The organism is Vibrio syngnathi, from assembly GCF_002119525.1.
Taxonomy (GTDB): domain Bacteria; phylum Pseudomonadota; class Gammaproteobacteria; order Enterobacterales; family Vibrionaceae; genus Vibrio; species Vibrio syngnathi.
Window position 1 is genome coordinate 2,595,220 of sequence record NZ_CP017916.1, and the last position, 115,343, is coordinate 2,710,562.

The window sequence follows — 115,343 nt, forward strand, 5'->3', positions numbered from 1 at the left end:
TATTTGCTCAGTCCAGTAAACAAATACTTCCAGAACATCCTAAGTGCGTTGGCGTTATCACCTCTAAAACAGGCGCAGCCCTCTTCGATATTCTCGATGTACTGAAAAGACGCGATCCTTCATTGCCAGTTGTGGTTTACCCAACCATGGTTCAGGGCGAAGACGCGGCGATTCAGATTGCTCAAGCAATTGGGCGTGCCAATGAACGCAATGAGTGTGATGTATTGATCGTTGGCCGTGGTGGCGGTTCGTTGGAAGATCTATGGTGCTTCAATAACGAGATTGTAGCTCGCACCATTGCAGCAAGCCAGATCCCGATTATCAGTGCCGTTGGGCATGAAATCGATGTCACTATCGCGGATTTCGTCGCAGATATGCGTGCTCCAACGCCATCAGCAGCCGCTGAATTAGTTAGCCGTGACAACAGTCATAAAGAGCAAGCTTATGCGTCTAAACGTGCTCGTTTAGTGAGTGCGATTCGTCATGTGTTAATCAAACAAGCGCAATCAACTCAAACGTTGAAATACCGCTTAGAGAAACAACACCCGAGCTACCAACTGCAAAAGCAGAGTCAGCAGCTTGATGACTTAGACATGCGTTTGCGTCGTGGTATGACTCAATACCTAAAGCAGCATGCGCAGCGTGTTGAACGTAAGCAGCACCAACTTCAGCTGAACTCGCCAGTGAAACGCCTTGGTGAACAGAAACTGCATCTACAACGTTCAGAGCAAAAGCTATTGGATGCAATGGATAAAACACTACTAACTACTCGCCACCAACTAGCCATGGCTGCCGAGAAGTTAGAAACAGTAAGTCCATTAGCAACCCTAAAACGTGGCTACAGTATTACCCATTCAGCATCGAGCAAGACCGTGTCATCGATTAACGACGTCGAAGTAGGCGAAGTGATCACCACTCAAGTTGAAGACGGTGTGATTGAGTCGCAAGTGACAACAAGAGTCGCCAAGAGCGAGCTCTAGGTTCATTAGATACAAAAAAGACCCAACACTTTGGTATTGAGTCTCTGGTATAACATCACCGATTGTCGTTCAAACCAAATAATTTAAGGCTATTCCGCTGGTTGGAATTCGAACTTTACTCTCGATTTAGATTTAAGCTCATTACACTCACCATTACAAAAATAGCTCGCTGCACCACAGGCTTGAAGCTTCTCAAGTTGGCTGCTGCACTCAGGACAAAACCCAACCTTAGTAAAGTGTGCCTGACAACTTTCACAGTGATACTTTCCATCCCAACCTAGCTCTGATTGGCACTTAGGGCAGATATTTTCACTCATTAGCATTTCCTAAATCACTACTTTTTTTACAATCTACTACTGCTAAGACTTAGCTTGCTTGATTTGGTACATGTTCTTATCAGCTTGTGCGATCAAGCCTTCCAATGACTCAGGATCTTTATCATAAGAAAGTCCAACGCTGACAGAAAACTGAGTGCCATCGATATAGAGCGCTTGTTCCAAGGTTCTTTCTAAGCTTCGATAAAAGTTCAGCACACTTTCTTGATCATCAAAGCAAGAGAACACGACAAACTCATCGCCCCCATAGCGCCCTATCTTGGCACAGGCAGTCGTTGCCTCATCAAGCACTTTTGCAACGGCTAACAACACATCATCACCAAAGCTGTGGCCAAACGTATCGTTTATTGACTTAAATTTATCGACATCAACAAACAGGCATGCCATCACTTTTTCAGTAAAACAGCGGTTAGTTAACACCTGCTCGGCTTCTCTCAGCAATGCTCGGCGATTCAAACTGTGTGTTAGGGAATCCCGATTGGCAAAAAAGTTGAGTTGATTCTCTAACTCATACTTCTCAAGCGCGACTGAATACAGAGAAGCCAATAACTCTAAGAGCTCAAGTTCAAACTCATGAGGTTCAGAGATGTACTGACTGTAAATTGCGAAGGTACCTAATACGTGACCATGTGAAGAGATGATTGGCACTGACCAACATGCATGAAGATTGGCCTGATTGGTTAAGGCTAAGAAAGGAGTCCAATTCGGGTGTGCATTAATATTGGAGACCATGACAGCTTTCTTAAGTGCCGCCGCTTCGCCACAAGAACCAATTCCGGCACCAACTCCCACCCCTTCTATCTGCTGGTTATAAAAATCAGGCAAGTTTGGAGCATATTCTAAATGTAATGTATTCGATTCGGGGTTTAGCAATAAGATAGAGGCCATCCTTTGACCAAAAATCTGCTCGGTGAGTTGAATGATCTTGCGATTTAATTCTTTGCGATCCAACCCAAGGGCAAGCTTTCGAAGCAAACTGTTTACTGCTCGGTGACCTTCTAATAAAAATTGTTGTTTCATTCACTAAAGCTTTCAATTATATGGTGGGAACAGCTTGTTCTTATGCAAGCCTCTATACTGGTCAATATTAACACACTAAATTGTCACAACACACCACCGAAGATCATAGGTTGATCTTTTGCTTTATCTACTTTGATCAGCGATCTACCCCAAAAAGAATATTTATATCACCACACACCGAAAGCATAAGTTACATATGCTGCATTTCAATTTTTAGTAATATATAAAACTAAATATAAAATAAAAATACAGATAAGCTAGAACAATCTATTTCTGATCTTTAATTGAGATCATCGAGATACACACGTCTGCATTTCGATATGTTGATCATCTAATTGGGTTAACTTAACCGATAATGCCTTAAGTTCTGACGTATTATTGATGTGAGTACCACCACACGGAATAGAAACTAAAGTCTCGTCATCTAGCTGCCATTCCCAGTAGCGAGACTCTGTTAACGCCTCACCTTCCAGTCTCATCGCGACTGACGTCGACTCTGCAAGCCAGGCCGCAATCATCTGGTTGATGTCGGCTTCAATACCTTCAAGGTTTGCTAGCATGTCTGCAACGTTCAAGCCGCGTTTCTTCAAGGTTTTACCCAAGCGGTACTTGTCTGTACATAGATCAGGAGTAACGAAGCTAGTGACTTGAGCGTAGCTATTGAAGTCATAGCTGCCAAGTGGATCTTTTCTGTCTGCATCTTTACGCCAGTAACTCTCAGCCAATACTTTATTCAAGGCTAAGAAAGCAATATGTCCGGCACTATGACCGCGGCTCAAACTGGCTTGGTGCTCTTTATCAACCGACAACTCGACTTCATCGCCAATGTTAATCATAGAAGCTGATGCAGGTAGTTGGTGAACAACCACAAACGCCCACCCTTCCGTATCACGCTTAACAGGAATATCTGCTGCGATATAAAGTTTACCAGTGGATTGTTCTATTGCACCAACAAGGCAATCTTCAACAATATACTGTTCACCATTTACGCTGACAAAACCTCGGTCTGCAGGGTGATCGGGCCAAATATGGCTCACTGGGTGGAAAGGTGTCACGTCGGTGATCAGGTAAGTTTTGCTGTCGTCACTTTCAACGTACACCGCTTTTGCATTGAGCAGCCAAGTTTGATGACAAAATTGAGTGATGGTTGGTGTGATGACTATTGTTGGTTTCATGGATGTCGCAGGTGTATTCAAATCGCTAATGGCCATATCATTCTTCTTTTGGAATCTAGTCTGATTCGTTAAGCCATAGCGATACGAAAAGGTGCAGTTATGGCTTAACGTGAATTTTGCTTAAAAAAATACCCGAGACAGGCTCGGGTATCAAATCTATTGGAAAGGTTTACTTACGACCTTTAACCATGCTCATCATACGCTTACGTTTACGTTCTTGAGAAATTGTCAGCTTGGTTGTCTTAGCTTCAAATGGGTTCTCGCTGTTCTGGAATTGAATGCGAATAGGTGTACCCATAATTTCTAGTGAACGACGGTAGTAGTTCATCAAGAATCGTTTGTATGAATCTGGCAAGTTACGTACTTGGTTACCGTGGATAACGATAATCGGTGGGTTGTAGCCACCAGCGTGCGCGTATTTCAATTTAACACGACGGCCACGAACCATAGGTGGTTGGTGATCATCAGTCGCCATTTTCATGATACGAGTAAGTACAGAAGTACCAACACGAGTCGTTGCTGACTTATAAGCTTCTTGAACAGACTCAAACAAGTGACCAACACCTGTACCGTGAAGTGCAGAGATAAAGTGAATACGTGCGAAATCAACAAAACCTAAACGACGGTCTAGTTCTTTCTTAACACGATCTTTAACGTCGTTATCTAGGCCATCCCACTTGTTTACTGCAATAACAATTGAACGACCAGCATTCAACGCAAAGCCTAACAAGCTTAGATCTTGATCTGAGATGTTCTCGCGAGCATCGATAAGCAGTAATACAACGTTAGCATCTTCAATCGCTTTCAGTGTTTTAACCACTGAGAACTTCTCAACTGTTTCGTTGATATTTTTACGACGACGAACACCAGCAGTATCAATCAGAACATACTCACGCTCATCACGCTGCATCGGAATGTAGATAGAGTCACGAGTGGTACCTGGCATATCGTAAACAACAACACGCTCTTCACCAAGAATACGGTTAGTTAGTGTTGATTTACCTACGTTAGGACGACCAATGATCGCTAGCTTAATTGGTTGATCTTGAAGGCGCTTGAATTCTTCTTCCGCTTCTTCTTCAGTGAAATCAACTTGCTCTTCTTCTTCGTCTTCAAATTCAGTTAAATCGCTTACTTCGCCACTCTCAGCTTTTAACGCTTCTGCGAATGGGTTAAGTGCAAGGTCAATCAGTGCAGTTACACCACGACCGTGCGCTGCAGCGATTTGGTACATGTCTTCTACGCCTAGTTGCCAGAAATCAGCACTTGCAGCATCAGGGTCGATACCATCAACCTTGTTTACGACTAGCATTGAAGGTTTTTCTAGTTGACGAAGGTGCTTAGCAATCGCCACGTCTGAAGGTGTTAGACCCGCACGGCCATCTACCATAAATAGAACGACATCAGCTTCATCAATCGCCGCTAGCGACTGTTCAGCCATTTTTGTTTCAACACCTTCTTCGGTACCGTCGATACCACCAGTGTCGATAACAATAAAGTCATGCTCGCTAAAATGAGCATGACCGTATTTACGGTCACGCGTTAAGCCAGGGAAATCCGCAACCAATGCATCACGAGTTCGAGTCAATCGGTTAAATAACGTAGATTTACCTACGTTCGGACGCCCTACTAGAGCAACAACAGGTACCATAACAACCTCTACAATTTCTTCTCTAAATGTAGTTATAGGTAAGCACTTGATCGCAAGTTTAAACTCTTACCTATAACCACACGGTTTATTAATTTATAACAACAAAACGGCTCCTAGCTGTTACCAACCAGGAGCCGACTGTGAATTATATCACGCTTTTATTGGCTAATCGTTAGTTTCTTTACATCGCCATTGCGAGTCGTCACTAAGTAGCCTTCAGGCATTTCAATTGGCGCAACCGCAAAGCCGCTATCATCGACCAACTGTTGAGCTACAAACTCACCTGATGAACGATCTAACCAATGCAGGTAACCTTCCGTATCACCAACAACTACATAACCATTAATAATAGCAGGTGCCGTCAGTAAGCGGTTTTCTAACAATGGAGTGCTCCAAAGTTCAGTACCACTACGCGCATCAACCGCAACCACATGGTCTTTGTCAGTCACAGCGAATAAACGGCTGCCATCACTTGCTAAATCAATCGCTGACGAGTAATTACGTTTCCAAACTGGCTTACCAGAACGAAGATCGATAGCGATTAGCTGACCATTGATACCGACGGTATACAGGGTTCCGCCAAGAACAACCGGTGATGCATCAACATCAACCAAACGATCAATTTCCGTTGCGCCTTTTGGTGTACCTACTGGTTGTTGCCAAATAAGCTGACCACGATCAACGATAGCTGCAGCTAAACGACCATTCGCCGTACCCCAGAATACTCCACCAGAAACAGCTACAGGTGAGCTATCGCCACGAAGTGTTAGGCTTGGTACTTCAGTACTGATGGTCCATTTTTGCTCACCACTTTCTTGATCTAACGCGGTCAGCATGCCGCGACTGGTATGAACAATAACCATGTTGCTTTCAGTTGCTGGGGATGCAAGCACCTCACCATTCACTGAGACACGCCACAGCTCTTCACCAGTTGATTCGTCCATCGCGATCACTTCGCCATTTTCAGAACCAACAAATACCTTACCGTAAGCTGCCGTTAAGCCACCCGATAAACGAGCCAGTACTTCTTTCTCAAGATCGACTTTCCAAAGCTCTTTACCTGTTTCAGGATCAAGCGCCTTAACCATACCTTCACGACTCGCAACAAATACTTTGTCGTAAGCCAATTCTGGCGTTAGTTTTGAAAAGTAGTGACCAACACCATCACCAACCGACGTAGACCATTCCTGACTAGGAGTGAATTCGCTGTTTACTGTTGGTACTGGCGCCATGATGACGGTGTCTTCTTCACTTGCACAGCCCGCTAGCAGGCCAAGAGCAATCGCACACAACGCCGCTTTTGGAAACATCTTCTTCATTCAAAGCGCCTTATTTAGCTAGGTCGTCAAGTTTGATTTGAAGCGTTTGGCTCGCATCAGCTGCTTGTTGTGCTTCAGAGTAAGCACTGTAAGCCGCATCTGTGTCGCCTTTACGAAGTGAGATATCACCTCGCAGTTCAGCAACACGACCTTTCCAAGATTCGTCAGTCATCGCTTCAAGATCAATCAATGCAGCGTCAAATTCACCCTGCTCTGCTTTGATACGTGCTGCACGGTAAGTAAGTAGTGGCGTAAGTGCCGCATCCTTAGTTGCCGATTGTGCCCACTCAAGCTGTTCAAGTGCTGCTGCAAGCTCACCCGCTTGAACTTGCACTTTTGCTAATTGCATAGCAGCAAGTACTGAGTATTCAGCGTCTTTGTTAGCGTCGATAAAAGCTTGAATATCAGATTGAGCATCAACGCCTTTATCATCTAGCGCTGAAATTGCAGAGGTGTAGCTTTCTGAAGCGGCTTCACGCGCTTCAACGACTGAATCTTGGTAATAGCGCCAACCAAATAGACCACCTAAACCAATAACCGCACCGAAGATTACGGCTTTACCGTTCTCTTTCCACCAATCTTTAATGGCTTCAACTTGTTGCTCTTCGCTATCGTAAAGTTCCACTTCCTGTCCTCTTTAATTCTTTAAACGCCAGCATAGTGCTGACGTTGATATTCATGATGAGCGTTTGCTCAATGGCTTAGATTAACGCCGCAACTTTTTCTGCAACTTCCGTTTGAGACACGGTTTGTTGCTCGCCGCCAACCAAATCTTTTAGCACAACTGTATTGTCAGCAACTTCGTTCTCACCAAGTACTAACGCCACAACAGCACCTACTTTGTCAGCACGTTTGAATTGCTTCTTAAAGTTACCACCACCGAAGTGGTTCATAACACGTACGCCTTCAACGTTATCGCGTAATTGATTCGCTAACTGCATGCCCGCGATCATAGTACCTTCGCCAGCAGCAACCATGTATACGTCAACACTACGGCGAACTTCTGTAAGCTCTAGCGTTTCCATCATAAGGACTAGACGTTCTAGACCCATAGCGAAGCCAACAGCATTCGTTGCTTTGCCGCCTAGTTGTTCAACAAGACCATCGTAACGGCCACCGCCACATACTGTACCTTGAGCACCAAGGCTGTCAGTGATCCACTCAAATACGGTGCGGTTGTAATAATCTAGACCGCGCACTAGACGCTCGTTAACTTGGTATTCGATACCAACAGCGTCAAGAAGTTCACACAAACCAGCAAAATGTTGCTTCGATTCTTCACCCAAATATTCAGATAGTCGAGGTGCGTCACCTAAGATAGCTTGAACATCCGGGTTCTTAGTATCCAGAACACGTAGAGGGTTAGTGTGCATGCGACGTTTGCAGTCTTCATCTAGCACATCAATGTGTTGCTCAAGGAAAGCCACTAACGCAGTACGGTAGCTTACGCGATCTTCTTGAGAACCGATTGAGTTCAATTCAAGACGAACGTGTTTATCGATACCTAGCTCACGCCATAGACGTGCTGTCATCATAATAAGTTCTGCGTCAACGTCTGGACCGTCTAGGCCAAATACTTCCACACCACATTGGTGGAATTGACGGTAACGACCTTTTTGAGGACGCTCGTGACGGAACATTGGGCCCATGTACCATAGACGCTGTTCATCACGGTTAATAAGGCTGTTTTGAATACATGAACGTACACAACCTGCAGTGCCTTCTGGACGCAGCGTTAGGCTGTCACCATTACGGTCATCAAAGGTGTACATCTCTTTAGAAACAACGTCTGTCTCTTCACCAACCGCACGGCTAAATAGGTTCGTCTCTTCAACGATAGGCATACGTACTTCGTTGTAACCGTATGCGCTCACCACACTTTTAACTGCGCTTTCTACTTTCTGCCACAGTGGTGATTGAGTTGGAAGGCAGTCGTTCATGCCTCGAATTGCTTGGATATTTTTAGCCACAGTATTTATTCCGTAATTTCTCACGACCAGGTATCAGTGCGAATAGACAATCACACCCCATCGCGTTGTATTAATCTTCTAAGTTTTCTACATCAATGCGATTTGCTTTATCAAGCACTGACGCTTTTGCGCGAATCTTAGCTTCAAGTTTGTCGACAAGGTCATCGTTGTCAAAACGCTCTTTCTGACGCTTACCGTCTTCATAGAAGGCACTCTTACGTGCACTACCCGCAAGGCCTAAGTGAGACACTTCAGCTTCACCTGGGCCGTTAACGACACAACCGATGATAGAGACATCCATTGGAGTCACTATGTCTTCTAAGCGTTCTTCAAGGGCGTTAACGGTGTTGATAACATCGAATTCTTGGCGAGAACAGCTCGGACACGCAATGAAGTTAATGCCACGCGAGCGAATGCGCAAAGATTTAAGAATATCAAAGCCAACTTTGATCTCTTCAACAGGATCCGCCGCTAGCGAGATACGCAGCGTATCGCCGATACCTTCAGAAAGCAGCATGCCCAAACCTACCGCTGATTTCACAGAGCCAGCACGTGCACCACCCGCTTCGGTAATGCCAAGGTGAAGAGGTTGATCAATCTGCTTAGCAAGCAAACGGTAAGAACCGACAGCTAGGAATACATCAGAAGCCTTAACGCTGACTTTGAATTGATCAAAGTTCAGACGATCTAAGATATCTACGTGGCGCATTGCAGATTCAACAAGCGCTTCTGCTGTAGGTTCTGTGTATTTCTCTTGGATCTCTTTCTCAAGAGAGCCGCCGTTAACACCAATACGAATCGGAATATTCATATCACGTGCACAATCAACAACTGAGCGGATACGGCTTTCGTTACCGATGTTTCCTGGGTTGATACGCAGACAGTCAACGCCGTACTCTGCCACTTTAAGGGCAATACGGTAGTCGAAGTGAATATCAGCAACCAAAGGAACAGAGACCTGCTGCTTAATTAGCTTAAAGGCTTCAGCGGCCTCCATAGTCGGTACAGATACGCGAACGATATCTGCCCCCACTTTTTCCAAAGCTCGAATTTGAGCGACGGTCGCGGCGACATCTGTTGTTCTTGTGTTGGTCATGGATTGCACAGCAATTGGTGCACCATCACCGATCGGCACATCACCCACATAAATACGGGTTGATTTGCGACGAATAATAGGAGATTCGTGTTGCATATTAACTCTAAGGTAAGGTTATTCTAGCTACTTTGCCTGAAGTATACCCAGAAAGGTCGACAGGTTCACTTGCAAATGTCATCGATACGCCTTCAGGCGCACCCAGAATCACTTTATATGGTGCAGTTCCAGAAAGATTTAATGTCTGGCCTGCTTTTTTAATGCCAGTAGATAACGTTTTGCCCGAAGCATCTTTCACTTGGATCCAGCAATCAGCAGAGAACTGCATCACTAGCTCGTTAACCACAGCTTCAGGCGCTACAGTCTCTGATTCCGCAGTAACCGAAGCAACGTCTGCTGCTTCTGGTGTTTCTTCAAGGACTTCAACAGGGTCAAGAGTTACTGAATCTTCAGCTGAACTCACTTCAGTAAGCTCATCAGAATTTTCAGTAACAGGAGATGTTTCTGTGTTTTGTTCTGCTTCAATCACTTCGAGTGAAGTCAGATCAGGATCAAGTGATTCTTCTACAGCGAGCTCTTCTGAGCTTTCAGTATTCGCTAAAGATTGAGATAGGGTGTCTTGTTGTTGGTTCTGCCACCACCACAGTGATGAGATACCCGCAATTACCGCAAAAATGCTCCAAGTAAGGATCATAATACGGCTATTGTGCTTCTCTGTTTTTGTCTTACGAGAAAAGCTCAGCATTTCTTGCTCTTGGTGTTGAGCATCACCGGCATGATGCAGCGCACTCAATACGACCTTTTCGTCAAGATTGACGTATTTCGCGTATGAGCGAATGTAACCGCGCATAAACGTAGCCACTTGATCTGATTCGAATTGGTTTTCTTCAATTTGTTGGATCAGCGTAACGCGCAGCTTCAAACGATCAGAAATCTGCTTTTGTGTTAAACCAAGAGATTCTCGTTTGTTTTTAAGGAGCGTTCCCGCTTCAATTACCGGAGCGACAGTTTCATTCGTTTGTGTTTCGTGTTCTGTGTTCATAGAGAGTGAACTTCTAAAGTATTATCGCAGGTTGATGAGAGCATTTTTATTGTCGTTTAAGCTCAATCTAACAACCCACTTTATGTGGAATTTTTCCTGTTATCTAAATCATCAACCCTTAAAGACGAACATCACCCATTGATTATGGATGACCTTCTCAGGAAGCTAGTTTATCAAGTAGCCAACCTAAATAGACACATTGACGATTATCGGGTAACAAGCGAGCACTTAAATTAATTTAAGATGAGTTAATCATAAGCTAATGCCATTGCAAGGCAAAAACACTTTAAACAAAATTTACCGTCAGCTCATGGTTTTGTCCAAAATTTAACGAAAAATGTAAGAAAGCGTGGGAAAAAATCCAATTCTTTGGAAATTCACCTTCCAGAAAAGCAACAAGCCAGAAGGAATCCTTCTGGCTTGTTTAGTTCTAAATGGTATTTAAACCGCTTTTACTTGAATCACATCACCTGCGATCAAGTTAGCTTCAGAGGCGGCTTTCAGCATTTTAGTACGCTTGGTTCTATCAATAACATCACCAACCAGCTGACCACATGCGGCATCAATATCATCACCACGAGTTTTACGAACCGTTACTGTGTAGTTGTATTCCATCAGCGTTTTTTGGAAGCGATCAATACGAGAGTTACTTGGCTTCTTGTAAGGCGAACCCGGATAAGGGTTAAATGGAATCAAGTTGATCTTACAAGGCGTATCTTTCATTAGCTCAGCAAGTTCACGAGCGTGGTCCATATCATCATTCACATGATCCAACAGAACGTACTCAACCGTTACTTTACCGCGGTTAGCATTTGAAGAAGCAATGTAGCGACGAACCGACGCTAGGAAATCTTGAATATCCCAACGGTCGTTGATCGGCATGATTTGGCTACGTAGTGCATCGTTTGGTGCATGTAGAGAAATAGCTAGAGCGACATCGATGTTATCTGTCATCTGATCAAGACCAGAAACAACACCAGATGTTGATACCGTTACACGACGCTTAGACAGTGAGAAACCCAGATCATCAAGCATCAGCTCTAATGATGGAATTAGGTTCTTCATGTTTAGCAGAGGCTCACCCATACCCATCATTACGACATTAGTAATTGGACGACGACCCGTTTCTTTCTCTAAACCGATTTCACGTGCAGCACGCCAGATTTGGCCAACGATCTCTGAAACCTTCAAATTACGGTTGAAGCCTTGTTGAGCCGTAGAGCAAAATTTACATTCAAGCGCACAGCCTACTTGCGAAGATACACATAGCGTCGCACGGTCACCATCTGGGATGTATACCGTTTCAACGTCTTGGTCACCAACGCTCATCGCCCACTTAATTGTGCCATCTGCTGAGTGCTGAGCTTCAGAAACGATAGGGGCAACAATCTCACAGCGATGCAGCAGTTTCTCGCGTAATTTTTTGTTGATGTTGTTCATTTGTTCGAAGTCATCGACACCGAAGTGATAAATCCACTTCATCACTTGCTCTGCTCGAAACGCTTTCTCATTCAGTTCTTCTGTGAAAAATTTACGAAGACCTTTACGATCAAAATCGAGTAGATTGACTTTAGCTGTGGTCATGATGCCTCTCAATGACGGAACAATAATTAAGGGCGCGAATTGTACAGGCTTTACGCAACTTCAACAAGCACTGTAAAACCCTGTGTTTATTAAGACATTCAAAGTTAAGCGATTAAAATTTACACAATGAAATTGACCGGCTTAAGTTTGGCCAATGCAAAGCGAGATTCCCGATTACGCTCCTCCGTCGCTTTCGGGAATGACGTAAATAATCTCCAACAGTTCAACAATACTTAGCACGAGGTTGTGGCTCTCGCTATTCATCGCCATCAGGTTATGAATTCCTCAAAGCCCGTCATTCCAGAACTGAGGAACGAAGTATCTGGAATCTCCAACAACTCAACAGAGATTCCCGATTACGCTCCTCCGTCGCTTTCGGGAATGACGTAAATAATAATCAACAGCTCGCCAATACTGACCACGAGGGTGTGACACAAAAACTCTCCGTCATTCATCGCTATTAGGTCATGAACCCCTCAAAGCCCGTCATTCCAGAACTGAGGAACGAAGTATCTGGAATCTCCAACAACTAACAGAGATTCCCGATTACACTCCTACGTCGCTCTCGGGAATGAAGTAAATAATCACTAAAAGATCGCCAATACTGACCACGAGGGTGTGACACAAAAACTCTCCGTCATTCATCGCTATTTGGTTATGAACTCCTCAAAGCCCGTCATTCCAGAACTGAGGAACGAAGTATCTGGAATCTCCAACAACTCAACAGAGACTCCCGATGACGCTCCTTCGTACTATCGGGAATGACGTCGGTATTCATCAGCGACTTGCCATTTATCACCGTAAGGTCACGAATAACGTAAAATCCACTGACAAAAAAGGCCTCACCGAAGTGAAGCCTTTATTGAGACTTGCTGTGGTCTGCTTATTCAGCTGGACGCGGGCAAATTTCAGATTCTGGGAAGAAGAATTCGATTTCGCGAGCCGCCGATTCAGGGCTGTCGCTGCCGTGTACTGAGTTGTAACGCATGCTGATTGCGTAGTCAGCACGGATAGTGCCGCATGCCGCTTCTTCTGGATTTGTTTTGCCCATAAGTTCACGGTAACGAGCAATCGCGTTTTCGCCTTCAAGCACTTGAACCATGATAGGACCAGAAGTCATAAACTCTTTAAGAGCTGGGAAGAACTCTTTGCCTTCGTGTTCTGCGTAGAAGCCACTCGCTTGCTCTTCAGTAAGACGAACCATCTTAGCGGCAATAATCTGTAGGCCTGCTTTTTCAATGCGGTGGTAGATTTCACCAACAAGGTTACGCTTAACTGCATCCGGCTTAACAATTGAGAACGTTCTTTCTAGAGCCATAGGGGTTCCTTCACTTCATTTTTTTGTTATTAAATACTGAAATTACTGAGATCATTCGATCTGAGTTTATGAATAAGCGGTATCGAAATACCGCTCACTCTTATTATTATTTTGCTTGGTCGATAAGAAGACGAGCCAGTGTACGAACACCCATACCAGTCGCGCCTGCAGCCCATTTATCACTTGATGACTTACGGTAAGTACCCGCGCAGTCCATGTGAATCCAACCTTTTTTGTAGTCATCTACAAAGTAAGACAGGAACGCAGCAGCGGTACTTGCACCCGGAGTGTAATCACCAGAGCTGATGTTTGATAGATCAGCAAAATTTGAAGGCAACATGCCACGGTGGAAATCAGCAAGAGGCAATGGCCATAGGCCTTCTTTCTCTTGGTTTGCCGCCGTTAGTGCTTGGTGAGATAACTCATCATCGAAGCTCAATAGCGCGTGGTAGTCGTTACCTAATGCATTTTTAGCCGCGCCGGTTAGCGTTGCACAGTCGATGATCAGCTCAGGGTTTTGTGCACTTGCGTACATCAAACCATCAGCAAGAACCAAGCGACCTTCCGCATCGGTATTCATGATCTCAACCGTCTTACCATTTTTGTAAGTAATGATGTCGCCAAGCTTCAATGCACGACCCGAGATCATGTTCTCTGCACAACATAGAATAAGCTTAATACGCTTGTTCAGGCCGCGTTCAATCGCTAGACCTAAACCACCAGTAATAGTCGCCGCGCCACCCATGTCAGCCTTCATTGCTGTCATGAATTGACCTGGCTTGATGCTGTAACCGCCTGAGTCGAAAGTGATACCTTTACCAACCAAACAAGCAAATACAGGTGCGTCTTCGTCGCCGGTAGGGTTGAAGTCCAGTTGAAGCATTGCAGAAGTACGCTCAGAGCCGCGGCCTACCGCGTAGATGCCTTCCCAACCTTCGGTTAGTAGGTCTTTGTCTTTAACGATTTTCGCTTTAACTGTGCCCGCAGGAGCCACTGACTTGATGTATTCCGCAGCCATTGTCGCGAGTTGACGAGGTGCCACTTCTTCAGCGGTTTTATTGATAATGTCACGCGTCCAGTCAGTCGCGCGAATTCGAGCTTCAAGCTCGGTTTGATCGGCTTCTGAAAGCGCATCCCATTCCAATGCATTCTTTTTCTTTGGTCCACGATAGCCTTGGTAGAAAGCCCAAACGCTTTCTAAATCCCAGCCTTCACCGCTAAGTGCAACCAATGCGATACCTTGTCCGTCAAGCGTACGACCCGCACGTTGAACCGCACCTAGATCGTGGCCTTCACCAATGTGAATTGTCGCTCCCGCTTCTGAGAACGACAAAATAGCTCTTGCTCCCCACTGAGGCTGGGCAGCTTCTTGACTTAAAAATACTGACATCTGTATAGACATGATTTCTCCTTGTCATGAACCACTTTGAGTATGTGATTCTGATTGTTTTTTATTAGCGTACTGATGTTAGCATTATGTAGGAGGAAAATGTCATTTTGATAAAAAAACGAACCATAAGGTCCGCTTTTTTTAGTAAGAATTGTTAACTTGGCTGCGTTTTACATTGGACTGATACCAACCCGCGACCAAGTGATTAGACAAGAGGATTAATCCATCTCATCCATCCAGCACAATATAATGGCCTCTAGAATTTTCTCATTCGAATGATTCGGCTCATCATCAAAATCTTCAAGATCTAGCACCCATTGATGCAAGTCCGTGAAGCGTACTGTTTTAGGATCGGTATCTGGGTATAAATCACATAGTTCAATCGCAATATCTCGCGAATCAATCCATTTCAAACTCATAACATTTCCTTATCTTTATCAGCGACGATTTGTCATCTTAGTGACTTATATTCTATGCCAGCTTTACTAACACGTTTAGTCGAGCTGAATTCTTAATGCTCTTCAGAAGCTAGGTTCAATGTGTACTTTGGAATCTCAACAACAAGGTCAGTATCCGCCACTTTAGCTTGGCAACCAAGGCGAGATTCCATCTCTAAGCCCCATGCTTTATCTAGCATGTCGTCTTCTAGATCATCACTCTCTTCTAATGAGTCGAAACCTTCACGAATCACAACGTGACATGTAGTACATGCACACGACTTTTCACATGCGTGTTCAATACCAATACCGGCCTTCAGTGCAACATCAAGAACCGTCTCACCAGTTTTTGCTTCTAAAACAGCGCCTTCTGGACATAGATCTTCGTGAGGTAAAACAATAATCTTTGGCATGTTTATCTATTCTCTAACTATTAAATATTATCGACTGACTGACCTGACAGTGCAGCTCGAATTGATTTATCCATACGACGAGAAGCAAAGTCTTGGCTCGCTTTGTCGGTATTCTTAATTTCTAGTTCAATGGCATCAGCATTGTCACCATTGCGCACTTCAATCAGTGCTTCAATCGCTTGAACAAGTTGTTGTTTGCCTTGCTCATCAAGCAGCTCGTCACCATCGGCTTGCATTGCAGCAATTAGCCCTTCAATAACGCGATCCGCTTCTACACGTTGCTCAGCAAGAGCACGCGCTTGCATGTCTTCTTTTGCAAACGTCATCGAATCTTTCAGCATGCTAGCCACTTCGTTATCGCTTAGGCCGTAAGAAGGCTTAACTTGGATTTCAGCTTGAACGCCAGTGCTCTTCTCCATTGCGGTAACCGATAGCAGGCCATCCGCATCCACTTGGTAAGTCACACGAATATGCGCAGCACCTGCTGTCATTGGCGGAATGCCTTTCAGAGCAAATCGAGCCAATGAACGACAGTCATCAACCATCTCACGTTCGCCTTGCACGGTGTGAACCGTCATTGCAGTTTGACCGTCTTTGAACGTGGTAAATTCTTGTGCGCGAGCAACTGGGATCGTGGTGTTACGAGGGATGATCTTTTCGACCAAACCACCCATGGTTTCGATGCCAAGAGACAGAGGGATAACGTCCAGTAGCAGCATTTCAGAGTCAGGCTTGTTGCCGACTAAGATATCCGCTTGAATCGACGCACCAATCGCAACCACTTCATCAGGGTTAATGCTGGTTAGTGGTGTACGACCAAAGAAGTCACCGACCATTTCACGTACAAGTAAGGTACGAGTTGAACCACCGACCATCACGACTTCTAGAACTTCATCCGCGTCAACTTCCGCATCTTTCAGTGCACGGCGGCACGAAAGCAAGGTTTTCTTAACCAGAGGCTTGATGATCTCTTCGAACTCTTCACGAGTTAAAGCACCAGACCAACCCAGCGCTTCAACATCAACGCTTTCAGCTTCAGATAAGCTAATCTTCGCTTCCGTCGCGGTATCTAGAAGAATACGGTTCTGTTCGGCCGTTAGCTCTGATAAGCCCATTTGCGCTTGGAAATGTTCTGCAATCAAATGGTCAAAATCATCACCACCTAATGCAGAGTCACCACCCGTTGCTAGAACTTCAAAGACACCTTTAGATAGGCGTAGGATAGAGATATCAAACGTGCCACCGCCAAGGTCATAAACCGCAATCACACCTTCTTTACCTGAATCCAAACCGTAAGCAATCGCTGCCGCTGTAGGTTCATTAAGAAGACGTAACACGTGAAGACCAGCAAGTTGAGCCGCGTCTTTCGTACCAGCACGTTGTGCATCATCAAAATACGCAGGAACCGTAATCACGGCGCCAGATAATTCACCGCCTAGCGTAGACTCGGCACGTTGGCCAAGCGCTCGTAGAATATCAGCAGAAACCTGGATTGGGTTCTTGTTGCCTTGTTCTGTACGGATCACAGGTAGACCATTATCACTTTCTTCAAACTGATATGGCAGAGACGGGTAGCGCTGTTGAATATCCGACAGTGAGCGACCAATTAATCGCTTTACTGAGATAATGGTATTTTTAGGGTCAGTCTGCGCGTTAGCACGAGCTTCATCGCCAGTCGTATAAGATTCCGACTGGTAGTGAACAACTGAAGGTAAAATGCTTCGACCTTGTTGATCAACAAGTGTGCTCGCCTCGCCACTGCGTACTGCAGCAACCAACGAGTTTGTTGTACCTAAATCAATACCCACTGCAAGCTTGTGCTGGTGAGGAGCGGCGCTTTGCCCTGGTTCTGCAATCTGAAGTAGTGCCATGGATGTGTCCTTGTTATACAAACTAGCCGATCAAACGATCTTCAACTAATTCGATTTCATTCTTTAATTTTGCAATAAACTTAAGCTTTCTTACTCGGTCTGCTGCTTCTAGCCAAGCTTCGCTTTCGAGTTCTTGTTGGATAGCGCTTAATTGTTGTTTATACATTTTGCTAACCTTGCCTTCAAATGCAAATAGCGCATCTTCAGGATCAGAACTGTCTGCGATGTCTTCCAGCTCTTCACGCAGTTCCATTTGCTCCATCAGGAACATAGGATCTTGCATGGTTTGTTGTTCACCACGAATGTCTTCTCCGTGTTGAACCAACAGGTATTCTGCTCGGCTGATTGGATTCTTCAATACCTGGTACGCATCATTGATTTGTGCCGCTTTTTGCACGGCCAATAAGCGGTCACGCTCAGAAGCTATCGCAAATTTATCAGGATGGAATTGGCGTTGCAGATCTCTAAACTGAGAAGAAAGAAGGCTACCATCCAGTTGAAACTGAAGTGGTAGCCCAAATAATTCGAAATGATTCATGTAAAGGTGGTCCTAAGTTTAGGCTCTTTGTTCAGAGCCTAATTTTATTCTTCGCTTACAACGCTTAACGATAAAAGCGTTTAAACATTGAAGCTCTCACCACAACCACATTCGCCTTTCGCGTTAGGGTTGTTGAATTCAAAACCTTCGTTTAGGCCTTCTTTTACATAATCAAGCTCAGTACCGTCTAGGTATACTAGGCTCTTTGGATCAATGATGACCTTAACACCTGAATGCTCAAACACTTCGTCTTCTTCGTTAAGCTCGTCAACGAATTCCAGTACATACGCCATACCCGAACAGCCAGTAGTTTTTACTGCTAAGCGTAACCCGAGACCTTTACCACGGTTATCTAGGAAAGCTTGAACTCGGCTTGCTGCCGTATCTGTCATGGTGATGGCCATACTACAACCTTGTGTTTTATATAAATTGAGAACTCAGGGGGAGCACAAAGGATGCTCCCAAATATTACTTATTTTTTCGACGTGATTACGTTATTGAAGCGATTAGTGCTTCTTTTTGTAATCCGCAACCGCTGCTTTGATTGCATCTTCAGCAAGAATTGAACAGTGAACTTTCACTGGTGGCAATTCAAGCTCTTCTGCGATTTCAGAGTTTTTGATTGCAGCTGCTTCATCAATACTTTTACCTTTAACCCACTCGGTTACTAGTGAGCTAGAAGCGATTGCGCTACCGCAACCGTAAGTCTTGAATTTTGCGTCTTCAATAATGCCTTCTGCAGATACTTTGATTTGCAGTTTCATTACGTCACCACAAGCTGGAGCGCCAACCATGCCGCTACCTACACTTGGGTCTTCTTTATCAAACGAACCTACGTTACGTGGGTTTTCGTAGTGATCAATTACTTTTTCGCTATATGCCATGATAGTTACCTCGAATCCTCTATTTCCGTGAGATTAGTGATGAGCCCACTCAACAGTGTTCAAATCAATCCCTTCTTTATACATATCCCATAGAGGAGACATGTCGCGTAATTTATTTACCGCTACACGAATTTGTGCAATCGCGTAGTCGATTTCTTCTTCCGTTGTAAAACGGCCGAATGAGAAACGTACAGAGCTGTGTGCCAGTTCATCGTTTAGACCAAGAGCACGCAGAACGTATGAAGGCTCTAGGCTTGCTGATGTACATGCTGAACCTGATGATACTGCTAGGTCTTTTAGAGACATAAGCAGAGACTCACCTTCAACGAAAGCGAAGCTCACGTTTAGGTTGTGTGGTACACGTTGGTCTAAGTCGCCGTTTACGGTTACTGCTTCTAGATCTTGAACACCTTTAAGTAGGCGCTCACGAAGTGCTAGTGCGTGATCGTAATCTTTCTGCATGTCTTGCTTAGCGATAGCAAACGCTTCGCCCATACCCACGATTTGGTGAGTAGCAAGCGTACCAGAACGGAAACCACGTTCATGACCGCCACCGTGCATTTGCGCTTCAAGGCGAATACGTGGCTTACGACGAACGTACAAAGCGCCGATGCCTTTAGGGCCGTATGCTTTGTGCGCAGAAAGAGAGATAAGGTCAACTTTCATCTCTTTAACGTCTAGTGGGATTTTACCCGCAGACTGCGCCGCATCAACGTGAAAGATAATCTTGCGTGAGCGACATAACTCGCCGATTGCACCGATATCTTGGATTACACCAATCTCGTTGTTAACGTGCATGATAGAAACTAAAACAGTATCTTCACGCATTGCAGCTTGTAGCTTGTCTAGATCAATGATGCCGTTTGCTTCTGGCTCAAGGTAAGTTACCTCAAAACCTTCACGCTCTAGTTGGCGACATGGATCAAGAACCGCTTTGTGTTCTGTTTTACACGTGATTACGTGCTTACCTTTCTTCTCGTAAAAGTGCGCTGCACCTTTGATAGCAAGGTTGTCTGACTCTGTAGCACCTGACGTGAAAACAATTTCACGTGGGTCTGCATTTAGTAGATCGGCAATTTGCTCACGAGCATTATCTACTGATTCTTCTGCCTGCCAGCCGTAACGGTGTGAACGAGATGCAGGGTTACCGAAGTTACCGTCCATCGTCATACACTGAACCATTTTTTCAGCAACACGTGGATCGACTGGGCATGTAGCTGAATAGTCAAAGTAAATAGGCAGTTTCATTTTCTACTCCAATGTAAAAACTGACCGCTAAGAGCGGGCATTAACACCGTGAGGTGCTGCACTAATCGTTGTAGTGCTCGTATTTTTATGTGCAAAACCATTATTAACCGCAAGATCGATATCTTGACGATCAGAAATCTGTAAAACTTCGTTATCTTTCATCAGCTCACCGAGCGTAATGTCGTTTAAGAAGCTGCTGATTCGGGAGCTTAAGTCACGCCATAAAGTGTGAGTTAAACAACGACTACCACCTTGGCAATCTGCTCGACCGTGACACTTAGTTGCATCCACTGATTCGTCTACTGCTGCAATAACAGTTCCGACAGCGATGTCGCCCGCTTCTGCACCTAGGCGGTAACCACCACCAGGACCGCGAACACTAGCAACCAAGCCAGCTTTACGTAACTTAGAAAATAGCTGCTCTAAGTAAGATAACGAGATGCCTTGTCGCTCTGAAATATCAGCCAGAGGAACTGGGCTCTTTTGCGAATGCAGTGCTACATCTAGCATAGCTGTTACCGCATATCTTCCTTTAGATGTAAGTTTCATATCACACCGTATCCACATTGTTTATGTGGTTGGAATCTTCCCATACCCGACTAAATTGGTCAAGTATTTAGTTGACTATTTTAGTCAGGTATTCACCCTTAGGGTTTGTATGGGTTTTATTTGTCGTTTTTGCTCTTCTCAATTGAAGTCAAAATGCCGCGTAGAGTGTTGATCTCTTGCAGCTCTGGACGAGCTCGGCTGAACAGACGACGTAGCTTATTCATCACCTGACCCGGCTTATCCTTAGAGATAAATTGGGTATCAATGATCACTTTTTCAAGGTGCTCATAGAACATTTCTAGTTCTTCGTGACGAGGGTACTCATCTTGTTGCTGCGGCTGGTATTGGCTCGCTACCATATCAAGGTGTGCCACACGTACTTCATAGCTAAGAGTCTGTACCGCCATTGCTAGGTTTAGCGAGCTGTATTCAGGGTTCGCAGGAATACATACATGGAAATGACACTTCTGAAGCTCATCATTGGTTAAGCCTGTACGCTCACGGCCGAACACTAATGCTACAGGGTGCTTTTGACCTTCAACAGCAAATTTTTGTCCACATTCACGCGGCTCAAGCATTGGCCACTCAAGCGTTCGAGAGCGAGCACTCGAACCAACCACCAAACCACAGTCTTTTACTGCTTCATCCAGTGTAGAAACGATGGTCGCGTTTTCTGCGATGTCACCTGCACCCGCAGCCAGTGCTAAGGTCTGCTCGTCAACTTCACATTGAGGGTCTACAAGAACTAACTGACTCAAACCCATCACTTTCATTGCGCGAGCTGCTGATCCGATATTTCCCGAATGAGACGTACCAACCAGAACGACTTTTACATTGTCTAACATGCTATATGACACCACTTTAAAAATAATCGCGAGATATTAACACATAGCTAAGTAAAATGGTCAGACCCTTCTCGGAATGTGAAATCAAGAGTTCAAAAAATAACCACTTCCATTTTGGGGAAACTTTGGTATACTCGCCGCCGCTTTAAACTGTTCTTTAACATCTTGTGGGAAAAACCATATGCATCCAATGCTAAACATTGCGATACGCGCTGCGCGTAAAGCTGGCAACCATATTGCTAAATCTCTAGAAACAACTGATAAGATCGAATCGTCTCTAAAAGGTAACAACGATTACGTTACTAACATTGCTCAAGAAGCTGAGTACATGATTATTGAGACAATCAAATCATCTTACCCAGAGCACAGCATTATTTCTGAAGAGTCAGGCCTAACTGAAGGTAAAGATTCTGACGTACAATGGATCGTTGACCCACTAGATGGCACCAACAACTTTGTAAAAGGTTTCCCTCACTTCTCTGTATCTATCGCTGTTCGCATGAACGGTCGTACAGAAGTTGCTTGTGTTTATGACCCAATGCTAAACGAGCTATTCACAGCTCAACGTGGCGCTGGCGCTCAACTTAACAACGCTCGTATGCGTGTTACTCAACTTAAAGACCTTCAAGGTACTGTTCTAGCGACTGGTTTCCCATTCAAGCAAAAACAACACTCTGAATCTTTCATGAAGATCATCTCTGGTCTATTCGTTGATTGTGCTGATTTCCGTCGTACTGGTTCTCCAGCTCTTGACCTATGTTACCTAGCGGCTGGCCGTGTTGACGGTTACCTAGAACTAGGCCTTAAGCCATGGGATCTAGCTGCTGGCGATCTAATCGCTCGTGAAGCTGGTGCTATCATGACTGACTTTGCTGGCGGTACTGATTACATGACGTCTGGTAATGTTGTTGCTTCAAGCGCACGTGGTGTTAAGTCTATTCTTAAGCACGTTCGTGAGAACTCTAACGAAGGTATGCTGAAGTAATTCAGACCTCACGTTAATGCTCTTTAGTTAAGAGCTGAAGATTTTCAAAGCCTCGCTATTGCGGGGCTTTTTTGTATCTGCGATACGAGATACGAGCAAGATGGCGGTTAGTTAAAGTGAACACTTATCCCGTAAGTTGCATTTGAGTCACCACTCAAGCGGCATTTACGGAATGATACATACTGCAAAGCCCCTTCGAGAATAGAAGCTTATCGATGAAGTACAGACATAAAAAAACCGCTAGTTGCCCAGCGGTTTTTTTGGTTCAGCGAAACAGGTTAAGCCAAGGCTTAAGGCATTTCGTCAAACTCTTCACCTTCTTTATCCACTTGTGGTGGCATTAGATGCTCACGCGTGATACCCAACTTCATAGCTAGTGCTGATGCAACGTAGATAGAAGAGTAAGTACCAACCGTAATACCCAATAGAAGTGCAGTCGCGAAGCCGTGAATCATAGCACCGCCCTGAGCGAACAGCGCGATAACTACGAACAACGTTGTACCAGAAGTAATCAATGTACGGCTCAATGTTTGTGTAATTGAGCTGTTCAGCACTTCAGGCGCTTCACCCTTACGCATCTTACGGAAGTTCTCACGAATACGGTCAAATACGACTATGGTATCGTTGAGGGAGTAACCGACTACCGTTAGCAAAGCTGCTACGATGGTAAGATCCACCTCAATTTGCATTAGAGAGAACACACCCAGTGTGATGATAACGTCGTGCGCCAGTGCTAATACCGCACCCGCAGCCAAGCGCCATTCGAATCGCACTGACACATAGATCAAGATACAAATCAGAGAAACAAGGATAGCCAGGCCACCCGCTTCTGTTAGCTCGTCACCCACATTAGGACCAACGAACTCGATACGACGCATCTCAACTTGCTCACCAGTACCATCTTTAATTGCAGACAGGATCTGGTTACCAAGCGTTTCGCCAGCAACACCGTCACGTGGACGTAAACGAACCATTACCTCACGTGCAGAACCAAAGTTCTGTACCGTTGCATCACCGAAGCCTTCCGCTTCTAGTGCACTACGAATATCAGGTAAGTTTGCTGGTTGCTCAAAACCCACTTCAATCAGAGTACCACCGGTAAAATCTAGACCCCAGTTCAACGATTTCGTTGTTAAGGTAAAGATGGCAGTACCAATCATCAAGATTGAGAATACAAAGGCAACCTTTGACCAACGCATAAAGTCGATCATTTTTTCTGCTTTTAGAATCTGAAACATATTAATTCCTAGCCTTAGATCGACAGTTTCTTAACGCGTTTGCCGCCATACATCAGATTCACGATACAACGTGTTCCGACAATAGCTGTAAACATTGAAGTTAAGATACCGATAGACAGCGTTACCGCGAAGCCTTTAATTGCACCTGTACCTACAGCAAATAGAATGATTGCTGTCAGTAGTGTGGTGATATTGGCATCGGCGATAGTGCTAAATGCGTTTGCATAACCTTGGTGAATTGCTTGTTGTGGACTACGTCCATCTCGAAGTTCTTCACGTATACGTTCAAAGATAAGTACGTTGGCATCGACCGCCATACCGACCGTCAATACGATACCGGCAATACCTGGCAGAGTCATAGTAGCCCCCGGAATCATCGACATCACACCGATAATCAACACCAAGTTAGCCATCAGAGCAACGTTCGCAATCAAACCGAAAGTACGGTAGTAAAGCAGAGTAAATAACATTACTGCAGCCATACCCCAAACCATCGCCATGATACCCATATCGATGTTTTGTTGACCCATAGATGGACCAATCGTACGTTCTTCTACAATCGAGATAGGCGCAATCAATGCACCTGCACGTAGTAGAAGTGCCAAGTTATGAGCTTCAGACGTTGAGTCGATACCTGTAATACGGAAGTTACGGCCAAGCGCAGATTGAATCGTCGCTTGGTTGATCACTTCTTCGTGCTTACTTAGGATCACTCTGCCTTCAGGTGTTTTACGACCGCTGTCTTTATACTCTGCAAATACGGTTGCCATTAGCTTACCGATATTTTGACGAGAGAATGTAGACATCTTGCTACCACCTTCGCTGTCTAGCGAGATGTTAACTTGTGGGCGACCATATTCATCAACACTTGAGCTTGCATCTGTAATGCTAGAACCGCCTAAGATAACGCGCTTCTTAAGTACCACAGGGCGACCATCACGGTCTTGCTTAATTTCACTACCAGCAGGAGCACGGCCAGAAGCTGCAGCGGCCAAATCGGCACTGCTGTCCACTTCACGGAATTCAAGAGTCGCGGTTGCGCCTAAAATTTCTTTAGCACGAGCCGTGTCTTGAACACCTGGCAATTCCACTACGATACGGCTAGCACCTTGACGTTGAACCAAAGGCTCAGCAACACCAAGTTCGTTAACACGGTTACGTAGAATGGTAATATTTTGCTCTACTGCGTAGTTGCGAATCTCTTGAAGACGAGCATCTGTAAAGCTTGCAACCAAAGAGAAACGGCCGTTAGATTCTGAATCTACAAACGTCATATCTTGGTGCTTAGATTGCAGTAGCGATTTAGCTTCAGCAAGCTGCTCTTCATTACGTAGAATCACTTCAACCGCATCTTTACCCGATGGGCGAATAGCACGGTAGCGGATTTTCTCTTCACGAAGTTCGCTGCGGAACGCTTCTTCTTGTTGGCCAACCAGTTTTTGCATCGCAGCGTCCATATCCACTTCCATTAAGAAGTGCACACCACCACGTAAATCAAGACCCAGTTTCATTGGTGCAGCACCAATAGATTCAAGCCAATCAGGAGTTGAAGCCGCTAAGTTTAAAGCAACGATAACGTCATCACCTAGTGCTTCTGTGATGATATCACGGGCACTAATTTGCGTATCTGTATCGTTAAAGCGAACAAGAATAGAACCGTTTTCAAGAGCAACGGATTTAGTAGAAAGGTTTTCTGCTTCAAGAGCATTGGTGACAGCATCCAGCGTAGACAGATCTACAGAGGCGCCACGCGCCCCTGTAACTTGAACTGCCGGATCTTCACCGTATATATTTGGAAGTGCGTACAACGCAGCGATAGCGATGGCAAACACCACCATCAAGTACTTCCATAACGGATAACGGTTTAGCACAGCGAGGATCCTCTAGCTGTTTATAGTGATTTCAGAGTACCTTTTGGTAGCACTGCTGTAACGAAGTCTTTCTTGATAACGACTTCGTTATTTGCGTTCAGTTCGATAGCAACGTAGTCGCTGTCTTCAGCAATCTTAGTGATCTTGCCGATTAGGCCGCCGCTTGTAAGAACTTCATCCCCTTTGCCCATAGAAGACATAAGGTTCTTGTGCTCTTTAACACGCTTAGCTTGTGGACGGTAGATCATGAAGTAGAAGATCACAGCGAACATACCTAGCATGATAAGCATTTCAAAACCGCCGCCTGCTGGTGCACCTTCTGCTGCTGCGTGAGCTTGAGAAATAAACATTAAAAACATCCTCTATTATATTTTGGTAATTGTTTGTCTAATTGGGTTGTATCCCTTTATTTTCAAGCCCCAACTCTCGGAAGAGAGATGGGGCTCGCAAAAAAAGAAATACTAAGATTCTTTACCTAACGGTGGCACTTCACGCCCCATTCTTGCGTAGAACTCAGCAACGAACTCTTCAAAACGGTCTTCATCAATAGATTGACGAATGTCTGACATAATTCGTTGGTAGAAACGCAGGTTATGAATCGTGTTCAGTCGAGCACCTAGGATTTCGTTACAACGATCCAAATGATGCAAGTACGACTTGCTGTAGTTCTTACAAGTGTAACAGTCACAATCTGAATCTAGTGGTGTTGTATCCGTTTTATGCTTCGCATTACGGATCTTGATCACACCTTCAGTGACAAACAGGTGGCCATTACGTGCATTTCGCGTTGGCATTACACAGTCAAACATGTCGATACCGCGACGAACACCTTCAACTAAGTCTTCAGGTTTGCCTACGCCCATTAGGTAACGTGGCTTATCTTCAGGCAGTTGAGGGCATGTGTGCTCAAGAATACGGTGCATGTCTTCTTTTGGTTCGCCTACTGCTAGGCCGCCAACAGCGTAACCATCAAAACCAATTTCTGTTAGGCCTTTAACGGATACGTCACGAAGGTCTTCGTATACGCCACCTTGAACGATACCGAATAGTGAGTTCGGGTTTTCTTGCTTGTCAAAGTGATTGCGTGAACGCTGAGCCCAACGAAGAGACATCTCCATTGAGTCTTTAGCTTCTTTATGCGTCGCAGGGTAAGGCGTACATTCGTCAAAAATCATTACGATGTCTGAGCCTAGATCCTTTTGGATTTCCATCGACTTCTCAGCGTCCATGAAGATCTTGTCACCGTTTACAGGGTTACGGAAGTGAACACCTTCTTCAGTGATTTTACGCGTTGCACCTAGGCTGAATACTTGGAAGCCACCTGAATCAGTCAAGATAGGACCTTTCCAGTTCATGAAATCGTGCAAATCACCGTGAAGTTTCATGATTTCTTGACCAGGGCGTAGCCATAGGTGGAATGTATTACCTAATAGGATTTCAGCACCTGTGTCTTTTACTTCTTCAGGCGTCATACCTTTAACGGTACCGTAAGTACCTACAGGCATGAATGCTGGGGTTTCAACGGTACCGCGTTCAAACTGAAGTTGACCACGACGTGCGCCGCTATTAGTTTTTTTAAGTTCGTATTTTAATTTCACGAAGCCTCCAATATGCCAGAGAAACAATCTGACTGTTAATTCAGAACCTTAGATCAAACATAAGTTCAGTCTAGTCAGTTCTATGAGGAGCGGTCGCGTATTCCTTGCGAGAGATTAGACAGACACCCTGCCCGACTCCTAGCCTACTGCTAGCACCCGTAAATTATGTTTATATCGTTTATAACCAGCTTAAATTAGCTCGTTTTCTTATTGATGAACATCGCATCGCCGTAGCTAAAGAAACGATATTCGCTCTTCACTGCGTGATCGTATGCGCCCATCACATGGTCGTAGCCAGCAAATGCACTCACCAACATAATCAGCGTTGATTCTGGTAAGTGGAAGTTGGTAATCAAGCAATCCACCAGTTGGTATTCATAACCAGGGAAGATGAAAATTTCTGTATCACCAAAGAAAGGAACTAACTCAGTACCATTTTTCAATGCATCTTGAGCCGCACTTTCTAGTGAACGCACAGAGGTGGTACCAACTGCAATGATGCGTCCGCCACGAGCTTTTGCAGCTGCAACGGCATCCACCACTTCTTGCGGTACTTCAACGTACTCAGCATGCATGTGGTGGTCATTAATGTTATCGACTTTTACCGGCTGGAACGTACCCGCGCCTACATGAAGCGTCACGTAAGCAAACTCAACACCTTTTTCTTTCATGCCGGCCATGAGCTTGTCATCAAAGTGAAGGCCTGCTGTTGGCGCAGCAACTGCACCCGGCTTTTCATTATAGACAGTTTGGTAGCGCTCTTTATCGGCATCTTCATCAGGGCGATCGATGTAAGGTGGCAGTGGCATGTGACCAACGCTGTTAAGAATTTCTAATACGCTTTGATCAGAAGTGAAATGGATTTCAAATAACGCATCGTGACGCGCCACCATTTCAGCTTCATATTCGTCATTCTCCCCAAGAAACAGCTTAGTGCCCGGCTTTGGTGATTTAGAACAGCGAACATGCGCCAGAATGCTTTTCTCATCGAGCATACGCTCAACCAGCACTTCAAGCTTGCCGCCAGATGCCTTACGACCAAATACACGAGCAGGAATCACGCGAGTGTTATTGAAAACAACAAGATCGCCTGGTTCAACCAAGTCTAAAACGTCTTTAAACGAACCATCTGCTAAGTTGCCATTGTTGCCATCTAATTTAAGCAGGCGGCTTGCTGTGCGCTCCTCTTGAGGGTAGCGAGCAATGAGTTCATCTGGTAGGTCAAAGTGAAAATCTGAAACTTGCATGTGTCGAGTCTTGTCTTAGTTGATGATATTTGTGCCGTTGACGAATAATAAGTCGAAGTTGCCGAACAATCGTTTCGGTAAGTAAATCATTACCAGAAACACATCGCAGACATGACTAAAAATTTCGCAGTGGGCTAGTATAGGCACACGAGCCGCAATAGCAAGGTTTACAACATTGGATTATTGTAAAGAGGCGTAAAATAATGCTACTGATTCACCGCCTAAAACTGAAAAATTAGTTGCATGAAACTCATCCAAAAATGCGCCAGATCTCAGTTATTTTTGGGAGAAAAAACTATAGTAATAACAACAGATAAAAAAGAAGGAGGTCCGTATGATCAAGGTTGAAGATATGATGACTCGCAACCCTCATACCCTATTGCGCTCACACTCACTGGCCGATGCTAAGCACATGATGGAAGCGCTTGATATCCGCCATATACCGGTTGTTGATGCCGACAGACAACTGCTTGGCGTCGTCACACAGCGAGACGTTCTTGCTGCTCAAGAGTCTAGCCTGCAAAACATCCCACAAGCTCAATCCTTTACTCTTGCTACACCGCTCAACGACATCATGCACAAAAGCGTAATGTCTGTAGAACCACGAGCAGGATTAAAAGAGTCGGCTGTTTATATGCAGAAACACAAAGTGGGCTGTTTGCCTGTCGTAGAGAACCACGAACTCGTGGGCATCATTACAGACAGCGATTTCGTTACGATAGCCATTAACCTGCTAGAGCTACAAGAAGAAGCGGAACCGGAAGAGGTAAATTAACCACTCTTCACCAATAGACACGCTAAGGAAAGAGAGCGGATCCTTAGCGTTGCGGTACGTTATTACGAAGAATTTCAGGGCTACGTGAAATAGACGGAACTTTAGGTGTATGTCGGATAACGACTGTCGGTTCTAGCAACATAGCTTTTGGAAAAGACTCTCCGGTTTGAATCAACTCCATCATCATATCAAAACCTAACAGCGCAATTTGATGTATGGGTTGCTTAACACTTGAAAAGCCCAATGACTGGGCAATAAATGTGTCATCAAACCCTACAATATCAACCCTTTCAAGCAGTTGACTGTCTACTGATTTTAACCCGTTAAACAGATGACTAGCCGATATATCATCTGAACAAAATACAGCTTCCAGTGGCGAAGAATTATCGACGATCAAGTGTTGGATATATTCTGTCAACAACTCCGTAGTATAGGGAGCTAACACATGTTTTTTATCCAACAGGATATCGCGAGACTTTAGTTCTGTTTGAAAACCAATAAAACGATCCGATTGAATATCACTGGCTCCAATAAAGCCAATACGACGATACCCTCGCTTAGCAAAATAACAGGCAACTTGCTCACCCCCGTGCTGGTGATGAGTACCTATACTCGCAACAGTAGGGTCTGTCGCTGTCAACAATACGACAGGAAACGGTAGCTCACCTAATGGCTCTAGATGTTCTTTTTTCAACGAGCGAGGGATTAGAAAAACACCATCAACCTTATGGTTGATGCACTCCGAAAGAAACGTCTTCTCTAACTGTAAATTATTCCGGCTATTAAACAACAGTATGCTTCGGCCATGCTTGTAGGCCTCTTCCTCAAGAACATCTACTAGCTGAGTAAAGAAAGGATTCGACATATTTCGCACAATGACAGCAAACAGCTTAGTTGGCTTTTTACGCTTCGCAGGCGGTTTCTGATAGTTCAGAGCTTCCATCGTACTAATCACAGACAGCTTTGCTTGCTCTGAGACACGCTCACTACCATTTAGCACCCTTGATACTGTCGCGATTGATACACCCGCACGTTTAGCAACATCCCTAATGGTCATGTTCACTCATTCTCTTTAACAATCTACCAACCCAATACATTAACCAAAAACATGTAACAAGACTTGGTGTTACATCACAAACGACTACAGATTTAGCCAATATTCACTCAGAACTGCTGGAGAATTCGTCCTCACTATTTTATCAAGTCGTCACCCTACCTATGATTTAAACCAAGCAACATGATTAGGTAAGCCATCGTGCAAAAACAAAAATACAAAACAATCAATTTAGCAACGGCTAGTGAAATAACTAAGTTTACTGAAATAGAAAGATCATTAGAAATGAGACCTTTATTTCATATTACGCCTCCCCATGGTTTATTAAATGATCCAAATGGTTTTTGTTTTTTCAATAATCAATACCATTTATTTTACCAATGGTTTCCATTCGATACCTACCATGGAATGAAGCATTGGATGCATTTAACTTCTAATGACCTATTAAATTGGAAGAGGCATGGTTCTAAAATAACACCGAAAGAAAATTACGAATCTCACGGAGCATATTCCGGCAGTGCTTTTGTAGAAAATAATAACGCTTATTTATTTTATACAGGAAACATTAAAAAAGGCTCATCTCGAGATGCAAACCAATGTTTAGCATTACTCGATAACACTAATGCCGTCACCAAGTATAGTCCGAATCCAGTGATTAAGTCGGTTCCCAAGGGGTATACCGGGCATGTACGAGATCCCAAAATCGTTAAACACAATGAGCACTATTACATGTTGCTCGGTGCGCAGCGAGAAGCCGATCTATCAGGGGCAATCATCATATATCAATCGGATGATTTGCTCAGTTGGGAATTCAAAGGAGAATTAGATCTTCAGTTCTCAGGGGAATTCTTAACCGGTTACATGTTCGAATGTCCTGATCTATTAAACGTTGACGGCCATGACGTTTTAATTTTTTCACCGCAAGGTAGCAAGGCAAACGGAAGTCGATTCCATAACCGATTCAACGTTATCTATTGTTTAGGCAGCATCAACTTCGAAAAACTGACCTTTGAAGTTGAACACTGGGATGAATTGGACCGTGGGTTTGATTTTTATGCCCCACAAACTATGGCGAACACCCCAGATGAGCAAACTCTTATTGCATGGGCAGGGACCGATGAAGAACTACCAAGTCGCCAATTTGGCTGGATTAACTGTTTAACATTGCCGAGAACACTATCAATTCTTAATCGTCGCTTATACCAACAACCGAAGATTTTGCAATCTTACTCTTTTAATAAGCGTCCATTGGAAATAAATAAAACCAATATACCCATTAAGTTAGAGCAACTTTCATTTTCACTCGATGTAAATGAGTTCAATGGAAATATAAAAATATCCATCGAAACTAAAAATAAGAAATTGTTATTCTCTATTAAAGACAGAGATATTCACTTAGATCGAAGCCAATATAACCACCATCCAGAAGATTGGGAATTTGGAAGCATAAGACATCACAGAACAAATTATGACATAACGGATATCAAATTTATATGTGACCAAAGCATCATTGAGATATACCTCAACAATGGACGAGATGTATTTACTTGTTTGTTTTTCCCTGAAAATGAAGAACACAGATTAAATATATTACAAAAAGAAGATACCGATATGGATATCAAACTTAACTACCTTACAATATAATAAAATGGTGAACAAAATGAATTATGACGCTACCGTAAACGAGATACTCGAGAGTATCGGGGGCATAGAGAATATCCGCAACGCAGAACACTGCGCCACCCGCTTGCGCCTCATCCTAAAAGACAACGAAAAAGTTGATTCGGAAAAAGCAAAAGAAATTAAACAGATCAGCGGCTACTTTTATCAATCAGGTCAACACCAATTTATTATTGGCACTGGTACAGTCTCTCACGTTTATGACTCATTAAAGCGCGCATTAGGCGGAGAGCTTGATAACTCAGATTTTAAAGAAGATGCCTTCGCAGATATGACCATAAGTCAAAAAGTGGTTCGCACTCTCGCCGATATTTTGATCCCACTGATCCCAGCTCTAGTGACCACCGGCTTGTTGATGGGTTTGCGTGGCATGATGCTGCATTCTGGCATGAGTTTCTCACCAGAAACGCTTGCCCTATTTAGTATGCTAACCGACACTGCCTTTGCCTTCTTACCCGTTTTAATCGCTTATTCTGCGGCAAAGAAATTCGGTGGCAATGCTATTATTGCCATCGTTGTTGGTTTGATGATGGTCGCCCCACAATTACCTAATGCTTGGGTGGTAGCCTCTGGCGGTGCCGACCCGATGATGGTCAACTTATTGGGAATCAACTTCCCATTAGTGGGCTACCAAGGCACTGTACTCCCAGCAATATTCGCAGGTTGGTTTGTCTCTTACTTGGAGCGTAATCTACGCCGCTTCATTCCAGCAAGTATGGACCTAGTCTTCACTCCATTTTTAACCATTACGATTGCCGTATTTGTCATCTTGTTTGGCTTTGGTCCGATTCTACAAAGCATTGAACACGGCTGTACTTCTCTAGTACGTATGGCGCTCGACCTACCTCTTGGTATTGGTTACATCCTTTATGGTGCCGTTCAGCAAATGATCGTGATCACCGGTCTACACCATGCTCTTGGTGTCATTGAGATTGGCTTATTAAATGAAACTGGTGTTAACCCACTGCAACCTCTTGGTACTGCTTCAATGGCAGGTCAATTTGGCGCTGCGATAGCCGTCGCGACTCTACTCAAAGATAAACTGAAAAAAGGTAATGCCTACAGTGCTTCGATCTCCACACTATTTGGTATTACAGAGCCACTTCTGTTTGGTGTGAACTTACAATATGGAAAAGTCTTTGTCTTTGGAATGGTAGGCGGTGCTGTAGGTGGGCTTGTTACTTACTTACTCAACATCAGTGCAACCGGTATGGGCATTACCTTTATTCCAGGTATTCTTCTTTATTCGCAATCACTTTCGGCGGTCATTGGTTACCTAACCGTTATTGCTAGTGCATTTGCCACAGCATTTATGCTGACTCGCATCTATAACCCAGTTAAAAGCGCTTAATCAACTTTGGGTGATTTGCTTCCCCCTAGGCAAGTCACCCATTTCCCACCTACTTATGCTCAGGTGGGCTTCTATATGAGGAAATAATGATGAATAAGGTATGGTTAACTGGCGATGCTGTGGTGGATTTAATTCCTGAGAGCGACTCTACCTACTTAAAATGTCCAGGCGGCGCCCCCGCAAACGTTGCGGTTGGTATTGCTCGTTTATCAGGCCAAGCTAGTTTTTTTGGCCGAGTTGGTAATGATCCACTTGGTCGTTTTATGTCAGAGGTTCTCCAAGAGCAAGGGGTTGATACTTCCCAACTCAAACTTGATGAAAAACACAGAACATCAACCGTGCTGGTCGATCTTGACCAAGATGGCGAACGAACTTTTACCTTCATGGTAAAACCCAGTGCAGATCAGTTCATTACAGAAGATGATATCCCCACCTTTAATCAAGGTGAGTGGCTACACTGCTGTTCAATCGCATTAGCAAATGAGCCAAGCAGAAGTACTACGCTGAAAGCGCTTAAAGCAATCAAATCAAAAGGAGGATTTGTTAGCTTTGACCCCAACCTAAGAGAAGAGGTTTGGCGAATCCCTGAAGAGATTCGTCCTATCGTTATGCAAGCCATCGCCTTAGCTGATGTGGTTAAGTTTTCAGAAGAAGAACTGCTTTTTCTTACAGAAAGCAACACTTTAGAATCAGGACTAACAGCACTAGACCAATTGAAAATCCCAGTCACTTTGGTCACCTTAGGTGCTACGGGTTCGTTGATGATAGTAGATGGACAACGAGAGCACATTGCTAGTCAAAAAGTTCAAGCTATTGATACTACTGGTGCGGGAGATGCCTTTGTCGCAGGTCTACTCGCCTACCTCTCACAATACGAGGAATGGCATCAACCTGAAATCATTCGACAAGCAGTAATGTGGGGCAATGGCTGCGGGGCATTAGCAACAACACAGAAAGGCGCAATGACCACTTTACCAGAGAAAAGAAAGCTACTCACATCCCTAAATAAGCTTTAACCCAACAATATAGATAGCCTAATAATCAAGCTATTAGGCTATACCAAACCGAACTTTCCTACTCCATGACTTTGTAATACAAATTAAAGATGCGTTAATAATACGGAAGAGGCCCAAGCAATAACTCTCAACTGATATGAAACCAGACGAATAACAAGCAAAATCCAATAATATCAACAACCTATTTACCCATCATTCTTAGACATCAAAATATAGTGGATACATACTATTTATTGATATATTTATCGTTAGAATCATGTAAGAATTTGTTAAGAATAGACACAAGCTGCCTTACTAGGAATGATATTTATGAGTTTAAAGAAATTACTGACCTTAGGTTTTGGCGTGATTCTCGCGCTAATTTTGGTTATTTCAGTCGTTGCTTCATTACGCTTTTATCAATCGAGTGATGGGTTTAACACCTACCGCTCCCTTGCATTAACAAGCGTCTCAACGGGTCGAATCCAAGCCAATATACTGGAGGCTCGTTTATCTGCACTTAAATATATTAAGAACCCTACTCCGTCACATGCTTCTGAACTGAATAGACGTATCACCGCATCAAATCAATTGATCGATGACATATTAGACTCTCATATTGACGACCTACACAAAAATGAATTCCTAGCTATAGAAGGCCTGCTTAATCAATATAGCCAAGGCTTTAACCAAGTAGTTCAACTGGTCAATACTCGAAACAACCTAGTTCAAGAGGCCTTAGACCCATCAGGGGTCAATATGCGTGAGGCAGTGACTAACCTAATGACCCAGGCTTCAGCTGAAGAAGATTTAGAAGTTGCTGTCAGTTCAGGGCAGCTTCAGCAGCATGTATTGCTATCAAGATTGTACGCTTCTAAATTTCTGACGAGCAATAAAACAGAAGATGCTCAGCGTGCTGAAAAAGAGTTCGTATCTGCCGCACTACTTGCAGAAACAATCGAATCTCAACTCATGTCGATGGAACAAATCAACTACTTAAACGATTTCACTAGTGCCTTCAAAATTTACCGCAACACATTTTCAAAGATCGTTGACACTATAAACACGCGAAATGGCATCATTTCAGGGACTCTTGATCTTGCTGGTGTTAATGCAGCAAAAACAATTGAAGAGATAAAGCTATCAACAAAGTCAGAGCAAGACTTTGTCGGGCCTAATATGGTCGAGCGATTCTCTAACGCGCAATTTGTACTTGGCGTTCTTTCAATTCTCGTTGTCGCTGCTTCTCTTAGCATTGCCGTTTCGATTTACCGCAGTGTATGGAAAGTCGTTGGAGGAGAGCCAAGTGACATCCAAGCAATTGTTGCCGAAGTCGCCGCTGGTGATCTTTCAAAGCAGATTCCAATTACGGGTAAAGAAACCGGTATATACGCAAACATTTTGGAGATGCGCCAAGAACTACGTCGAATCATCGATGGTTTCCACCAAATTTCAGATAATGTTTCAGCAGCCTCCGTTGAGCTAACCGCAGTGATGAGCCAAACAGAAGGAAATGCTCAACAAGAACTGAGTCAAATGGAGCAAATCGCAACTGCTATCAATGAACTTTCTAGTACTGCGAGTGAGGTTAGCCAGAATGCAGCTAGCGCAGAGAGCGCTGCAACTGGGGCAACGACAAATGTCAAAGATGGCAGTGTTTCACTCGATGCATCAGATGATATATCACGAAAAGTTGAAGACTCGATCGAAGAAACATCAAACATCGTTAATCAATTGCAAGAGTACTCGGTAGAGATCGGTAGTGTTATTGAAGTGATCAATTCAATTTCTGAGCAAACTAACTTACTTGCGTTAAATGCAGCCATTGAAGCCGCTCGAGCGGGAGAGCAAGGCCGAGGCTTTGCGGTAGTTGCAGATGAAGTTCGTTCTCTTGCCGCTAAAACACAACAATCAACGGTCGATATTCAAGAAATAATATCTCGCCTTCAGGCTCAAGCGAAAGATGCGAACCAATTTATGCAATCCAACCTTTCGTTAGCAGAAGAATCTAGACAGTATAGCGAACAGCTTCGTGCTGCATTCGCTTCTATCACTGACTCTGTACAACTAATATCTGATATGAACACACAAGTAGCCACAGCGTCTGAAGAACAATCAGGCGTAACACAAGATATTTCACAAAATGTTTCTCTGACCTTTGATATTGTTCATCAAAATGTTTCAGGAATTGAGCAGAGCAAACAGGCAAGTGAAGAACTCTCTTCATTAGCTGTTAAGCAAAAAGACTTGCTGAGTTTTTTCAAAATCTAACGTTATAGTAAAATAGATAAATAAGCTTCTAACGCCACTATTTGTGGCGTTTTTCTTTTCAAATGAACAAACAAAAAGAGCAGCCAAATAGCTGCTCTTTTTATTTTATTGCTCAGCTTTTTAAAGCAATTCCGAAACTACATCCGCTAATTGATGAAATGTTTCAAGACGTGACGAGCTTGGTCGCCATACAAGGCCTATGTCTCGGTATGCTTGTTGACCTGGCGGGTCAATCACCACTAAATTCTGATTTTGCAACAAACCATGGTCGATAGCCATCTGCGGAATAAAAGTAGTACCAAGGCCATTCGCCACCATTTGCACTAATGTATGTAGGCTTGTCGCGGTGAACGGGTTGATCTTCTCTTTGTCTGTTAACTTACAAGCCGATACCGCGTGCTCTGTTAAACAGTGTTCATTTTCTAGTAGAAATACAGATTCGTCTGGCAGATCATCGTATTTAATCGGAACACGGATACCGTCAGCTTGGTTGCGACTGATCACCATTCTGAAAGGATCTTGCCCAACAACTTTGCTCTCCATGTTGTCGATGTCAACAGGCAGGGCCAGAATCAGCACATCTAATTCACCATGACGCAGTGCAGCCAATAAGTTAGTCGTCGTGTCTTCACGTAACAGTAAGTTCAATTGTGGAAAACGATGGTTGGCTTCTTGGACCAAATCACACAAAAGGAATGGCGCAATGGTAGGAATACACCCCACTCGCAGTTGCCCTTGCATCGCATCCCCATTACATAGATTTCCAAGCTCGACAAGGTCTTGCCCTTTCGCCAATAGCTCTCGACCATGCTTAACCACCAGCTCACCCGCTTGAGTGAAAACCAATGGGCTTTTTTTATCTTTCTTCTCATAAAGAGGACAACCAATGAGTTCTTCCAGGTTTTGAATGCCTTTACTTAGTGTCGATTGACTCACGAAGCAGCGATCCGCAGCGTCGCTAAAGTGGCGAGTTTCGTGAAGAGTAACAAGATAGTGAAGTTGCTTAAGACTTGGCCATTTATTCATGAAATTACTTTGTAATATGACTAGGATAATTTAGGTAAAGGTCATTTGACCTAAGGGAACGGACAAAGAATAAGCTTATCGCTTTTTTCGATTAACTTAATCTATTTAATTCGCTTTTTTCTATAGTACCGATTGTACTATAGTTTGTCCCGTAGAAACGGAGCCCAAACAAAGATGTGTTGGGCCAACTAATTTTTTAGGAGATTCCAAATGGTACTAGTAGGTCGTCAAGCCCCTGACTTTACTGCAGCAGCTGTTCTAGGTAACGGTGAGATCGTTGATAACTTCAACTTCGCAGAATTCACTAAAGGTAAGAAAGCTGTAGTTTTCTTCTACCCACTAGACTTCACTTTCGTTTGTCCTTCAGAGCTAATCGCTTTCGACAACCGTCTAGAAGATTTCCAAGCTAAAGGCGTTGAAGTAATCGGTGTTTCTATCGATTCACAATTCTCTCACAACGCATGGCGTAACACTGCTATCGCTGATGGCGGTATCGGTCAAGTTAAATACCCTCTAATTGCTGACGTTAAGCACGAGATCTGCAAAGCATACGATGTTGAGCACCCAGAAGCAGGCGTTGCTTTCCGTGGTTCTTTCCTAATCGACGCAGACGGCCTTGTACGTCACCAAGTAGTTAACGATCTTCCACTAGGTCGTAACATCGACGAAATGCTACGCATGGTAGATGCACTAAACTTCCACGAGAAGAACGGTGAAGTTTGTCCTGCACAATGGGAAGAAGGTAAATCAGGTATGGACGCATCTCCACAAGGTGTTGCAGCATTCCTATCTGAGCACGCTGACGACCTAAGCAAGTAATTACCTCTTAAGCCCGAACTCAACGCGGGTTAATGGTTGGAAGACTCTCTATAAAGAGAAATAAAGCATAAGCTAATAGCGCAAAGCGCACCGCCAATCAGTTAAGAAGTAAAGTCCTATTAAAAGCCCGAAGTTAACGCTTCGGGCTTTTTTCATATCTATCCAACGACCATTCACTTGCCCTAAATCGCCTCTGCACCATTTAATAGAGGCAGTTACATAAACAAACTTTACCCCTATTTTCCTCTGCTACCACCTATTCATATCCTTATCTAGATTGTTATGATTTCGTCCGTATCTTTTTGAACGGATAAATACGATGAACACCGAAATTGAAGTCTGTATCGATAACTTAGAATCTCTATATAACGCACTATCTGGTGGCGCGAATCGAATTGAGCTTTGCTCTTCATTAGCACTTGGCGGGTTAACTCCAAGCTTCGGAATGATGAAGCAAGCGGCAAAAATTTCGTCCGTACCAGTTTATGCCATGATACGACCGAGACAAGGTGACTTCATATTCGATTATGACGATATACTCTGCATGCTGGAAGATATTGAAGCTTGTGCGAGAGCAGGGTTGAATGGCGTCGTTCTGGGTGTACTAACACCTGATGGTGAGATTGATATGTCTGCAATGCAAATTCTCTCAAGCAAGGCTCACCAACTCAAACTTGCAATCACCTTCCACCGTGCAATCGACCAACTTCAGGATTACCGAGTCGCATTAGAGCAGATTATTGAGCTTGGTTGTGAGCGTGTCTTGACGTCTGGACTCGCGAGTAACGCAGGGCAAGGGAAAGACATTCTTAAAGATATGGTATCACTCAGCCAAGGACGATTGGATATCATGGCTGGGGCAGGTGTGACCGCTGACAATGGTCTTGAAATTCTTAAGCATGCCAAGGTTCAGGCTCTGCACCTGTCTGCAAAATCAACAAGGCCAAGTCTAATGACACAAGCATCCCAGGCTCAGATGGGACACGAAGACGTGAACGATTACTTAATCCCGGTCACTAGTAGTCAAAAGATTAAAGAACTGAGAACAGCCCTAGATAAGTAGATAGACTCCCTGAGCCAACTAAACACTGATATTACGCGCCTAGTAAATTCAGTAAATTCAGTAAATTCAGTAAATTCAGTATTTAAAGTCCACGGTGGGTTACAACCCACCGCTTTCCCTGAATAAGTTCAGCTAAAAATGATAGATTGAATCTTACTCTTCAGGACGCCAGCTCAGTGCGCTCGCGATAGTGCCGATAACTAGTGTGTCTTTTTCAGCGTCACTAAGTTCAGGTAACATCTGTAGCGTTATCATTCCATTTGTCTGTGCAGCCGCGACTTCTTGCGAAGCGTGTTTAAAGCTATACCCTAGTGGTTTTTCCACCGACATTAAAAGGTCTTTACTTGAATGGACAGTTTCTACGTCATATTTATTCGCCCCAACTCGGATATAGCCAGCTTCTTTCTTTTCTAAGCTAACACTGATCATCCCAGATTGAGGCTCTAAAACGAACTCTCCTATATTCTCATTGCTTTGAGATACAGAACAGCGGTAAGGTTTATTGCCACCAAAATCAACACCCATATAGTTAACTGAAGTGCCACCGCCAGAACAGACTAAGTTCCACACTTGGCCATTATCGACTCTAGTGATTTCAGCAGCCAGCTCACCCTCTTTAAATGAAACAGTCTCAAACCATGTTGAACCTGATGAATTTCGGCTGTATTTACCTTGGTACATACCTGCAATATCAAACGTCCCTTCTTGTCCTAACCCCCAAAAATCACCATCGGTTTTAACCATGAGTTCTGGCTGCTGATTAACCGCATCTGATTTGTCCATGATGGCAACGCTGCCGCACGCAGTTAACGCGAAAAGAGGAGTCACAACGAAAAGAAACTTCTTCATACTGATATCTACCTAAAAATAAATGTAAGGGAAAAATTCAGTAGAAGAATAAATTAAAGATAAGTAAGAATATAGCGAGCATCAATGAGCTATATCGATACTATCGTTATTTTTCTCATGTGCCTTAAACAAATACATTACAAAACATCAGCTTATGTTTAGACACTTCTATCAAGCTCGTTTTGTAAGGCTACGTAAGACCCAAAGATCACGTGTAATGATCACTCCTGCTGATAAGCAGGCATTATCACAGAGATAACCAATGCGAATTAGCCTGCTCTTTCAAAGCCCATATAATGATCACCGTTAGCCAGTGATTTCACTGGATTCACGCATGGATCGACCTAATGCTAAGGAGGGCGCAAAATTACTTCGGTGGTACCATGAAATTTAAAACACTTCTTTTAGCTTCAGCTTTATTCTCAACCTCTGCACTTTCAAATGGTCTTCACTTATCTCCTGAACTAAAGATTGGTTCTTATCATGGCTTTGGAATGCAAGCAGGTATTACTGATGTGGCGAATCTAGGTGCGGTTTATCTGAGCTATTCTCACCTTTGGTATGACAGCGACCGATACGATGAAAATGTCGATGCGTACCGCGTTGGTATTCAAAATATGTTTGGAAGAAACCAGAACCACGGCTTTCAGGCAGAGATTGGTGTAGCGCGTTATGACGGAACAAAAACGCGCAACGGCGAAATTTAAGAGAAGACAGCACATGGATTAAGTCTTGGTGGAGCCTACGTTTACCAAGCAACATCAGATCTTGGATTGCGTGCTGGTGTTGATATGAATATTTTTGATCACAACAAGACCTTTGTGCCTTACGATACAACGATCAACCTTTACCTTGGTGCAATAATTAGCTTCTAAGGTTAATACCTACTTAAGTGCGTCATCAAGGCTTTGATCGCCTAGGTGACGTACATCTTTACCCTTCACAAAGTAAATAATGTATTCGCAGATATTTTGGCAACGGTCTCCCACTCGCTCAATCGCACGAGCTGACCACATCACCTGTAAAATATTTGGGATGTTCTTAGGATCTTCCATCATATACGTCATTAACTGACGAATGACTGCCTCGTATTCCGCATCCAACTTATCATCAAGTTTGTGAACTTCTGCCGCAGCATCGACATCCATACGAGCAAAAGCATCTAATACTTGGTGAAGCATGGTGATAGCCTGACGACAAAGGGGTTCCAACGAAACATGGAATTTTTGTTCTTTGGTCGAAGGGATCTCTATTGCACCTTGAGCTATTTTAGAAGCAACATCACCAATACGCTCTAGATCGGTAATCGTTTTAATTATCGCCATAATCAATCGCAGATCTTTCGCTGTCGGCTGACGCTTGGCAATGATGCGAGTACACGCCTCATCAATCGACACTTCCATCGCATTCACTTTATGGTCGTCACGAATCACTTTCTTGGCCAGTTCCGCGTCATCTTTATGCAGAGCTTGCATCGCAAAGGACAACTGCTGCTCTACCAATCCACCCATAGTTAATACGTGTGTACGGATAGATTCTAATTCGACATTAAACTGTCCTGAGATGTGGCGACCAAAATGCATGTCAGCTCCTTAAAAGAAATGAATAAAGCCGTTTATTTCAGAGTGACTTAGCTCTAGATGGCACGAACTTAAACGCTAGCCATACCTACCAGTAATGTAGTCTTCCGTTTGATTTTTCAATGGCGAAGTAAATATCGAATCGGTATCTGAGTACTCGATCAATTTTCCCATATGAATAAAGGCAGTATGGTCACTTACACGCGCGGCTTGTTGCATGTTGTGGGTAACAATCACCACTGTGTATTGCGTTTTTAGATCGTTGATCAGCTCTTCAATCGTCAGAGTAGAAATCGGATCGAGTGCCGATGTTGGCTCATCCAATAACAGCACTTCAGGTTCGATGGCAACCGCACGAGCGATAACTAAACGCTGCTGTTGACCACCCGATAAACCAAAAGCGTTCTCATGCAATCGGTCTTTCACTTCATCCCATAGCGCGGCTGCACGCAAAGAGCGCTCAACTGCATCATCAAGATCTCGGCTGTTGCTCACGCCTTGCAGCCTCAATCCATAAACCACATTCTCATAAATGGATTTAGGGAAAGGATTAGGGCGTTGAAACACCATGCCGACACGACGTCGTAAGGTCGCGACATCCACCTTAGGGTGATAGACGTTCTTGCCATGAAGCTTCACTTTTCCGGAAACCTTACAACCTTCAACAAGATCGTTCATGCGATTAATGCAGCGCAGTAGAGTCGACTTACCACACCCTGATGGGCCAATAAACGCGGTCACCTGTCCCTTTGGGATTTGCATTGAAATATCATCAAGTGCTTGGCTCTCTTTATAATAAAGATTCAGCCCTTCAATCGAGATAGCAATTTGCTCATCCTTCAAATTGTGAACATCAAGTGGTGCTTGGTAACCCAAGGTTTCATTAATCGAGAACATCTAATCTTGTCCTAAGGTTCGGTATTTTTCACGCAAGTTATTACGGATATTGATGGCCGTTAAATTCAATCCAACAATCACAGTAACCAGTAAAAATGAAGTCGCATACACTAAAGGTCGTGCCGCTTCGATATTAGAGGTTTGAAACCCAACATCATAGATATGAAAACCTAAATGCATGAACTTTCTGTCTAAATGCAGGTATGGGAACTGACCATCCACAGGCAAGCTTGATGCGAGTTTCACCACACCCACCAGCATTAATGGGGCAACCTCCCCCGCAGCTCTCGCGATTGCCAAAATCAAACCGGTGATAATCGCAGGGCTTGCCATAGGTAAAACAATGCGCCAAAGCGTCTCGAATTGAGTAGCACCAAGCGCTAATGAACCGTGCCTCACGGAGCTAGGGATGCGCGTTAAGCCCTCTTCCGTTGTTACAATAACAACGGGTAATGTTAATACCGCTAAGGTCAGTGCGGACCATAATAGGCCCGGCGTACCAAATGTCGGAGCGGGTAACCGTTCTGCGTAAAACAAAGAATCGATTGAGCCACCGATGGTATACACAAAGAATCCTAAGCCGAATACACCATACACAATCGACGGTACACCCGCTAAGTTAATTACGGCAATACGAATCAAACGTGTTAGCGCGTTGTTTTTTGCGTATTCATGAAGATATATCGCAGCAACCACACCAAGAGGCATCACTATAATCGACATAAGAATAACCAACAGTACCGTGCCAAAAATCGCAGGAAACACACCGCCTTCAGAGTTTGAGTCTCGTGGGTTCTCCGACAAGAACTTCCAAACTTGTTTGCCCCAATGTCCAACCTTTTCAAGATAAGACATATTATTCGGGTACCAATAATCCAAAATATGACTGAGCGAAATTTCAACCTGCTCTCCTGTCATATCTTCTACCAACAAGCTTTCGACATTGAGCTGTGTTCTAAGATGCTCAAGCTTTACTTCGGCTTCAGCCAACTGGCGATTTAATTCCAATTTAGTTTGAGTATAGGTTTTAAGGTATTCATCGCTCACTGACTCATTGAGTTCAAGCTTACGTTTTTCTAAACGCAAATTTTCCAATTGCCAGCTGATATTGCGGATTTCTTGGTTCACAACACGCGACGTTTCTTTACGTAACGTATCAGCGAACGCCAATCCTTGTTCGAGCTTTTGGTCTATGTTCGAATCAAAGGTGCCAGAAGCGGTTTTAAACCCCACAGGCTTACCAAAGAAATAACCACCTCGACTTCGCTCAATCACAGCCCAGTCAGGCGGGGTGGTTGGTTCACGTAAGTTAACATCCAAAATGGAAACAAAGTCCGCTGGATAAATCTCCCTGTTGGCAACTTTGATACTTAAGCGCTGAATTAGCCCTGTCGACAGGTTTTGAGACGACAAGAGGTCGTGTACTTGTGGGACTTGCTCTATCGGGATGTATTTTCGTTCATATAACTGACCAATCAATACATCTTGCTTTACTACAGTTTCATCAAGGCCGACAACTAACGATGCGTGTTTGGAATCCACTTGCCATTGGTACAAAGGAGCAGGCCAAAAATAGGTCAAGCCCTTCCAGCCAATCAACAGCATTAGGCCAAGAACCGAAAGCATACTGATGCTCACCGCCCCGCCCGTAAGCCAGATCCACGGAGATCCCGATTTAATCCAAGATAATAATGACTTCAGTTTATTCATCATGATCGACCTTGCTGTTGACTTGCTGAAACCAATGAACAGCCAAGCTCGCTAGGTGCGCTAACCAAACAACTAAAAGCCATTGAGACACATTGAGGTAGATCTTTAAAACTACAGCGCACGATATTTATCTCTCAGTCTTTGTCTAACCCACTCTGCGACAGAGTTCACCGCGAACGTAAAAATAAACAGTAAGAGTGCAGCTAAGAACAACAAGCGGAAGTGAGAACCACCCACCTCGGATTCTGGTAACTCGACAGCAATCGTTGCCGATAATGTCCTCATCCCTTCCAAAACATTCCAGTCAAGAATTGGGGTGTTACCTGTCGCCATCAAGACAATCATAGTTTCGCCAACCGCTCGTCCTAGCCCCATCATGATTGCAGAAAAGATACCTGGGCTAGCCGTCAATAACACAACATAAATAAGGGTCTGCCAAGCTGTTGCACCTAGCGCTAATGAACCATCAGATAAATGTTTAGGCACAGAGAAAATAGCGTCTTCTGCGATAGTAAAAATAGTTGGGATGACAGCGAAACCCATAGCAAAACCGACCACCAGCGCATTACGTTGGTCAAAGTCGATGCCATAACTAGCCAAGAAAGTACGAATATCACCACCAAACAACAAGGCTTCCATACCATTTTCACCAGTAAAAACGGCCATCACAGTAATCACCAATACAGGGATCAATATCAGAGCATGCCAACCATTAGTAAAACGGCTTGTCACCATCTTTGGCAAACAAAACCAAACAAGCCCAGTCAGTAGCGTGCTCAGTGGTAATAGCACCATTAATGAGAAGACGGCCGTTAAATGCGTTTCAACAATGGGAGCAAACCAAAGCCCAGCTAAGAATCCGATAATCACGGTCGGAAGCGCTTCCATCAGCTCTATCGACGGCTTCACGACTCTTCGCATTCTTGGAGACATAAAGTATGCGGTGTAAATGGCTCCGAGCACAGCAACTGGCACGGCAAACATCATCGCAAACAGAGCGGCTTTGATGGTACCAAACGTGATAGGGACTAAACTGAATTTTTCTTCAAAGTCATCGTTCGCCGACGTTGATTGCCAAACGTATTGTGGCTCAGGGTAACTTTCATACCAGACTTTTTGCCAAAGTGATGAGAATGATATTTGCGGATATTCGTTATCGACTTTAGCAACACTGATGGTGCCATCAATCAGCGTCGCCAGATGCAGTTCATTGGCAGACATAGCGGCTAATTGTGGTGATTTATCAAAGGCTCGTTCAAACAACGACAGCTTTTCACTGGTCGTATAGTGGCTTTGTAATGTGCCATTCTTATAGAAGCTATAAAAACCCTTTCTATAAGTATCGGGCAAAATAAATTGCACTTGTTCAGCAAGCTGGAAGTCGCGAATATGGGTCAGGCTGCGCTTTTCATCTTTGAGCACATCGAACCACTGAGAAACCTGTCCGTCCTCATGCGTAACCAACAGCGAATAGGCCCCAGACAGTAAATCGATACTTTTCACCGAGTGCTTCGCATCATTTAAGCTAAGATCAATCACTTCACGAACATCAAAGCCGTTATCTGATAGTTTCAAAACAACCAAATCTGATTGCGCTCTGAGATATAAGGTTTGACCATCGGGTGTGACTAACAACTGTTGCTGCAAACCCAACTTATCCGAAAGCCATTGGCTCTTCTTAAAAACATACTGACCCGTAACATCACTCTGGTACCACTTCACCAAAACTCGTTGGTCACTTAGTTGAGCGGCCACCGTGATACCACGCTTACTCTTAGAGAACGCGAACTTGTCGATTGTCACCTCGTTTGACGAACCATCACTTAAAAATGGTTCAGGGAGATCGATTTGCTTAATTTTAGGTTCGGCTTCACTGCCCTTTTGCAGCACAGGCGCACTATACTCAGGATAGAAAAAAGTAAGGTTGCTTGCGCTATCGGCAAAGGCAAACCAGTTTTCAGATGGGGCATTTCGAGAAAAAGCGATGGGGTTAGCTAAAACATTACGCTCAAAGTAAGAATGTGTATTTTGAGACTCTAAATCCCAAAACTGCACCAAGCCAGATTTTTCGATAGTAAATGCATGCTGACCGTATTCATCAACAGATAAGGCGATAGGCTTTTCTACAGCAACGGTCTTTACGGCTTGGTCTGTCTCTAAACCAGTATCAGAAAACACCGGTAAAATGACCATCGCCAAGTAAACAAAGATCAATACCAGAGCAGCTAGAACACTGACGGCACCACATGTCACTGAAAAACGGACGAGACGATCTTTCAACCATCTTTTTTTGTCACGCTCTTTCAATGAAAATTGGGCTGAAGCCATCTGTTTATCTACCTTTTTTTAGCTACTGACATAATATGTACGTTAGATGACAATTATATTACAAGTTACGTTAAACAACTGAAACTAATAACAAGTTTGTTGACCATATTTCTTAAAGTAAGATCATAGATTTTGTGAATTTTGTCATTCTAAATTAAAGTAATCAGCTCTATAGACAGCACTCAAGGATTATCATCTCGATGGAAAAAGACTATGTCACAAAAGAACTTAGCTGGTTATCCTTCAACGAAAGAGTGCTCCAAGAAGCAGCCGACAAGTCAGTTCCCTTAATCGAAAGAGTTCGTTTTTTAGGTATTTACTCAAAAAACCTCGATGAGTTTTACAAGGTCCGATTTGCTGACGTGAAACGAAAGATCTTACTTCAAGATCCTCAATTACCTGCCAACTCGCAGAAAACCCTACTCACTCAAATGCAGAGTAAAGCAAGTAAGCTCGATGCTCGATTCCATGAACTATATAGCGACCTATTATTGGAACTGGCACGCAATCGTATTTTTCTGGTCAACGAACAACAAATCAGCGAAGAACAGAGTGAGTGGATCAAAAAGTACTTTAAGAAAAAAGTGCTGCCACATTTAACTCCGTTTCTCTTGAACGAAGATAGCCAGTTACTCAATATTATCAAAGATGAACAAAGCTACTTGGCGATCGACATTGAGCAAGAGACATCTTCTCAATATGTCTTACTCCAAATCCCATCTGAAGCTCTCCCTCGATTTGTTAAGTTACCAGACACTTCTGGTTCACAGCGTACAACTTTGATCTTGTTAGATAATATAGTTCGATTTTGTTTAGATGACTTGCTTAAAGGATTCTTTGAGTATGACTCATTACGTTGCTTTGCGATAAAAATGACGCGTGATGCCGATTATGATCTTCAAGAGAACAATGAAAGTAACCTATTAGAATCGATGTCTTTAGGTTTAGAACAGCGCTTAACGGCACTACCGATACGCCTTATCTATGAGTCAGAAATGCCAGCTGAAATGCTCAACTTCTTACAAGTCAGACTTAAACTATCTGACTATGACAGTATCATTGCGGGTGGACGCTATCATAACTTCAAACATTTCTCTGAGTTCCCAAGCCTTAACCGACGTGATTTAGTTAATCGCCCGTTACCCGCGATTAAGTGCGCGCATTTTAGCCACCATCCAAACTATTTTGAAGCGATCAAAGCTCGTGACATCTTGTTGCATTACCCTTATCACACCTTTAATCACATCACCGAGCTCGTGAGACAGGCTTCCTTTGACCCGAAAGTAACCTCCATAAAAATAAACGTTTACCGTGTTGCAGAAGGCTCAAAACTCCTTAGCTCAATCATTGATGCGGCACACAATGGAAAAAAGGTCACAGTGGTTGTCGAGCTGCAAGCTCGCTTTGATGAACAAGCCAATATTCAGTGGACCAAGAAACTTCAAGAAGCCAGTATAAAAGTCATCCATGGCATCCCAAGTTTGAAAGTCCACTCCAAACTGCTGCTCATTAAACGGAAAGAAGGCAAGCATACGGCGCATTACGCCCATATTGGCACCGGTAACTTTCATGAAGTAACAGCGCGCGTGTATACCGATTTTTCTCTGCTCACTGCGAATGAAGATTTGACCCAAGAGGTGAGACAAGTCTTTAAATATATTGAAAACCCTTATCAAAAATCACAGTTCAAACAACTGATTGTGTCACCAAAAAACACAAGAAAACGCCTGTATCAACTGATAGATAATGAAATACAAAACGCGATGGAGAGCAAGCCTGCAAGCATCACTCTCAAACTCAACAATTTGGTCGACCGAGAGATCATAGAGAAGCTCTATCAAGCCAGCCAAGCCAATGTAAAAGTGAGAATGGTCATTCGTGGTATGTGCTCTCTTGTCCCTGGCATACCCAACATCAGTGAGCAGATTGAGATTGTTAGTGTGGTCGATCGTTTTCTCGAACACCCAAGAGTGATGATCTTTGGTAACGCTGGAAATCCAAAAGTCTATATCTCCTCTGCCGACTGGATGACACGAAACTTTGATCACCGCATCGAAGTTGCAGCCCCAATTTTAGATCCAAAGATCAAGCAAACCATTATCGATATCACCGAGTTTCATTTCGATGACAGCAACAAAGCTCGAGTGTTAGAACAATCGATGAGCAACCCTTACATACAAGCTACAACAAACCCACTTGATTACCCGACGTCACAACTCTCCACTTACCACTATATTAAACGTATGGAGAAACTTGCTCGCAAGAAGTACAAACACGAGAAGAAATCATGCCGCTAATTGATAACAAACATTCTCGATGTATTGCCGCTATCGACTTGGGTTCGAACAGCTTCCATATGGTGGTTGCTCGAGTATTCGATCAACACCTGCAATTAGTCAGCAGACACAAACAGAAAGTGAGATTAGGCGATGGATTAGATGAACATAACTTCCTATCCGAAAGCGCTATCGAGCGAGGGTTAGAGTGCCTTAAAGTATTCGCAGAGCGACTAGCGGATTTTGAACTTGATGATGTCAGAGTCGTCGCGACTCATACTCTAAGAAAGGCTAAAAACGCTCAAGACTTCTTAGAGCAAGCCAAACCACTGTTTCCTTTTCCAATAGAGATCATTTCAGGTCAAGAAGAAGCTCGAATAATCTATAACGGTGTAGAACACACTCAAACCGCTTCTGAATCTAAATTGGTTATTGATATCGGTGGAGGGAGTACGGAACTCGTCGCAGGGCAAGGCTTTACCCCTCTAATTATGCGCAGTTTACCCATGGGATGCGTCAGCTTCACTCAACGTTTCTTTGCTGACGGAGAGCTAACCTCACAACACTTCTCAGATGCTTATACCGCAGCTACTCGTCTATTGATGCCATTGATTGAAGAATACACAAAGGCCCCTTGGGAAATCGCCTTTGGCTCATCAGGGACGGCTAAATCAATAAAAGAGGTACTCATTGGCTTAGGGTTTACCGATGGTCTCATTACGCCACAACGTCTGTCCTATTTGAAAAATCATTTATGTGAGTTTTCATCATCCAAAACCTTAGACCTTTCAGGTTTAAGTGATGAGAGAAAGCCAGTATTTGCTGCTGGCGTCATCATTCTTTCAGCAGCCATGGATACGCTAGACATAAAGGAGTTACATTTTTCTGATGGCGCCCTGAGAGAAGGCGTTCTTTATGACATGGAGGATAGATTTAAAGATATTGATGTTCGAACCAGAACCGCCGAAACGCTCGTATCTCGATACCATGTTGACGTAGCTCATGGCCAGAAAGTCAAAGAACTCGCCCTTGCATTACTGAAACAAGTGCAGCCTCAAGTAACGACTATGGTCACTAATGAGCTGTATGATCTAGTTGGTTGGGCTGCACTACTTCATGAGGTAGGACAAAGCATCGCATTCCAAGGCTATCACCGCCATTCGGCTTATCTGCTTAAGCACACGACGATGCCCGGTTTCAATACTGAACAACAACGTTTAATCTCAACATTAGTTCGCTATCAAAGAAAAGCGATTAAGCTTAGTGACTTACCAGATCTTACGCTATTCAATGCAGGGCAGGTAGCGTTGTTAATTCGAATACTGAGGATTGCAATCCTGCTCAATCGACAGCGAAGCCAATCGCCAATAACGAATGTAAAATTAACCATTAAGCAAAATGAGAATTGGTACTTAGAAGGAGACGCAATCGACTGGTTAGCAGAAAACCAACTGCTTGCCTATGAACTCAAAGATGAACAACAACGTTGGCAAGACGCTGGATGGTCGTTGAAACTTGAATGATGCGCCGACAAAATAAAAACAGCCAGCGGCTAGCAAGTTGTTCATGCGTTAGGTTTATACGTTAAGTTTCTACGTTCATTGTACCTCAATCAGAGTCCAATCTTTGCCAACTCTTGCTCTGCGAACTCTGACGGTATCGCTAAATAACCATCTTTCTCTACCAGTTCTTGCCCTTGCTTTGAGAACACAAAAGTCAGGAACTCTCTCTCAACAGGAGAAAGCGGTTTATCCGGATGCTTATTCACATACACATAAAGAAAGCGTGATAGAGGGTAATCACCGCTCAAGATATTCGTTCGAGTCGGCTCTACATAATCTGAACCATGCTCGGTAATAGGAATTAACTTAACGCCAGCCACTCGATAGCCGATACCCGAATAGCCAATACCGCTGATTGATGAAGCGACCGACTGTACAACCGATGCAGAACCTGGCTGCTCATTGACTCGGTTCTTAAAATCGCCGCCGCACAGTGCGTTTTGCTTGAAATAGCCGTAGGTTCCCGAGACGGAATTACGACCAAACAGTTGGAATCGATGTTTTGCCCACGGTTGGTCAATGCCCAAATCTTGCCAATTATTTAGCGGCTTAGTCGCGCCGCAACGCAATGTCTCTGAGAATATACTGTCAATCTGGTGAAAGTTGAGCCCCTCAATAGGGTTATCACGATGCACAAAAAGTCCAATCGCATCGATAGCAACCCTCAGTGCTGTCGGCTTATAGCCATGCTCTCTTTCAAACGCTTCGACTTCTCGTAGGCGCATTGGACGACTCATTGGTCCAAGGTGAGCAGTGCCTTCTGTTAAAGCAGGAGGGGCAGTAGAAGAACCGGATGCTTGAACTTGAGCGTTAACGTTCGGGTAGTAAGATTTAAACTCCTCCACCCATAACGTCGTCATTCCCGCTAAGGTATCCGAACCTACCGATAATAAGCTCCCAGAAATACCCGGAACCTTAGAATAATCAGGAAGATAATCGACACCCTGTTCGGCATGAACAGAGTTAGCCAAAGCAAACGCTAAGAATAAGCTGACTGGCAAACGCATCCCGAGTGTTAAACAACTCATGACACTGTCAATCGGCTAGGCAGTGTGAAATGGAATCGACTACCGACACCCACTTCACTTTGAATTTCTAAATGTGAGTCATGGTGACTCAACGCGTGTTTCACTATCGCTAATCCAAGACCACTACCACCCGTATCGCGTGAGCGTGCTTTATCTACACGATAAAAACGTTCTGTGAGTCGATGTAAATGTTGAGGTTCAATACCGTCTCCGGTGTCTGACACATCCAGACACGCGCCTTGACTAGTCTGATACCAACGCACCTTAACCGTCGCGCCCGGTGGTGTGTATTTGACTGCGTTATACACCAGATTCGATATCGCACTTCTCAGCTGATCTTCATCAGCTAAAACTCGTAGGCTTTTATCAATATCAAATTCAAGCTTATGTTCTCGATCACCACTTAAGCTTGCGGCTTCTTTTTCAAGAACCTCAAGCATAGCCGGAACATTCACCACTTCATCGAGCTCATGCATCGGTGCAGCTTCTATTTTTGAAAGTGTTAAAAGCTGGTTCACTAGGCTGTTCATGCGATTCAACTGCTCGGTCATCACACCATGAGCCTTAGGCCACATAGGCCCAACGACCATGTCTGGATCTTCCGTCATTTCAAGATAGCCCTGAAGCACGGTCATTGGAGTGCGTAGCTCGTGAGAAACGTTAGCGAAAAAGTTACGACGCATGCCTTCTAGCTGTTTTAGCTGAGTAACATCACGTACTACCATGAGGTGTTCGCCCTCGGTATACGGCACGATACGAAGCTCGAGCATGCGCTCCACATTAAGTGGCGACGGCATCTCTAACGGCTCTGAGAAATCTTGTTTATTAAGGTACTTGATGAAGTCCGGCGTGCGGATCAAGTTGGAGATAGGTTGCCCAGAATCGTCTGGCCAGCGAAAGCCCAATAAATATTGAGCAAGCTTGTTACACCAAACGATGTTTCCTTCACCACGAAACACCACAACAGCATCGGGTAAGGATTCAGCACCATTCCTGAAACGGCGGATAAGGTTGGTCAATTCTTTGCGCTTACGACGCTGTCTCTGCTGCATACGATAGATACCGTTAAACAGAGACTCCCAGTTTCCAGAACCTGAAGGGGGTGTTAACCGCTTTTCATCCCATAACCAAGCGGACAAACGCATTTGATAGTGTAGATGCCATGCTAACTGTAATACTGTTGCAGCCAGCAATAACCAAGGTAAATAACCGAATATCCATCCGACTATAATCCAAGGTGCGTAAAAAAAAGCCAGCTCCCAAGCCAGCTTTTTCCAGGTTAACTTTTCAACCATTCAGGACTCCGTAAACTGGGTAGCGAAGCCACATTAAGCCTTTGTAGAAAAACGGTAGCCCGCGCCGCGAACCGTTTGGATTAGCTTATCGTGACCTGCAGATTCAAGTGCTTTACGCAGGCGTCGAATATGTACATCAACAGTGCGATCTTCAACGTAAACGTTGGTACCCCAAACGTTATTTAGCAGTTGCTCTCGGCTGTATACTCGCTCTTGGTGAGTCATAAAGAAATGCAGCATTTTGAACTCTGTTGGTCCCATATCAACTGGACCTTCGCTTGCTGTAACACGATGAGATACTGGGTCTAGCTTAAGGCCTTGTACATCAATCACATCTTCTAGTGCAGTAGGCGTTACACGGCGGATAACCGCTTTCAGGCGAGCCACTAGCTCTTTTGGTGAAAATGGCTTGGTGATGTAATCATCAGCGCCCACTTCTAAACCACGCACCTTATCTTCTTCTTCGCCACGAGCCGTCAGCATCACCACTGGGATGTTGCGAGTTAACTCTTCACGCTTCATGTGCTTGATAAAGTTTATCCCGCTACCTCCAGGTAGCATCCAATCTAGTAATACTAGATCTGGGAAAGGTTCACATAGCTTGTTTACCGCTGTATCGTAATCTTCAGCCTCTACTGCTTGGTAGCCTTTTTGTTCAAGGACAAAACACAGCATCTCACGAATAGGTGCTTCATCTTCAACGACCAGAATCCTTCTCGACATAATTGAATAGCCTTAGTATTTAATCAACGCATTGCATTATCTGGTTTAATTATGACACTTTTGTGACCTTTGAAAACAAATTTTCATATAACTGTCTCAAACATTTCACTTTTAATTTTTATTGCAGGTATAAGACAAATGGATCGAAATCTCCTATGATGAGCGTCTTCAGATAAAGGTATGAGAAATATTTATGTGGTTTAAGAATTGCCTCGTCTATCGCTTTAATCGTGATATAGACTTCAACGCAGATCAGCTAGAGAAACAACTTGAAGAGTTCCGTTTTACCCCTTGTGGTAGCCAAGACAAACAGAAGTTTGGTTGGGTAAATGCGATGGGTAGACACGGCGATATGATGACGCACGTATCAGAAAACCGCATTCTCATCTGTGCAAAGAAAGAAGAGAAAATGCTACCAGCTTCTGTGATCAAAGATTCATTGAATGCAAAAGTAGAAACGCTTGAAGCAGAGTCTGGTACTCCTCTGAAAAAGAAAGAGAAAGACAGCCTAAAAGAAGACATCATCATCGATCTTCTTCCTCGTGCTTTCAGCCGCAGTAACTTCACTTACGCACTGATCATGCCGAAAGAAGGCTTTATTGTTGTTGATGCTAGCAGCTACAAAAAAGCAGAAGACGTACTAGCATTACTACGTAAAACTATGGGTAGCCTGCCAGTTGTGCCAGCAATTCCAGAGCAAGCAATTGAAACGACTCTGACAGAGTGGGTGAAATCAGGTGATACGCCTCAAGGTATCACTATGCTTGATGAAGCAGAGCTAAAGTCTATTCAAGAAGACGGCGGTATTGTTCGAGTTAAGAAACAAGAATTAGAAGCTGATGAGATTAAAAACCACATCGAAGCCAACAAAGTTGTGACTAAACTTCTGATCAACTGGCAAGATCGCATTGAGTTCATTCTTGCAGAAGATGGCAGCATCAAACGCCTTAAATTCAGTGATGAACTAAAAGACGAAAACGACGACATTCCTCGCGAAGATCAAGCTGCTCGTTTTGATGCAGACTTCTCTCTACTTTGTGGTGAGTTCAGTGTTTTCCTACCAAACCTATTTGAATCATTAGGTGGGTTAACTCAACCTAACGCTTAATTGTTCCGATTTAGAGCTCAGGTGTCGACGATATCTGAGCTTGTTTTCTTCTCCACCCCGCTTATCAACACCTAACAACACTCTTCGCAATACCATTGTTATCTTTAGGGCTATCAACCAAACTCATTTTAGCGTAAAATTTGCGCCCCTTTGATATCACTTGGTGGTATCAACCTGACTTGAGATCAGATTAGAGAACGAAGCAATGACTACACAAAAACCATTTGTACCTGAACTATTATCACCGGCAGGAAGCCTTAAAAACATGCGTTACGCATTCGCCTACGGCGCAGATGCAGTTTACGCTGGCCAGCCACGTTACAGCCTTCGTGTTCGTAACAACGAGTTCAATCACGAAAACCTACAAATCGGTATCGATGAAGCTCATGCTCAAGGCAAAAAGTTATATGTTGTATGTAACATTCAGCCACACAACTCTAAACTAAAAACATTCATTCGCGACCTTAAGCCAGTTGTTGAGATGGGCCCTGACGCTCTTATCATGTCAGACCCTGGTCTTATCATGATGGTACGTGAATCGTTCCCTGAAATGCCGATCCACCTTTCTGTTCAAGCCAATGCTGTAAACTGGGCGACTGTAAAATTCTGGTCTACTCAAGGCGTTGAGCGTGTGATCCTATCTCGTGAGCTATCACTTGAAGAGATTGAAGAGATTCGCGAACACTGCCCAGAAACAGAGCTAGAGATCTTTGTTCACGGTGCTCTATGCATGGCTTACTCAGGTCGTTGCCTACTTTCTGGTTACATGAACAAACGCGATCCGAACCAAGGTACTTGTACTAACGCTTGTCGCTGGGAATACAAAACCGAAGCCGCGAAAGAAGACGAAAACGGTCAGATCGTGGAAGCAAACCCAACAGGTGTTGCTATTCAAGAAGTAGAAACTCAAGGTATTGAAGTTCAAGACGAGCGCCCAGACAACACTCTAGGCCTTGGTAAGCCAACGGATGAAGTCGTTTTACTTTCTGAATCACACAAACCAGAAGAGAAAATGGCAGCGTTTGAAGATGAGCATGGTACCTACATCATGAACTCAAAAGATCTTCGCGCGATCCAACACGTTGAGCGCCTAACGAAGATGGGTGTTCACTCATTGAAGATTGAAGGTCGTACTAAGTCTTTCTACTACTGTGCACGTACTGCTCAGGTTTACCGTAAAGCTATCGATGACGCTGTCGCTGGCAAACCATTTGATGAAAGCCTTATGGGTACGCTAGAGAGCCTAGCTCACCGTGGCTACACTGAAGGTTTCTTACGTCGTCATACTCATGATACATACCAAAACTACGAATACGGTTACTCAATCTCAGATACTCAACAATTCGTAGGCGAATTCACTGGCAACCGCCGTGGTGACTTAGCGGAAGTCGAAGTGAAGAACAAGTTCCTAGTTGGCGATAGCTTAGAGATGATGACACCAAAAGGTAACATCGTTTTCAAATTAGAAGTGATGGAGAACCGTAAGTCTCAGCCAGTAGAAGACGCAAAAGGTAACGGTCACTTTGTATTCATTCCAGTACCTGCTGATCTTGACCTAGAATTTGGCTTGTTGATGAGAAACTTGAGCGCAGGCCAAGATACACGTAACGCTTCAGGTAAGTAACTTTACTTAGAAACTCTACTGAGAAGATAGCAATGGCTCTGTTAATAACTGACAAGTGCATAAACTGCGATATGTGTGACCCAGAATGCCCAAATGGCGCAATCACTATGGGTGACAGTATCTTCGAAATCGATCCTGATTTATGTACTGAGTGTAAAGGTCACTATGAGAAGCCAACATGTCAGTCAGTGTGCCCTATTACAAAGTGCATAATCACTGACCCTAACCATATTGAAACTGACGACGAACTACTAGAGAAGTTTGTCATCATTCAAGGCTTGACCTAAAAGAGAAAAGGTTCAACTTACTGTAAGTTGAACCTTTTTTTTAACCAGATTTTCCGATCGGATAAATATTGCAGAAAAGTTCTTTTTCAAATTGATATTCGAGTCGTTCTCGCCAATTTATTGCTTGAGAAATAGGAACAAGATAAAAATTTTCCCTACTGGTATCTGTCACAAATGCCATTCCATATTGCATCAATTCATAGTGAACATCATTAACAAAACTAGGGTCTAGACGTTGTCTACCTGTAAGATGGTTAATGTCATCTCTTGAGATAGAGATTCCTGAATTTTCTGCGTTGAACCTATGTCTTAACCATTCTGAAAATTCCTTCGCACAAATCATAGTCATAGTTTTATCCTTGAATTATCTGTCGACGGGTATCAGACTCTGATTTTACATACTGAACATAAGCCGCATCTTTCACCCCAAAAACACTCCATTCCTAACCAAGCCTTGTCAAATTTGCCATTGCTATTGCTACAGTCGTAATTAGTTTTGTTAATATCAAACGATGTTCTTAACCACGTGTTTATAAACTCTAGACAAAAGTGTGACATTTCTCCAGTTTTTGAGACGATAAAAGCAGTGGCATTACCACTTTAAAACGCCTCGATAAACGCGTTACTTATTCGATATCAAAGCAAAACACTGGCTAGGTATCACTTTAACTTTCTTTTTTTTCTTACTTTTAGCTACTTTTTTAGGTGGAGGAACTGGAATAGTCTGTGGGGCCCAACTTGCAAGTTCATCTCCACAGCCATCACCTTTTGGAGGGCTTGCTTGAGCTATACAGTTTGAGCTGCCTTTAGGGCATTTTAAACGAACATGAAAATGAGAATGATGTCCCCACCAAGGCCTGATTTTACCTAACCAAGCTCTCCCATTGGCATCAGAGTTTTCTTGTTCACAAAGGGTGTGCTTAATAACTGGGTGAACAAAAATACGCACCACTTTTTCATCTTTGGCTGCATAGCGAATCACTTGAAAATGATCATCGGTCCAATTCGATTCACGCAATTTGTAGTTAGTGAGATCGACAACGCTCAATGGCTTAGGTACGGCAAGTTCATTCTCTGAAAGTTTTTTATCAGTGAGCCTTAACCATATATCAATATCCAAACCAGTCTGGTGACTTGAATGACCCGAAGAAAAACGCCCTCCACGAGGCAGAGAAATATCACCCACCAATAGATTTTTGTTGAGTTGTTTGCTTGTAGTTAAACCTAGCCTTTCAATAAACTGAATTGACTCTGTGTGGCCATAATAGCGCTCTCTCTGAGGGCGGATCACCTGATAACCTTGCCCATTAATTGGCAAAGCTTGCGCCCCGTCAAGACAACCATTAGCGTAACTACCTATGGATGAGGTTGAATTTCTTGTTGGGCTTTTCTCTTTTTCCCACGAGGTTGCAGATACAACAAACGAACAAAAGATAAGAGCCAATGTACAAAATAACCTCATAACAATTCCAAATAAACGATCACTGTTTTTATACTAGTCGTCATTAGGGAATAGGTGTATGTCGAGAGTGATATTTTTGGGATAGCTTGAGAGTTATCTCCTGACTTTAGATATTAAAGTGAAAAAGCTTCACTATCCCTAGCGAGTCTTCTCAATCTGTGGCGATATTATCGTAGTCGAAGACAAAAACTCACAGCCCTGAAACGACGAAAGCCTAGTCATAAGACTAGGCTTTCTAATAAATGGCGGAGCGGCTGGGGTTATACCAATCCGGAAAATTAACTGATCAGGTTTATCCAATCCCTTCTGCTCATTTTTGTGACACGATCTTTGCACTCAAGAAATTCATTCCAAGCGCGACAAACCTTGGAAACAATGTCGTTATAATCCGTGAAACTTTGATTCGCTAGATAATGTTGTCGCAACCAACTCCAAACTTGCTCTATAGGGTTAAGCTCTGGCGAGTAGGGAGGAAGCTTAATAGTACTGACGTTATTAAATTCTCTCGCAATATCATCGGTATGCCAGCCTGCACCATCCATTATAACGACAGCATGACGTCCTTTTTCTGTAGCCTTAGATATCTGCTCTAAGTGATTTGTCATTATGTCCTTGTTAACCCAAGGAACCACTATGGCTTCGCCAATTCCTCTTTCAGGGCATACCGAACCAAACAAATAAGCGTATTCAAATTGCTGTTGTTTTACCACGCGAGGCCTCGTTCCACGAGTCGCCCAAAGACGTGTCGTTGTGTTCTGCTGACCAAACCTAGCTTCATCTTGAAACCAGACATCAACACTCTCTAGCCCGATATGGCCGGGGATCTTAAGGATCGTTTCTATTTTGAATTTTTTTAAAATCGTCTTGGATTTGCTGTGATTGTTTAGGGTGTTTGGAGCGAGAAGTTATCCAAGAGAAGCCCATGTGGTCGAGGAGATAATAGATAGAATTAGGGTGGTAGTATTTATCAAAGTTTTTCACGATGTAGTCATGTATATCGCTCCCGACAAGGCGCCCGCCTGAAGGGGACTCTGCTTCTTTCTTAATGAATGCACTGAGTTGTTTTCGTTGTTCTGCATTGAGGTATGCAGGTCTGCCTGTGCGAGGTTTTTCTTGAAGCCCTTCCAATCCTTCTTCAAGAAATACTTGAACCCATTTGTTTACACTAGTTCGACTGACTTTAAGGTATTTGGCAATTTGAGTGCGCGAGTGACCTTCTTTGAAGTGGGCTAGTGCTAGCAAGCGAACCTTCATTTGAATGGTTTTTTGTTGGCTTGCTAGCTTTTTAAAATCAGTATTATTAAGGCTATCCATGACGATTTTCTGTAAGAGTTCGACGGCCTTAATTAGATCACATTTTTACTTTAATTGGTATTACAGGCACCGGGACTCGTTGGTCTCAGACCAAAACACTTGATACGAAAAAGCCCTAACATTTCTGTTAGGGCTTTGTCTAATAAGTGGCGGAGTGGACGGGACTCGAACCCGCGACCCCCGGCGTGACAGGCCGGTATTCTAACCAACTGAACTACCACTCCGCAGTGGTCAACTCACTAAGTGAGCGTCCATATCTCCAGGTTGGTCAACCTAAAGATTTAATTTAAAGCCTGGCGATGTCCTACTCTCACATGGGGAAACCCCACACTACCATCGGCGCTATTGTGTTTCACTTCTGAGTTCGGCATGGAATCAGGTGGGTCCACAATGCTATGGTCGCCAAGCAAATTTTGCTTTTACTTTCAGTTTTTTAAAAACTGAAGGCAAAATAATCTGGAAAACTGATTTAAAAGTCTCTTCAAACTCATTCAAGGTCTGTCTTTCTATTGAGTCCACAAAACCCCTTGGGTGTTGTATGGTTAAGCCTCACGGGCAATTAGTACAGGTTAGCTCAATGCCTCGCAGCACTTACACACCCTGCCTATCAACGTCGTAGTCTACGACAACCCTTTAGGACACTTATAGTGCCAGGGAAAACTCATCTCAAGGCTCGCTTCCCGCTTAGATGCTTTCAGCGGTTATCGATTCCGAACTTAGCTACCGGGCAATGCCATTGGCATGACAACCCGAACACCAGAGGTTCGTCCACTCCGGTCCTCTCGTACTAGGAGCAGCCCCTTTCAATTTTCCAACGCCCACGGCAGATAGGGACCGAACTGTCTCACGACGTTCTAAACCCAGCTCGCGTACCACTTTAAATGGCGAACAGCCATACCCTTGGGACCGACTTCAGCCCCAGGATGTGATGAGCCGACATCGAGGTGCCAAACACCGCCGTCGATATGAACTCTTGGGCGGTATCAGCCTGTTATCCCCGGAGTACCTTTTATCCGTTGAGCGATGGCCCTTCCATTCAGAACCACCGGATCACTATGACCTGCTTTCGCACCTGCTCGAATTGTCATTCTCGCAGTCAAGCGGGCTTATGCCATTGCACTAACCACACGATGTCCAACCGTGTTTAGCCCACCTTCGTGCTCCTCCGTTACTCTTTGGGAGGAGACCGCCCCAGTCAAACTACCCACCAGGCACTGTCCGTAATCCCGATTCAGGGACCAACGTTAGAACATCAAAACTACAAGGGTGGTATTTCAAGGACGACTCCACCACATCTAGCGACGCGGTTTCATAGTCTCCCACCTATCCTACACATGTAGGTTCAATGTTCAGTGCCAAGCTGTAGTAAAGGTTCACGGGGTCTTTCCGTCTAGCCGCGGGTACACTGCATCTTCACAGCGATTTCAATTTCACTGAGTCTCGGGTGGAGACAGCGTGGCCATCATTACGCCATTCGTGCAGGTCGGAACTTACCCGACAAGGAATTTCGCTACCTTAGGACCGTTATAGTTACGGCCGCCGTTTACCGGGGCTTCGATCAAGAGCTTCGACCGAAGTCTAACCCCATCAATTAACCTTCCGGCACCGGGCAGGCGTCACACCGTATACGTCATCTTACGATTTTGCACAGTGCTGTGTTTTTAATAAACAGTTGCAGCCACCTGGTATCTGCGACTCTCGTCTGCTCCATCCGCAAGGGACTTCACTGATAAGAGCGTACCTTCTCCCGAAGTTACGGTACCATTTTGCCTAGTTCCTTCACCCGAGTTCTCTCAAGCGCCTTGGTATTCTCTACCCGACCACCTGTGTCGGTTTGGGGTACGATTCCTTACAATCTGAAGCTTAGAGGCTTTTCCTGGAAGCATGGCATCAATGACTTCACTACCGTAGTAGCTCGACATCGTATCTCAGCGTTAAGAAAGTCCGGATTTACCTAAACTTTCCGCCTACGTACTTGAACCTGGACAACCGTCGCCAGGCCCACCTAGCCTTCTCCGTCCCCCCATCGCAATTGTAAGAAGTACGGGAATATTAACCCGTTTCCCATCGACTACGCCTTTCGGCCTCGCCTTAGGAGTCGACTTACCCTGCCCCGATTAACGTTGGACAGGAACCCTTGGTCTTCCGGCGAGGGAGTTTTTCACTCCCTTTATCGTTACTCATGTCAGCATTCGCACTTCTGATACCTCCAGCATGCCTTACAGCACACCTTCAACGGCTTACAGAACGCTCCCCTACCCCACATACCCTAAGGTACGTAGCCGCAGCTTCGGTGTATAGCTTAGCCCCGTTACATCTTCCGCGCAGGCCGACTCGACCAGTGAGCTATTACGCTTTCTTTAAATGATGGCTGCTTCTAAGCCAACATCCTGGCTGTCTGAGCCTTCCCACATCGTTTCCCACTTAGCTATACTTTGGGACCTTAGCTGGCGGTCTGGGTTGTTTCCCTCTCCACGACGGACGTTAGCACCCGCCGTGTGTCTCCCGGATAGTACTTACTGGTATTCGGAGTTTGCAAAGGGTTGGTAAGTCGGGATGACCCCCTAGCCTTAACAGTGCTCTACCCCCAGTAGTATTCGTCCGAGGCGCTACCTAAATAGCTTTCGGGGAGAACCAGCTATCTCCAGGTTTGATTGGCCTTTCACCCCTAGCCACAAGTCATCCGCTAATTTTTCAACATTAGTCGGTTCGGTCCTCCAGTTGATGTTACTCAACCTTCAACCTGCCCATGGCTAGATCACCTGGTTTCGGGTCTAATCCTAGCAACTGTACGCCCAGTTAAGACTCGGTTTCCCTACGGCTCCCCTAAACGGTTAACCTTGCTACTAAAATTAAGTCGCTGACCCATTATACAAAAGGTACGCAGTCACACCACGAAGGTGCTCCTACTGCTTGTACGTACACGGTTTCAGGTTCTATTTCACTCCCCTCACAGGGGTTCTTTTCGCCTTTCCCTCACGGTACTGGTTCACTATCGGTCAGTCAGTAGTATTTAGCCTTGGAGGATGGTCCCCCCATATTCAGACAGGATATCACGTGTCCCGCCCTACTCGTTTTCACTGATTATGAGATGTCGATTACGGGGCTATCACCCTTTATTGCGGCACTTTCCAGAGCCTTCATCTGTCTCATTAAAAGCTTAAGGGCTAATCCAATTTCGCTCGCCGCTACTTTCGGAATCTCGGTTGATTTCTCTTCCTCGGGGTACTTAGATGTTTCAGTTCCCCCGGTTTGCCTCCTGTTGCTATGTATTCACAACAGGATACTTGCTTATGCAAGTGGGTTTCCCCATTCAGGAATCCCAGACTCAAAAGGTTATTACTACCTAATCTGGGCTTATCGCAAGTTATTACGCCTTTCATCGCCTCTGACTGCCAAGGCATCCACCGTGTACGCTTAGTCACTTAACCATACAACCCGAAAGGGTTTCTATTTGCTTTCACTTTAAAAAGTGAGGACAAATAAGCGTATGGCAACTAACCAAGGTTTTTGGTTGTCATCAAGAAGGGTTAATTCTCAATGACTGTTTGCCGGACTCAATTTACTTTTTGTTTCCACTTTTTAATAAAAAGTAGAATCAAAAAATGAACAATCATTTCTGATCATTCGAATACAAGACACTTGAATGTGTTTGTTGTGTTTACCTAATGAAAGATAAACATTGAGAACTTTTAAATTTGATTAACTTAATCACAGCCTTGGCCGTTTTGTTTTACTTGTTAAAAAGTAAAAATAATTAAGCTAATCAGTCAGCTTTCCAAATTGTTAAAGAGCTTGATTCAAACTAATGAACCATTTTTAAATATTTTCAAAGAAAAACACTTAAAGATGGTGGAGCTATGCGGGATCGAACCGCAGACCTCCTCGCTGCCAGCGAGGCGCTCTCCCAGCTGAGCTATAGCCCCATCTGGAAAAGTATTTCTACTCTTAAACTTTCTAAACCTAATCAATCTGTGTGGACACTCATCGTGGTATCTTCGTATAAGGAGGTGATCCAGCCCCAGGTTCCCCTAGGGCTACCTTGTTACGACTTCACCCCAGTCATGAACCACAAAGTGGTGAGCGTCCTCCTCGAAAGGTTAAACTACCCACTTCTTTTGCAGCCCACTCCCATGGTGTGACGGGCGGTGTGTACAAGGCCCGGGAACGTATTCACCGTGACATTCTGATTCACGATTACTAGCGATTCCGACTTCATGGAGTCGAGTTGCAGACTCCAATCCGGACTACGACGCACTTTTTGGGATTCGCTCACTATCGCTAGCTTGCTGCCCTCTGTATGCGCCATTGTAGCACGTGTGTAGCCCTACTCGTAAGGGCCATGATGACTTGACGTCGTCCCCACCTTCCTCCGGTTTATCACCGGCAGTCTCCCTGGAGTTCCCGACATTACTCGCTGGCAAACAAGGATAAGGGTTGCGCTCGTTGCGGGACTTAACCCAACATTTCACAACACGAGCTGACGACAGCCATGCAGCACCTGTCTCAGAGCTCCCGAAGGCACACCTGCGTCTCCGCTGGCTTCTCTGGATGTCAAGAGTAGGTAAGGTTCTTCGCGTTGCATCGAATTAAACCACATGCTCCACCGCTTGTGCGGGCCCCCGTCAATTCATTTGAGTTTTAATCTTGCGACCGTACTCCCCAGGCGGTCTACTTAACGCGTTAGCTCCGAAAGCCACGGCTCAAGGCCACAACCTCCAAGTAGACATCGTTTACGGCGTGGACTACCAGGGTATCTAATCCTGTTTGCTCCCCACGCTTTCGCATCTGAGTGTCAGTGTCTGTCCAGGGGGCCGCCTTCGCCACTGGTATTCCTTCAGATCTCTACGCATTTCACCGCTACACCTGAAATTCTACCCCCCTCTACAGCACTCTAGTTCACCAGTTTCAAATGCAGTTCCGAGGTTGAGCCCCGGGCTTTCACATCTGACTTAATGAACCACCTGCATGCGCTTTACGCCCAGTAATTCCGATTAACGCTCGCACCCTCCGTATTACCGCGGCTGCTGGCACGGAGTTAGCCGGTGCTTCTTCTGTTGCTAACGTCAAGATGCGCAGCTATTAACTACACACCCTTCCTCACAACTGAAAGTACTTTACAACCCGAAGGCCTTCTTCATACACGCGGCATGGCTGCATCAGGCTTGCGCCCATTGTGCAATATTCCCCACTGCTGCCTCCCGTAGGAGTCTGGACCGTGTCTCAGTTCCAGTGTGGCTGATCATCCTCTCAGACCAGCTAGGGATCGTCGCCTTGGTGAGCCATTACCTCACCAACTAGCTAATCCCACCTAGGCATATCTTGACGCGAGAGGCCCGAAGGTCCCCCTCTTTGGCCCGTAGGCATTATGCGGTATTAGCCATCGTTTCCAATGGTTATCCCCCACATCAAGGCAATTTCCTAGGCATTACTCACCCGTCCGCCGCTCGACGCCCATTAACGCACCCGAAGGATTGTTAGTGTCGTTTCCGCTCGACTTGCATGTGTTAGGCCTGCCGCCAGCGTTCAATCTGAGCCATGATCAAACTCTTCAATTTAAGATTTTGTCGGCTCAATGAATACTGACTTCAAAATCCATTCTCACTCGAAAGTAAAAAGTAATTTTAAAGCTATTATCTTTCCAACAGAAAGATAATGAATTGACTGTGCCAAATACTTTCTTTCTACAAGAGAAAGTAGTTATTCGTATTGGTCACTCAGTTCATTGAAACCAAAGTTGATTCCGAGGAATCTGTTTTACTTCTCTTAATAAAAAGGGAAGATAAAACGTTTTGATATTCATCAACGAGTGCCCACACAGATTGATAGGTTTAAATTGTTAAAGAGCTTTGCTTATCGAGCGTTCCTTTTAGTAAGGAGCCTCTCGAAGTGGACGGCCATTCTAGCGAATTGGGTTCCAGTGTCAAACACTTTTTCCAGCTAATTTTCAAAGCATCTTAAATGCTTAATGTCGTCTCATTGCTTAGTTCAAACCGCTTGGTTATCCCTAGCAACGGAGGCGCATTATAGAGAGAATCCCCCTTTACACAAGACCAAAAACGAAAAAAAACCGCCATAGGCGATCGTTCGGACACTATTCACACAAAGCGTTCAAAATAGGTACGATTAAGCCTTAATTTTGGCTAATCGTACCTATTATTCATAGTTTGGTTATTGGTGAGCAATAATTCGGTCGTTATTCACCAATAGCTGCACTTTCTTCTCTGGATTTATTTTTCCAGCCAGTATCGCTTTCGCTAACGGGTTCTCTACAGTTTGTTGAATTGCTCTTTTAAGAGGCCTTGCACCATACACAGGGTCAAAACCAACTTGAGAGATTAGCTTGAGCGCTTTTTCTGAAACCTCGAGTTCATACCCATTGTCTTCCATTCGCTTTTTCAAATGCTCAAGCTGAATAGCGGCAATTGACTCAATGTGCTCTTGGCCTAATGGATGGAACACAACGCTTTCATCAACACGGTTCAAAAACTCAGGTCGAAAATGTTTACCTACCACTTCCATAACCTCATTTTTAATCCCTTGGTAATCCAATGTATTGAAATTTTCTTGAATACGAGTTGAACCTAGGTTCGATGTCATTATTACCACGGTATTTCTAAAATCGACCGTGCGACCTTGTCCGTCAGTTAATCGTCCATCATCTAAAACCTGCAATAGAATATTGAAAACATCAGGGTGCGCTTTCTCTACCTCATCAAGCAAAATGACAGAATAAGGCTTGCGACGTACCGCTTCGGTTAAGTATCCACCTTCTTCATAACCCACATAACCCGGAGGAGCACCAACTAAACGAGCAACAGAGTGTTTCTCCATAAACTCAGACATATCGATACGCACCATCGCATCTTCACTATCGAACATAAAGTTCGCCAATGTTTTACACAGTTCCGTTTTACCGACACCTGTTGGCCCTAAGAATAAGAACGAACCAATCGGCTTATTAGGATCAGACAAACCGGCACGGCTACGACGAATTGCATTCGACACGACTTCAACCGCTTCCGCTTGACCGATAACCCGCTTATGCAGAACACCTTCCATTTTCAGAAGCTTCTCTTTTTCTGCTTCTAGCATTTTAGAAACCGGGATGCCGGTTTGCTTTGAAAGGACATCGGCAATCTCAGCGTCAGTCACCTTGTTACGTAACAAGGTCATTTCTTGCATTTCAGCTTGAGTCGCGAGATCTAACTGCTTCTCCAATTCTGGGATTCGACCATATTGCAATTCAGACATACGGTTAAGGTCACCAGCACGTCGTGCAAAATCCATATCCATCCGAGCTTGTTCTAGCTCTGACTTGATATGTTGCGTGCCAGACAACGCCGCCTTTTCAGCGTTCCAAACTTCTTCAAGCTCTGCAAAATCTCGCTCTTTCTCAGAAAGTTCGCTTTGTAGCGTGCGAAGCCTCTTTTCACTGGCTTCGTCATTTTCATTAGTAAGAGCTTGCTGCTCGATCTTCAACTGAATGATTTTACGCTCTAACTTATCCAGTGACTCGGGCTTTGAATCTATCTGCATTCGAATACTCGAAGCCGCTTCATCAATGAGATCAATCGCCTTATCTGGTAACTGACGATCTGAAACGTATCGGTGAGATAGAGTTGCCGCCGCTACAATAGCAGGATCGGTAATTTCTACATGATGGTGAAGTTCATAGCGCTCTTTCAAACCACGAAGAATAGCGACTGTATCTTCTACTGTTGGTTCATCCACTATCACTTTTTGGAAGCGACGCTCTAACGCAGGGTCTTTCTCTATATATTGGCGATACTCATCGAGCGTTGTTGCGCCGACACAATGCAGTTCACCACGAGCTAATGCTGGTTTCAGCATGTTGCCCGCATCCATAGAGCCTTCGCCTTTACCTGCGCCGACCATCGTATGAATTTCATCGATAAAGAGAATGACATTGCCTTCTTCTTTCGATAATTCATTAAGCACCGATTTTAGACGTTCTTCGAATTCACCACGATATTTCGCACCCGCTACCAATGAGCCCATGTCCAATGAAAGAACTCTTCGACCTCTTAAGCCTTCTGGAACTTCATTATTGATAATACGCTGAGCTAAACCTTCGACAATCGCGGTTTTACCCACACCGGGTTGACCGATAATCACAGGGTTATTCTTAGTTCGACGTTGAAGGACTTGAATCGTGCGACGAATTTCATCATCACGACCGATCACAGGATCAAGTTTACCTTGTTCTGCTCTTTCAGTCAGATCAATGGTGAACTTCTCTAATGCTTGGCGTCTATCTTCTGCATTCGGGTCATCAACTTTTTGACCACCGCGAACTTGCTCGATAGCTTGAGATAGTTTTTGCTCAGTAAGACCTAGCTCTTTAAGTAAGTTTCCTAAAGGGCCTTTGTCTTCAATGGCAGCGAGTAGGAATACTTCTGAAGATATGTAACTGTCTTGACGCTTTTGCGCTACCTTGTCACATAGATTGAATAGCGTTCCCATTGCGTTAGAGAGCTGAACATCACCACCAATACCACTTACTTTTGGCACTCGGTCTAATATTTCGCTTAATTTAGAACGCAATTGAACAACATCAATATTAAGCATGGTGAGCAATGGACGAATCGCACTGCCATCTTGATTAAGCAAAGACACCATTAGGTGTACAGGTTCTATATATTGGTGATCACGACCTAATGCGAGCGACTGAGCATCAGATATCGCAATTTGGAATTTACTAGTGAATCGATCGAGACGCATGCCAACCTTCCTACTCTTAGATATGTTTATCTTATGGTTAGAAGATGGATACGGTAACGCAGATTTTCAAGGGATAAGGATGAAGAATAGAGATGATATGAAAATATAAATGAACTGGATGAGTGGTTGTGCTAGTCAGAGACTACTCTAGCCAAATAAATGTCGCCTGACGCCCAGTAATACCATCACGACGATAAGAATAGAAAACATCTGAATCTGCATATGTACATAGATTCGAATCTGTCACCGAAGTCACGCCAACTTTCATTAATCGTTGAGTCGCAAGTTGAGATATGTTTGCTAACCACTTGCCCGGTTCAGATTTAGCTTTAAATGCTAATTTCGCTTGAGGGTCAAAACGAACAAAAGCGTCCAACACATCGTTGCCAACCTCAAACGCATCTTTACCAATTGCAGGACCAAGCCAAGCAATGATCTGATTATCTGAATCTAGGTTTGAAAACTTTGCGACGGCATTTTCAAGAATGCCACCAGCAAGACCGCGCCAACCCGCATGAACAGCCGCGACTTGAGTGCCTTTGGTATCAGTAAGAATTACTGGCAAGCAATCAGCCGTCATCGCTGAACACACAACACCCTTTGCAGAGGTAAATGCACCATCCGCATCAAGCACATTCGCCACAGGTTCTAAAACTGTGACGACATCCGTTGAGTGAGTTTGATTTAGCCATACTGGAGCTGTGGGCATCTTAGATTGTTGCTTTAGCCATGCTCGATTGCTTTCAACAAGCGAAGTATCATCCCCAACGTGCATACCGAGGTTTAACCCTTGATAAGCACCTGTAGAACAACCATCGAAACGAGTCGAAGCAAATGCTTTCACGTTTTGAGGAGCGTTCCAGTCAGGGATGATCATTGACATGATTAAATGTCGTCTTCGTGATTTTCGCGAGCATCAACACGTAATGCTTCTGCCATCACAACCATGTCATTTGGAACAGGTGCGTGGAACTCAACTTCTTCACCAGTAATAGGGTGAACAAATTTAAGCATTACAGCATGCAGCGCTTGGCGATCAAAAGAACGAATCATTGTCGTCAGCTCTTCAGATGCACCTTTTGGAATACGTGCACGACCACCGTATGCAATATCACCTAACAGAGGATGCTGAAGGTATGACATATGAACACGGATTTGGTGAGTACGACCTGTTTCTAGGCGTAGACGAATACGAGTATGTTCGCGGAAGTGCTCCGCAACACGGTAGTGAGTTACCGCAGGCTTACCTAATTCATTCACGTCCATTAAAGTACGTTTAGTTGCATGACGGCTAATGCCTTTCTCAACCACACCACCCGCGGTCATTTTACCAATAGCAATTGCTTCATATTCACGAGTGATACGACGTTTAGCAAGTGCACGTACAAGGCGAGTTTGAGCTGGAACCGTCTTAGCCACAACCATAAGACCGGTTGTGTCTTTATCAAGACGGTGCACAATACCCGCACGAGGTACTTCTGCAATCTGAGGATAATGGAAAAGCAATGCATTTAGTATGGTTCCATCCGGCGTACCTGCACCTGGGTGTACAACCAGATCGCGAGGCTTATTGATAACCAATAAATCATCATCTTCATAGACAATGTTTAACGGAATATCTTGTGCTTCCCAGCGCTCTTCATCCGCAAGCTCCGCTTGTAGGATGATCGCTTCACCGCCCAAAACTATGGTGCGCGGTTTAGTGATAACTTCGCCATCCACTTGGATTTTGCCGTCAAGAAGCCACTCTTTAATACGAGAGCGAGAAAAATCGGTAAATAGTTCAGCGACAGCTTGGTCTAAACGTTGACCTAACTGGCTGCTTTTTACTGTGTCTGTTAATGTTATCTGCTGAGCCATATCGAACTTTTTTAAAAACCGTGAGACTAATACCCATTAGTATGGATAAAATAGAATAATTGCATCATTGTATCTGTTACTGGTTAGAAAGTAACGGAAGCTTACGAAATATTTAATTCAAGGAATCGACGCCTGACATGAAACACCTTACTTTAACGGGTCTATTAGCCGTATCACTCTTAGTTGGTTGTTCAAGTAGTGAAGAAATAGTACCGGATGTACCGCCATCGGTTCTTTACTCTGACGCCCAAGAATCACTGCAGAGTGGTAGCTGGCTTTCTGCAATCGAAAAGCTAGAAGCCTTAGACTCACGTTACCCATTCGGCGCCTATTCTGAACAAGTACAACTGGATCTGATTTACGCGTACTACAAAAATGATGACTTGGCATTAGGCCTTGCCACCATTTCACGATTCCTACGCTTAAACCCTACTCATGAAAAACAGGATTGGGTTCTTTACATGCGTGGCCTGACACACATGGCTCAAGATCGAAACTTCATGCACGATATTTTTAATATCGATCGTAGTGACCGAGATCCAGAACCAGTGAAACTTGCGTTTGCTGATTTCAAACGACTGTTAGAGCGTTTCCCTGCAAGCCCATACGCTGAAGATGCACAAAAACGTATGTTCGCACTGAAAAACCGCCTAGCGGAGTATGACTTAGCCACAGCTGATTTCTACCTGCGTCGCGAAGCGTGGATTGCAGCTATAAACAGAACACAAGAGTTGCAGAAGACTTACCCTGACACCATTGCTGCACGTAAGTCTTTAGACATTCAATTAGAAGCTTATGAACAACTAGGCTTAGAAGACGCTGTGTTACGAACAGAAAAGTTAATTGAGCTCAACCCACTGCCTTAGTCAGCGAATCACACTCGTCGTTAACTAAAACAATCACTTCAAAATCGCGCTAATTTATTAGCGCGATTTTTTTGAACTTCGTCTGGTAAACTTGATGAATGGCAGCATAAGCAGTATCTTCAATAGGTAACTTTTAACAAAACATCAACATGGAGTGTGGATGTGAGTAGGTTGTTATTATTTATCTGGATATCGCTATTTAGTCAATTGTCCTTTGCATTAGAACTGTCCCCATTAAGCAATAAGCCTTACATGGGTGACTTGGATGTACTCAAAACCAAAGGAACGGTTAGAGTGCTCGTATCTGCCGATCTTGGTTTCTATTACATCGAAGATGGCAAACCAAAAGGCATCGTGGCAGAAATGCTCTACCACTTTGAAAAAAGCCTTCGTAAGAAGCACCCCTACCTCAACGTTCAAATCATCCCCGTGCAACGAGATGATCTGCTTCCCTCTTTAGAATCTGGCTATGGTGATGTCGCTGTCGCTAACCTAACGGTCACCGACAAACGATTACGAACCATCGACTTCTCAGATCCCATGATTAAAGATGGGAAAGAGTTGATAATCACCGACAAGAACTCAAAGTCGATCACCGAAATCAAGCAATTGAGCGGTAAAGAAGTATGGATCCGCGCGAGCTCTAGCTACTTCGAGAGTGTGCAAAGAGTCAACAAAGAGCTTAACGCACTAGGTTTACCACCACTGCATGTCCACTTTATCGAAGAATCATTGCAAGACTACGAACTGATAGAACTGGTTAATCAGGGTTATATACAAGGCACAGTTCTAGATAGCCACAAAGCTAAGCTCTGGCTCGATGTTATGGAAAACATTCAGGTACACACTGAGTTGCCGCTGCGTGAAAATGGTCAAATTGCTTGGGCACTGAGAAAAGACAGCCCTCAGCTAAAGAAAGAGATCAACAAATACGTAAAGACCGCACGAACAGGAACTCTACTTGGGAACGTTATCTATAATAAATACATCGACAACACTCGTTGGTTAGGACGAGCACTCAACCCAAATAAAGTAGACCGAGTGGCAAAACTGGCAGATGTCTTTGAAAAATATTCGAATGAATACGAATTCGACCCTTTGATGATGTCAGCTCAAGGTTTCCAAGAGTCTGGACTTGATCAAAGCAGGGTTTCTCACCGAGGCGCCATCGGTGTAATGCAGGTGTTGCCAAGTACCGCCAAAGACAAAAACGTCAATATAAAAAACATACATAAGGTGGATAACAACATCCATGCTGGTGTGAAATATATGCGCTTTATCAAAGACCGATATTTTGACGATCCAGCGATATCGCCTGACAATCAAATCTACTTCACTTTAGCTTCTTACAATGCAGGCCCCGCTAAGATAAGAAAGATGCGAAACATTGCTAAAAAGAAGGGTTATAACCCAAATATCTGGTTTAAAAACGTCGAAATCATCACTCGTAAATACGTGAGTAAAGAACCCGTAACCTATGTCGCCAACATCAATCGTTACTTCGTAATCTATAAACAATTACAAGCTATCAATGCCATCCGAGAAAATGGTACAGCGAGATTACTGAACACTAACGATTAACTTCCCCCTCAATCCCAGAGCTTGAGGAACAAAAGTGTTATACCAATCACAGTAAGTAAGTGATCAAACATAGCGTAGGAAAAAAGCTTGAGAACAAGGCAGAATTTTTTGATAAGTAGTTATTCTACAATCAAAAATTCTAACGAAGTTATCGAGGTTTTTAACAAGCTAGGGTGACCAGTTATTTACTACGATTGGTATTAGATAAGGTTAAAAACACAAAAGCCGCATAAGAAAACTTATGCGGCTTTTGTTTATCTAATTCTGAAGAAGCTTACATAGCGATCGACATCATGGTAGCTATATCACAAAACACTATTGAGTAAATTTCAATCAAGCGCTTTCTATAGGCTGTAGTCTGCCCCTAAAAACTGGTTTAATTTTTAGCGAAGCCTTGCCTCCAAGTTATCGTTTTTCATAGGGATAACAAGTATTTTTCGACAAAAAGATATCAAGACTTGCGTGAGATCACATTTGATTTTAATGCTTACCCCACCCAACCAAAACAAGATCTAGATCACATTCTTTATTCCTAAAAGTCGTAATCTGAAGTTAACCCATGAGGGATACAACAGAGGAAAACTTCTATGAAAATGAACATCACTGGTAAAAATATCGACATTACCTCTGCAATCCGTGATCACATAGAAAGCAAATTTAAGAAGCTGGATAAATGGCAAGTAGACATCATTGGTTGCCAAGCGAGCTTTAGCGAAGAACCAAATAAAAAGAAAAAATTTGAAGCCGTTCTAACGGTACCAAAAGGCCAACTTGTTGCTTCATCAATTCATGACGACCTCTACGTAGCTATCAACGAAGTAGAACAAAAACTAGAGCGTCAACTCAACAAGCTGCGCCATAAACCAGAAGCGCGCCGCGCTGAAAGGCCTGAAATCGAAGAGCTAGAAGCTGAAGTAGAAGTAGAAGTAGAAGTAGAATAAGGAAATATGACAGATTAAAAAATAGCGCCTCAGGGCGCTATTTTTTTGCTTGACGCTCGTAGCTCGCTTGCTTATTGTGTTTAAACATTCATAAAACAATCACTTTTTATGCACTCTCACTCTTTGTTTATTTTTGACTTCTTTTTTCTTCCGTAAATCGGAGGCTAAGTCGTTTTAGAAAAACAAGTCAAAAACGAACAAGAAGCCTCCCACACTAGGGGGGCTTTTTTATAAGGACACATTTATGACTGACCGAACAATTTCACTAGATGATATCCGCCTTCGTCTCAATGATTTAGACGACGAACTCCTAAAATTACTTTCAGAGCGTCGTAAGCTGAGTATCGAAGTCGCTAAAAGCAAGGTAGAAACATCAAAACCCGTTCGTGATGCAGTACGAGAGCAACAACTACTAGTCAAATTGATCAACAACGGAAAAGACAAGTACGAATTGGATGCTCAGTACATTACTAAGCTGTTTCACACCATCATCGAAGATTCCGTTTTACTGCAGCAGTCATACTTACAAAACCTAGCGAATCCGCAAAGCCGTAAACCACTAGCTCGCGTTGCATTCTTAGGTTCTAAGGGATCGTATTCTCACCTTGCGAGCCGTGAATACTTCAGCCGCAAGAATATGGAATTGATTGAGCTGAACTGTAATCACTTCAAAGAAGTCGCATCGACTGTAGAATCGGGCCATGCCGACTATGGTGTACTGCCGATTGAGAACACCAGTTCAGGGTCAATTAACGAAGTCTACGATCTGCTACAACACACAACGCTTTACATCGTTGGTGAACTTTCTCAACCGATTGAACACTGCCTTGTCGCGAAAAATGATATTCGTTTAGAAGACATCAAAACCCTCTATTCACACCCACAACCTCATCAACAATGCAGTGAGTTTTTAAGCCGCCTTAAAGATGTCAGCCTTGAATCTTGTGCAAGCACAGCTGATGCCATGAAAAAGGTAAAAGATCTAGACGGTGATGATGTGGCAGCGATTGGTAATGCATCGAGCGGCAAACTTTATGGACTTCAACCAATCCAAGGCAACATTGCAAATCAAACTGAGAACCACACTCGTTTCATCGTGGTCGCTCGTAAGCCTGTTGAAGTATCGACTCAGATCCCAGCTAAGACGACACTCATCATGTCGACTTCTCAAGAAGCCGGTTCTTTGGTTGAAACACTGCTGATTCTGCAACGCTTAGGTATTAACATGACCAAGCTGGAATCTCGTCCTATCATGGGTAACCCTTGGGAAGAGATGTTCTATGTGGATTTAGAAGCACACTTAGATTCAGATAATATGCAGCAAGCGATAACGGAACTAACAGCCATAACTCGTCACCTAAAAGTGTTAGGTTGTTACCCAAGTGAGAACATTAAGGCGACTCAGGTTAAGTTGTCTTAGCTTTTTATTATCTGACACACGTTTAACTGCCACTGGCTTTTCACTAATATAAGCATTTGGCCTACTACAGGCCAAATGCTTAAAGAAAGCAACAAATGGAGTCGTACTCGAACTAAGGAAGACTCAAAGTCTGTATACCTTAAAAATGAATTGGTTGTGTTACTGGTTCGCACTCCTATCCACTTCCATCATTCCCTTCCAACCGACTTAGACACCTTTACTGATAATTTAATCACTAAATACAAAGGCTTAAAACCCAAACAAAACACTTCAAACACAATATAATTGATGGCGAGAACTGTCTAAATAACATAAACTTGCGCGCTAAATTTATAAACCATGTTGTGAATAACCATGAAGCTCAGTACTAAAATATTACTTGTGATTGCCCCCGTAATACTGCTCAGTACAGCGGCTTCTAGTTATATCATCTACTCCACGCAAAAAAGCAGCTTTATCAAACGTGAAGACAATGCGCTGCAATTAAGCATGGAAAAATTAGCCAGTTATTTTCAACAGTCTCGCTCTTTCCTCAACAGCTACTCTTATACCCTCGCCAATAGTGATCTGGTTAGGCGTTATTTTATGGTTGATGAAAGTACCGCCTCCCAACGTGAACTAGTTGATAACCTAAACGAAACGATTAAGTTACTGCAAGATGGTAACGACAGTTTTACAAGGGTCGCATTGCTTGATGGCGACCGAGCCCTTAAATATTACGCTGATAATACCAATGACCCTTTCGCAAAAATGGACCCAAAGATATTAGAGTTCATTGATCATCAATATCAAAAAACGTTAGCCCCTTCGAGCACCGACTATATACAGAATTCCCAAGGCGAAGGCGTATTAGTTCATTATGACGCTATTGATAAAAATACAGTTTCGATACCAACAAGCGCTCAACCCAACAATGTATTTTTTGTGGTTGTTTCTGTCTCTCTTGATAAGTTTAACTATCTTCGAAAACAGATAGAGTTCGACTATCAAACCAGCTTGTTCTTTACTCCTGCGTTGGTGACACAAGGGAGAGAGTTAACACAATCTATAAAGCTAGCACCTGAGCTCTACGCCACGCTCGATCCCGCACCATTACTATTAGACAACAAACTCAAATCTCTCTGGAATGAACTCAGCCTATCCTTTGCCCTTTCTGCATTTGTCAGTGTTACCTTGCTGCTTATCCTGCTATCTCGCTGTGTAATAAACCCCATTACCCGTTTAGATAGACAGCTTCAAGAGGTTGAGAAAAAACAGAGAAAAAATATTGAGCGCCTAGGAACTAATGATGAACTAGGCCGCTTATCTCAGCGCTTTTATGATATGTACCAGGAGTTAGATGACACATATCAGCAGACTAAGTTGTTGGCAGAAAATGATCAGTTGACCCAAATAGCCAATAGGCACCAGTTTCAAACCTTCGTCCAGAAGTCGCTGTCGAAACCAAGTTCGAATACCGAAACCTGGGTTCTCTACTTTGATTTAGATAACTTCAAATTTGTGAACGACAAATACGGACATCAAATCGGCGACTCAATCCTGGTCAGTTTTGCTCAGCGTATTTCCGATATTTGTAACCACTATAAAACAGAATTAGACGCCCACTGTCTTCCAGCCCGACTTTCTGGAGACGAGTTCGTTGTATACATTAATGCTCCAACTCACAAAGAAAATATCGCGCATCGATTTTCGAATGATTTACTCACCCCAATACAAAAAGGGTTTGTCACCGAGTCAGGTAATTTCCCGATTACGGTCAGTATTGGTATTGCGACCCACCCTAATGATGGCGATACAATCGAGAAGCTTCTTTCGAATGCTGATACCGCGATGTATCAAGCCAAACGTGCAGGTAAAAACCAATTCGCAGATTACTCGTTAGACTTAGATAAAACCATTCAGCGTCAAGCCAGTATTGAGAACGCCCTCAGAGAAAATAATTTTGATGAAGAGTTTAAGCTCGTTTACATGCCTTATATGGACTCAACAGGAAGTTATATTATTGGTGTAGAAGTGCTATTACGTTGGCACTCGAAACACCTTGGTTTAGTGCCACCCGATGAATTCATTCCTATCGCCGAACAAACCGGATTATTTGAAATAATTGATCGCTGGGTTATCCAGAATGCATTTGCTTCATTCCATCAACTTCAAGCTCAATTCGATCACTCTATTCAGCTATCGATTAACTTATCTTCAGCCGGGATTAAAACCACTCACCTTGCTGATTTCATCAAAGAGCATGCGAAAATCAATCAGATCCCGCCCAATTTGATCGATTTTGAAATCACAGAAACCTTTTACTCAAACTCTCAAGGTTTTCCATTACTTAACCAGTTATCATACATGGGCTATAGATTAGCAATCGACGACTTTGGTTCTGGTTACACCTCGATCACTCAACTGGTTCAATACCCAACTCAGAAGATTAAATTGGATAAAACCTTTTTGGACACCTTGATTGAGACAGATAACCAGAACATAGTGAAACCCATTATCGGGCTATGCCATGCTCAAGGGAAAAAGGTCACAGCCGAAGGAATTGAAACTCAATGCATGCATCAGTGGTTACAAGATGCGCAGTGCGATATGCTGCAAGGCTATTATTTTGGTAAGCCTATGCCATTAGAAGAGCTGACGGAATGGTACCGACAGCATCAACTCAATTTTATCGATAATAAAAAGAATCAACCACATGAAATCTGTAATCATCGCATCGCTGAATCCAGCTAAAATTAGCGCCGTTAAAAGTGCATTCTTATCGGCTTTTCCTGATACTGAATTTGACTTCAAAGGCATCAGCGTCCCTAGTGGCGTTGCCGATCAACCCATGAGTAATGAAGAAACCTACCAAGGAGCGGTAAAGCGCGTTCACAACGCAACTCAAGCTCAACCTGATGCGGATTTTCATGTTGGATTAGAGTCTGGAATAGAAGGAAAGGTTACCTTTGCTTGGATGGTCGTTGAAGCAAACGGTCAGCGCGGAGAATCTCGATCTGCAAGCTTAATGCTGCCACCCGTTGTGCTTGATAAACTCCAGCATGCGAATGAGCTAGGGGATGTGATGGATGAAGTGTTTGGCACCGATAATATCAAACAAAAAGGCGGTGCGATTGGCCTACTAACGCATAACCAACTAACACGCAGCTCTGTCTATCATCAGGCTTTAATTTTAGCGCTGATCCCATTTGTGAATCCAGAGCACTTTCCTATCTAGATCTTCGCTAAACTTCGAAAGCCTCAGAGAACAATCACCAGAAATAAAAAACGCTAACATTCAGTTAGCGTTTTTATCGAATTCATAGCCACACTACTCAGTGGTTGCTTAACTCAGTTATTGTTTGAGCAAAAGGTCGGCGATCACGGCTTTCTCTTGTTCAGATTTAGCCTTTAACTCATTTGAGCCTCTGGTTATCGTCGCGACGCCTACTCCCAGCATTTGGCTAACCTGTCGTTGAGACATCTCACCTTTCATCAGCTCACAAAAGATGTTAATTCGAGCAACCAAAGCATCTCGCTCGTCTGGTGTCATCATCATGGTCAACAATAGTTCATGCTGATCTTTTTCGACAGCCGTCTTTACCAAGTCCATCAGTTGTTGCCAATTCTCATATTCAGGTTGTGATGCCATATCTCTACACTTACTTTTAAATTCTGACTTTAAAGAGTCGCTTAACGATTGAAAGCGTCGAACACTTTATACCGAAACACTTGATGTGATCCAATGTAAAAAGGCAGTAAGTGGAAATGGTTCGCACTCACTGCCTTTAATATTACTCAGCTTGGAGAAAAATGCAGAGAGCTTAGTATTTCGTTTTTGCCTCATGGGGCGCTAAAAACGTCCCTTTCTCACCCAGGATATCTCGATAGTAAGTCTCAAACATCAAGATATTCTGAACATAACCACGAGTCTCTTTGAATGGGATCATCTCGATAAAAGCAAATGCATCGAGCTTTTCATCGCTGCGTGATCGCCACTGTTTCACACGACTAGGGCCAGCATTATACGCGGCAAATGCGAAGATGCGGTTATCATCATATTGAGCGAGTAGGCCATCTAAATAATGACTGCCTATCTCAATATTCTTACCTACATCATAAAGATCATCGCTGCCCTGGTACTTAATCTTATGTTTATTAGCCGTGTATTGTGCCGTCTTTGGCATAATTTGCATGATGCCACGCGCGCCAACTGGAGAGCGAGCCTCTGAATCCATCGCACTCTCTTGTCTTGCTAAAGACATCAAAGTAATTGGATCGAGATCATGCTTCTCGGCATAGAAATTAAACCACCACTTATGAGCGACAGGGAAACGTAACGCAATGTTATCCCACATCTTCGCAGAAATACTCGCCGTTACCGTAAAGTGATTCCATCGCTGTGTCGCAGCATGAGCAGCAAGCATCGCTTTTTGCTCTTTATCTGCATGACTTAATAACCAGCGCCACTCACTCTTTGCAGCCGCTATTTTATCTCGCTCAATCAGCTCACCGATACGAACCAAAGAAGTGTCGAATGGTTTCACCATTTCTGCACTGTATTTAAGAGTCGACGTTGGATAGCTAACTGGCTTATTTAATTGCTTAGCGGCAGCCACACTGTAGAAATTACGCTGACCCAAAATGTCTGACAGTCGCTTATTACCCTTAGCAGTATCGCCTAGTGCAATCTCAGCTCTACCCTGCCAATACTGCCAGCGAAGCGAAGCTTGATGTTTACCATCTAAGCGCGCAATCCACTCTTTCAAACCCGTCCAATCGGCATGTTGAATAGCCAAGCGAGCTCGTCTTTCCAGCAAAACTTGCTTTGATGAACTCGCGAGCATTTTGTCTCGCCACGCCATCAACTCTTCAGAGTCGGTATTGATCAAGTGGAACGCTAGGTAATCCGCGAGCTCTTGGGATTTTTCTTTCGAAAATTTTTGAGCTTTCACAACATCATCAAAAACCTCTTGCGCGCTGCTTGCGGATTTCCTGACTAGCTTCTCGAAACCAAATTCAGTTTGAGCTTGGTAGAATTCATTCGCTGGGTACTTCTTAGCAAACGCGAGTACATTTTCAGGCTTGTTGTACAACGCCTTCATCTGCTTCGCTTGAGTAATTGACTCATCATGATCTAATTGCTTAACCAAGTAGCTCATTAACTTACCGTTTCGACTCTCGAACGCTAAAAGCATTCTGTCCAGAATCAGCTGATCCGTTCTTAAGCCCGCTTCATCCCAACTTTCGAAAAGTGAATCACAGTTATCATCAACACCACTGCCACTTAACCAAAGTTGTTTCGCACCTTTAAAGGCGAGATCTTGATTACCTTGTTCATAATTAGCGCGGTAATAGATACATTGATATTTTTCACCAACAGGCTCTTGGGTTTGAAACTCAAGGATCGTCTTCCACTGTTTTTGAGCCGCCAATAAATCTAAATAAGGCGCTCGTATACGATTGGAAAACGGCAGTGCTTTGTTCTCTTCAATAAAAGCATCCACCTCGCTTGGCGTTCGATCACCTAAGCCCAATAAAAAGGCGCGATAGTCAGTGTAAGGTGTTAACGGGTATGTTTGAATTTTATTACGAAGTGCTGAATAAGCTTTTAGATCACGGTTGTCTAAAACCTCTTGCGCTCTGTCATAAACATCACGCTGCATTTCAAGCTCGGAAGCATTGCTGGCCATAGCCATTGGAGCCTGTGAAAATGAAAACAAAATTGCCGATGCAGCGACAGCAATTTTCGTATTACCAATGCGGAAAAACATTCGCTCTTTCCTTAGTGCGTGTATGAATACGTGAAGTCTATTTACGCCCGACATCACATCAAATGTAAAGAGTTTGAGTGTAAATGTTGTTAATATTTAACACATCGCCTCGAAAGCTTATTAAATATAGTTTTAATGACCAATGTGACAATAATAGGTGAGGATTAGTTCAAGAATGGCTTTTCTGTCCTAGGAGTAACATCTTTGAGGATATTGGTATAAAATAGCAAACAATTTTGAACAATAATTAGGATCGATCGGCAATGGCTGAATACGTATATACCATGTCTCGGGTGAGCAAAACTGTTCCACCTAAGCGTCAAATTCTTAAAGACATTTCTCTTAGCTTTTTTCCTGGCGCTAAAATCGGTGTTTTGGGTCTAAATGGTTCAGGTAAATCTACCCTACTACGTATCATGGCTGGTATTGATACTGATATTGATGGTGAAGCACGTGCACAACAAGGTCTAAAAGTAGGTTACCTACCTCAAGAACCTGTACTAGACGAATCAAAAACCGTTCGTGAAATCGTAGAAGAAGCAGTTTCAGATGTTGCTGACGCACTTAAGCGCATCGACGCAGTATATGCTGCTTACGCAGAACCTGATGCAGATTTCGATGCATTAGCGAAAGAGCAAGGTGAGCTTGAAGCACTGATCCAAGCAAAAGATGGTCATAACCTAGAAACAGCTCTAGAGCGAGCTGCAGATGCACTTCGTCTTCCTGAGTGGGATGCGAAAATCGAATTCCTATCAGGTGGTGAACGTCGTCGTGTTGCGATATGTCGTCTACTTCTTGAGAAGCCAGACATGCTGCTTCTTGATGAACCAACCAACCACTTGGATGCAGAATCAGTTGCTTGGCTTGAGCATTTCCTTGTTGATTACAGCGGTACTGTTGTGGCTATTACCCACGACCGTTACTTCCTAGACAACGCTGCAGGTTGGATTCTAGAACTTGACCGTGGTGAAGGTATCCCATGGGAAGGTAACTACACATCTTGGCTAGAACAGAAAGATGAGCGTTTGAAGCAAGAAAAAGCTGGCGAAAGCGCACGTCAAAAAACGATTGAGAAAGAACTTGAATGGGTTCGTCAAAACCCTAAAGGTCGTCAAGCTAAGTCTAAAGCTCGTATGGCTCGTTTTGAAGAAATGACGACTGGCCAATACCAGAAGCGTAACGAAACCAACGAATTGTTCATCCCACCAGGTGAGCGTTTAGGTGACAAGGTACTTGAAGTTAAGAACCTAACGAAGTCATTTGGTGATCGCGTTCTTATCGATGACCTATCATTCAGCATGCCTAAAGGCGCTATCGTTGGTATCGTTGGTGCCAATGGTGCGGGTAAATCAACACTATTCAAGATGCTAAGTGGCGCAGAACAGCCAGATTCAGGCACAGTTGAACTTGGCGAAACGGTTAAGCTTGCTTCTGTTGATCAGTTCCGTGACAGCATGGACGACACAAAAACAGTATTCCAAGAGATCTCTGAAGGCGCTGATATCATTAAGATCAACAACTTCGAAATCCCTGCTCGTGCATACTGCTCTCGTTTCAACTTCAAAGGCAACGACCAACAGAAGATCATCGGTCAGCTTTCAGGTGGTGAACGCAACCGTGTTCACTTAGCGAAACTGCTAAAAGCGGGCGGTAACGTACTGCTACTCGATGAACCAACCAATGACCTTGATGTTGAGACGCTACGAGCTCTTGAAGAAGCACTACTTGAGTTCCCTGGCTGTGCAATGGTTATCTCGCATGACCGTTGGTTCCTTGACCGTATTGCGACCCATATCTTAGACTACCGTGATGAAGGTCAAGTTAACTTCTACGAAGGTAACTATACTGAATATACAGAGTGGCTGAAAAAGACTCTAGGTGCACAAGCGGCAGAACCTCACCGCATCAAATACAAACGTATTGCAAAGTAAATAAGCTTGTATTTTGAACAAAGGCCGCGATAATAGCGGCCTTTGATATATCTGGTTATATGTTACGTATTGATATAGAGAGATTAGTTATGATTGAAAGACGTCAATTTTCACGAGTTGTTTATCAAACCCCGACTGATATATCACAAGGGAACGTAAATGTATCAGGCTCAGTACAAGACTTATCTCTTCATGGCCTACTCATTCAATGCGATAAATTACAGCAACTCAGAACTGACATTCCTGTTCAAGTCAGCTTTAAGCTCGAAAACAGTGATATCAATATTCAGTTAGAAGCAACGATAGTCTCGACCATCAATACCTCAATGCGTTTACGTATAGAGCATTTAGATATTGATAGTATCAGCCACCTTAAGCGCCTTGTGGAACTTAACGTTGGCGACGATGAACTGCTTTATAGAGAGATTGAACACCTTACCGATTTAGGTAATGAGTGACATCTCCATTCCCCTTTTTCTATTAGAAGCATTTAGTTAATACAGAACCATGTCTAAGAAAGTTTCCATTACAATCCCCTTAACCCAAGGGGATCAGACGTTTTATTTCGGTCGAAAAGCCGTACTACTATGTACTACCGCAATTTTTTCAGTGCCTCTATTGATTGGCGGAGCCGCATACATGCACTTTGAGGGCAAACAAGAGCTCGCCCTCCAAGCCGATGATGCACAACAATTGATTGAAACACTGATTGTTGAAAAAGAACAAACCGACTTTCTTTACGCTGAGCAGGTAGAAACCAATCACTCACTGTCTCAAGCATTAACCGAGAAAGAAGGCACTATTCAGTTACTTGGTAAGCGTGTATTTGATGTGGAATCAGTGCTTGGCCTGACCGATGAAGAGCCGCTTACTGATGACGTCTCTTTAGAAGACCGAATTGATGCAGCGGCGGTAGATTCGGCAGTCAGAGCGACAATGTTTCGCTTAATTCCAAATGACAGCCCTATGGCTTATCAACGTATATCATCCTCTTATGGTCGCCGATCTAACCCTATAACAGGTAAACGCCACGTTCATACTGGTATCGACCTAACGTGTAAACGTGGTGAAGATATTATAGCGCCCGCTGATGGCGTCATTGAAACCGTACGCCCAAGCAAAAAAGGCTTCGGTAACTTTATAACTATGCGTCACTCGTTTGGTTTCATGAGCTCTTACGCGCACCTACAAAAATTCAAAGTACGTAGTGGTCAATTTGTGAGTAAAGGCGATGTGATTGCGAGCTGTGGTAACTCAGGTAACTCAACCGGGCCACACTTGCACTATGAGGTACGCTTCCTTGGTCGTTCATTGAACCCTCAATACTTGATGGATTGGACACCTGAGAACTTCAACTACGTGTTCGAGAAAGAGAAAAAGGTTAAGTGGGGTCCATTGGTTCAACTGATTGATAATGTAGTTCGCTTGCAGATCAACCTGACTAACGTGCCTTACATTAGCTCGACCATAGACACCGTATCGAGTGAAGATAGTAAGAAACCTATCACGACTAACTAGTTATTGGTTATTAGTTATTAGTTATTAGTTATTAGTTATTAGTTATTAGTTATTAGGAGATGTTGGTTTGGCCTATGATGATCTAATTACTTTTAGACTACTGTAGGCCAAATGCTTTTATAGCGTTCAGCACAAACAAAAAGAGCGACCATCAGGCCGCTCTTTTTTTATGATTTCAAATAGTGATTAGCCACGATGAATCGAATCATGTGCTTGTTTTAAAAGGTTTTGGCTCTCTTGCAAGAACTGCTGTGAGTAGTCACCAAACCAATCACTGACTTGATTAAAGCTATCAACAAACTTGGCCTTATCTTTCCCATCCAAGATTTCTAATGCTTCACCGAAGCGACTGTGGAAACGTCGAATCATCTCAATGTTCTCATCCGAAGAAAGAATGATATCACCGTATAAGTTCGGGTCTTGAGCAAACAGACGGCCAACCATCGCAATCTCCAGTCGGTAGATTGGCGAGCTTAGCTTCAGAAGCTGATCAATGTTCGGGTTCTCTTTACTTAGGTGCAAGCCGTAAGCAAAAGAGGTGAAGTGGCGTAGTGCTTGAATCAATGTCATGCCGTGATCGTGTTCAGCAGCATCCATCTGGCAAAGGCTCGCGCCCCAAATACCAAATTGATTCAGCAGCCATTGGTAGCTTTCAGAGCCACGCCCATCACTGTAAACAATCACTTGTTTCGCAAGGCTTGGAACATCAGGACCAAACATTGGGTGTAATCCAACCACTGGACCTTGGTGCATGTTCATCATGGCTTGTAGAGGCTTTGATTTTATCGACGTCAAATCACAAAGAATACAATCGCTTGGTAGGTTACCCAGCTTCGCAATAACACCTTCCGTTAGGTGAATTGGAACCGTGACAACCACAAGGCCAGCATTATCTAAGATCTCATCGGCTTTATCCCAATCTTGGCTGCCAAGGATTTTCACTTCGTAACCAGAAAGCTTGAACATACGGCCAAACAAACCACCAAGTTGACCATTACCACCAACGATAACCACTGAACGTAACTCTGGGTTAAGGCACTTAAAACCAGAATCTTTTTCACTGGCATAAGACTCACGCATCGTACGACGTAAAATATCTTCGATTAACTGCGGTGGTACTCCTATTTTCTCGGCTTCTTGACGGCGAGACGCCAGCATCGCGGCTTCACGTTCCGGTACATAAATAGGTAAACCATGTTCACTTTTTACTTCACCGACTTTCTCTACTAGAGCCAGTCGTTGAGCCAGTAAATCCAACATTTGTTTATCGACAGCATCGATTTGGTCGCGTAATTCGTTCAGTTCAACGGCCATTTTATTCCTTACTCATCTATAAGCCCGTGCCAATCTAAAAGCCCGCACTGATGCAGGTTCGTTAGCAACAGATCTTAAAATGCCCCATTAGATGAGGCACTTAAGTTTAAACTCTGACTAACCTTTCAAGCGGTTCTCTAAGAACGGGACTAATTCCGTATGTGCATGTTTCAATAGTGCCTCAGTTGAATCCCAATTGATACACGCGTCGGTAATAGATACACCGTATTTCATCTCATTGAGAGGTATATCTGAAGATTGGTTTCCTTCGTTAATATGGCTCTCAATCATCAAGCCGATAATTGACTTATTACCTTCACGAATCTGATGGATGACATCTTCAGCCACCAGCGGTTGACGACGGAAATCTTTACGAGAGTTCGCATGACTACAGTCGACCATTAGTGCCGCCTCTAAGCCAGACTTGCCCAGCTCTTGCTCACATTCGTGTACCGATACTGAATCGTAGTTCGTCTGCTTACCGCCACGTAAAATTACGTGACCATTTGGGTTGCCTTGCGTCGTGAGTAGTGCGACTTGACCTTCACGACTGATACCCATGAAACGGTGGCTAGAAGAAGCCGCCTGCATTGCATTGATTGCAGTACCTAGATTGCCATCCGTACCATTTTTAAAGCCGATTGGCATTGAAAGACCACTCGCCATTTCACGGTGAGTTTGTGATTCAGTCGTACGAGCGCCGATTGCAGCCCAGCTGAATGTATCTGCTAGGTATTGCGGACTGATTGGATCTAGCGCTTCCGTCGCTAGTGGGATTTCCATCTCAGCAAGTTCAACAAGTAACTCACGACCAACATGTAAACCATGCTCAATATCGAAAGTGCCATCTAGGTGAGGGTCATTGATTAAGCCTTTCCAACCAACAGTGGTACGAGGCTTCTCAAAGTAAACACGCATTACAATATACAGTTGATCGCTAAGCTGCTCAGATAAAGCTTTTAATCGTTTCGCGTACTCTTTAGCCGCTTCAATATCATGGATAGAACATGGGCCACATACTACAAGCATGCGATGATCTTTCTTATGAATAATGTCTGCAATAGTTTGACGAGACTCTTGAATGAAACGACGAGCATTATCACTCAAAGGCAATTTTGCTTTTAACTCCTCTGGAGTAATCAGTACCTGTTCGTCGATGATATTGACATTGCTTAATTCACTTTTCTGCATAACTCAACCCGTATATTTATTTTTACACCCAATATTTCCATTTGGGCTAACAATCGTTAAAAACACAATAACAGCTACAAAAACGATTGCAAGTGTAAACAATAAAAAACATTTGATGCAAATTTAAATTTACACCTCATCTTTGGTTCGTTCTGAGGCACAAATAGGCCTAAACCACGCCAAGCACATACAAAAAAGGCGATACCTTTAATATCGCCTTCTTAAAACTTATAGAGTGTTTATTTATCACCCAGCGTTTAACATTCGCTTAATTTGCTCTGAGGCCTCTTTCCATCGACTATCCGAGTGAAGAGTCGATAAATCAAAGCTGTGCTTTTTAAGCAATGAGTTAGCTAAAGGCACCTCTTGAATCGCTAAATGATCAAGAGCCTCAATTTGTGCATCTCGTTTATTACACATCAACACCATGTCGCAACCGGCATTCAGAGCAGCCTTCGCTCTGTCGGCAGGGCCGCCCATAATCGCAGCGCCTTCCATGGTTAAGTCATCAGAGAAAATTAGACCTTTAAACCCAAGTTGCTGTCTTAATACTTTCTGCAGCCAATACTCAGAGCCACTCGCGGGCTGGTCATCATAGTGAGAAAAAACCACGTGCGCAGGCATCATCGCATCCAATATTCCTGCTTCAATTTGCGCCTTGAAAATTGCCATGTCTGTTTCAAAGATATCATCTCTAGGATCGTAAGGCGTTTCTAAGTGAGAGTCAGCAATCACGCCGCCGTGTCCTGGGAAATGCTTTCCTGTTGTCGCCATGCCAACCGATTTCATGCCCTTAATAAAAGCACTGCTGTGGCGAACGATGGTATCAATATCTTCACCAAACGCTCGGCTACCAATCGCTTTACAGTCGTGGCCTTTGTCTAACACAGGCGCAAAACTCAGATCAATATCATGGGCAATCAGCTCCGCCGCCATCAACCAACCCGCTTGTTCTGCTAATTGTTCGCCATTATTCTTGGTCGCAAATTCTTGGGCTGCCGGGATAATTGAAAAACCGTCGCGGAAGCGCTGAACTCGACCACCTTCTTGGTCAACACCGATTAAAATAGGACGTTTCGCTACCTTGCGGATCTCTTTATTTAAAGCAGATAGTTGTTTGCTATCGTGGTAGTTTCTAGCAAATAAGATGAGACCACCAACGGTTGGGTGCTCTAAAATTTCTCTGTCTTCAGCTGTTAGCTCATAGCCCGCAACATCAACCCACAACGGTCCCATATTTATCCCTTATTAAACCTAATTTCATAAACTTCCCGAGATTATTCTCTTTAAATTTGCTTTACAATGTTTTTAAACCAATATGTGGAAGACTTTAAGAATGCAGTGCAAGAGCTTAGGAATGGATCGTAAAGAACTGTATATCGGTGTGATGTCGGGGACGAGTATGGACGGCGTTGATACCGCCTTAGTTTCGATAGAAGGCACTGGTATCACATTGCTCGCTCATGATGAGTTCCCAATGCCTGATGACCTCAAAGCGCGTGTGCTTGAAGTCTGTATTGGTCAGAAAACGGATTTGATTGCCATTGGTGAACTAGACCACCTGCTTGGTCATCTATTTGCTGATGCGGTTTTGCAACTTCTCGACAAGTCAGGTACGCCTGCATCTTCTGTGACTGCGATTGGTAACCATGGCCAAACAGTATTCCACCAGCCAACCGGTAATTCGCCATTTACCATGCAGTTGGGTGATGCCAATATCATTGCCGCTAAAACACAGATTCAAACAGTCGCTGATTTCCGACGAAAAGACATGGCGCTTGGCGGACAAGGGGCTCCTCTAGTACCCGCCTTCCACCATACTATTTTTCACCCGCAAGACAGCTCTGTCGTGGTCTTGAATATTGGTGGTATCTCTAACATTTCAGTGCTGAGACCGAATCAACCAACACTTGGCTACGATACAGGCCCGGGCAATATGTTGATGGACGCTTGGGTTGGTAAACACACGGGTGAAAAGTTTGACCGTGATGCACTGTTCGCGCTAAAAGGACAACTAAACCATGACTTGCTCAAACAACTGTTGGATGAATCTTATCTATCTCAAATGCCACCGAAAAGTACTGGTAGAGAACTGTTCAACCTACCTTGGCTAGAGCAACAGTTAACAGAATTTAAAGGTCTTGCGGCAGAAGATGTTCAGCGCACGCTTTGTGAATACACCGCATTAACGATAGCCGATGAAGTAGAAACTTATCGTTTAGGTAATCAGCCAGCGCTGTACGTGTGCGGAGGTGGAACGAGAAACCCACTAGTGATGAAGAGACTATCTGAGCTTCTTCCTAGCTGGGAGGTTGAATCAACCACCAGCAAAGGCGTTGATGCCGACTATATGGAAGCCATGGCCTTTGCATGGCTTGCTCAACGGCACATACATCAACTGCCAAGCAATTTACCAGAAGTAACTGGCGCAAGTAGAGCAGCCTCTCTAGGCGTTCTTTATCGTGCGGACTAACTTAGTAGCCCTGTTATCTTAGTCACAATACTGACTTCGCAGTGCTGTCTAAACAATTTTAGAATCATCATTTTAGAATTATCATTTAAGGATCATTATGAGTAACGATGCTCTCATATCAGCCCTCTCGCACCTCGTTTCGGAGGGGAGAAACCCTGACACTATGGATATTGATCTACTCACCTCTCTCGAAGTGGTCGAAAAGATTAATCAACAAGACAAGCAAGTTCCATTGGCGATAGAAGTGGAGCTGCCACAAATCGCTCAAGCCGTTGATAAGATCGCTCACGCCTTTCAAAATGGAGGCCGACTGATTTACATGGGTGCAGGCACCAGTGGTCGACTGGGCGTGTTAGATGCCTCAGAATGTCCTCCAACTTTTGGTGTTTCAGACAAAATGGTTATCGGCCTAATTGCAGGCGGACCAGAAGCAATTTTGAAAGCCAAAGAGGGAGCAGAAGACTCACTGACTCTCGGTATTGAAGATCTGAAAGCGATTCAATTTTCAGAGAATGATGTTGTGGTTGGCATCGCAGCCAGTGGTCGCACACCTTACGTAATAGGTGCACTCAACTATGCTAATCAGATTGGTGCAGTGACGGTTGCGTTGTCTTGTAATCCAGGTTCTCCGATCGCAGAGATCGCTCAGATTGCGATAAGTCCAGTGGTTGGCCCAGAAGCATTGACCGGCTCAACACGATTAAAATCAGGTACCGCGCAAAAATTGGTGCTCAACATGCTAACGACTGCGAGCATGATTCGCATTGGTAAAAGTTATCAGAACTTAATGGTCGATGTGAAAGCGACCAATGAAAAGCTGGTTGCTCGTGCTGCTCGTATCGTTATCCAAGCAACAGACTGCGATAAAGCCCTTGCAGTTTCGACACTTAAAACAACCGATTATGATGTAAAGCTGTCTATTTTGATGATTCTGACAGGGCTGGATTTAGAATCAGCTAAGGCTCAGCTTGATCAACAAAATGGTTTCTTGAGAAAAGCAGTCGAGAATAATAAGTAATCTAGATTCACTTTTTAACTTCTAATCTAGAATCTAGAATTTAGGCCATCACTTTCACGTCATACAAAAAGACCAGTACACATTCGGTACTGGTCTTTTTATGTTTTAGTTTTTAAATCGCTAGCGTGAGCCTAATAGTCGTTTGAGAACTCATCCCAACCGCGTTGCCATTCCATACGGAAACGTTGAGCGTCTTCCGTACCAGAACATACGCCTTCATACACCTGACCAGATAAGCCGATCTGATAAGCATGGTTAGGATTACAATATTCAGTCACACCTAGGTGGTAGCCTTCTGTGTAACTGGCTTGATCAACAACACCAAGCTCGGTCATATCTGAATACGAACGCTGAGTGTGGCCTTTAATACCGTCACGGTAGCCTATCTCTTGCCAATTACCTTCGGCTGCTAAATCTTGAACATTGGCGCTGCATCCTGCAAGGCTAAATGCCACGGCGAATAATGCGATTATTTTTTTCATTTCAGTCCTTTATGTTTCCCTACCCACTTCTTGACGAAGCGTTGCTTTGTTTATGATTCTCCGCTGAACTCTGGCTTATGTCCACTCATTGTCTGTTGTTTGCTACTTTAAACTCATACAGACCACTCAAAGTCAGTAGCCACCGTTCAACAGGTTCAATAAGCCTCTCTATAGAAATAAACCGCCACTCTATTGAGGTAACAAACCACTCAATCAGTCATAGCGCCACTAAATTAGCTATTCGACCACTCACTCCAGCAGCGGAAGTTTCTTCTCACCGACTCCTTTAATATACACCCTGACTTAATTAATACATTCAGGGATAACAAATTATGATGTGGTTTCTTACCTGTGTTGCAGCACTCATTGGTGGCTACTTTATTTACGGTGCTTTTATCGAAAAGATTTTCGGTATCAATGAAAAGCGTCAAACACCAGCCCATACCAAACAAGATGGCGTGGACTTTGTTCCAATGTCGACGCCAAAGGTTTACCTAGTTCAACTGCTTAACATTGCAGGTGTAGGTCCAATCTTCGGCCCTATCATGGGTGCCCTTTACGGCCCAGCAGCAATGCTTTGGATCGTGCTAGGTTGTATCTTCGCAGGTGCCGTACACGACTACTTCTCAGGAATGTTATCTATCCGCAATGGTGGTGCTTCGGTTCCAACCATCACTGGACGTTACCTAGGCAATGGCGCAAAACACTTTATGAACATCTTTGCCATTGTTCTACTGCTTCTGGTTGGTGTGGTATTCGTTTCTGCTCCAGCAGGCATGATCACTACCCTAGTGAACGACCAAACTGATTTCGTAATGTCTACAAGCACTATGGTTGTCATCATCTTTGCTTACTACATCGTCGCAACGATTGTCCCTGTCGATAAAATTATTGGTCGCTTCTACCCACTGTTCGGTGCTCTGCTTATCTTTATGTCTGTTGGTCTAATCACTGCGATTGGTCTATCTGACGAGCACCAAATCATGGGTGGCTTCGAGATGAAAGACATGTTCACTAACATGAACCCTAACGACTTACCGCTTTGGCCTGCTCTGTTTATCACTATCGCTTGTGGTGCTATCTCTGGCTTCCATGCAACTCAGTCACCACTGATGGCTCGTTGTATGGAAAACGAAAAGAACGGTCGCTTCGTATTCTACGGTGCAATGATTGGTGAAGGCATCATCGCTCTAATCTGGTGTGCGCTTGCTCTGTCATTCTTCGGTTCAGTTGAATCTCTATCTGACGCGATTGCAAACGGCGGCCCTGGTAACGTGGTATACAGCGCTTCATTTGGCCTACTGGGTGTATTTGGCGGTATCCTTGCTTTCCTTGGCGTGGTTATCTTACCTATCACTTCTGGCGACACTGCATTCCGTTCAAGCCGTCTTATCCTTGCTGAATACTTCAACATGGAACAGAAAACACTGCGTAACCGCCTACTGATGGCTCTCCCATTGTTCGTTCTTGGTGGCATTCTGACTCAAGTCGATTTCGGTATCATCTGGCGTTACTTCGGTTTTGCTAACCAATCAACAGCAGTAATGATGCTATGGACAGCTTCGGCTTACCTACTTCGTCACAATAAATTGCACTGGGTAACCACGGTTCCAGCTATCTTCATGACGTCTGTGTGTATCACATTCATCCTGAACAATAGCCAACTGGGCTTCGGTCTACCAATGCAACTTTCAACCATCATCGGTGTGGTGAGTGCATTCGGTGTTGCTGCTTACGTTATCAAAATTTCAAAAGGCAAAGGCGATATCGACCTTGCTGATGAAGAAGAAAAAGAAGCAAAAGAAGCAAAAGGTGTAACCAAAACCGCCTAGTTCTTTCAGACTCTTGATAGCAAGAGACACGTCTTCATAGAAAGACAAAAGAACAAGCCAAACACACTTCGCTTGCTCCGGTAATCACTCAGTGATTACCGGAAAATAAGACTAAAGCCCATCCACCGTGATGGGCTTTACTGTATCTCAACATGGGTACATCAACATTAGTACATCAATATTGACATCTCAGCCTTGAGAAGCAGTAACCACTCGATATAACCAATGAAAATTCAAGCAAAGCTACCGTTCCCACGCAATGAGCTTTACACTTAACCAGCGTCTCAATAGGTGAAAATATGGAACTCATTCTCTCTCTGCTGCAACAAACCTGTGTCTACTTAGTGATTGCTTACATGCTAAGTAAAACCCCGCTAATTCTCCCTTTGTTGAGCATCTCTTCACGCTTAAGTCATAAAGTCAGCTGTTACGTTCTATTTTCCCTATTCTGTATTATGGGCACCTATTTTGGATTGCAGATTAACGACGCAATAGCTAACACTCGAGCAATGGGTGCCGTGATGGGCGGCCTGTTTGGCGGTCCTGTTGTCGGCTTTGCCGTCGGTTTGACTGGCGGTATCCATCGTTACTCTTTGGGTGGCTTCACTGACTTAGCTTGTGCAATCTCAACCACGGCCGAAGGCTTGATTGGTGGCCTATTACACGTTTACCTCGTCAGAAAAAACAAAGCCAGCCAGCTGTTTAATCCATTGGTGGTTTTCTCTGTTACCTTGTTTGCAGAGATTATTCAGATGCTAATTCTGCTTGCTGTCGCGAAACCATTTGAGCAGTCCTATGCGCTAGTCTCCGATATTGCCGCGCCAATGATCATCGCGAACTCAGTGGGTGCAGCGCTGTTCATGAGCATCATCCAAGACCGAAAAACCATCTTCGAGAAGTATTCAGCGACTTTCTCACGTCGCGCATTGACCATCGCCGAGCGTTCGGTGGGTATTTTGCATGGCGGATTCAATTCGGATAACGCGCAAAAAATAGTGCGGATCATTTACGAAGAAACCAACGTTGGCGCAGTGGCGATAACCGACCGAGAAAAAATTCTCGCTTTCGTCGGCATCGGCGATGAACACCATATTCCCAATACGCCTATTTCATCACAGAGCACGCTTACTTCGATGGAACAGAACGACATCATCTACCTCGATGGCAAAGAGAATCCATACCAATGCTCTCTATCACAAGATTGTAAATTGGGCTCTGCACTGATTATTCCATTGCGCGCGGGTAATGAAGTCGTCGGTACCATCAAACTGTATGAGCCTAAAATGAAGCTATTCTCGACCATCAATATGTCGATGGGTGAAGGTATCGCTCAACTGCTGTCGAGCCAGATCCTGTTCAGTAACTATCAGCTGCAGCAAACACTACTCACCCAAGCTGAAATAAAGCTGCTGCACGCACAGGTGAACCCACACTTTTTGTTCAATGCACTTAACACCATCAGTGCGGTAACACGTCGCGATCCAGATAAAGCACGAGAGTTGATTCAGCATCTATCTCACTTCTTCAGAAGTAACCTAAAGCAGAACATCAACACCGTGAAACTTAAAGATGAGTTGGCACATGTGAATGCTTACTTAACCATAGAGAAAGCGCGCTTTACTGACCGATTAGAAATCGAATGGGACATCAACCCGCAACTGTATGAGGCTCAACTGCCAAGCTTTACCCTGCAACCACTGGTTGAGAACGCCATCAAGCATGGTATTTCAAACATGCTCGAAGCCGGCCAAGTGAAGATCTATAGCGAAGCTTTCGAGGGTGGATTCAAGTTAGTTGTAGAAGATAACGCAGGGACTTACCAGAAACCGTCTCAAGACCATGCAGGTTTGGGAATGGAGATTGTAGATAAACGACTCACTAATTTCTTTGGACAAGATTCCGCACTAAAAATAGAATCTCAACCACAGCAATTTACTCGAATGAGCTTTATCATACCTATACTAAGATAATGTTATTTTCGGAGAAGAATCGCTCCGAGTCGAAACATTTAGAAGCCGACATTTAAAAGAAAAGCGTGAATTTAGCAGGGATAGAACCAAGATGAAGATAGTAGGATGTTAAAAGCATTAGTTGTCGACGATGAGCTTTTTGCTCGCGAAGAGCTGATTGAGCTACTCACTGAAACTGGAGAAGTGGAAGTGATTGGCCAAGCAAGCAACGCGATCGAAGGACTTAAACAGATCAATCTACTCAAACCTGATGTGGTGTATTTAGATATTCAAATGCCTCAAGTGACCGGGATTGAACTGCTAAGCATGCTAGATCCAGACACGATGCCTTACGTGGTATTTGTGACCGCCTACGATCAATATGCGATTCAAGCGTTTGAGGATAATGCTTTTGACTACCTACTTAAGCCAGTTGAACCCTGTCGATTAAACAAGAGTGTTTGTCGTCTTAACAAGGTCATAAAACAAAACCAGAAAACACCGGAACAAGATATCTCTGCGATTGCTCCCTGTCACTTAGAGCAAATCCCGTGCATCGGCCATAACCGTATTGTGATCATGGCAAGCCAAACGGTCGAGTGTGCTTATTCCGATATCAGTGGTGTTCATGTTCGTAGCTCATCACAAACAGCAACATCGCAGTTAACCCTAAAGATCTTGGAAGAAAAAACCGACTTGATCCGCTGTCATCGACAATACTTGATCAACATAAAATCGATCCAAGAGATCAAACTGTTAGAGAATGGGTTAGCGGAGATCATCACGCTGACCGGTTTTGAAGTGCCTGTCAGTCGTCGCTACCTCAAGACACTGAAAGAGCTACTCGGTCTCCAGTAACCCGTTAGAAACTCGACAACCGGCTCCAAAGCACGATCAAAAAAGCCAACGCATCAACGTTGGCTTCCTGCTGTTTACAAATCAATAGTGTTTGCGAATCGATAGTGTTACGAATCGATCTTGTCACACATCAATAGTGATTAGTCGACTTGCTTAATCTGCAGCTCTTTCGGTACTTCGAAGAACATGTTCTCTTCACGACCTTGAATCTCTTCAACCTCGGTAGCACCCAGCTCACGAATACGATCTAAGATTTGGTTTACTAGTTCCTCTGGAGCTGAAGCACCCGCAGTCACACCAATCTTCTTTTTCCCTTCAACCCATTCTGTCTGGATGTCTTCAGGGCAATCGGTTAGGTAACCTGGAGTACCGAGCTTCTCAGCTAGCTCTTTTAAACGAGTTGAGTTCGATGAGTTCTTAGAGCCAACAACTATCACGACATCAACATCACCGGCCATCTCACGAATTGCGTCCTGACGGTTTTGAGTCGCGTAGCAGATGTCGTCTTTACGTGGCCCTTGGATCTCAGGGAACACACGACGTAACTCTTCAATCACGTCTGCAGTTTCATCAACTGACAGCGTGGTTTGGCTAACGTAATGTAAGTTACTCGGGTCGTTCACGACTAAGTTCTGTACGTCCTCTGGTTTCTCAACCAAGTACATACCACCAGTTTGGCTAGCGTACTGCCCCATAGTGCCTTCAACCTCAGGGTGACCCGCGTGACCAATCAATACTACTTCCATATGTTTGCGGCTCGCTCGAGCAACCTCCATATGAACTTTAGTCACCAAAGGACACGTCGCATCAAATACCGTTAACTCGCGTTCTTTCGCTTCTTTACGAACGGCTTGAGAAACACCGTGAGCCGAGAAGATCACGATGTTATCGTCTGGTACTTCACTTAACTCTTCGACAAAAATAGCACCACGCTGCTTGAGCCCCTCAACAACAAAGCGGTTGTGCACCACTTCATGGCGAACATAGATCGGTGGCTGATACATTTCCAGTGCGCGCTCTACGATGCTGATCGCACGATCGACACCGGCACAAAAGCCACGAGGGTTAGCTAACATTATTTTCATTTCATTGCTCATCATTTACCGCGGTACTAAGGTTGTTTCTATAGAGTTCGCTGTCAGCGAGGTTCGCATTCTACAGTGAAGCGCCTAGACAGTGAAGCTCTGGGTTGTGCCACACCTGTAAGGCGATGTTATTCTATCGTTATTCCACCGCTAAGATGTTGACGTCAAACGTAACGTCTTGGCCTGCTAATGGATGATTAAAATCAACCGTCACTGAATCACCCGCGATCTCAGTGATAATACCTGGAATTTCCATACCATCAGGACCAGAGAAAGCCATAATAGTGCCAACCTCGACTTCAGAATCGCCAACAAACTTAGCACGATCCATATGATGAATATGATCTGGATTTGGCATACCAAACGCGTCTTCCGCCTTCAATTCGATAGACTTTTTAGTCCCCGTTTCAAGGCCAATCAGACACTGTTCAAAGTTCTCACTTAGGCTGCCATCACCCATCACGAACTTTGCAGGCTTACCCATATTTTCGGTACTATCGGCAACTGAACCATCCTTCATTTTAATCGTAAAATGTAGAGTTACTGCTGAATCATTTTTAATTGCTGCCACGTTACTTTCCTTAGATTTCTTTATTATTTGAGAATGCATTTTGCTTCGCTCTCATATCATATCAATCACAGTAAGTAAGTACTCAGACATAGTTCAGAGAAAAGGCTTGAGAACAAGGCAGAGTTTTTCGATAAGTAGTTATTCTACAATCAAAAATTCTAACGAAGTTATCGAGGCTTTTAGCAAATTAGGGAGAGTAGTTATTTACTACGATTGATATTAATTGCAGCATAAAAAAAAGCGCCGTCGGAATCAACCGACAGCGCTTAGGGCTATTCTATTCTGTGAGTCATAGGCTGACTTTAGGACTATCTATTACAAAGCGATTTGCTTGATACTCATTAATGTCTGAGTAGTCTATTGGCTTTCATCTTTCTTACGGAAACCATCTAAGATGATCATCGCTGCGCCGATACAGATTCCCATATCCGCTAGGTTAAATGCAGGCCAGTGGTAAGTACCCCAATAGAAGTCTAAGTAATCGACGACAAAGCCATGTACAACACGGTCGAACACGTTACCAACAGCGCCACCAATGATGATCGCATAAGCAATGTTGTTCCACTTATCTGTTGCTGGTAGCTTGCTCATCCAGTACGTCAGCATCCCCGTTACCGCAAATGCGATACCAGTAAATAACCAGCGCTGCCAACCACTTTGATCACTCAAGAAGCTAAATGCTGCACCGTAGTTATGCACGTACAAAAAGTTAAAGAATGGCAACACCTCAATGCGGTTTGCCCAGCCATAACCCATGTTGTCCATAACAAAGAGTTTGATACCGATATCAGCAAGGAAGACCAGTAGGGCCAACCATAACCAACGCACACCAGATTGTTTTAACGAAACTTCACTCATTTCTATTCCTAGTATTTACGAAGTTGGTATTCACTGTTACTCAATTTAAGTGACCTTGATTACCAAACTTGGCTAAACACATTTCCTATAATTAAAAATAACCCCAGTTGGTACTGGGGCTATGATTTTTACAAAAAGTTCAGTATTTCTCTGAGTCGTTATGCGTACTTACGCACTTCGCCTTCACCGTCGATGTTCGACACACAACGACCACAAACTTTCTCGTGACCTTCAATTGTGCCTACATCTGGAGTGTGGTGCCAGCAACGGTCACACTTCTCAGCTTCAGTTGCTGCAACTTCAACGTACAGACCTTCAACGTCTGTCGCTTGAGCTGTATCAGACTTATCGCTAAGTGGTTTAACAACCGCAGCAGAAGTAATAAGTACGAAACGTAGCTCATCTTCTAGCTTGTTGATTTTAGCCGCTAGTGCATCGTCAGCGTATAGAGTAACTTCAGCCTGCAGAGCGCCACCGATTGTTTTCTCTTTACGAGCATCTTCAAGAAGCTTGTTCACTGCGCCACGAACTGACTGGATTTCAGTCCAGAATTCGTTGCTTAGCTCTTCGTCGTCAGCAAGACCAAATAGGCCTTCGAACCACTCGCCTGTGAATACAAACGTGTCGCGCTGCTCTCCAGTTGGTAGAGAGCTTGGCATCTCGTTCCAGATTTCATCTGCAGTGAACGACATGATAGGAGCCATCCAACGAACTAGAGCTTCTACGATGTAGTAAAGCGCCGTTTGGCAGCTACGTTGAGCATGGCTGCCCTGCTTCGCTGTGTACTGACGGTCTTTAATTACGTCTAGGTAGAAAGAACCCATTTCGATAGAACAGAACTGCATTAGACGTTGAGTTACACCATGAGTGTTGTACTCACCGTATGCTTTAACAATCTCTTCTTGTGCAGCTTGAGCACGGCCAACAGCCCAGCGATCAAGTGCTACCATTTCTTCAGCAGGCACTAGGTCAGTTTCAGGGTTGAAACCGTTCAAGTTCGCTAGGAAGAAACGAGCCGTGTTACGAATACGACGGTATGCATCAGCAGAACGCTTAAGAATCTCGTCAGAAACCGCAACTTCGTTAGTGTAATCCGTAGAAGCAACCCATAGACGTAGAATATCTGCGCCTAGCTTGTTGGTTACATCTTTAGGAGCAACAACGTTACCGATAGATTTAGACATCTTACGGCCGTTACCATCAACCACGAAACCGTGCGTTAGCACTTGCTTGTATGGTGCTTCGTCTTTCATCGCGATAGATGAAATCAAAGAAGACTGGAACCAGCCACGGTGTTGGTCAGAACCTTCAAGGTAAAGATCAGCACTGTGCGTTCTTTCTTCATTCGGGAAGTTGTACTCTTCACGAGAATCCACAACAGAGAAGTGCGTTACACCTGAGTCAAACCATACGTCTAGCGTATCAAGTACTTTCTCGTACTTATCAGCGTCTTCAGCACCCATCAGTTCAGCAGCATCTACATCCCACCAAGCTTGAATGCCTTTTTCTTCCACAAGCTTCGCTACTTTTTCAATAAGTGCTGGGCTATCTGGGTGAAGTTCTGATGTTTCTTTATGAACGAACAGAGCAATTGGCACACCCCAAGTACGTTGACGAGAGATACACCACTCAGGGCGACCTTCGATCATACCTTCGATACGGCTTTGACCCCATTCCGGCATCCACTCAACATTCTTCGTTGACTCAAGTGCTTTTGCACGTAGGCCTGCTTGATCCATTGAGATGAACCACTGCGGTGTTGCACGGAAGATGATTGGAGTTTTGTGTCTCCAACAGTGTGGGTAGCTGTGCTCGTAAGCGTGGTGATGCAGTAATGCACCTTTCTCTTTTAGAACTTCTAAAACAGAGTCGTTCGCTTTGAATACGTGCTGACCAGCAAATAGCTCAGTATCTGGCAGGTAAACGCCGTTTGAGCCTACTGGGTTAGCGATTTCTAGGTCGTACTTCTTACCAACCACGAAATCCTCTTGACCGTGACCAGGAGCGGTATGAACCACACCAGTACCAGAGTCAGTTGTAACGTGATCGCCAAGAACAGCAGGAACAGTAAAATCGTAGAACGGGTGGTTGAATTGAGAAAGCTCAAGCTCAGCACCAGTAGCAAAACCAAGGTTATGGAAGTGCTCGATACCCGCACGATCCATTACGTCTTTTGCTAGTTCAGAAGCAACAACGATACGTTGAGCTGGCTGCTCGCCATTCGCTTCAACTTGGATAAGTACGTATTCAAGATCATCACGTAGACATACTGCGCGGTTAGCCGGCAGAGTCCACGGTGTTGTCGTCCAGATAACGATAGAGATTTCGCCCTGACCCGCGTGACCTTCTGCTAGAGTAAATTTCTCTAGTAGAGCCGCTTCGTCAGCTGCAGAAAATTTCACATCGATAGATGGAGACACTTTATCTTTATATTCAACTTCAGCTTCAGCCAGAGCAGAACCACAGTCAGTACACCAATGAACAGGTTTGAAACCTTTAAGTAGGTGACCTTTGTCTGCGATTTTACCTAGAGAACGAATGATGTTCGCTTCAGTGCCGAAATCCATAGTGCGGTAAGGTTTATCCCACTCGCCCATGATACCAAGACGTTTGAAGCTCTCTTTCTGACCTTCAACTTGGCCCGCAGCGTACTTACGACACTCTTCGCGGAATTCAGCAGCCGAAATCTTCTGACCAGGCTTACCTTTCTTCTTCTCAACCATCAACTCGATTGGAAGACCGTGACAGTCCCAACCTGGGATGTACGGTGCATCAAAACCAGAAAGGGTCTTAGATTTGATAATAATGTCTTTAAGAATCTTGTTCAGCGCGTGGCCAATGTGAATGTCGCCGTTCGCGTATGGAGGGCCATCATGCAGTACGAAAGATTTTTTACCTTTCTTTGCCTTACGGATCTCACCGTAAAGGTCTTCTTTGTACCAACGCTTCAGCATCTCTGGTTCACGATTTGCCAGATTGCCACGCATTGGGAACCCTGTTTCTGGTAAGTTCAGGGTATCTTTATAATCACTCATCGATTCTTAATTCCGTTATATTGGGCGAAGTTAGACATTATGTTAATCGGTGGAATTATCCGACTAATTCTTTAGCTGAAGCAGCCACACCCTTGCGGCTTCAGCATCCAATTCTATTTGATTCTTTAATGCGTCGAACGACTCAAATTTTATCTCGTCGCGCAGTTTATGCAAAAGTCGTACTTCTAACTGTTTACCATATAAATTGGCTTTAAAGTCAAAAAAATGTACTTCTAATTGCTGCCTTACACCATTAACTGTTGGTCGTTGTCCAATATTAGCAACACCACCGACAGGAACACCGTCGATATCTAATGCTTCAACAACATACACTCCCGACACAGGAGAAACACAACGTTTTAATGGAATATTAGCGGTAGGGAAACCGATAGTTCTCCCTAGTTTACGACCATGAGAAACACGACCACTGATACTGTAGTCACGCCCAAGCATGGTAGCACTAGAAGCCAAGTCATTGGCCGCTAACGCATTTCGTATCTCAGTGCTGCTTACTCGTAATTGGTTTAAGCAATAACTTTGGGTGCTCACCACCTCAAAACCATATTTTTCGCCCGCTTCTTTAAGCATAGCGAAACTACCGGTTCGGCCTTTGCCAAAGCAAAAGTCGTCACCAACCACCAAGAATTTCACACCAAGCTTATCAACCAAAAGATCCTTAATGAACGCTTCCGCAGACAAGCTTGCAAAATACTGATTAAAATTCACACACAATAAACGACTGATATCTAGCTTGCTCAATTGCACGTACTTATCTCGCAAGCGAGTTAAACGTGCTGGCGCTCGACCTTTAGCAAACAACTCCATAGGTTGCGGTTCAAACGTCATGACAACAGAAGGGAGTCCCAGTGCTGTAGCTTGTTTAGAAACCTGGCTCAGAACCTCTTGATGCCCTAAATGAACACCATCGAAGTTACCTATGGTTAATACACAGCCATGATGCTGTGCTTTAATATTGTGTATACCTCGGATCAGTTCCATTGTGATCAGCTAAAACCTGTTATTTGCATCATTTATTGTGTGAAACCGACGGATTATATACTAATCAGTATTAATCTGTCGCTGCTTTTAAATGTTTTACTCGGATACCTAAAACCAGTACCGACACAATATAAGCAAAGCCACCAAGTGCGATCAACCCTGTTAGCGTCAACGCTCTTTGGTTGAAGCTCCAATCAAGCCACAACTGCATATTGTCTAGTTGCCATAAAATCACGCCAACCATCACAGTACCAGAAACCAATAATTTAAGGCTAAACAACAATGTAGTCTTGGTTAAACGATAAACACCCGCTATATGTAGACCACGATAAAGTAGAGTCATGTTCACGAACGCAGATAACGCCGTTGCGATTGCCAAGCCAACATAACCATAGAAATAAGCGAAGATCGCGTTGAACACCATGTTAGTGACCATCGCGATAATGCCGTACTTCACAGGGGTTTTAGTATCTTGGCGAGAGTAATAGCCCGGAGCCAGCACTTTAATCAACATGAAATTAAGTAAGCCTGAAGCGTATGCCACCAAAGACATGGAAGCCTGATTAACATCATGAGGAGAAAACTCACCACGCATAAACAACACCATCAGCATCGGCTTCGCTAAAATAATAAGACCTAACATCGCAGGAATGCCAAGCAGTAAAACCATGCGCACGCCCCAGTCCATTGTATGCGCAAACCCTTCCCCTTGAGCATCAACGTGTTTACGCGACAAAGCAGGAAGAATAACCGTCGCAATCGCGATACCGAACAAACCGAGTGGGAATTCCAATAATCGATCTGAGTAATATAGCCAACTGATAGAGCCGGTTGCTAGAAAGCTGGCAATGAAAGTATCGAACAACAAGTTGATTTGACTCACTGACACACCAAACAAGGCAGGGATCATTAGCGTGCGGATCTTTACAACGCCCGGATCTCTCCAACCCCACTTCGGCTTAACCAACACACCCGCTTTAATCAAGAAAGGCATTTGGAAAAGGAACTGGACTAAGCCACCAAGAAACACACCGATGGCCAAGCCAATTTCGGGTTGTTCTAGATTAGGAGAGATAAACCATGCAGAACCTATGATCATTACGTTCAGGAACACAGGTGTAAAAGAGGAGACGGCAAATTTACCTAATGTATTAAGAATGGCACCAGATAAAGCAACAAAGGTGATAAACCATAAATAAGGAAAGGTAATCTTGAGCATAAAGCTCGCCAGCTCAAATTTTGGTGCTGCTGGGCCATCATTTAACCAGTCGATAAACCAACCTGCGCCAAACATTGCGGTGATTACGCCCGAGCCCAACACCCCGATAACGGTGACGATAGAAACTAGTACCCCGAGCGTGCCCGATACTTTGGCAATTAAATCTCGAGTCTTATCTTTATCACCTGCAGCGTGATATTCCGTTAATACAGGAACAAACGCTTGAGAAAAGGCACCTTCTGCGAAAAGTCGACGTAAGAAATTAGGGATTTTATTAGCGAAGAAAAATACGTCGGCACTCGCTCCTGCTCCCATCAAATTTGCTACTACTACATCACGTACTAGCCCCAATACGCGGGAAACAAAAGTCATTGCACTGACAATCAGGCCTGACTTTAATAGTCGTTTACTCACACAAACCTCTGACACTGGTTGATTACTTTAAAGCGAGGATAAATACTATCCTGTCCTAAGAAGCATATTTATTAGCATTGGTCTAAAAATGCTGTTAGAATCCCCGCCATCTTAACCGCGATGACCTTTCCATACCAAAGTTTGTTTGGCTACGATTGGTTTTTGCACAAATCATTTGACAATTAAGCGCCTATGAGGGATAGTCCTCGCCCTTAAATTGTCACCGAACTAAGTTTTTGGGAGTTAGACCTTGGCAAACAGTAAATCTGCTAAGAAGCGCGCTATCCAAGCTGAGAAACGTCGCCAGCACAATGCTAGCCGTCGTTCTATGATGCGCACTTACATGAAAAAAACTATTGCAGCTATTGAAGCTGGCAATAAAGAAGCTGCAACTGCTGCTCTTGTAGAAGTTACACCTCTTCTAGACCGCATGGCGACTAAAGGCCTTATTCATAAGAATAAAGCTGCACGTCATAAGTCTCGTTTCGCTGCTGCAATCAAAGCTCTTTAATAGAAATTTGATTACAACGCAAAACGAAAAAAACCGGCCTCGGCCGGTTTTTTTATATCTAAATTTTGAGTAACACAGCGATTTTCTGGCTGCTGGGTATTTTATCAACTGACAAGCACTTGTTTACTAAAAGCCATTTTACTTACCAATAGACAACTAAGTAAGTAAAAACACACAACTAGAAAAAAGCAGACAAGAAAAAAGATAGATACGTACGTAGGTAAATAGATAGGTAATCACTAACGTTAGAGGTGAATGACTGACACTTCCTTGTATCAGCCTTATCCCTGAGAAGAAATCACGTTTCCACCAGCAATAAACTACTTGCAGTACATACCATGCAGTAGGTTAATCATCGCTTTTACTTCTTCACTGCTCAATGTGTAATACACTGTTTGAGCTTCTTTGCGAGTTTCGACCAAACCATCTCTTCTCAACCAAGCAAGATGTTGAGATAAAGCAGATTGACTCAATTCCAACTTGCCACACAACTCCCCAACCGACAGCTCAGTACCATGCAATAGGCACAGAATCTGTAAGCGACGCTCATTGGCCATAGCTTTGAGTAGAATCACAGCTTGTGCTGAATTCTTCTCCATCTCTTTCAAGTTCATAGTTTGGCTCCCTACAACCTTTAAGCCAAGTTCGGGCTATCAGTATTTCCGGCAAATTATGAAGTCATGATAATCGATATCAATTCATTAACAAACAAGCTCACTCGAACAATTTGCTAAAATCTGCGTCACATACATTTTTTACTGCTGGATGTTGGATCATCCTCTCAGCAAATATGACGTAGTACTCCTCTTTTAACTCTTCAATGCCACCCAACAATTGCAGTGAGGTATCCTCCTCAACCTCCGACATATAAAGCGTAGGCGCTAAGAAAATTGCGTCATGGTGGTAACGAGCGAAAGCCTTCATCAATGCCGCGTCATCAAACTCACCCAAAATATCAGGCTTAAGTCCTTGCCTATCAAACCACTGCAGTACTTTCCTCCCCATAGAGGTTCGACTTCCGGGAATTAGAAGCTTCCTTTGTTCTAACACGGCTGGAAAACTAATCCCTTCGACTTTGCCTGAACAGAAAAAACTCATTCCACTCTCACCAAGTTTCTTACTAAACAGACCTGGGCTTTGACTAGAATCCACCGGACAGTCAGAAAGAATCATATCGAGCTTATGCTGAGAGAGCTGTTCGAGTAGCATTTCATGGGTCGACTCAAAACAGCGTAAATGAATACTGTTATCTGGTGGAATGGTCGACATCAAGATCTTGCTGACAAGCCTTTTAGACAATGCATCTGCCACACCAACATCAAACAGAATATTGGAGTGCTGGCTGTAATTCACGATATCCAACATCTCGTAACTCAAGCCAAACATACGGTCAGCGTACTTAAAGACCAGCTGCCCAAGCTCTGTAGGCTCAACACTGCGACCATTGCGCTTGGTCAACTTGCCATCCATACGCTCTTCTAAGGCTTTTATCTGACCAGTTACCGTTTGTGGTGTTAGGAATAGGGCTTCTGCAGCTTTGGTAACAGAGCCTTGCTTGCAAACCATCCAGAAGTAATAAAGGTGGTTATAGTTGAGGTGCGACATAAGTGTGCCGTAATAAAGAGTAGATGACCTGTTATATCAAATATGACACCACCGCTCAACAAACTCGGAAAAACCAGACTTAACTAAGCATTACTGCTTATTTTTACGAAGTGTCTGATTTCATAATGTAATATTTCAGCGATTATTTTCAATTTTTCTCTAACTTTTAAGATCTATATCACCCATTAAAAACAAGAATAAAATAAATTAAAAACAACAACTTAAACACGATCCATTTCAAGAGTTAATATTTAAAGGGCAAATCATCACAAAAAAGTCTCACCTAAACCAAAATGTAATATTACTGAAATATTTGTTCTCTAACATCACGCTCAGATTAAACAAACAGACCAAACACAGACTAAAACGGTCCAATGGAGAAAACATTATGAACCAAGCTACTACTGCAGCAGCGCCTATCTCGAGCACAACTCGTTGGCTACGCTGGGCTAACTTGGCATTCATGCTTTACCTACTATTACTTTCAGTTTCAATGGTTGGTACAGGCTTCAAATGGGCAACAGGCGAGCAAGCAAAGGTTCTTTTCGAATTTGCTTCACACCCAGTTGCAGGCTTAATGATTGGTTTAGTGGCAACAGCACTTATTCAATCATCAAGTACAGTTACTTCAATTATCGTTGGCCTTGTGGCAGGTGGTTTACCTGTTGAGCTAGCAATCCCTATGATCATGGGTGCAAACATTGGTACAACAGTAACCAATACACTAGTTAGCCTTGGTCATGTTCGTTGTAAAGAAGAGTTCAAACGTGCATTCGCAAGTGCGACGATTCACGACTTCTTTAACCTATTAGCTGTTGCTATCTTCCTACCACTAGAGATGGCGTTTGGTATTCTAGAGAAAATTTCTCACTGGTTAGTATCACCGATGCTAGCAACAGGTGATATGAGCATGGGTGGTCTTAACTTCATCAAGCCAATCACTAAACCAGTAGTCAGTGCGATTAAAGAACCACTATCAACGTTTGGCGACACTGTTGGCGGGGTTATGCTTATCGTTCTTGGTATTGCGACTATCTTCGTAGCTATCACGGTAATGGGTAAGCTAATGAAGAGCCTGATGGTTGGTCGTGCTCGTGAGATTCTAAAGAACGCAATCGGTCGTGGTCCTATCCACGGTATCGCTTCTGGCTCTATCGTAACTATCCTTGTTCAGTCTTCTTCTACGACAACAAGCTTGATGGTTCCACTAGTAGGTTCAGGTGTTCTTAAAGTACGTGACGTTTACCCATTCACTTTGGGTGCAAACATCGGTACATGTATTACGGCTCTACTTGCAGCTACAGCAGTATCTGGTGAGTTCGCAGTATTCGCACTACAGATTGCTCTAGTACACTTGGTGTTTAACATCATGGCAACGGTATTCATCTTCGGTATTCCGTTCCTACGTGAACTACCAGTGAAAGCAGCTGACATCATTTCTGATATGGCTGTGAAGAACAAATCTGTAGTCGCTGGCTACCTTGTTGCGGTATTCCTTGTACTGCCTGGTACCGTGTTAGCTCTAACTGCTTAATAATTAGATAGCTTAACCGCTAAGACACATCGCTTATAGCAAAGCCCGCAACCTCCTAGGTTGCGGGCTTTTTCTTTTAAGAGCTGATGAGGGAAGCAAAAGAAGATGTGGGATTCGAGTAGCAAGCGATGAAAAGCAACCGTCACTCCCTACAGCGAGGAACGAGCGTGATAGGGAATCTAACAAACACACCACGAAAGAGATTCCCTACTCCCTCCTTCGTCAGTCTAGGGAATGACGACACCTCATGCTCTTCGAATCTCAATTACCCGCATCAAAAAAACATCATTTCCTACAGCGAGGTACGAGCATGATAGGGAATCTCACAAACACACCACGAAAGAGATTCCCTACTCCCTCCTTCGTCAGTCTAGGGAATGACGACACCTCATGTTCTGCGTATCTCGTCACCGATCTACCGATACAAAAAAGGCTGCACAGAGGCAGCCTTTCAATCAAACAAAACGAATGAGATTAAACCGAGAATGGGTACTTAATCGCTTCGTGGCATTCGTAACCTTCAACCCAGAAGTCATCCATCGTTACCCATGTTTCCAAATCTTCTAGAGACTTAATCTCCGGGTTGATATGGAATGTTGGGCCAGCTAACGGCTCACGCTTCAACTGAACATCGCGCATTGGTGCAAGTTGATCTTCGTAAATATGAGCATTCACCAGCTTGTGGTAAGCCACACCCGCTTTCTTGCCTGTGATCTGCGCCATAATAGTGAGGAACACATACACTTGAACCATATTGAAATTCAGACCTAAAGGCACATCACAAGAGCGCTGAGTACTGTTTAGGTACAGAGTGTCACCAAGTAGAGAGAAGTGGTGGCTGTACATACACGGACGCAAACATCCCATGTGGAACTCACCTGGGTTGTAGAAGTTTAAGATCTCGCCGCGGTCATCAATACCGTTAGTTAGATCATCAACAATCTTCTTCAGTTGGTCGATATGACCGCCGTCAGGTTTTGCCCATGCACGTCCTTGAACGCCATAAACACGGCCCATGTCATCTTCACCCTTACGGTAAGGGTTATTCAGCCATGCCTCGTTCAAGTTTGAATTCGCATCCCAGGTTTTAGTCCCTAGCTTGCGAAAATCTTCAGCATTGTCGTAACCACGGATATAACCAAGCAGTTCAGCAACTGCGGCTTTCCAAAAGCTTTTACGTGTTGTTACCAGTGGGAATTGGTTATTACCAACATCATATTCAAGGTCAGCATTGATAACGGTTAGGCAGCGCTTGCCCGTGCGTTCATTTTCAATCCAAGTACCGTCATCAACGATACGCTGACAGAGATCTAAATACTGTTTCACACCAATTCCTTACTTCGTTTGTTGTGGTAATTCGTCTTTGTAGTGACCGCGTTTGTATGCCCACACCATCATCAGCACACCGATGATAACCATTGGCAGTGACAAAATTTGTCCCATAGAGATAAATCCACCGAACAAACCTAGATGAGCATCAGGTTCACGTACGTATTCTACTAAGAAGCGGAATGTACCATATCCTGCTAGGAATAACCCTGATACAGAACCAAGAGGGCGCGGCTTTTTGATGAACCAGTTCAAGATGAAGAACAGCACAATACCTTCAAGCGCCATCTCATAAAGTTGAGATGGGTGACGAGGAAGTGGTCCACCGTTGGGGAAGACAATTGCCCATGGCACATCAGTCACTCGGCCCCAAAGCTCACTGTTCATGAAGTTACCTAAACGACCCATGCCCAAACCAAATGGAACCAATGGTGCGATCATGTCTGCCACACCAAAGAAGGTTCGACCGTTCTTTTTCGCATACCAGAACATCGCAGTGATAACACCAAGCAAACCACCATGGAAAGACATACCACCTGTCCATACCTTAAAGAGGTAAAGAGGGTCGGCTAGGAAAAGGTCAAAGTTATAGAAAAGTACGTAGCCAATACGACCACCCAGCACCACACCTAGAAAGCCTGCAAACAGCAAATCTGATACTTGCTCTCGAGTCCAACCACTATCAGGTTGATCTGCTCGGCGATTTGCTAGCCAAAGAGCAAACATAAAGCCAACAAGGTACATTAAGCCGTACCAGCGAACTGAGATTGGTCCTAGTTCAATAAGAACAGGATCGATATTTGGGAATTCGATAAAACCCTGAGACATACTTGGCTCTCTATCTAAATTGATCAACGGTTAGCTCAATAACTAACAGAAAAGACACTACAGCAGCATTGTTGCTGCTATAAACATTAAAAATACCGCAAAAAATTTCTTCAGCACAGGGGTAGGCAGTTGAGTGGCCAGTTTCGCCCCCACTCGAGTAGTTAGAACTGAAGTACAAGATATCGAGATCAAAGCCGGTAGATAAACATAACCTAAGCTATACGCAGGGAGATCATCGACAGAAGAACCATGCCAAATGAAACCTAGCATTCCCGAAATCGCGATAACACAACCGCACACCGAAGATGAGCCTACGGCTTTACGCATTTCCACACCGTGATGGTTAAGGAAAGGCACCGATAAAGATCCACCGCCAATACCCGCTAAACTTGATACCAAACCAATACCGCCACCACACAACACGGTTTTAGCTGAACCCGGCATCGATTTTTGGCTCTTAGAGCGAATCGACAACAGCATTTGCAACGCCAATACCAAGACAATCACACCAAAGACTTTTGGTAGATATTGAGCTGGAATCACATCGGCCACGAAAGAACCGAGGAAGCCACCGATCACTACACCTGGCATCAACCATTTAACGACAAATATCTCTACGTTACCCAATTTTAAATGGTTAATCGCAGACGATCCTGACGTAACTATGATGGTTGATAGCGAAGTAGCCAATGCCATTTGCATCGCAAACTCTTGAGGGATACCCGCTTTAGGAAGTAAAAACAGTAAGGCAGGAACCACCAGCAAACCACCACCAATGCCTAGCAAGCCAGCTAAGACACCAACAATAGCACCAAGGCCTGCTAGCAAGCCTATCAGTTCATATGACACGTTAAATCCTATTTTTTACCTGCTCGAATGAAGCCTGTAAACTCACGCTCTTCGAAATAGTTCAGCATCATACTATAGATGTCACTACCATACGGTTTTGAAAGTGCCTTATTTGCCAAATCCTGTAATTCAACCAAGTGCGATTGGCGAATCAAATATTTGGTTCTGGCGACGTTCGAGGTATTCATACTTAACGTCTCATACCCCAACCCAATCAATAGCAGCGCGCCCATCGGGTCACCGGCTAGCTCGCCACAGATACACACAGGCAATTGATATTGCTTACAAGTATCATGAATGTGTTTTAATGCCATGATCACCGCTGGGTGCATGGATTCATAGACATCAGAGACTCGTGAATTGTTCCGATCAACCGCTAATAAATATTGCGTTAAGTCGTTGGTACCGACTGAAACAAAGTCGACCTTATCAGCAATCAGCGGCAGTATGTAAAGCATAGATGGCACTTCGATCATGATACCAACGCGAGGCATACGCACTCGGTTATCAAGCTCGTATACTTCATCGTAAGCCTGTTCAATAAGCAGAACCGCATCATCCAGCTCCTGAGCACCTGAGATCATCGGTAATAGAATACTTAAATTCTGACTATCACAGCTAGCACGCAACATGGCGCGTAGTTGAATAATAAAGATATCTGGGTGATCGAGTGTAAAACGAATACCACGCCAACCAAGGAATGGATTATCTTCTTCGATTGGGAAGTAAGGTAACGCTTTATCCCCACCAATATCCAAGGTTCGCATCACCACTTGCTTCTCTGGGTAGCTCGCGAGTACAGAACGGTATTGCTTGAATTGTTCGTCCTCTGACGGAAACCTCTGCTGCAACAAGAAAGAAATTTCGGTTCGATACAGGCCCACCCCATCAACGCCTTGATTGATAGCGATGTTAGTGTCAGCACTCAAACCCGCATTAAGCAGAATCTCAACTTGCTTGTCGTCTTGCGTTTTTGCCGGTAAGTACAGATCTCGATTGACCATAGAAGAGAGCTCACTCTCCTCTAGAATCAGCCCTTGATATTCTTTGAGCAGGTTTTGAGTCGGCTCAATAAAGATCTCACCACTATACCCGTCAACAATCGCTTGCTTACCATTAGCTTGAGCAAGATTTAGGTTAACCCCCATAACAGAAGGAATACCCAAAGCTCGAGATAAAATCGCTGCGTGCGAGTTCGCCGCCCCTTCCAAGGAAATAACCGCTAATAGTTTTTCTTTGGGAATAGACGCTAATACAGAGGCCGTTAACTCACGAACCACCAAAATAATCGGTTTATCTAATGTGCGGAGTTCATGTTCAGAGTTGTGGAGGAAATAGAGCAGTCTTTGCCCAAGCTCTCGGACGTCTTGCGCTCTCTCTCGAAGGTACACATCTGACATACGAGCAAAACGGTTAGAGTAACTCTCAACAACCTGTCTCAATGCCCAATCGGCTTTATCGCCTTTCTGAATTTGGCTCTTGAGATCCTTACGCAACATGGGATCGTTGAGTAAGTGAGTGAACAGGTCAAAGATCGCCAACGCGTCTTTATTGATTTCGCTATCTAAGCGCTTTCGCATCCGCTTAAAGTCATTGAGGGCGTTTTCAACCGCTACCGCCAATAACTCATGTTCTCTCTCTACATTGAGCGTAGAAGCAGGATAAACATCGGTAAGTTCAGGCTGAGTGTTGTCCCACCACAGGTCACCAATCGCCACGCCCGATGAAGCAGCGATACCTTTGGTCGCAGGTAGCTTCTGTTGCTCTAATAGCCAATGGCCTTGAGTTTGAGCGTGCGCCACAATAACTGCAAGTTGAGCTGAGAGAGTGACAAGGAAGGATTCTTCCATCTCACTGAATAAACGAGGAGACTTCTGCTGAATGACCAATACGCCAAGCACTTGCTTGCGATGGATAATCGGAGTGCCGAGAAAAGCGTGATAAACCTTTTCTCCAAGTTCTGGAAAAAACTTATAAGCAGGATGAGCAGACGCTTGCGCAAGGTTGATAGGTTCAGCACTTCTTTTAACCAGGCCAACCAGACCTTCGTCAAAACCAATATGAATGCTATTACCTTGGAAGATCAGGCCTTGAGTTGCCATCAACTCAAGGCGCTGCATATCATTATTTGCCAAATACACGGTGCAACATTCCGTCTGCATCGCGCTGCATGTCTCTTTAACCAAAATATCAAGAGCCGTCGACACATCTTCAACTCTTGATACGTGTTCAACTATTTCCCTTAGTTGGCTGAGCATGCTTAACCTCTACGCAATTTGCGTTTTCCTTTTGTTTTTCGCTCTTTAAACGGCATTGCTAAAGATGCGAATTCTTTCATCGCTCGACGGTAAACATCTCGCTTGAAAGATACAACTTGTCGAACTGGGTACCAGTAACTCACCCAACGCCAACCATCAAACTCAGGTGTGCTTCCACGCTGCATATTGATATGCGATTCATCGCAATCTAAGCGTAAAAGAAACCACTTCTGTTTTTGTCCAATACAGACAGGTTTAGAATCCCACCGAACCAGTCGTTTGGGCAGCTTATAGCGTAACCAATGACGACTTGTCGCGACGATCTTTACATCCTTTTTAGTAAGGCCAACCTCTTCATACAACTCGCGGTACATTGCCTGTTCCGGAGTCTCACCTTCATCGATCCCCCCTTGAGGGAATTGCCATGAATGTTGCCCGTATCGTTTAGCCCAGAAGACCTGACCATGGTTGTTACAGATTACAATACCAACATTTAATCGGTAACCATCGCCATCTATCACTGGCCAACCTCTATCTAAATTTTTAATTACACTGATTTTTCCACATATCCCCAATCGGAGCAAACTTAGTGACGTGACAAGCGCTATATTTATGAATAATAACTACGAATATGGATAAGTTTTGCTCAAATCTTAGTTACCCACACAAGAGTGAGACATAGACCACATTTATTCACCTTTTCTGTGAATAACTATGTGAAGAATTACCTTCAATCGTTTTTTTTAATCCATAGATTCATCAACACTAAAAACAACCAACCAGCCAACCCTATTTTATTTCATTAAAAATCAACAAATTAAATTTGAAACTTAATTTTAAAAAACAATAGAAATGTAAAGGATCCTTTAGAAACTCAACATGGTCAAAGATCAACCACTCCGATGTTTATCCACACAGGTAAGTGAAAGATTCATTTTGACCCCCATTTAGCAAGCATTTTATCGACCTTAAACCCCTGTTTATTTATACACTAAATTAATATTTCAATTAATTAGCTTCATGTCCTGTGGATAACCATGAGTTTGATCCCTTTTCTAGCAAGGCGATCATTTCTTAACCAGTCGTCATATGGTGATAACTTCTGGTAAAATCATTTTTTTGATCATGCCTTTTATTATGAAACCAGAACCACAAACACAACAAGAGCTGTTAGACAGAGCATATGCTATTGCAGGAATGACCTTCAAAGAGCTCGCCGATGAAGCCGATATGGTTGTACCAAACGACCTAAAGCGAGATAAAGGCTGGGTTGGACAACTATTGGAATGGCACTTGGGTGCGCCAGCTGGCAGTAAACCAGAACAAGATTTTGCCAAGCTCGGGATCGAGCTAAAAAGTATCCCGATTGGTTATTCAGGGAAGCCACTCGAAACCACCTTTGTTTGTGTCGCGCCATTGATGGGCGTGCAAGGCATAACGTGGGAAACCAGTCACGTTCGAAACAAGCTGTCTAAAGTGTTGTGGATCCCGGTAGAGGGAGAAAGAGAGATCCCGCTGACAGAAAGGCATGTAGGATCCCCTTTATTGTGGACACCAAGCCAGGCTGAAGACGAACTATTGAAAAGAGATTGGGAAGAGTTGATGGAATTGATCGTGTTGGGTAACGTTGAGCAGATAACAGCAAGGCACGGCGAAGCACTGCATTTGCGACCAAAAGCGGCCAACAGTCGTGTGTTAACAGAAGCTTACGGTGCAAGTGGAAAACCAATAAAGACCAAACCTCGTGGTTTTTATCTACGAACTCAATTCACCCACAGATTGCTGACGACCCATTACGCATAGAGGTTTATATCTAGCGTAGATAGGCTAAAAGATCAGTACGTTATAAACCGTCTCAATTTAGAAGTAATTTCTCACTACAACGCTCGTTAAAAATACTCTCTAATGAGGTTTGAGCGCCAGTTCAATATCACAGTAGCTTTGGCTTGGCTCATTACCAAACTCATCATAGGCGTTGTGTAAGCGAAGATACGCCTTTTCAAAACCGAGCCGGAGCAACTCTTCTTTCACTTGATCCAAGGATCCAAAGTGAAGCGGCTCACCGTCTTGCTTTACCGGTTCTAGCTTGTGTTTATATTCCACTGCTAATAGATATTCCGAGATATCGGAGCAGCCAATAACGTATACCTTTGGTGTTTGATAAGAGTCTTTGTGCTCTCCATGTAACCACATGTCTAATTGATGCTTTTGCATAGCCAGCCTCCCTTGCTCTATAAAGCGTAGTAGAACTCTTTTTCTTTACTAGATAACGACTTAAAAAAGCACACATAACGGCTTAAAAAAGCAAAAAAGAGAAGCAAGTGCTTCTCTTTTTTGGCCAGTTCTAGTTCAAAAGCTTGCACTTCCGACGCCACAACTATCGCTGATATTTATCTTAAGGGGTGAAAGGCGCTATCACCCCACAAGATTACGTCGGTATTCGCGCGCTTAAGACTCGACGAAGGTGACGGACTCGACGTTCAATCGTAACGACTTCAGGTTCAGAAAAACCAATTGGTCGACCATCGGGTTCAAGGCCAATATCTCTCAATAAATGAGTATTGTTCCATGGTAGATCGTATGAACTACGACGAACTTTTCGTTGCCATTCACGTTCTTCACGACGAAGGTCTGCACGGATAAGGACTGTTGCTAGTTTTAAGTATACTGAGTGACGCATAATAACTCTCCAGTTGTAAAATAAACTGAGGAAAAATAGCGTGTTAAATAGTATGAGGGCTTCTCACTTAGCTGCTATTTTTCCGCAGCCAAATAAGGGTACGGATCTATTAGTTAGGTTTATCTTGGGCGTTTCGATCGGCCATGGCTGATGTTTGT

94 protein-coding genes, 2 tRNA genes, 3 rRNA genes, 1 pseudogene and 1 other annotated feature (1 of these 101 running past the window's edge) are annotated in these 115,343 nt (G+C 43.9%); of the genes and pseudogenes, 32 read left to right on the forward strand and 68 right to left on the reverse strand.

From position 1 onward, the window contains the following. A protein-coding gene (gene xseA / locus K08M4_RS11805; protein WP_086049991.1) for an exodeoxyribonuclease VII large subunit crosses the window boundary here: on the forward strand, window positions 1–980 show its 3' portion. Its footprint begins 367 nt before the window's first position; the window shows 980 of its 1,347 coding nt (coding positions 368–1,347); the start codon falls outside the window, past its left edge; it ends in the stop codon at window positions 978–980. An 89-nt stretch (window positions 981–1,069) separates the two neighbouring features. Here the strand turns inward: xseA and K08M4_RS11810 are convergent, their stop codons facing one another. From K08M4_RS11810 to trmJ, 21 genes are all read right to left on the reverse strand, one after another. Further along, window positions 1,070–1,297: a zinc ribbon domain-containing protein gene (locus K08M4_RS11810; RefSeq protein ID WP_017099592.1), complete on the reverse strand. Its 228-nt coding sequence runs from the start codon at window positions 1,295–1,297 to the stop codon at window positions 1,070–1,072. A 42-nt stretch (window positions 1,298–1,339) separates the two neighbouring features. After that, window positions 1,340–2,335 carry a sensor domain-containing diguanylate cyclase gene (locus K08M4_RS11815; protein ID WP_086049992.1) on the reverse strand — a complete coding sequence of 332 codons (996 nt, stop codon included), beginning with the start codon at window positions 2,333–2,335 and terminating at the stop codon, window positions 1,340–1,342. A 290-nt stretch (window positions 2,336–2,625) separates the two neighbouring features. Next, complete coding sequence (locus K08M4_RS11820) at window positions 2,626–3,546, reverse strand: metal-dependent hydrolase (protein WP_086049993.1); 921 nt, start codon at window positions 3,544–3,546, stop codon at window positions 2,626–2,628. Window positions 3,547–3,679: 133 nt separating this feature from the next. Further along, window positions 3,680–5,161: a ribosome biogenesis GTPase Der gene (der, locus tag K08M4_RS11825; protein WP_086049994.1), complete on the reverse strand. Its 1,482-nt coding sequence runs from the start codon at window positions 5,159–5,161 to the stop codon at window positions 3,680–3,682. Between the two features lie 158 nt (window positions 5,162–5,319). Then, window positions 5,320–6,480 carry an outer membrane protein assembly factor BamB gene (gene bamB, locus K08M4_RS11830; protein WP_086049995.1) on the reverse strand — a complete coding sequence of 387 codons (1,161 nt, stop codon included), beginning with the start codon at window positions 6,478–6,480 and terminating at the stop codon, window positions 5,320–5,322. Window positions 6,481–6,490: 10 nt separating this feature from the next. Continuing rightward, window positions 6,491–7,105, reverse strand: a complete 615-nt coding sequence (locus K08M4_RS11835) for a YfgM family protein (RefSeq protein ID WP_086049996.1) — start codon at window positions 7,103–7,105, stop codon at window positions 6,491–6,493. A 76-nt stretch (window positions 7,106–7,181) separates the two neighbouring features. Next, window positions 7,182–8,450: a histidine--tRNA ligase gene (gene hisS, locus K08M4_RS11840; RefSeq protein ID WP_009848295.1), complete on the reverse strand. Its 1,269-nt coding sequence runs from the start codon at window positions 8,448–8,450 to the stop codon at window positions 7,182–7,184. Between the two features lie 70 nt (window positions 8,451–8,520). Continuing rightward, complete coding sequence (ispG, locus tag K08M4_RS11845; protein ID WP_086049997.1) at window positions 8,521–9,642, reverse strand: flavodoxin-dependent (E)-4-hydroxy-3-methylbut-2-enyl-diphosphate synthase; 1,122 nt, start codon at window positions 9,640–9,642, stop codon at window positions 8,521–8,523. Between the two features lie 7 nt (window positions 9,643–9,649). Then, entirely contained in the window at window positions 9,650–10,585 is a 936-nt protein-coding gene (gene rodZ, locus K08M4_RS11850) for a cytoskeleton protein RodZ (RefSeq protein ID WP_086049998.1), read from the reverse strand. Window positions 10,586–11,026: 441 nt separating this feature from the next. Continuing rightward, on the reverse strand, window positions 11,027–12,169 hold the full coding sequence (gene rlmN, locus K08M4_RS11855) for a dual-specificity RNA methyltransferase RlmN (protein WP_009848292.1): 1,143 nt from the start codon (window positions 12,167–12,169) through the stop codon (window positions 11,027–11,029). A gap of 883 nt (window positions 12,170–13,052) precedes the next feature. Continuing rightward, entirely contained in the window at window positions 13,053–13,487 is a 435-nt protein-coding gene (gene ndk, locus K08M4_RS11860) for a nucleoside-diphosphate kinase (RefSeq protein ID WP_086049999.1), read from the reverse strand. Between the two features lie 106 nt (window positions 13,488–13,593). Continuing rightward, complete coding sequence (gene pepB, locus K08M4_RS11865; protein WP_086050000.1) at window positions 13,594–14,889, reverse strand: aminopeptidase PepB; 1,296 nt, start codon at window positions 14,887–14,889, stop codon at window positions 13,594–13,596. Between the two features lie 206 nt (window positions 14,890–15,095). Beyond that, window positions 15,096–15,296, reverse strand: coding sequence for a Fe-S cluster assembly protein IscX (gene iscX, locus K08M4_RS11870; RefSeq protein WP_004735099.1), 201 nt, complete (start codon window positions 15,294–15,296; stop codon window positions 15,096–15,098). 92 nt (window positions 15,297–15,388) lie between these two features. Further along, window positions 15,389–15,727 carry an ISC system 2Fe-2S type ferredoxin gene (gene fdx, locus K08M4_RS11875; RefSeq protein WP_004735098.1) on the reverse strand — a complete coding sequence of 113 codons (339 nt, stop codon included), beginning with the start codon at window positions 15,725–15,727 and terminating at the stop codon, window positions 15,389–15,391. Window positions 15,728–15,747: 20 nt separating this feature from the next. Next, window positions 15,748–17,598 carry a Fe-S protein assembly chaperone HscA gene (hscA, locus tag K08M4_RS11880; RefSeq protein ID WP_086050001.1) on the reverse strand — a complete coding sequence of 617 codons (1,851 nt, stop codon included), beginning with the start codon at window positions 17,596–17,598 and terminating at the stop codon, window positions 15,748–15,750. A gap of 22 nt (window positions 17,599–17,620) precedes the next feature. Further along, window positions 17,621–18,136 (reverse strand): co-chaperone HscB, encoded by a 516-nt coding sequence (gene hscB, locus K08M4_RS11885; RefSeq protein ID WP_009848288.1) that lies wholly within the window; start codon window positions 18,134–18,136, stop codon window positions 17,621–17,623. A gap of 80 nt (window positions 18,137–18,216) precedes the next feature. Continuing rightward, window positions 18,217–18,540 carry an iron-sulfur cluster assembly protein IscA gene (iscA, locus tag K08M4_RS11890; RefSeq protein WP_004735095.1) on the reverse strand — a complete coding sequence of 108 codons (324 nt, stop codon included), beginning with the start codon at window positions 18,538–18,540 and terminating at the stop codon, window positions 18,217–18,219. Between the two features lie 102 nt (window positions 18,541–18,642). Next, window positions 18,643–19,020, reverse strand: a complete 378-nt coding sequence (iscU, locus tag K08M4_RS11895) for a Fe-S cluster assembly scaffold IscU (RefSeq protein ID WP_004735094.1) — start codon at window positions 19,018–19,020, stop codon at window positions 18,643–18,645. A gap of 33 nt (window positions 19,021–19,053) precedes the next feature. Then, on the reverse strand, window positions 19,054–20,268 hold the full coding sequence (locus tag K08M4_RS11900) for an IscS subfamily cysteine desulfurase (protein WP_086050002.1): 1,215 nt from the start codon (window positions 20,266–20,268) through the stop codon (window positions 19,054–19,056). 27 nt (window positions 20,269–20,295) lie between these two features. Next, entirely contained in the window at window positions 20,296–20,817 is a 522-nt protein-coding gene (gene iscR, locus K08M4_RS11905) for a Fe-S cluster assembly transcriptional regulator IscR (protein WP_086050003.1), read from the reverse strand. Between the two features lie 116 nt (window positions 20,818–20,933). Then, window positions 20,934–21,662 (reverse strand): tRNA (cytosine(32)/uridine(32)-2'-O)-methyltransferase TrmJ, encoded by a 729-nt coding sequence (gene trmJ, locus K08M4_RS11910; protein WP_004735091.1) that lies wholly within the window; start codon window positions 21,660–21,662, stop codon window positions 20,934–20,936. 181 nt (window positions 21,663–21,843) lie between these two features. On the opposite strand from trmJ, the gene suhB reads away from it, so the two are divergent. Next, on the forward strand, window positions 21,844–22,647 hold the full coding sequence (gene suhB / locus K08M4_RS11915) for an inositol-1-monophosphatase (protein WP_009848284.1): 804 nt from the start codon (window positions 21,844–21,846) through the stop codon (window positions 22,645–22,647). A gap of 290 nt (window positions 22,648–22,937) precedes the next feature. Here the strand turns inward: suhB and secF are convergent, their stop codons facing one another. The 5 genes from secF to queA form a co-directional block, all read right to left on the reverse strand. Continuing rightward, window positions 22,938–23,885, reverse strand: coding sequence for a protein translocase subunit SecF (gene secF / locus K08M4_RS11920; protein ID WP_086050004.1), 948 nt, complete (start codon window positions 23,883–23,885; stop codon window positions 22,938–22,940). Between the two features lie 14 nt (window positions 23,886–23,899). Beyond that, window positions 23,900–25,756 (reverse strand): protein translocase subunit SecD, encoded by a 1,857-nt coding sequence (gene secD, locus K08M4_RS11925; protein WP_086050005.1) that lies wholly within the window; start codon window positions 25,754–25,756, stop codon window positions 23,900–23,902. Window positions 25,757–25,776: 20 nt separating this feature from the next. Beyond that, a complete protein-coding gene (yajC, locus tag K08M4_RS11930; protein ID WP_010440492.1) occupies window positions 25,777–26,106 on the reverse strand; it encodes a preprotein translocase subunit YajC in 330 nt (109 codons plus the stop codon). A gap of 111 nt (window positions 26,107–26,217) precedes the next feature. Beyond that, window positions 26,218–27,354, reverse strand: coding sequence for a tRNA guanosine(34) transglycosylase Tgt (tgt, locus tag K08M4_RS11935; protein WP_061023916.1), 1,137 nt, complete (start codon window positions 27,352–27,354; stop codon window positions 26,218–26,220). Between the two features lie 194 nt (window positions 27,355–27,548). Continuing rightward, window positions 27,549–28,601: a tRNA preQ1(34) S-adenosylmethionine ribosyltransferase-isomerase QueA gene (gene queA / locus K08M4_RS11940; RefSeq protein WP_086050006.1), complete on the reverse strand. Its 1,053-nt coding sequence runs from the start codon at window positions 28,599–28,601 to the stop codon at window positions 27,549–27,551. Window positions 28,602–28,935: 334 nt separating this feature from the next. On the opposite strand from queA, the gene K08M4_RS11945 reads away from it, so the two are divergent. Further along, window positions 28,936–29,376, forward strand: a complete 441-nt coding sequence (locus tag K08M4_RS11945; RefSeq protein ID WP_086050007.1) for a CBS domain-containing protein — start codon at window positions 28,936–28,938, stop codon at window positions 29,374–29,376. 43 nt (window positions 29,377–29,419) lie between these two features. On the opposite strand, the gene K08M4_RS11950 is transcribed toward K08M4_RS11945, so the two are convergent. Then, entirely contained in the window at window positions 29,420–30,433 is a 1,014-nt protein-coding gene (locus K08M4_RS11950) for a LacI family DNA-binding transcriptional regulator (RefSeq protein WP_086050008.1), read from the reverse strand. A gap of 198 nt (window positions 30,434–30,631) precedes the next feature. Here K08M4_RS11950 and K08M4_RS11955 point away from each other — a divergent pair, with 198 nt between their 5' ends. From K08M4_RS11955 to K08M4_RS11970, 4 genes are all read left to right on the forward strand, one after another. After that, window positions 30,632–32,074, forward strand: a complete 1,443-nt coding sequence (locus tag K08M4_RS11955; protein ID WP_086050009.1) for a glycoside hydrolase family 32 protein — start codon at window positions 30,632–30,634, stop codon at window positions 32,072–32,074. Window positions 32,075–32,090: 16 nt separating this feature from the next. Beyond that, entirely contained in the window at window positions 32,091–33,461 is a 1,371-nt protein-coding gene (locus K08M4_RS11960) for a PTS transporter subunit EIIC (protein WP_086050010.1), read from the forward strand. An 89-nt stretch (window positions 33,462–33,550) separates the two neighbouring features. Next, window positions 33,551–34,477: a fructokinase gene (cscK, locus tag K08M4_RS11965; protein WP_086050433.1), complete on the forward strand. Its 927-nt coding sequence runs from the start codon at window positions 33,551–33,553 to the stop codon at window positions 34,475–34,477. A gap of 309 nt (window positions 34,478–34,786) precedes the next feature. Further along, entirely contained in the window at window positions 34,787–36,727 is a 1,941-nt protein-coding gene (locus tag K08M4_RS11970; RefSeq protein WP_086050011.1) for a HAMP domain-containing methyl-accepting chemotaxis protein, read from the forward strand. A 120-nt stretch (window positions 36,728–36,847) separates the two neighbouring features. On the opposite strand, the gene K08M4_RS11975 is transcribed toward K08M4_RS11970, so the two are convergent. Beyond that, on the reverse strand, window positions 36,848–37,753 hold the full coding sequence (locus tag K08M4_RS11975; RefSeq protein ID WP_086050012.1) for a hydrogen peroxide-inducible genes activator: 906 nt from the start codon (window positions 37,751–37,753) through the stop codon (window positions 36,848–36,850). A 210-nt stretch (window positions 37,754–37,963) separates the two neighbouring features. Here K08M4_RS11975 and K08M4_RS11980 point away from each other — a divergent pair, with 210 nt between their 5' ends. Further along, window positions 37,964–38,572: a peroxiredoxin C gene (locus K08M4_RS11980; protein WP_009848275.1), complete on the forward strand. Its 609-nt coding sequence runs from the start codon at window positions 37,964–37,966 to the stop codon at window positions 38,570–38,572. A gap of 319 nt (window positions 38,573–38,891) precedes the next feature. Beyond that, the gene (locus K08M4_RS11985) at window positions 38,892–39,635 is read left to right on the forward strand and encodes a copper homeostasis protein CutC (RefSeq protein WP_086050013.1); all 744 of its coding nucleotides are present in this window, start codon (window positions 38,892–38,894) and stop codon (window positions 39,633–39,635) included. A 153-nt stretch (window positions 39,636–39,788) separates the two neighbouring features. Here K08M4_RS11985 and K08M4_RS11990 read toward each other — a convergent pair whose 3' ends face one another. Continuing rightward, the gene (locus tag K08M4_RS11990; RefSeq protein ID WP_086050014.1) at window positions 39,789–40,484 is read right to left on the reverse strand and encodes a VV20781 family protein; all 696 of its coding nucleotides are present in this window, start codon (window positions 40,482–40,484) and stop codon (window positions 39,789–39,791) included. A gap of 383 nt (window positions 40,485–40,867) precedes the next feature. Here K08M4_RS11990 and K08M4_RS11995 point away from each other — a divergent pair. Then, window positions 40,868–41,359 (forward strand): annotated as a pseudogene (locus K08M4_RS11995) (hypothetical protein). A gap of 9 nt (window positions 41,360–41,368) precedes the next feature. On the opposite strand, the gene phoU reads toward K08M4_RS11995, so the two are convergent. From phoU to K08M4_RS12015, 4 genes are all read right to left on the reverse strand, one after another. Continuing rightward, window positions 41,369–42,067: a phosphate signaling complex protein PhoU gene (gene phoU, locus K08M4_RS12000; RefSeq protein ID WP_004735072.1), complete on the reverse strand. Its 699-nt coding sequence runs from the start codon at window positions 42,065–42,067 to the stop codon at window positions 41,369–41,371. Between the two features lie 75 nt (window positions 42,068–42,142). Then, window positions 42,143–42,961, reverse strand: coding sequence for a phosphate ABC transporter ATP-binding protein PstB (gene pstB, locus K08M4_RS12005; protein ID WP_009848269.1), 819 nt, complete (start codon window positions 42,959–42,961; stop codon window positions 42,143–42,145). Next, window positions 42,962–44,671: a phosphate ABC transporter permease PstA gene (gene pstA / locus K08M4_RS12010; RefSeq protein ID WP_086050015.1), complete on the reverse strand. Its 1,710-nt coding sequence runs from the start codon at window positions 44,669–44,671 to the stop codon at window positions 42,962–42,964. It lies immediately after the preceding gene. A gap of 111 nt (window positions 44,672–44,782) precedes the next feature. Next, entirely contained in the window at window positions 44,783–46,999 is a 2,217-nt protein-coding gene (locus K08M4_RS12015) for an ABC transporter permease subunit (RefSeq protein WP_086050016.1), read from the reverse strand. A gap of 200 nt (window positions 47,000–47,199) precedes the next feature. Here K08M4_RS12015 and ppk1 point away from each other — a divergent pair, with 200 nt between their 5' ends. Together ppk1 and ppx are read left to right on the forward strand one after the other, a co-directional pair. After that, complete coding sequence (gene ppk1 / locus K08M4_RS12020; protein ID WP_086050017.1) at window positions 47,200–49,296, forward strand: polyphosphate kinase 1; 2,097 nt, start codon at window positions 47,200–47,202, stop codon at window positions 49,294–49,296. Beyond that, window positions 49,287–50,798, forward strand: coding sequence for an exopolyphosphatase (gene ppx / locus K08M4_RS12025; RefSeq protein ID WP_086050018.1), 1,512 nt, complete (start codon window positions 49,287–49,289; stop codon window positions 50,796–50,798). The genes ppk1 and ppx overlap by 10 nt, the downstream gene beginning before the upstream one ends. Before the next feature lie 89 nt (window positions 50,799–50,887). On the opposite strand, the gene K08M4_RS12030 is transcribed toward ppx, so the two are convergent. Genes K08M4_RS12030 through phoB form a run of 3 tightly spaced genes read right to left on the reverse strand, consistent with a single transcriptional unit; the run spans window position 50,888 to window position 53,883 of the window. After that, complete coding sequence (locus tag K08M4_RS12030) at window positions 50,888–51,865, reverse strand: PstS family phosphate ABC transporter substrate-binding protein (protein ID WP_086050019.1); 978 nt, start codon at window positions 51,863–51,865, stop codon at window positions 50,888–50,890. Then, entirely contained in the window at window positions 51,862–53,160 is a 1,299-nt protein-coding gene (gene phoR / locus K08M4_RS12035; protein WP_086050020.1) for a phosphate regulon sensor histidine kinase PhoR, read from the reverse strand. The genes K08M4_RS12030 and phoR overlap by 4 nt, the downstream gene beginning before the upstream one ends. 33 nt (window positions 53,161–53,193) lie before the next feature. After that, complete coding sequence (gene phoB, locus K08M4_RS12040) at window positions 53,194–53,883, reverse strand: phosphate regulon transcriptional regulator PhoB (RefSeq protein WP_004735064.1); 690 nt, start codon at window positions 53,881–53,883, stop codon at window positions 53,194–53,196. 193 nt (window positions 53,884–54,076) lie between these two features. Here phoB and rdgC point away from each other — a divergent pair, with 193 nt between their 5' ends. From rdgC to K08M4_RS12055, 3 genes are all read left to right on the forward strand, one after another. Then, window positions 54,077–54,991: a recombination-associated protein RdgC gene (gene rdgC / locus K08M4_RS12045; RefSeq protein WP_004735063.1), complete on the forward strand. Its 915-nt coding sequence runs from the start codon at window positions 54,077–54,079 to the stop codon at window positions 54,989–54,991. A 205-nt stretch (window positions 54,992–55,196) separates the two neighbouring features. Beyond that, window positions 55,197–56,615, forward strand: a complete 1,419-nt coding sequence (trhP, locus tag K08M4_RS12050) for a prephenate-dependent tRNA uridine(34) hydroxylase TrhP (RefSeq protein WP_017106506.1) — start codon at window positions 55,197–55,199, stop codon at window positions 56,613–56,615. 32 nt (window positions 56,616–56,647) lie between these two features. Next, window positions 56,648–56,902 (forward strand): YfhL family 4Fe-4S dicluster ferredoxin, encoded by a 255-nt coding sequence (locus K08M4_RS12055; protein ID WP_004735061.1) that lies wholly within the window; start codon window positions 56,648–56,650, stop codon window positions 56,900–56,902. Window positions 56,903–56,942: 40 nt separating this feature from the next. Here the strand turns inward: K08M4_RS12055 and K08M4_RS12060 are convergent, their stop codons facing one another. The 11 genes from K08M4_RS12060 to rluD all read right to left on the reverse strand — a co-directional run bounded on the left by K08M4_RS12060 (window position 56,943) and on the right by rluD (window position 70,283). Next, window positions 56,943–57,251, reverse strand: a complete 309-nt coding sequence (locus K08M4_RS12060) for a hypothetical protein (RefSeq protein ID WP_086050021.1) — start codon at window positions 57,249–57,251, stop codon at window positions 56,943–56,945. Between the two features lie 273 nt (window positions 57,252–57,524). After that, entirely contained in the window at window positions 57,525–58,364 is an 840-nt protein-coding gene (gene mepA / locus K08M4_RS12065; RefSeq protein ID WP_086050022.1) for a penicillin-insensitive murein endopeptidase, read from the reverse strand. A gap of 278 nt (window positions 58,365–58,642) precedes the next feature. Beyond that, window positions 58,643–59,678, reverse strand: a protein-coding gene (locus K08M4_RS21995) for an IS630 family transposase (protein ID WP_157665725.1) whose coding sequence is annotated in 2 segments (ribosomal slippage) — window positions 58,643–59,218 and window positions 59,220–59,678 — 1,035 coding nt in all. Because the reading frame shifts where the segments join, the coding sequence is not laid out codon by codon here. Window positions 59,679–59,825: 147 nt separating this feature from the next. Next, a tRNA-Asp gene (locus tag K08M4_RS12080) sits at window positions 59,826–59,902 on the reverse strand. Window positions 59,903–59,969: 67 nt separating this feature from the next. Continuing rightward, a 5S ribosomal RNA gene (gene rrf / locus K08M4_RS12085) occupies window positions 59,970–60,085 on the reverse strand. A gap of 131 nt (window positions 60,086–60,216) precedes the next feature. After that, a 23S ribosomal RNA gene (locus K08M4_RS12090) occupies window positions 60,217–63,109 on the reverse strand. 419 nt (window positions 63,110–63,528) lie between these two features. Next, window positions 63,529–63,604: transfer RNA gene (locus K08M4_RS12095), tRNA-Ala, on the reverse strand. A gap of 77 nt (window positions 63,605–63,681) precedes the next feature. Beyond that, window positions 63,682–65,236 (reverse strand): 16S ribosomal RNA (locus tag K08M4_RS12100). Together the 16S, 23S and 5S rRNA genes with 2 tRNA genes alongside form the textbook arrangement of a ribosomal RNA operon. Window positions 65,237–65,849: 613 nt before the next feature. Further along, window positions 65,850–68,423: an ATP-dependent chaperone ClpB gene (gene clpB, locus K08M4_RS12110; protein WP_065113211.1), complete on the reverse strand. Its 2,574-nt coding sequence runs from the start codon at window positions 68,421–68,423 to the stop codon at window positions 65,850–65,852. A gap of 142 nt (window positions 68,424–68,565) precedes the next feature. Beyond that, entirely contained in the window at window positions 68,566–69,306 is a 741-nt protein-coding gene (gene pgeF, locus K08M4_RS12115) for a peptidoglycan editing factor PgeF (protein ID WP_086050023.1), read from the reverse strand. Window positions 69,307–69,308: 2 nt separating this feature from the next. Next, complete coding sequence (gene rluD, locus K08M4_RS12120) at window positions 69,309–70,283, reverse strand: 23S rRNA pseudouridine(1911/1915/1917) synthase RluD (RefSeq protein WP_017077746.1); 975 nt, start codon at window positions 70,281–70,283, stop codon at window positions 69,309–69,311. A gap of 137 nt (window positions 70,284–70,420) precedes the next feature. On the opposite strand from rluD, the gene K08M4_RS12125 reads away from it, so the two are divergent. The 6 genes from K08M4_RS12125 to yjjX all read left to right on the forward strand — a co-directional run bounded on the left by K08M4_RS12125 (window position 70,421) and on the right by yjjX (window position 78,308). Continuing rightward, window positions 70,421–71,149, forward strand: coding sequence for an outer membrane protein assembly factor BamD (locus K08M4_RS12125; RefSeq protein ID WP_009848466.1), 729 nt, complete (start codon window positions 70,421–70,423; stop codon window positions 71,147–71,149). 156 nt (window positions 71,150–71,305) lie between these two features. Next, on the forward strand, window positions 71,306–72,730 hold the full coding sequence (locus K08M4_RS12130) for an MltF family protein (protein ID WP_354000824.1): 1,425 nt from the start codon (window positions 71,306–71,308) through the stop codon (window positions 72,728–72,730). A gap of 587 nt (window positions 72,731–73,317) precedes the next feature. Beyond that, a complete protein-coding gene (gene hpf, locus K08M4_RS12135; RefSeq protein WP_086050025.1) occupies window positions 73,318–73,671 on the forward strand; it encodes a ribosome hibernation-promoting factor, HPF/YfiA family in 354 nt (117 codons plus the stop codon). A gap of 110 nt (window positions 73,672–73,781) precedes the next feature. Continuing rightward, window positions 73,782–73,903, forward strand: a sequence feature (Phe leader region). Window positions 73,904–73,915: 12 nt separating this feature from the next. After that, on the forward strand, window positions 73,916–75,091 hold the full coding sequence (pheA, locus tag K08M4_RS12140) for a prephenate dehydratase (RefSeq protein ID WP_009848464.1): 1,176 nt from the start codon (window positions 73,916–73,918) through the stop codon (window positions 75,089–75,091). A gap of 354 nt (window positions 75,092–75,445) precedes the next feature. Then, complete coding sequence (locus tag K08M4_RS12145) at window positions 75,446–77,824, forward strand: putative bifunctional diguanylate cyclase/phosphodiesterase (RefSeq protein WP_086050026.1); 2,379 nt, start codon at window positions 75,446–75,448, stop codon at window positions 77,822–77,824. Continuing rightward, the gene (yjjX, locus tag K08M4_RS12150) at window positions 77,787–78,308 is read left to right on the forward strand and encodes an inosine/xanthosine triphosphatase (protein WP_086050027.1); all 522 of its coding nucleotides are present in this window, start codon (window positions 77,787–77,789) and stop codon (window positions 78,306–78,308) included. The genes K08M4_RS12145 and yjjX overlap by 38 nt, the downstream gene beginning before the upstream one ends. Before the next feature lie 117 nt (window positions 78,309–78,425). Here the strand turns inward: yjjX and trpR are convergent, their stop codons facing one another. Both trpR and K08M4_RS12160 read right to left on the reverse strand, forming a co-directional pair. Further along, window positions 78,426–78,722, reverse strand: a complete 297-nt coding sequence (gene trpR / locus K08M4_RS12155; protein ID WP_009848461.1) for a trp operon repressor — start codon at window positions 78,720–78,722, stop codon at window positions 78,426–78,428. A 172-nt stretch (window positions 78,723–78,894) separates the two neighbouring features. Continuing rightward, a complete protein-coding gene (locus K08M4_RS12160; protein WP_086050028.1) occupies window positions 78,895–80,844 on the reverse strand; it encodes a transglycosylase SLT domain-containing protein in 1,950 nt (649 codons plus the stop codon). A 263-nt stretch (window positions 80,845–81,107) separates the two neighbouring features. On the opposite strand from K08M4_RS12160, the gene ettA reads away from it, so the two are divergent. The 3 genes from ettA to K08M4_RS12175 all read left to right on the forward strand — a co-directional run bounded on the left by ettA (window position 81,108) and on the right by K08M4_RS12175 (window position 84,293). Further along, complete coding sequence (gene ettA, locus K08M4_RS12165) at window positions 81,108–82,775, forward strand: energy-dependent translational throttle protein EttA (RefSeq protein WP_009848459.1); 1,668 nt, start codon at window positions 81,108–81,110, stop codon at window positions 82,773–82,775. Between the two features lie 89 nt (window positions 82,776–82,864). Further along, entirely contained in the window at window positions 82,865–83,233 is a 369-nt protein-coding gene (locus tag K08M4_RS12170; protein WP_041472740.1) for a PilZ domain-containing protein, read from the forward strand. A 49-nt stretch (window positions 83,234–83,282) separates the two neighbouring features. Next, window positions 83,283–84,293 (forward strand): M23 family metallopeptidase, encoded by a 1,011-nt coding sequence (locus tag K08M4_RS12175; RefSeq protein WP_086050029.1) that lies wholly within the window; start codon window positions 83,283–83,285, stop codon window positions 84,291–84,293. Between the two features lie 186 nt (window positions 84,294–84,479). Here the strand turns inward: K08M4_RS12175 and tyrA are convergent, their stop codons facing one another. The 3 genes from tyrA to nagZ all read right to left on the reverse strand — a co-directional run bounded on the left by tyrA (window position 84,480) and on the right by nagZ (window position 88,034). After that, a complete protein-coding gene (gene tyrA, locus K08M4_RS12180; RefSeq protein WP_017072892.1) occupies window positions 84,480–85,607 on the reverse strand; it encodes a bifunctional chorismate mutase/prephenate dehydrogenase in 1,128 nt (375 codons plus the stop codon). A 117-nt stretch (window positions 85,608–85,724) separates the two neighbouring features. Beyond that, window positions 85,725–86,798 (reverse strand): 3-deoxy-7-phosphoheptulonate synthase, encoded by a 1,074-nt coding sequence (locus K08M4_RS12185; protein WP_012603285.1) that lies wholly within the window; start codon window positions 86,796–86,798, stop codon window positions 85,725–85,727. 246 nt (window positions 86,799–87,044) lie between these two features. Beyond that, the gene (nagZ, locus tag K08M4_RS12190) at window positions 87,045–88,034 is read right to left on the reverse strand and encodes a beta-N-acetylhexosaminidase (protein WP_017091343.1); all 990 of its coding nucleotides are present in this window, start codon (window positions 88,032–88,034) and stop codon (window positions 87,045–87,047) included. A gap of 121 nt (window positions 88,035–88,155) precedes the next feature. Between nagZ and K08M4_RS12195 the strand changes: the two genes are divergently transcribed. Together K08M4_RS12195 and murQ are read left to right on the forward strand one after the other, a co-directional pair. Next, window positions 88,156–89,271, forward strand: a complete 1,116-nt coding sequence (locus tag K08M4_RS12195) for an anhydro-N-acetylmuramic acid kinase (protein WP_086050030.1) — start codon at window positions 88,156–88,158, stop codon at window positions 89,269–89,271. Window positions 89,272–89,368: 97 nt separating this feature from the next. Beyond that, window positions 89,369–90,289, forward strand: coding sequence for an N-acetylmuramic acid 6-phosphate etherase (gene murQ, locus K08M4_RS12200; protein ID WP_086050031.1), 921 nt, complete (start codon window positions 89,369–89,371; stop codon window positions 90,287–90,289). Between the two features lie 131 nt (window positions 90,290–90,420). Here murQ and K08M4_RS12205 read toward each other — a convergent pair whose 3' ends face one another. Beyond that, on the reverse strand, window positions 90,421–90,771 hold the full coding sequence (locus K08M4_RS12205; protein WP_086050032.1) for a DUF2799 domain-containing protein: 351 nt from the start codon (window positions 90,769–90,771) through the stop codon (window positions 90,421–90,423). A 332-nt stretch (window positions 90,772–91,103) separates the two neighbouring features. Here K08M4_RS12205 and K08M4_RS12210 point away from each other — a divergent pair, with 332 nt between their 5' ends. The 3 genes from K08M4_RS12210 (at window position 91,104) to btsR (ending at window position 95,410) form a co-directional block, all read left to right on the forward strand. After that, window positions 91,104–92,603 carry a carbon starvation CstA family protein gene (locus K08M4_RS12210; RefSeq protein WP_086050033.1) on the forward strand — a complete coding sequence of 500 codons (1,500 nt, stop codon included), beginning with the start codon at window positions 91,104–91,106 and terminating at the stop codon, window positions 92,601–92,603. Between the two features lie 299 nt (window positions 92,604–92,902). Continuing rightward, window positions 92,903–94,573 carry a sensor histidine kinase gene (locus K08M4_RS12215; protein WP_086050034.1) on the forward strand — a complete coding sequence of 557 codons (1,671 nt, stop codon included), beginning with the start codon at window positions 92,903–92,905 and terminating at the stop codon, window positions 94,571–94,573. A gap of 105 nt (window positions 94,574–94,678) precedes the next feature. Continuing rightward, window positions 94,679–95,410 carry a two-component system response regulator BtsR gene (gene btsR, locus K08M4_RS12220; protein ID WP_086050035.1) on the forward strand — a complete coding sequence of 244 codons (732 nt, stop codon included), beginning with the start codon at window positions 94,679–94,681 and terminating at the stop codon, window positions 95,408–95,410. 140 nt (window positions 95,411–95,550) lie between these two features. Here btsR and ispH read toward each other — a convergent pair whose 3' ends face one another. The 6 genes from ispH to murJ form a co-directional block, all read right to left on the reverse strand. Beyond that, on the reverse strand, window positions 95,551–96,507 hold the full coding sequence (ispH, locus tag K08M4_RS12225) for a 4-hydroxy-3-methylbut-2-enyl diphosphate reductase (protein WP_029222310.1): 957 nt from the start codon (window positions 96,505–96,507) through the stop codon (window positions 95,551–95,553). Between the two features lie 127 nt (window positions 96,508–96,634). Further along, window positions 96,635–97,066 (reverse strand): FKBP-type peptidyl-prolyl cis-trans isomerase, encoded by a 432-nt coding sequence (fkpB, locus tag K08M4_RS12230; RefSeq protein ID WP_086050036.1) that lies wholly within the window; start codon window positions 97,064–97,066, stop codon window positions 96,635–96,637. A gap of 357 nt (window positions 97,067–97,423) precedes the next feature. Beyond that, window positions 97,424–97,924 carry a signal peptidase II gene (lspA, locus tag K08M4_RS12235; protein ID WP_009848445.1) on the reverse strand — a complete coding sequence of 167 codons (501 nt, stop codon included), beginning with the start codon at window positions 97,922–97,924 and terminating at the stop codon, window positions 97,424–97,426. Between the two features lie 158 nt (window positions 97,925–98,082). Beyond that, window positions 98,083–100,959, reverse strand: a complete 2,877-nt coding sequence (gene ileS / locus K08M4_RS12240; RefSeq protein WP_086050037.1) for an isoleucine--tRNA ligase — start codon at window positions 100,957–100,959, stop codon at window positions 98,083–98,085. A gap of 63 nt (window positions 100,960–101,022) precedes the next feature. Then, a complete protein-coding gene (gene ribF / locus K08M4_RS12245) occupies window positions 101,023–101,958 on the reverse strand; it encodes a bifunctional riboflavin kinase/FAD synthetase (RefSeq protein WP_086050038.1) in 936 nt (311 codons plus the stop codon). A 70-nt stretch (window positions 101,959–102,028) separates the two neighbouring features. Then, entirely contained in the window at window positions 102,029–103,591 is a 1,563-nt protein-coding gene (gene murJ, locus K08M4_RS12250; protein WP_086050039.1) for a murein biosynthesis integral membrane protein MurJ, read from the reverse strand. 250 nt (window positions 103,592–103,841) lie between these two features. Between murJ and rpsT the strand changes: the two genes are divergently transcribed. Then, entirely contained in the window at window positions 103,842–104,102 is a 261-nt protein-coding gene (gene rpsT, locus K08M4_RS12255; protein WP_012603273.1) for a 30S ribosomal protein S20, read from the forward strand. A gap of 320 nt (window positions 104,103–104,422) precedes the next feature. Here rpsT and K08M4_RS12260 read toward each other — a convergent pair whose 3' ends face one another. Together K08M4_RS12260 and nhaR are read right to left on the reverse strand one after the other, a co-directional pair. After that, a complete protein-coding gene (locus K08M4_RS12260; RefSeq protein ID WP_009848443.1) occupies window positions 104,423–104,716 on the reverse strand; it encodes an ArsR/SmtB family transcription factor in 294 nt (97 codons plus the stop codon). A 100-nt stretch (window positions 104,717–104,816) separates the two neighbouring features. Next, window positions 104,817–105,707 (reverse strand): transcriptional activator NhaR, encoded by an 891-nt coding sequence (gene nhaR / locus K08M4_RS12265; protein WP_086050040.1) that lies wholly within the window; start codon window positions 105,705–105,707, stop codon window positions 104,817–104,819. A gap of 388 nt (window positions 105,708–106,095) precedes the next feature. Between nhaR and K08M4_RS12270 the strand changes: the two genes are divergently transcribed. After that, window positions 106,096–107,241, forward strand: a complete 1,146-nt coding sequence (locus K08M4_RS12270; RefSeq protein ID WP_086050041.1) for a Na/Pi symporter — start codon at window positions 106,096–106,098, stop codon at window positions 107,239–107,241. Between the two features lie 474 nt (window positions 107,242–107,715). Here K08M4_RS12270 and K08M4_RS12275 read toward each other — a convergent pair whose 3' ends face one another. From K08M4_RS12275 to rppH, 5 genes are read right to left on the reverse strand one after another with little or no spacing between them, the layout of a single operon-like run. Then, window positions 107,716–108,567 carry a thymidylate synthase gene (locus tag K08M4_RS12275; protein ID WP_086050042.1) on the reverse strand — a complete coding sequence of 284 codons (852 nt, stop codon included), beginning with the start codon at window positions 108,565–108,567 and terminating at the stop codon, window positions 107,716–107,718. 9 nt (window positions 108,568–108,576) lie between these two features. Then, window positions 108,577–109,398 (reverse strand): prolipoprotein diacylglyceryl transferase, encoded by an 822-nt coding sequence (lgt, locus tag K08M4_RS12280; protein WP_010434825.1) that lies wholly within the window; start codon window positions 109,396–109,398, stop codon window positions 108,577–108,579. Window positions 109,399–109,455: 57 nt separating this feature from the next. Next, window positions 109,456–110,247, reverse strand: coding sequence for a sulfite exporter TauE/SafE family protein (locus tag K08M4_RS12285; protein ID WP_086050043.1), 792 nt, complete (start codon window positions 110,245–110,247; stop codon window positions 109,456–109,458). An 8-nt stretch (window positions 110,248–110,255) separates the two neighbouring features. After that, window positions 110,256–112,505, reverse strand: coding sequence for a phosphoenolpyruvate--protein phosphotransferase (gene ptsP / locus K08M4_RS12290; RefSeq protein ID WP_086050044.1), 2,250 nt, complete (start codon window positions 112,503–112,505; stop codon window positions 110,256–110,258). Between the two features lie 2 nt (window positions 112,506–112,507). Continuing rightward, the gene (gene rppH / locus K08M4_RS12295; RefSeq protein ID WP_009848435.1) at window positions 112,508–113,026 is read right to left on the reverse strand and encodes an RNA pyrophosphohydrolase; all 519 of its coding nucleotides are present in this window, start codon (window positions 113,024–113,026) and stop codon (window positions 112,508–112,510) included. 616 nt (window positions 113,027–113,642) lie between these two features. On the opposite strand from rppH, the gene mutH reads away from it, so the two are divergent. After that, window positions 113,643–114,308 (forward strand): DNA mismatch repair endonuclease MutH, encoded by a 666-nt coding sequence (gene mutH, locus K08M4_RS12300; protein WP_086050434.1) that lies wholly within the window; start codon window positions 113,643–113,645, stop codon window positions 114,306–114,308. Window positions 114,309–114,407: 99 nt separating this feature from the next. On the opposite strand, the gene K08M4_RS12305 is transcribed toward mutH, so the two are convergent. Both K08M4_RS12305 and K08M4_RS12310 read right to left on the reverse strand, forming a co-directional pair. Continuing rightward, window positions 114,408–114,719, reverse strand: coding sequence for a DUF6482 family protein (locus tag K08M4_RS12305; RefSeq protein ID WP_004735016.1), 312 nt, complete (start codon window positions 114,717–114,719; stop codon window positions 114,408–114,410). A 214-nt stretch (window positions 114,720–114,933) separates the two neighbouring features. Beyond that, window positions 114,934–115,185: a DUF1127 domain-containing protein gene (locus K08M4_RS12310; RefSeq protein ID WP_086050045.1), complete on the reverse strand. Its 252-nt coding sequence runs from the start codon at window positions 115,183–115,185 to the stop codon at window positions 114,934–114,936. Window positions 115,186–115,343: the final 158 nt, after the last annotated feature.

Bases quoted from the DNA above. Each gene is read 5' to 3' on its own strand.
- ispG (WP_086049997.1), bottom strand. From the start codon at position 9,642: ATGCAACACGAATCTCCTATTATTCGTCGCAAATCAACCCGTATTTAT.
- ileS (WP_086050037.1), bottom strand. From the start codon at position 100,959: ATGAGTGATTATAAAGATACCCTGAACTTACCAGAAACAGGGTTCCCA.
- pgeF (WP_086050023.1), bottom strand. From the start codon at position 69,306: ATGTCAATGATCATCCCTGACTGGAACGCTCCTCAAAACGTGAAAGCA.
- der (WP_086049994.1), bottom strand. From the start codon at position 5,161: ATGGTACCTGTTGTTGCTCTAGTAGGGCGTCCGAACGTAGGTAAATCT.
- phoU (WP_004735072.1), bottom strand. From the start codon at position 42,067: ATGCATTTTGGTCGCCACATCTCAGGACAGTTTAATGTCGAATTAGAA.
- rluD (WP_017077746.1), bottom strand. From the start codon at position 70,283: ATGGCTCAGCAGATAACATTAACAGACACAGTAAAAAGCAGCCAGTTA.
- iscR (WP_086050003.1), bottom strand. From the start codon at position 20,817: ATGAAACTTACATCTAAAGGAAGATATGCGGTAACAGCTATGCTAGAT.
- K08M4_RS11950 (WP_086050008.1), bottom strand. From the start codon at position 30,433: ATGACCATTAGGGATGTTGCTAAACGTGCGGGTGTATCAATCGCGACA.
- K08M4_RS11975 (WP_086050012.1), bottom strand. From the start codon at position 37,753: ATGAATAAATGGCCAAGTCTTAAGCAACTTCACTATCTTGTTACTCTT.
- clpB (WP_065113211.1), bottom strand. From the start codon at position 68,423: ATGCGTCTCGATCGATTCACTAGTAAATTCCAAATTGCGATATCTGAT.
- K08M4_RS12260 (WP_009848443.1), bottom strand. From the start codon at position 104,716: ATGAACTTGAAAGAGATGGAGAAGAATTCAGCACAAGCTGTGATTCTA.
- trpR (WP_009848461.1), bottom strand. From the start codon at position 78,722: ATGGCATCACAACCTGAATATGAGAATTGGCAACAACTGATGGACTTG.
- suhB (WP_009848284.1), top strand. From the start codon at position 21,844: ATGCATCCAATGCTAAACATTGCGATACGCGCTGCGCGTAAAGCTGGC.
- ribF (WP_086050038.1), bottom strand. From the start codon at position 101,958: ATGGAACTGATCCGAGGTATACACAATATTAAAGCACAGCATCATGGC.
- phoB (WP_004735064.1), bottom strand. From the start codon at position 53,883: ATGTCGAGAAGGATTCTGGTCGTTGAAGATGAAGCACCTATTCGTGAG.
- K08M4_RS11970 (WP_086050011.1), top strand. From the start codon at position 34,787: ATGAGTTTAAAGAAATTACTGACCTTAGGTTTTGGCGTGATTCTCGCG.
- btsR (WP_086050035.1), top strand. From the start codon at position 94,679: ATGTTAAAAGCATTAGTTGTCGACGATGAGCTTTTTGCTCGCGAAGAG.
- K08M4_RS11815 (WP_086049992.1), bottom strand. From the start codon at position 2,335: ATGAAACAACAATTTTTATTAGAAGGTCACCGAGCAGTAAACAGTTTG.
- K08M4_RS12195 (WP_086050030.1), top strand. From the start codon at position 88,156: ATGGATCGTAAAGAACTGTATATCGGTGTGATGTCGGGGACGAGTATG.
- iscA (WP_004735095.1), bottom strand. From the start codon at position 18,540: ATGGCCATCACCATGACAGATACGGCAGCAAGCCGAGTTCAAGCTTTC.
- queA (WP_086050006.1), bottom strand. From the start codon at position 28,601: ATGCAAGTTTCAGATTTTCACTTTGACCTACCAGATGAACTCATTGCT.
- mutH (WP_086050434.1), top strand. From the start codon at position 113,643: ATGAAACCAGAACCACAAACACAACAAGAGCTGTTAGACAGAGCATAT.
- ppk1 (WP_086050017.1), top strand. From the start codon at position 47,200: ATGGAAAAAGACTATGTCACAAAAGAACTTAGCTGGTTATCCTTCAAC.
- K08M4_RS11810 (WP_017099592.1), bottom strand. From the start codon at position 1,297: ATGAGTGAAAATATCTGCCCTAAGTGCCAATCAGAGCTAGGTTGGGAT.
- K08M4_RS12170 (WP_041472740.1), top strand. From the start codon at position 82,865: ATGATTGAAAGACGTCAATTTTCACGAGTTGTTTATCAAACCCCGACT.
- ptsP (WP_086050044.1), bottom strand. From the start codon at position 112,505: ATGCTCAGCCAACTAAGGGAAATAGTTGAACACGTATCAAGAGTTGAA.
- iscX (WP_004735099.1), bottom strand. From the start codon at position 15,296: ATGAGTTTGAAATGGATTGATTCGCGAGATATTGCGATTGAACTATGT.
- K08M4_RS11820 (WP_086049993.1), bottom strand. From the start codon at position 3,546: ATGGCCATTAGCGATTTGAATACACCTGCGACATCCATGAAACCAACA.
- pstB (WP_009848269.1), bottom strand. From the start codon at position 42,961: ATGTTCTCGATTAATGAAACCTTGGGTTACCAAGCACCACTTGATGTT.
- rdgC (WP_004735063.1), top strand. From the start codon at position 54,077: ATGTGGTTTAAGAATTGCCTCGTCTATCGCTTTAATCGTGATATAGAC.
- K08M4_RS12215 (WP_086050034.1), top strand. From the start codon at position 92,903: ATGGAACTCATTCTCTCTCTGCTGCAACAAACCTGTGTCTACTTAGTG.
- K08M4_RS12205 (WP_086050032.1), bottom strand. From the start codon at position 90,771: ATGAAAAAAATAATCGCATTATTCGCCGTGGCATTTAGCCTTGCAGGA.
- lspA (WP_009848445.1), bottom strand. From the start codon at position 97,924: ATGAGTGAAGTTTCGTTAAAACAATCTGGTGTGCGTTGGTTATGGTTG.
- K08M4_RS12055 (WP_004735061.1), top strand. From the start codon at position 56,648: ATGGCTCTGTTAATAACTGACAAGTGCATAAACTGCGATATGTGTGAC.
- hpf (WP_086050025.1), top strand. From the start codon at position 73,318: ATGAAAATGAACATCACTGGTAAAAATATCGACATTACCTCTGCAATC.
- pheA (WP_009848464.1), top strand. From the start codon at position 73,916: ATGACTGACCGAACAATTTCACTAGATGATATCCGCCTTCGTCTCAAT.
- K08M4_RS12125 (WP_009848466.1), top strand. From the start codon at position 70,421: ATGAAACACCTTACTTTAACGGGTCTATTAGCCGTATCACTCTTAGTT.
- trmJ (WP_004735091.1), bottom strand. From the start codon at position 21,662: ATGTTAGACAATGTAAAAGTCGTTCTGGTTGGTACGTCTCATTCGGGA.
- K08M4_RS12305 (WP_004735016.1), bottom strand. From the start codon at position 114,719: ATGCAAAAGCATCAATTAGACATGTGGTTACATGGAGAGCACAAAGAC.
- K08M4_RS12060 (WP_086050021.1), bottom strand. From the start codon at position 57,251: ATGACTATGATTTGTGCGAAGGAATTTTCAGAATGGTTAAGACATAGG.
- murQ (WP_086050031.1), top strand. From the start codon at position 89,369: ATGAGTAACGATGCTCTCATATCAGCCCTCTCGCACCTCGTTTCGGAG.
- ettA (WP_009848459.1), top strand. From the start codon at position 81,108: ATGGCTGAATACGTATATACCATGTCTCGGGTGAGCAAAACTGTTCCA.
- pepB (WP_086050000.1), bottom strand. From the start codon at position 14,889: ATGTCTATACAGATGTCAGTATTTTTAAGTCAAGAAGCTGCCCAGCCT.
- K08M4_RS11900 (WP_086050002.1), bottom strand. From the start codon at position 20,268: ATGAAACTGCCTATTTACTTTGACTATTCAGCTACATGCCCAGTCGAT.
- fdx (WP_004735098.1), bottom strand. From the start codon at position 15,727: ATGCCAAAGATTATTGTTTTACCTCACGAAGATCTATGTCCAGAAGGC.
- yjjX (WP_086050027.1), top strand. From the start codon at position 77,787: ATGAAATCTGTAATCATCGCATCGCTGAATCCAGCTAAAATTAGCGCC.
- bamB (WP_086049995.1), bottom strand. From the start codon at position 6,480: ATGAAGAAGATGTTTCCAAAAGCGGCGTTGTGTGCGATTGCTCTTGGC.
- K08M4_RS12030 (WP_086050019.1), bottom strand. From the start codon at position 51,865: ATGAGTTGTTTAACACTCGGGATGCGTTTGCCAGTCAGCTTATTCTTA.
- K08M4_RS12210 (WP_086050033.1), top strand. From the start codon at position 91,104: ATGATGTGGTTTCTTACCTGTGTTGCAGCACTCATTGGTGGCTACTTT.
- K08M4_RS11960 (WP_086050010.1), top strand. From the start codon at position 32,091: ATGAATTATGACGCTACCGTAAACGAGATACTCGAGAGTATCGGGGGC.
- rlmN (WP_009848292.1), bottom strand. From the start codon at position 12,169: ATGACCACAGCTAAAGTCAATCTACTCGATTTTGATCGTAAAGGTCTT.
- phoR (WP_086050020.1), bottom strand. From the start codon at position 53,160: ATGGTTGAAAAGTTAACCTGGAAAAAGCTGGCTTGGGAGCTGGCTTTT.
- ppx (WP_086050018.1), top strand. From the start codon at position 49,287: ATGCCGCTAATTGATAACAAACATTCTCGATGTATTGCCGCTATCGAC.
- K08M4_RS12160 (WP_086050028.1), bottom strand. From the start codon at position 80,844: ATGTTTTTCCGCATTGGTAATACGAAAATTGCTGTCGCTGCATCGGCA.
- K08M4_RS12145 (WP_086050026.1), top strand. From the start codon at position 75,446: ATGAAGCTCAGTACTAAAATATTACTTGTGATTGCCCCCGTAATACTG.
- ndk (WP_086049999.1), bottom strand. From the start codon at position 13,487: ATGGCTCTAGAAAGAACGTTCTCAATTGTTAAGCCGGATGCAGTTAAG.
- K08M4_RS12310 (WP_086050045.1), bottom strand. From the start codon at position 115,185: ATGCGTCACTCAGTATACTTAAAACTAGCAACAGTCCTTATCCGTGCA.
- K08M4_RS12175 (WP_086050029.1), top strand. From the start codon at position 83,283: ATGTCTAAGAAAGTTTCCATTACAATCCCCTTAACCCAAGGGGATCAG.
- K08M4_RS11945 (WP_086050007.1), top strand. From the start codon at position 28,936: ATGATCAAGGTTGAAGATATGATGACTCGCAACCCTCATACCCTATTG.
- yajC (WP_010440492.1), bottom strand. From the start codon at position 26,106: ATGTTTATTTCTCAAGCTCACGCAGCAGCAGAAGGTGCACCAGCAGGC.
- K08M4_RS12185 (WP_012603285.1), bottom strand. From the start codon at position 86,798: ATGCAGAAAAGTGAATTAAGCAATGTCAATATCATCGACGAACAGGTA.
- K08M4_RS12270 (WP_086050041.1), top strand. From the start codon at position 106,096: ATGAACCAAGCTACTACTGCAGCAGCGCCTATCTCGAGCACAACTCGT.
- cscK (WP_086050433.1), top strand. From the start codon at position 33,551: ATGAATAAGGTATGGTTAACTGGCGATGCTGTGGTGGATTTAATTCCT.
- tyrA (WP_017072892.1), bottom strand. From the start codon at position 85,607: ATGGCCGTTGAACTGAACGAATTACGCGACCAAATCGATGCTGTCGAT.
- trhP (WP_017106506.1), top strand. From the start codon at position 55,197: ATGACTACACAAAAACCATTTGTACCTGAACTATTATCACCGGCAGGA.
- iscU (WP_004735094.1), bottom strand. From the start codon at position 19,020: ATGGCATATAGCGAAAAAGTAATTGATCACTACGAAAACCCACGTAAC.
- mepA (WP_086050022.1), bottom strand. From the start codon at position 58,364: ATGAGGTTATTTTGTACATTGGCTCTTATCTTTTGTTCGTTTGTTGTA.
- secF (WP_086050004.1), bottom strand. From the start codon at position 23,885: ATGTTTCAGATTCTAAAAGCAGAAAAAATGATCGACTTTATGCGTTGG.
- nagZ (WP_017091343.1), bottom strand. From the start codon at position 88,034: ATGGGACCGTTGTGGGTTGATGTTGCGGGCTATGAGCTAACAGCTGAA.
- lgt (WP_010434825.1), bottom strand. From the start codon at position 109,398: ATGTCTCAGGGTTTTATCGAATTCCCAAATATCGATCCTGTTCTTATT.
- K08M4_RS11985 (WP_086050013.1), top strand. From the start codon at position 38,892: ATGAACACCGAAATTGAAGTCTGTATCGATAACTTAGAATCTCTATAT.
- K08M4_RS11980 (WP_009848275.1), top strand. From the start codon at position 37,964: ATGGTACTAGTAGGTCGTCAAGCCCCTGACTTTACTGCAGCAGCTGTT.
- rodZ (WP_086049998.1), bottom strand. From the start codon at position 10,585: ATGAACACAGAACACGAAACACAAACGAATGAAACTGTCGCTCCGGTA.
- ispH (WP_029222310.1), bottom strand. From the start codon at position 96,507: ATGAGCAATGAAATGAAAATAATGTTAGCTAACCCTCGTGGCTTTTGT.
- pstA (WP_086050015.1), bottom strand. From the start codon at position 44,671: ATGAATAAACTGAAGTCATTATTATCTTGGATTAAATCGGGATCTCCG.
- nhaR (WP_086050040.1), bottom strand. From the start codon at position 105,707: ATGTCGCACCTCAACTATAACCACCTTTATTACTTCTGGATGGTTTGC.
- K08M4_RS12015 (WP_086050016.1), bottom strand. From the start codon at position 46,999: ATGGCTTCAGCCCAATTTTCATTGAAAGAGCGTGACAAAAAAAGATGG.
- K08M4_RS11990 (WP_086050014.1), bottom strand. From the start codon at position 40,484: ATGAAGAAGTTTCTTTTCGTTGTGACTCCTCTTTTCGCGTTAACTGCG.
- hscB (WP_009848288.1), bottom strand. From the start codon at position 18,136: ATGAATCATTTCGAATTATTTGGGCTACCACTTCAGTTTCAACTGGAT.
- hscA (WP_086050001.1), bottom strand. From the start codon at position 17,598: ATGGCACTACTTCAGATTGCAGAACCAGGGCAAAGCGCCGCTCCTCAC.